Source organism: Arthrobacter sp. Bi83 (assembly GCF_918698095.1).
GTDB lineage: Bacteria > Actinomycetota > Actinomycetes > Actinomycetales > Micrococcaceae > Arthrobacter.
This window is the reverse complement of the sequence record NZ_CAKKLY010000005.1, coordinates 1-114,410: the sequence shown is the minus strand read 5'-3', so window position 1 is coordinate 114,410 and position 114,410 is coordinate 1. Positions and strand designations below refer to the sequence as shown.

The 114,410-nt window shown below is 63.9% G+C and carries 103 protein-coding genes and 3 pseudogenes (1 of these 106 running past the window's edge); 49 read left to right on the top strand and 57 right to left on the bottom strand.

Features of this window, described 5'->3' with window-relative positions; all coding sequences use genetic code 11:
• A protein-coding gene (locus LQ144_RS04760; RefSeq protein ID WP_230117418.1) for a PhzF family phenazine biosynthesis protein crosses the window boundary here: on the bottom strand, positions 1–276 show its 5' portion. The gene continues 591 nt to the left of window position 1, outside the view; only the first 276 of its 867 coding nucleotides appear in the window; it begins with the start codon at positions 274–276; its stop codon lies beyond the left edge, outside the window.
• 108 nt (positions 277–384) lie between these two features.
• Between LQ144_RS04760 and LQ144_RS04755 the strand changes: the two genes are divergently transcribed.
• Entirely contained in the window at positions 385–729 is a 345-nt protein-coding gene (locus tag LQ144_RS04755; protein WP_230117417.1) for a TfoX/Sxy family protein, read from the top strand.
• A 25-nt stretch (positions 730–754) separates the two neighbouring features.
• Here LQ144_RS04755 and LQ144_RS04750 read toward each other — a convergent pair whose 3' ends face one another.
• Together LQ144_RS04750 and LQ144_RS04745 are read right to left on the bottom strand one after the other, a co-directional pair.
• Positions 755–925 (bottom strand): hypothetical protein, encoded by a 171-nt coding sequence (locus LQ144_RS04750; protein ID WP_230117416.1) that lies wholly within the window; start codon positions 923–925, stop codon positions 755–757.
• A gap of 33 nt (positions 926–958) precedes the next feature.
• Positions 959–1,771, bottom strand: a complete 813-nt coding sequence (locus LQ144_RS04745) for a helix-turn-helix transcriptional regulator (RefSeq protein WP_230117415.1) — start codon at positions 1,769–1,771, stop codon at positions 959–961.
• Positions 1,772–1,845: 74 nt separating this feature from the next.
• Here LQ144_RS04745 and LQ144_RS04740 point away from each other — a divergent pair, with 74 nt between their 5' ends.
• Positions 1,846–2,358: a VOC family protein gene (locus tag LQ144_RS04740; protein WP_230117414.1), complete on the top strand. Its 513-nt coding sequence runs from the start codon at positions 1,846–1,848 to the stop codon at positions 2,356–2,358.
• A gap of 35 nt (positions 2,359–2,393) precedes the next feature.
• On the opposite strand, the pseudogene LQ144_RS04735 reads toward LQ144_RS04740, so the two are convergent.
• Positions 2,394–2,923, bottom strand: a pseudogene (locus LQ144_RS04735) (MFS transporter); the annotation flags it as partial.
• A 158-nt stretch (positions 2,924–3,081) separates the two neighbouring features.
• Between LQ144_RS04735 and LQ144_RS04730 the strand changes: the two are divergent.
• Both LQ144_RS04730 and LQ144_RS04725 read left to right on the top strand, forming a co-directional pair.
• The gene (locus LQ144_RS04730; RefSeq protein ID WP_230117413.1) at positions 3,082–3,666 is read left to right on the top strand and encodes a hypothetical protein; all 585 of its coding nucleotides are present in this window, start codon (positions 3,082–3,084) and stop codon (positions 3,664–3,666) included.
• Positions 3,667–3,891: 225 nt separating this feature from the next.
• Entirely contained in the window at positions 3,892–5,406 is a 1,515-nt protein-coding gene (locus LQ144_RS04725) for an MFS transporter (RefSeq protein WP_230117412.1), read from the top strand.
• Between the two features lie 56 nt (positions 5,407–5,462).
• Here the strand turns inward: LQ144_RS04725 and LQ144_RS04720 are convergent, their stop codons facing one another.
• On the bottom strand, positions 5,463–6,725 hold the full coding sequence (locus tag LQ144_RS04720; protein WP_230117411.1) for an MFS transporter: 1,263 nt from the start codon (positions 6,723–6,725) through the stop codon (positions 5,463–5,465).
• A gap of 367 nt (positions 6,726–7,092) precedes the next feature.
• On the opposite strand from LQ144_RS04720, the gene LQ144_RS04715 reads away from it, so the two are divergent.
• From LQ144_RS04715 to LQ144_RS04705, 3 genes are all read left to right on the top strand, one after another.
• Positions 7,093–7,986 carry a VOC family protein gene (locus LQ144_RS04715; RefSeq protein ID WP_230117410.1) on the top strand — a complete coding sequence of 298 codons (894 nt, stop codon included), beginning with the start codon at positions 7,093–7,095 and terminating at the stop codon, positions 7,984–7,986.
• Between the two features lie 230 nt (positions 7,987–8,216).
• Positions 8,217–9,539: an MFS transporter gene (locus LQ144_RS04710; protein WP_230117409.1), complete on the top strand. Its 1,323-nt coding sequence runs from the start codon at positions 8,217–8,219 to the stop codon at positions 9,537–9,539.
• 198 nt (positions 9,540–9,737) lie between these two features.
• Entirely contained in the window at positions 9,738–11,045 is a 1,308-nt protein-coding gene (locus tag LQ144_RS04705; protein ID WP_230117408.1) for an NtaA/DmoA family FMN-dependent monooxygenase, read from the top strand.
• 11 nt (positions 11,046–11,056) lie between these two features.
• On the opposite strand, the gene LQ144_RS04700 is transcribed toward LQ144_RS04705, so the two are convergent.
• The gene (locus LQ144_RS04700) at positions 11,057–12,007 is read right to left on the bottom strand and encodes a LysR family transcriptional regulator (RefSeq protein WP_230117407.1); all 951 of its coding nucleotides are present in this window, start codon (positions 12,005–12,007) and stop codon (positions 11,057–11,059) included.
• 149 nt (positions 12,008–12,156) lie between these two features.
• Between LQ144_RS04700 and LQ144_RS04695 the strand changes: the two genes are divergently transcribed.
• Positions 12,157–13,749, top strand: coding sequence for an FAD-binding oxidoreductase (locus LQ144_RS04695; RefSeq protein WP_230117406.1), 1,593 nt, complete (start codon positions 12,157–12,159; stop codon positions 13,747–13,749).
• Between the two features lie 125 nt (positions 13,750–13,874).
• On the opposite strand, the gene LQ144_RS04690 is transcribed toward LQ144_RS04695, so the two are convergent.
• Positions 13,875–15,380, bottom strand: a complete 1,506-nt coding sequence (locus LQ144_RS04690) for an aldehyde dehydrogenase family protein (RefSeq protein WP_230117405.1) — start codon at positions 15,378–15,380, stop codon at positions 13,875–13,877.
• Positions 15,381–15,517: 137 nt separating this feature from the next.
• Here LQ144_RS04690 and LQ144_RS04685 point away from each other — a divergent pair, with 137 nt between their 5' ends.
• The 4 genes from LQ144_RS04685 (at position 15,518) to LQ144_RS04670 (ending at position 19,034) form a co-directional block, all read left to right on the top strand.
• Positions 15,518–16,531, top strand: coding sequence for an ABC transporter substrate-binding protein (locus LQ144_RS04685; RefSeq protein ID WP_230117404.1), 1,014 nt, complete (start codon positions 15,518–15,520; stop codon positions 16,529–16,531).
• A 37-nt stretch (positions 16,532–16,568) separates the two neighbouring features.
• Positions 16,569–17,348, top strand: coding sequence for an ABC transporter permease subunit (locus LQ144_RS04680; RefSeq protein ID WP_230117403.1), 780 nt, complete (start codon positions 16,569–16,571; stop codon positions 17,346–17,348).
• Positions 17,349–17,415: 67 nt separating this feature from the next.
• On the top strand, positions 17,416–18,192 hold the full coding sequence (locus tag LQ144_RS04675; protein ID WP_230117402.1) for an ABC transporter permease: 777 nt from the start codon (positions 17,416–17,418) through the stop codon (positions 18,190–18,192).
• A 35-nt stretch (positions 18,193–18,227) separates the two neighbouring features.
• Positions 18,228–19,034, top strand: a complete 807-nt coding sequence (locus tag LQ144_RS04670) for an ABC transporter ATP-binding protein (RefSeq protein ID WP_230117401.1) — start codon at positions 18,228–18,230, stop codon at positions 19,032–19,034.
• A gap of 110 nt (positions 19,035–19,144) precedes the next feature.
• Here the strand turns inward: LQ144_RS04670 and LQ144_RS04665 are convergent, their stop codons facing one another.
• Positions 19,145–19,852 (bottom strand): GntR family transcriptional regulator, encoded by a 708-nt coding sequence (locus LQ144_RS04665; RefSeq protein ID WP_230117400.1) that lies wholly within the window; start codon positions 19,850–19,852, stop codon positions 19,145–19,147.
• A 221-nt stretch (positions 19,853–20,073) separates the two neighbouring features.
• Between LQ144_RS04665 and LQ144_RS04660 the strand changes: the two genes are divergently transcribed.
• Both LQ144_RS04660 and LQ144_RS04655 read left to right on the top strand, forming a co-directional pair.
• Complete coding sequence (locus LQ144_RS04660) at positions 20,074–22,065, top strand: NAD(P)/FAD-dependent oxidoreductase (RefSeq protein WP_230117399.1); 1,992 nt, start codon at positions 20,074–20,076, stop codon at positions 22,063–22,065.
• Complete coding sequence (locus LQ144_RS04655; RefSeq protein WP_230117398.1) at positions 22,062–23,558, top strand: carboxylesterase family protein; 1,497 nt, start codon at positions 22,062–22,064, stop codon at positions 23,556–23,558. The genes LQ144_RS04660 and LQ144_RS04655 overlap by 4 nt, the downstream gene beginning before the upstream one ends.
• 102 nt (positions 23,559–23,660) lie before the next feature.
• On the opposite strand, the gene LQ144_RS04650 is transcribed toward LQ144_RS04655, so the two are convergent.
• Positions 23,661–24,752, bottom strand: a complete 1,092-nt coding sequence (locus LQ144_RS04650; RefSeq protein WP_230117397.1) for a Zn-dependent alcohol dehydrogenase — start codon at positions 24,750–24,752, stop codon at positions 23,661–23,663.
• A gap of 198 nt (positions 24,753–24,950) precedes the next feature.
• Here LQ144_RS04650 and LQ144_RS04645 point away from each other — a divergent pair, with 198 nt between their 5' ends.
• The 4 genes from LQ144_RS04645 (at position 24,951) to LQ144_RS04630 (ending at position 30,301) form a co-directional block, all read left to right on the top strand.
• A complete protein-coding gene (locus tag LQ144_RS04645; RefSeq protein WP_230117396.1) occupies positions 24,951–26,036 on the top strand; it encodes a Zn-dependent alcohol dehydrogenase in 1,086 nt (361 codons plus the stop codon).
• A gap of 133 nt (positions 26,037–26,169) precedes the next feature.
• Entirely contained in the window at positions 26,170–27,678 is a 1,509-nt protein-coding gene (locus LQ144_RS04640) for a 4-hydroxyphenylacetate 3-hydroxylase N-terminal domain-containing protein (RefSeq protein ID WP_230117395.1), read from the top strand.
• A gap of 8 nt (positions 27,679–27,686) precedes the next feature.
• Complete coding sequence (locus tag LQ144_RS04635; protein WP_230117394.1) at positions 27,687–29,153, top strand: MmgE/PrpD family protein; 1,467 nt, start codon at positions 27,687–27,689, stop codon at positions 29,151–29,153.
• Positions 29,150–30,301 carry a flavin reductase gene (locus LQ144_RS04630; RefSeq protein WP_230117393.1) on the top strand — a complete coding sequence of 384 codons (1,152 nt, stop codon included), beginning with the start codon at positions 29,150–29,152 and terminating at the stop codon, positions 30,299–30,301. The genes LQ144_RS04635 and LQ144_RS04630 overlap by 4 nt, the downstream gene beginning before the upstream one ends.
• Positions 30,302–30,498: 197 nt before the next feature.
• Here LQ144_RS04630 and LQ144_RS04625 read toward each other — a convergent pair whose 3' ends face one another.
• On the bottom strand, positions 30,499–32,124 hold the full coding sequence (locus LQ144_RS04625) for an FAD-dependent monooxygenase (protein ID WP_230117392.1): 1,626 nt from the start codon (positions 32,122–32,124) through the stop codon (positions 30,499–30,501).
• A 51-nt stretch (positions 32,125–32,175) separates the two neighbouring features.
• Positions 32,176–33,027, bottom strand: a complete 852-nt coding sequence (locus LQ144_RS04620) for a fumarylacetoacetate hydrolase family protein (RefSeq protein ID WP_230117391.1) — start codon at positions 33,025–33,027, stop codon at positions 32,176–32,178.
• Positions 33,028–33,655: 628 nt separating this feature from the next.
• On the opposite strand from LQ144_RS04620, the gene LQ144_RS04615 reads away from it, so the two are divergent.
• Positions 33,656–37,129 carry a choice-of-anchor D domain-containing protein gene (locus LQ144_RS04615; protein ID WP_230117390.1) on the top strand — a complete coding sequence of 1,158 codons (3,474 nt, stop codon included), beginning with the start codon at positions 33,656–33,658 and terminating at the stop codon, positions 37,127–37,129.
• Between the two features lie 54 nt (positions 37,130–37,183).
• Here LQ144_RS04615 and LQ144_RS04610 read toward each other — a convergent pair whose 3' ends face one another.
• The 8 genes from LQ144_RS04610 to LQ144_RS04575 all read right to left on the bottom strand — a co-directional run bounded on the left by LQ144_RS04610 (position 37,184) and on the right by LQ144_RS04575 (position 42,854).
• Entirely contained in the window at positions 37,184–37,585 is a 402-nt protein-coding gene (locus tag LQ144_RS04610; RefSeq protein WP_230117389.1) for a hypothetical protein, read from the bottom strand.
• Between the two features lie 205 nt (positions 37,586–37,790).
• Entirely contained in the window at positions 37,791–38,264 is a 474-nt protein-coding gene (locus LQ144_RS04605) for a DUF4383 domain-containing protein (protein WP_230117388.1), read from the bottom strand.
• A 157-nt stretch (positions 38,265–38,421) separates the two neighbouring features.
• Positions 38,422–38,658 carry a hypothetical protein gene (locus tag LQ144_RS04600; protein WP_230117387.1) on the bottom strand — a complete coding sequence of 79 codons (237 nt, stop codon included), beginning with the start codon at positions 38,656–38,658 and terminating at the stop codon, positions 38,422–38,424.
• Between the two features lie 445 nt (positions 38,659–39,103).
• The gene (locus tag LQ144_RS04595) at positions 39,104–39,742 is read right to left on the bottom strand and encodes a hypothetical protein (RefSeq protein ID WP_230117386.1); all 639 of its coding nucleotides are present in this window, start codon (positions 39,740–39,742) and stop codon (positions 39,104–39,106) included.
• A gap of 165 nt (positions 39,743–39,907) precedes the next feature.
• Positions 39,908–40,237: a hypothetical protein gene (locus LQ144_RS04590; RefSeq protein ID WP_230117385.1), complete on the bottom strand. Its 330-nt coding sequence runs from the start codon at positions 40,235–40,237 to the stop codon at positions 39,908–39,910.
• Positions 40,238–40,316: 79 nt separating this feature from the next.
• Positions 40,317–41,012, bottom strand: a complete 696-nt coding sequence (locus tag LQ144_RS04585) for an alcohol dehydrogenase catalytic domain-containing protein (RefSeq protein ID WP_230117384.1) — start codon at positions 41,010–41,012, stop codon at positions 40,317–40,319.
• A gap of 483 nt (positions 41,013–41,495) precedes the next feature.
• The gene (locus LQ144_RS04580; RefSeq protein ID WP_230117383.1) at positions 41,496–42,401 is read right to left on the bottom strand and encodes a DUF308 domain-containing protein; all 906 of its coding nucleotides are present in this window, start codon (positions 42,399–42,401) and stop codon (positions 41,496–41,498) included.
• A 123-nt stretch (positions 42,402–42,524) separates the two neighbouring features.
• On the bottom strand, positions 42,525–42,854 hold the full coding sequence (locus tag LQ144_RS04575) for a hypothetical protein (protein ID WP_230117382.1): 330 nt from the start codon (positions 42,852–42,854) through the stop codon (positions 42,525–42,527).
• A 45-nt stretch (positions 42,855–42,899) separates the two neighbouring features.
• Here LQ144_RS04575 and LQ144_RS04570 point away from each other — a divergent pair, with 45 nt between their 5' ends.
• From LQ144_RS04570 to LQ144_RS04560, 3 genes are all read left to right on the top strand, one after another.
• On the top strand, positions 42,900–43,082 hold the full coding sequence (locus LQ144_RS04570) for a hypothetical protein (protein WP_230117381.1): 183 nt from the start codon (positions 42,900–42,902) through the stop codon (positions 43,080–43,082).
• 354 nt (positions 43,083–43,436) lie between these two features.
• Positions 43,437–44,603: a class I SAM-dependent methyltransferase gene (locus LQ144_RS04565; protein WP_230117380.1), complete on the top strand. Its 1,167-nt coding sequence runs from the start codon at positions 43,437–43,439 to the stop codon at positions 44,601–44,603.
• 414 nt (positions 44,604–45,017) lie between these two features.
• Complete coding sequence (locus tag LQ144_RS04560; protein WP_230117379.1) at positions 45,018–45,305, top strand: hypothetical protein; 288 nt, start codon at positions 45,018–45,020, stop codon at positions 45,303–45,305.
• Between the two features lie 353 nt (positions 45,306–45,658).
• On the opposite strand, the gene LQ144_RS04555 is transcribed toward LQ144_RS04560, so the two are convergent.
• The 3 genes from LQ144_RS04555 to LQ144_RS04545 form a co-directional block, all read right to left on the bottom strand.
• Positions 45,659–46,555 carry a 2-dehydropantoate 2-reductase gene (locus LQ144_RS04555; RefSeq protein ID WP_230117378.1) on the bottom strand — a complete coding sequence of 299 codons (897 nt, stop codon included), beginning with the start codon at positions 46,553–46,555 and terminating at the stop codon, positions 45,659–45,661.
• Between the two features lie 165 nt (positions 46,556–46,720).
• Positions 46,721–48,394 (bottom strand): thiamine pyrophosphate-binding protein, encoded by a 1,674-nt coding sequence (locus LQ144_RS04550; protein ID WP_230117377.1) that lies wholly within the window; start codon positions 48,392–48,394, stop codon positions 46,721–46,723.
• A 120-nt stretch (positions 48,395–48,514) separates the two neighbouring features.
• The gene (locus LQ144_RS04545) at positions 48,515–49,018 is read right to left on the bottom strand and encodes an Lrp/AsnC family transcriptional regulator (RefSeq protein WP_230117376.1); all 504 of its coding nucleotides are present in this window, start codon (positions 49,016–49,018) and stop codon (positions 48,515–48,517) included.
• Positions 49,019–49,111: 93 nt separating this feature from the next.
• On the opposite strand from LQ144_RS04545, the gene hisC reads away from it, so the two are divergent.
• Positions 49,112–50,209 carry a histidinol-phosphate transaminase gene (gene hisC, locus LQ144_RS04540; RefSeq protein ID WP_230117375.1) on the top strand — a complete coding sequence of 366 codons (1,098 nt, stop codon included), beginning with the start codon at positions 49,112–49,114 and terminating at the stop codon, positions 50,207–50,209.
• Positions 50,210–50,262: 53 nt separating this feature from the next.
• The gene (locus LQ144_RS04535) at positions 50,263–51,690 is read left to right on the top strand and encodes an amino acid permease (RefSeq protein WP_230117374.1); all 1,428 of its coding nucleotides are present in this window, start codon (positions 50,263–50,265) and stop codon (positions 51,688–51,690) included.
• A gap of 129 nt (positions 51,691–51,819) precedes the next feature.
• On the opposite strand, the gene LQ144_RS04530 is transcribed toward LQ144_RS04535, so the two are convergent.
• Positions 51,820–52,551: an HAD hydrolase-like protein gene (locus tag LQ144_RS04530; RefSeq protein ID WP_230117373.1), complete on the bottom strand. Its 732-nt coding sequence runs from the start codon at positions 52,549–52,551 to the stop codon at positions 51,820–51,822.
• A gap of 75 nt (positions 52,552–52,626) precedes the next feature.
• On the opposite strand from LQ144_RS04530, the gene LQ144_RS04525 reads away from it, so the two are divergent.
• Positions 52,627–53,094, top strand: coding sequence for an Lrp/AsnC family transcriptional regulator (locus LQ144_RS04525; protein WP_056635630.1), 468 nt, complete (start codon positions 52,627–52,629; stop codon positions 53,092–53,094).
• A 95-nt stretch (positions 53,095–53,189) separates the two neighbouring features.
• Here the strand turns inward: LQ144_RS04525 and LQ144_RS04520 are convergent, their stop codons facing one another.
• Both LQ144_RS04520 and LQ144_RS04515 read right to left on the bottom strand, forming a co-directional pair.
• The gene (locus tag LQ144_RS04520; RefSeq protein ID WP_230117372.1) at positions 53,190–54,602 is read right to left on the bottom strand and encodes an aldehyde dehydrogenase family protein; all 1,413 of its coding nucleotides are present in this window, start codon (positions 54,600–54,602) and stop codon (positions 53,190–53,192) included.
• A complete protein-coding gene (locus LQ144_RS04515; RefSeq protein WP_230117371.1) occupies positions 54,595–55,647 on the bottom strand; it encodes a homoserine dehydrogenase in 1,053 nt (350 codons plus the stop codon). Before LQ144_RS04515 ends, LQ144_RS04520 begins: the two co-directional genes overlap by 8 nt.
• 297 nt (positions 55,648–55,944) lie before the next feature.
• Here LQ144_RS04515 and LQ144_RS04510 point away from each other — a divergent pair, with 297 nt between their 5' ends.
• Both LQ144_RS04510 and LQ144_RS04505 read left to right on the top strand, forming a co-directional pair.
• Positions 55,945–57,384 (top strand): amino acid permease, encoded by a 1,440-nt coding sequence (locus LQ144_RS04510; RefSeq protein WP_230117370.1) that lies wholly within the window; start codon positions 55,945–55,947, stop codon positions 57,382–57,384.
• Between the two features lie 125 nt (positions 57,385–57,509).
• Entirely contained in the window at positions 57,510–58,310 is an 801-nt protein-coding gene (locus tag LQ144_RS04505; protein WP_230117369.1) for an IclR family transcriptional regulator C-terminal domain-containing protein, read from the top strand.
• On the opposite strand, the gene LQ144_RS04500 is transcribed toward LQ144_RS04505, so the two are convergent.
• The 3 genes from LQ144_RS04500 to LQ144_RS04490 are packed head-to-tail and all read right to left on the bottom strand — an operon-like array spanning position 58,307 to position 60,314.
• Positions 58,307–59,083 carry an IclR family transcriptional regulator gene (locus tag LQ144_RS04500; protein ID WP_230117368.1) on the bottom strand — a complete coding sequence of 259 codons (777 nt, stop codon included), beginning with the start codon at positions 59,081–59,083 and terminating at the stop codon, positions 58,307–58,309. The two genes, LQ144_RS04505 and LQ144_RS04500, sit on opposite strands and share 4 nt — an antisense overlap.
• 32 nt (positions 59,084–59,115) lie before the next feature.
• Positions 59,116–59,868: a cyclase family protein gene (locus LQ144_RS04495; protein WP_230117367.1), complete on the bottom strand. Its 753-nt coding sequence runs from the start codon at positions 59,866–59,868 to the stop codon at positions 59,116–59,118.
• Positions 59,865–60,314 carry a hypothetical protein gene (locus LQ144_RS04490; RefSeq protein ID WP_230117366.1) on the bottom strand — a complete coding sequence of 150 codons (450 nt, stop codon included), beginning with the start codon at positions 60,312–60,314 and terminating at the stop codon, positions 59,865–59,867. Before LQ144_RS04490 ends, LQ144_RS04495 begins: the two co-directional genes overlap by 4 nt.
• A 165-nt stretch (positions 60,315–60,479) precedes the next feature.
• On the opposite strand from LQ144_RS04490, the gene mmuM reads away from it, so the two are divergent.
• A complete protein-coding gene (gene mmuM / locus LQ144_RS04485) occupies positions 60,480–61,448 on the top strand; it encodes a homocysteine S-methyltransferase (RefSeq protein ID WP_230117365.1) in 969 nt (322 codons plus the stop codon).
• A gap of 399 nt (positions 61,449–61,847) precedes the next feature.
• Here the strand turns inward: mmuM and LQ144_RS04480 are convergent, their stop codons facing one another.
• Together LQ144_RS04480 and LQ144_RS04475 are read right to left on the bottom strand one after the other, a co-directional pair.
• Entirely contained in the window at positions 61,848–62,345 is a 498-nt protein-coding gene (locus tag LQ144_RS04480) for a DinB family protein (protein WP_230117364.1), read from the bottom strand.
• Positions 62,346–62,404: 59 nt separating this feature from the next.
• Positions 62,405–63,157 (bottom strand): FCD domain-containing protein, encoded by a 753-nt coding sequence (locus LQ144_RS04475; RefSeq protein WP_230117363.1) that lies wholly within the window; start codon positions 63,155–63,157, stop codon positions 62,405–62,407.
• A 94-nt stretch (positions 63,158–63,251) separates the two neighbouring features.
• Between LQ144_RS04475 and LQ144_RS04470 the strand changes: the two genes are divergently transcribed.
• From LQ144_RS04470 to LQ144_RS04445, 6 genes are all read left to right on the top strand, one after another.
• Positions 63,252–64,130, top strand: a complete 879-nt coding sequence (locus LQ144_RS04470) for a carbon-nitrogen hydrolase family protein (RefSeq protein ID WP_230117362.1) — start codon at positions 63,252–63,254, stop codon at positions 64,128–64,130.
• Positions 64,131–64,138: 8 nt separating this feature from the next.
• Positions 64,139–65,494, top strand: coding sequence for an APC family permease (locus LQ144_RS04465; RefSeq protein WP_230117361.1), 1,356 nt, complete (start codon positions 64,139–64,141; stop codon positions 65,492–65,494).
• 64 nt (positions 65,495–65,558) lie between these two features.
• Positions 65,559–66,338: a carbon-nitrogen hydrolase family protein gene (locus tag LQ144_RS04460; protein ID WP_230117360.1), complete on the top strand. Its 780-nt coding sequence runs from the start codon at positions 65,559–65,561 to the stop codon at positions 66,336–66,338.
• A 200-nt stretch (positions 66,339–66,538) separates the two neighbouring features.
• Entirely contained in the window at positions 66,539–68,167 is a 1,629-nt protein-coding gene (locus LQ144_RS04455; RefSeq protein WP_230117359.1) for a reverse transcriptase domain-containing protein, read from the top strand.
• A 773-nt stretch (positions 68,168–68,940) separates the two neighbouring features.
• Positions 68,941–69,591 carry a DUF6338 family protein gene (locus LQ144_RS04450; RefSeq protein ID WP_354962126.1) on the top strand — a complete coding sequence of 217 codons (651 nt, stop codon included), beginning with the start codon at positions 68,941–68,943 and terminating at the stop codon, positions 69,589–69,591.
• A gap of 162 nt (positions 69,592–69,753) precedes the next feature.
• Positions 69,754–72,873 carry a DEAD/DEAH box helicase gene (locus LQ144_RS04445; protein WP_290369714.1) on the top strand — a complete coding sequence of 1,040 codons (3,120 nt, stop codon included), beginning with the start codon at positions 69,754–69,756 and terminating at the stop codon, positions 72,871–72,873.
• Positions 72,874–73,184: 311 nt separating this feature from the next.
• On the opposite strand, the gene LQ144_RS04440 is transcribed toward LQ144_RS04445, so the two are convergent.
• A complete protein-coding gene (locus LQ144_RS04440; RefSeq protein WP_230117356.1) occupies positions 73,185–73,862 on the bottom strand; it encodes a helicase associated domain-containing protein in 678 nt (225 codons plus the stop codon).
• Between the two features lie 153 nt (positions 73,863–74,015).
• Here LQ144_RS04440 and LQ144_RS04435 point away from each other — a divergent pair.
• Positions 74,016–74,396: pseudogene (locus LQ144_RS04435) on the top strand (chromosome partitioning protein ParB); the annotation flags it as partial.
• Between the two features lie 324 nt (positions 74,397–74,720).
• Here the strand turns inward: LQ144_RS04435 and LQ144_RS04430 are convergent.
• From LQ144_RS04430 to LQ144_RS04410, 6 genes are all read right to left on the bottom strand, one after another.
• Entirely contained in the window at positions 74,721–75,194 is a 474-nt protein-coding gene (locus LQ144_RS04430; RefSeq protein ID WP_230117355.1) for a hypothetical protein, read from the bottom strand.
• Positions 75,195–75,367: 173 nt separating this feature from the next.
• Positions 75,368–76,360, bottom strand: a complete 993-nt coding sequence (locus LQ144_RS23065) for a DUF4238 domain-containing protein (RefSeq protein ID WP_354962125.1) — start codon at positions 76,358–76,360, stop codon at positions 75,368–75,370.
• Positions 76,361–76,386: 26 nt separating this feature from the next.
• Entirely contained in the window at positions 76,387–76,608 is a 222-nt protein-coding gene (locus tag LQ144_RS04425; RefSeq protein WP_230117354.1) for a helix-turn-helix transcriptional regulator, read from the bottom strand.
• On the bottom strand, positions 76,605–78,983 hold the full coding sequence (locus tag LQ144_RS04420) for an N-6 DNA methylase (protein ID WP_230117353.1): 2,379 nt from the start codon (positions 78,981–78,983) through the stop codon (positions 76,605–76,607). The genes LQ144_RS04425 and LQ144_RS04420 overlap by 4 nt, the downstream gene beginning before the upstream one ends.
• Before the next feature lie 92 nt (positions 78,984–79,075).
• The gene (locus tag LQ144_RS04415; protein WP_230117352.1) at positions 79,076–80,044 is read right to left on the bottom strand and encodes an IS481 family transposase; all 969 of its coding nucleotides are present in this window, start codon (positions 80,042–80,044) and stop codon (positions 79,076–79,078) included.
• An 822-nt stretch (positions 80,045–80,866) separates the two neighbouring features.
• Positions 80,867–81,739 carry a ribokinase gene (locus LQ144_RS04410; RefSeq protein WP_230117351.1) on the bottom strand — a complete coding sequence of 291 codons (873 nt, stop codon included), beginning with the start codon at positions 81,737–81,739 and terminating at the stop codon, positions 80,867–80,869.
• Positions 81,740–81,880: 141 nt separating this feature from the next.
• Here LQ144_RS04410 and LQ144_RS04405 point away from each other — a divergent pair, with 141 nt between their 5' ends.
• The 3 genes from LQ144_RS04405 (at position 81,881) to LQ144_RS04395 (ending at position 86,490) form a co-directional block, all read left to right on the top strand.
• Positions 81,881–83,317 carry an MFS transporter gene (locus LQ144_RS04405; protein WP_230117350.1) on the top strand — a complete coding sequence of 479 codons (1,437 nt, stop codon included), beginning with the start codon at positions 81,881–81,883 and terminating at the stop codon, positions 83,315–83,317.
• Positions 83,318–83,361: 44 nt separating this feature from the next.
• Positions 83,362–84,372, top strand: a complete 1,011-nt coding sequence (locus LQ144_RS04400; RefSeq protein ID WP_230117349.1) for a nucleoside hydrolase — start codon at positions 83,362–83,364, stop codon at positions 84,370–84,372.
• A 348-nt stretch (positions 84,373–84,720) separates the two neighbouring features.
• Positions 84,721–86,490 (top strand): AAA family ATPase, encoded by a 1,770-nt coding sequence (locus LQ144_RS04395; RefSeq protein ID WP_230117348.1) that lies wholly within the window; start codon positions 84,721–84,723, stop codon positions 86,488–86,490.
• Between the two features lie 188 nt (positions 86,491–86,678).
• Here LQ144_RS04395 and LQ144_RS04390 read toward each other — a convergent pair whose 3' ends face one another.
• The 4 genes from LQ144_RS04390 to LQ144_RS04375 all read right to left on the bottom strand — a co-directional run bounded on the left by LQ144_RS04390 (position 86,679) and on the right by LQ144_RS04375 (position 90,107).
• Positions 86,679–87,998 carry an ATP-binding protein gene (locus LQ144_RS04390; protein ID WP_230117347.1) on the bottom strand — a complete coding sequence of 440 codons (1,320 nt, stop codon included), beginning with the start codon at positions 87,996–87,998 and terminating at the stop codon, positions 86,679–86,681.
• A 169-nt stretch (positions 87,999–88,167) separates the two neighbouring features.
• Positions 88,168–88,479, bottom strand: a complete 312-nt coding sequence (locus tag LQ144_RS04385; protein ID WP_230117346.1) for a GntR family transcriptional regulator — start codon at positions 88,477–88,479, stop codon at positions 88,168–88,170.
• Between the two features lie 116 nt (positions 88,480–88,595).
• Positions 88,596–89,324, bottom strand: a complete 729-nt coding sequence (locus tag LQ144_RS04380) for an NAD(P)H-binding protein (RefSeq protein WP_230117345.1) — start codon at positions 89,322–89,324, stop codon at positions 88,596–88,598.
• Positions 89,325–89,438: 114 nt separating this feature from the next.
• Positions 89,439–90,107 carry a nitroreductase gene (locus tag LQ144_RS04375; RefSeq protein ID WP_230117344.1) on the bottom strand — a complete coding sequence of 223 codons (669 nt, stop codon included), beginning with the start codon at positions 90,105–90,107 and terminating at the stop codon, positions 89,439–89,441.
• Between the two features lie 146 nt (positions 90,108–90,253).
• Between LQ144_RS04375 and LQ144_RS04370 the strand changes: the two genes are divergently transcribed.
• Entirely contained in the window at positions 90,254–90,904 is a 651-nt protein-coding gene (locus LQ144_RS04370) for an NAD(P)H-dependent oxidoreductase (protein ID WP_230117343.1), read from the top strand.
• A gap of 207 nt (positions 90,905–91,111) precedes the next feature.
• On the opposite strand, the gene LQ144_RS04365 is transcribed toward LQ144_RS04370, so the two are convergent.
• Positions 91,112–91,597 (bottom strand): MarR family winged helix-turn-helix transcriptional regulator, encoded by a 486-nt coding sequence (locus LQ144_RS04365; protein ID WP_230117342.1) that lies wholly within the window; start codon positions 91,595–91,597, stop codon positions 91,112–91,114.
• A 47-nt stretch (positions 91,598–91,644) separates the two neighbouring features.
• Between LQ144_RS04365 and LQ144_RS22950 the strand changes: the two genes are divergently transcribed.
• On the top strand, positions 91,645–91,779 hold the full coding sequence (locus LQ144_RS22950) for a hypothetical protein (protein WP_290369713.1): 135 nt from the start codon (positions 91,645–91,647) through the stop codon (positions 91,777–91,779).
• 52 nt (positions 91,780–91,831) lie between these two features.
• On the opposite strand, the pseudogene LQ144_RS04360 reads toward LQ144_RS22950, so the two are convergent.
• From LQ144_RS04360 to LQ144_RS04350, 3 genes and pseudogenes are all read right to left on the bottom strand, one after another.
• Positions 91,832–92,474: pseudogene (locus LQ144_RS04360) on the bottom strand (beta-eliminating lyase-related protein); the annotation flags it as partial.
• Between the two features lie 54 nt (positions 92,475–92,528).
• The gene (locus LQ144_RS04355) at positions 92,529–93,287 is read right to left on the bottom strand and encodes an SDR family NAD(P)-dependent oxidoreductase (protein WP_230117341.1); all 759 of its coding nucleotides are present in this window, start codon (positions 93,285–93,287) and stop codon (positions 92,529–92,531) included.
• Positions 93,284–94,687: a DUF6421 family protein gene (locus LQ144_RS04350; RefSeq protein ID WP_230117340.1), complete on the bottom strand. Its 1,404-nt coding sequence runs from the start codon at positions 94,685–94,687 to the stop codon at positions 93,284–93,286. Before LQ144_RS04350 ends, LQ144_RS04355 begins: the two co-directional genes overlap by 4 nt.
• A 601-nt stretch (positions 94,688–95,288) precedes the next feature.
• On the opposite strand from LQ144_RS04350, the gene LQ144_RS04345 reads away from it, so the two are divergent.
• Positions 95,289–96,851 carry an amino acid permease gene (locus LQ144_RS04345; protein WP_290369712.1) on the top strand — a complete coding sequence of 521 codons (1,563 nt, stop codon included), beginning with the start codon at positions 95,289–95,291 and terminating at the stop codon, positions 96,849–96,851.
• A gap of 146 nt (positions 96,852–96,997) precedes the next feature.
• Here the strand turns inward: LQ144_RS04345 and LQ144_RS04340 are convergent, their stop codons facing one another.
• Positions 96,998–98,407 carry an MFS transporter gene (locus LQ144_RS04340; RefSeq protein WP_230117339.1) on the bottom strand — a complete coding sequence of 470 codons (1,410 nt, stop codon included), beginning with the start codon at positions 98,405–98,407 and terminating at the stop codon, positions 96,998–97,000.
• Between the two features lie 115 nt (positions 98,408–98,522).
• On the opposite strand from LQ144_RS04340, the gene LQ144_RS04335 reads away from it, so the two are divergent.
• Both LQ144_RS04335 and LQ144_RS04330 read left to right on the top strand, forming a co-directional pair.
• A complete protein-coding gene (locus LQ144_RS04335) occupies positions 98,523–99,071 on the top strand; it encodes a TetR/AcrR family transcriptional regulator (RefSeq protein ID WP_230117338.1) in 549 nt (182 codons plus the stop codon).
• Positions 99,072–99,253: 182 nt separating this feature from the next.
• Positions 99,254–100,534: a S8 family serine peptidase gene (locus tag LQ144_RS04330; protein WP_230117337.1), complete on the top strand. Its 1,281-nt coding sequence runs from the start codon at positions 99,254–99,256 to the stop codon at positions 100,532–100,534.
• Between the two features lie 79 nt (positions 100,535–100,613).
• Here the strand turns inward: LQ144_RS04330 and LQ144_RS04325 are convergent, their stop codons facing one another.
• The gene (locus LQ144_RS04325) at positions 100,614–101,402 is read right to left on the bottom strand and encodes a GntR family transcriptional regulator (protein WP_230117437.1); all 789 of its coding nucleotides are present in this window, start codon (positions 101,400–101,402) and stop codon (positions 100,614–100,616) included.
• A gap of 241 nt (positions 101,403–101,643) precedes the next feature.
• Between LQ144_RS04325 and LQ144_RS22945 the strand changes: the two genes are divergently transcribed.
• Positions 101,644–101,769: a hypothetical protein gene (locus tag LQ144_RS22945; RefSeq protein ID WP_290369711.1), complete on the top strand. Its 126-nt coding sequence runs from the start codon at positions 101,644–101,646 to the stop codon at positions 101,767–101,769.
• Entirely contained in the window at positions 101,766–101,921 is a 156-nt protein-coding gene (locus tag LQ144_RS04320; RefSeq protein WP_230117336.1) for a hypothetical protein, read from the top strand. Before LQ144_RS22945 ends, LQ144_RS04320 begins: the two co-directional genes overlap by 4 nt.
• Before the next feature lie 91 nt (positions 101,922–102,012).
• Here the strand turns inward: LQ144_RS04320 and LQ144_RS04315 are convergent, their stop codons facing one another.
• Positions 102,013–102,948: a haloacid dehalogenase type II gene (locus tag LQ144_RS04315; RefSeq protein ID WP_230117335.1), complete on the bottom strand. Its 936-nt coding sequence runs from the start codon at positions 102,946–102,948 to the stop codon at positions 102,013–102,015.
• A gap of 43 nt (positions 102,949–102,991) precedes the next feature.
• Here LQ144_RS04315 and LQ144_RS04310 point away from each other — a divergent pair, with 43 nt between their 5' ends.
• Positions 102,992–103,621 carry a flavin reductase family protein gene (locus LQ144_RS04310; RefSeq protein WP_230117334.1) on the top strand — a complete coding sequence of 210 codons (630 nt, stop codon included), beginning with the start codon at positions 102,992–102,994 and terminating at the stop codon, positions 103,619–103,621.
• A 73-nt stretch (positions 103,622–103,694) separates the two neighbouring features.
• Here the strand turns inward: LQ144_RS04310 and LQ144_RS04305 are convergent, their stop codons facing one another.
• Entirely contained in the window at positions 103,695–105,083 is a 1,389-nt protein-coding gene (locus LQ144_RS04305) for an SLC13 family permease (RefSeq protein WP_230117333.1), read from the bottom strand.
• A gap of 12 nt (positions 105,084–105,095) precedes the next feature.
• The gene (locus LQ144_RS04300; protein ID WP_230117332.1) at positions 105,096–105,914 is read right to left on the bottom strand and encodes an Asp/Glu racemase; all 819 of its coding nucleotides are present in this window, start codon (positions 105,912–105,914) and stop codon (positions 105,096–105,098) included.
• A 179-nt stretch (positions 105,915–106,093) separates the two neighbouring features.
• On the opposite strand from LQ144_RS04300, the gene LQ144_RS04295 reads away from it, so the two are divergent.
• Positions 106,094–106,879, top strand: a complete 786-nt coding sequence (locus LQ144_RS04295; protein WP_230117331.1) for an IclR family transcriptional regulator — start codon at positions 106,094–106,096, stop codon at positions 106,877–106,879.
• Between the two features lie 36 nt (positions 106,880–106,915).
• Here LQ144_RS04295 and LQ144_RS04290 read toward each other — a convergent pair whose 3' ends face one another.
• From LQ144_RS04290 to LQ144_RS04275, 4 genes are all read right to left on the bottom strand, one after another.
• On the bottom strand, positions 106,916–108,526 hold the full coding sequence (locus LQ144_RS04290) for a Wadjet anti-phage system protein JetD domain-containing protein (RefSeq protein WP_230117330.1): 1,611 nt from the start codon (positions 108,524–108,526) through the stop codon (positions 106,916–106,918).
• A 348-nt stretch (positions 108,527–108,874) separates the two neighbouring features.
• Positions 108,875–109,039, bottom strand: coding sequence for a hypothetical protein (locus LQ144_RS04285; RefSeq protein WP_230117329.1), 165 nt, complete (start codon positions 109,037–109,039; stop codon positions 108,875–108,877).
• A 357-nt stretch (positions 109,040–109,396) separates the two neighbouring features.
• Entirely contained in the window at positions 109,397–109,588 is a 192-nt protein-coding gene (locus tag LQ144_RS04280) for a helix-turn-helix domain-containing protein (RefSeq protein WP_230117328.1), read from the bottom strand.
• Positions 109,589–109,662: 74 nt separating this feature from the next.
• Entirely contained in the window at positions 109,663–109,917 is a 255-nt protein-coding gene (locus tag LQ144_RS04275) for a hypothetical protein (protein WP_230117327.1), read from the bottom strand.
• Positions 109,918–110,690: 773 nt separating this feature from the next.
• Between LQ144_RS04275 and LQ144_RS04270 the strand changes: the two genes are divergently transcribed.
• Positions 110,691–111,080, top strand: a complete 390-nt coding sequence (locus LQ144_RS04270) for a VOC family protein (protein WP_230117326.1) — start codon at positions 110,691–110,693, stop codon at positions 111,078–111,080.
• Between the two features lie 226 nt (positions 111,081–111,306).
• Here LQ144_RS04270 and LQ144_RS04265 read toward each other — a convergent pair whose 3' ends face one another.
• A complete protein-coding gene (locus tag LQ144_RS04265) occupies positions 111,307–112,815 on the bottom strand; it encodes a VCBS repeat-containing protein (protein WP_230117325.1) in 1,509 nt (502 codons plus the stop codon).
• Between the two features lie 311 nt (positions 112,816–113,126).
• Positions 113,127–113,825, bottom strand: a complete 699-nt coding sequence (locus LQ144_RS04260) for an SDR family oxidoreductase (RefSeq protein WP_230117324.1) — start codon at positions 113,823–113,825, stop codon at positions 113,127–113,129.
• On the opposite strand from LQ144_RS04260, the gene LQ144_RS04255 reads away from it, so the two are divergent.
• Positions 113,713–113,997, top strand: a complete 285-nt coding sequence (locus LQ144_RS04255) for a DUF5808 domain-containing protein (RefSeq protein WP_230117439.1) — start codon at positions 113,713–113,715, stop codon at positions 113,995–113,997. The two genes, LQ144_RS04260 and LQ144_RS04255, sit on opposite strands and share 113 nt — an antisense overlap.
• A 201-nt stretch (positions 113,998–114,198) precedes the next feature.
• On the opposite strand, the gene LQ144_RS04250 is transcribed toward LQ144_RS04255, so the two are convergent.
• Positions 114,199–114,410, bottom strand: a 212-nt coding sequence (locus tag LQ144_RS04250; protein WP_230117323.1) for an aldehyde dehydrogenase family protein, incomplete at its 5' end; no start/stop codon positions are given.

Below are 114,410 nucleotides of genomic sequence, written 5' to 3'. Positions count from 1 at the left end.
ACGACCTGACAGCGCGACGGCCAAAGCGATAGTGGCATGGCCGCAAAACGGCACCTCGGCAATCGGGGAGAAGTACCGGACACGGTTTCGGCGAAAGTCTCCGTCAACCGTCGGCTCGGTGACAAAGACCGTTTCCGCATATCCGATGTCGGCCGCGATGGCCTGCATCCGGGCGTCGTCGAGGCGGGTTGCATCCAGGACAACTCCCGCCGGATTTCCGCCGTCGGGGGTGGTGGTAAAGGCGGCATAACGCAGTACTTCCGTGGTCGGTTCCATTCCGTCATCGTCGCACAGCGTCCGGCCCCTGACCGTCAACGCTGGCCCGGCATGGCCAGCTCGGTCAGGGGGTTGTTCCCCGGGGTCCGGGGGAGGGACGATGATTCCATGCTTCCCGAGGAGCGGTTCCACGCGCTGGCGGACGAATTCAGGGCCAGCCCAGGGGTAATGGTGCCGGGTGAACCGGGACGCCGAGGGTTCGGTTCGTCCGCACTGAAGGTCAACGGCTCGATTTTCGCGATGATTGCCGGAAACCGGCTTGTCGTGAAGCTGCCACATGATCGCGTCACCGCGCTGATCGGGTCCGGGGCCGGTGAACCGTTCGACGCCGGCAAGGGCCGGGCGATGAAGGAGTGGCTTACCGTCACTGCCGACGATGAGGAGTCATGGCTGTCCCTGACCCGTGAAGCCCTGATCTTCGTGGGGTCCGCGCACCATTCCAGCCGTGGATAACCCGGACCCCAGCTCCGGACAGCGGTCAGCCGATCCGCTCGGCCAGGGACACGATGATCCCCTCCGGACCGAGCACATACACCATGCGCCAGACGTGCTCGTACTGACCGATGTCGCCTACAAGCCCGTAGCCGTACGCGGCCAGTCCGTCGGGCGGCCGCAGCATGGCGTTCTTGAAGTCAACGATGTGCGGCATGGGCCCTACTGGTCAGACGTGTTGGGAGAAATGCTAACGCGACGACGTGCTCCGCGCTTGGTCCAGGACGACGGATCGCCGGTACGTGCTTGGCGTGAATCCCAGGGTCTTTTGGAAGTCGTTCGTCAGATGGGCATGATCGGCATAGCCGAGTTCGGCGGCTATCGTCGCGAGGTCCGCCGACGGGTCGGTCCGTGACCGGTCGGCGGCCTCTTGGAGGCGGCGTCTTCGGATGAGCGCGGACGGGCTCAGGCCAATGTACTTCCTCGCCACCCGTTGAAGGGTTCTCGGCGAGACGAACAGACGTGCCGCAACGTCTTCAATACGGGTTACGTCGGTGCATCGTCCGGTAATGTCCATCATCGCGTTGGCAAGAACGCCCTCCTCTGACACCTCTGGACTCTGCGCTTTTAGCCAGCCAGTGAAAGCCTCCACCGCGCGTTGTCGACGTTCCCGTGGTTCGGTCCTGCTCATCGCCTCCGACACGGAGGCATGCAGATCCTCGAGCGGTAGTGGCAGCGTGGCATCCCGCAGGCTCCCCGGATCATCCGTGAAACGCGGAACGAGTGCGGGACGCAGGAGTGCACCAACCGCCCAGCCTCGGCCCGTGAGATCGCGATGTGTTCGACGGGTAGTTGGGCCTGCGAACTCAACGAGATCCTTCTGAACCACAAGGTTGGACGTCGGGAACGCGATCACGTGCTGGCGTGACGTGTGCCCTGGCTCAATGTCCCATTCGGGGATCCAAAACCACTGCACCAGGTTTGTGATGGACTCGGGCGCGGGCACACGGTGAAACGTGGGAAGCCGGGCAGGGTAGAGGATTCCCTTGAACGAACCCACCATGGGAGGACACTCCTTCATCCAAGCTGTCGCAATTCTCCAAGCCGCTGAGCGGACCTGTGCGTACCGTGAGATCTATGACTGATACTACAAGCCCCGAACTGACCGCGGCCGCCGACGGCAAGCACACAACATCCGGCATCCCGCACGGCTTCACGAGCCTCACGCCGTTCCTGGCGATCCCCTCGGCCAAGGAGGCCATCACCTTCTACCAGGACGTCTTTGGCGCACGCACTGTGAATGCCACCGAGATCGGCGGAATCGTGGTCCACGCCGAACTGGACTTCGGCGAGGGGCGGCTCCAAATTGGCGAGCCCAACCCCGACTACCACCTTGTCCCGGCGCCCAACGGCGACGATGACTGCTACTCCGTCGGCTTCTACTGCGCCGATGCGGACGCCCTCGTGGCGCGCGCCGAACAAGCAGGGGCCATCATTCGGGAGCCGCTGTCCACCTTTGTCTCAGGAGACCGGTTCGCCAGCATCCGGGACCCGTATGGTGTGCGCTGGTCCATCATGACCCGCGTCGAGGACCTCTCCGAAGAGGAAAGCACACAGCGCGTCGCCGACTGGGCCTCCAAGCAAGGCTGAACCCATGCATCTCACGGACTAGGCATCCGAGACCCTCACGCCGCCGGCGTGCGGACGGTCAGCCGGCTGCGCCGGGTGACCGCGATTACCGCGAGCAGACCGGTCAGCAGCACGATGACGCCGCCGGCTGCCACCGACCAGCGCCCCGAGTTCCGTGGCGATCCACCCCATGAGCGGCGCCCCAACGGCAGTGCCGCCCTGGAGGACGGCCAGGTAGAGGGCCAGCACCCGCCCCCGAAACTGCGGCTCCACGGAGAGCTGAATGCTGGTGTTGCAACTGTTCAGGAACGTGATGGAGGCGAGGCCCACCGGGATCAGAACTACGGCGTAGAGCCAGAACGACGGCGACACGCTGCCTACCAGCGTGAAGAACCCGAGTGCGTGGGCCCCGCCGAGCAGGAGACGCAGCCGGCGGCCGGAACGACGGGGCCGCGAGTAGGGCGCCGGCCAAGGTCGCGACGGCCATGATGGAGCCCAGTAGCCCGAATTCACGCGGTCCCATTCCGAACTCCGCGGTGGACATCAGCGCGTTGGTGATGCGGAAATTCATGCCGAACGCGCCAAGGAATAGTGCCTAGTCAGTGAGAGCTCGCCACTTCAGCAGCCTGCACCCAGTGGCTGCCGCGGCATACGCCGGGGTGACTGGGATAGGCTCGCTTCGGACCGGAACAAGCATTGATTCCAACTGTAAGGGGCGGGGAATTCCTTGGATCTACTGGGGGCATGAGCCGCGACGAACTCCGCATCTTTTCTTGGGTTGCGGCCACCGTCTTCGCGCTTGTGGCGGGCGTCTGGCGTCCGCGCAGGCTTCATTGGACTGCGCTTGGTTCCGTCCTGCTCTTCGCGGCCCTCAACGCGGGTGCCGGGATCTACGTCCTGAACCATTTCGGTGATTCGCGCTGGTCTGCAGGGGGAGAGCCACCGCTGAGCGCTCCGTCGTTTTCCGGGACGCCTGTCGTGGGGCAGTTTCTGGGCCCCCTAGACTCCGCTCTGAACGGAGTGGTCGGCGGGGTGAACGAGTTCCTGGCATTCAAGCAGGCACTTCCCGTAGCGCTGGACTTCCTTGCCGCGTCCGGCTGGGCCTTGCTGGTGTCGTTCCCGCTTGCGATTCTCGCCGCCAGCGTCAGTTACGCCGTGGCTAGGCGCCGAACGGCGGACTTCGAAAAATACCGTGCCACCGTTGACCAGCTCAAAGATGAGCTTGAGCAGATCAAGCGGCAGATCTCATCAGGGAATTCCGTCGGCACGGCACTTCCTGCTGAAGATGAGGTCACTGATGTGCCGCCCGGACTGACGCACAGAGGATGATACAGGTGGGTGCTGGAGTTGGCGTTAGTCCAATCAGTCCCAGTTAGTTGGCAACCCCGATTACAGCATCAGCTGCTGGCCGCATGTTCGTCCTCGTGGCTTTCCTTGCCGGGGCAGGAGGACGGTGGGAAAATGGGCGGATGACAGGCGACCTCCAATGGAGGAAGAAATGCCAGCAGAACTTCCCGGGCTCAGAACCCAGAATGTTGGGGCGGTGACGGCATTATGACCGAGCAGCCGTTGAAGGCGCGTCGCCTGCGTGTGTCAGACATCAACGTCGTCGACCCTCGCACTCTGCGGAAGGCGCTCGGCGGAACCATCGTGGGCAACACCATGGAGTGGTACGACGTCGGCGTCTTCGGATATCTGATCACCACCATGGGTCCGGTGTTCCTGCCCGAGGCGGACAGGGCCGTGCAGAACCTGTTTCTCCTGGGAACCTTCGGCGCCACGTTCATCGCCCGCCCTGTGGGAGGCGTCTTCTTCGGCTGGCTCGGCGACAAGATCGGCCGCCAGAAGGTCTTGGCCATGACCCTGATGCTGATGGCCGGGGCGACGTTCGTCGTCGGCCTGCTTCCCGGGTACGCGGTGGTGGGCATCTGGGCCGCGGTACTGCTGGTGGTCACCAAGCTGATCCAGGGCTTTTCCACCGGAGGCGAGTACTCCGGCGCCACCACGTTCGTGTGCGAGCACGCGCCGGACCACCGCCGCGGCTTCTTCGTCAGTTTCCTGGACATGGGCAGCTACCTCGGCTTCGCGCTGGGGGCCGGGATGGTGTCCGCCCTCCAGCTGGTCCTGGGCCAGGAACAGATGGAGACATGGGGCTGGCGCATTCCGTTCCTCGTCGCTGGTCCGCTGGGCATCGTCGCCATCTACTTCCGCCTGAAGATCGAAGAGTCGCCCGCCTTCAAGGCCACCCAGGAGGCGGAAGCCGTGGCCGCCGCCCACCACGAGACCGGAGACGAGCTCCGCCCGGTGGGACCGGTGGGGATCTTCAAGGACCACTGGCGCAGCATCGTGCTGGCCATGATCCTCGTGGCCGCCGGCAACACCGTGGGCTATGCACTCACGTCCTACATGCCCACGTACCTCACGACCAACAAGGGCTACGACGAGATCCACGGGACGCTGCTGACCGTTCCGGTGTTGGTGGTCATGTCCCTGTGCATCCCCCTGACGGGACGTCTCTCGGACAGGATCGGCCGCCGCCCCGTGCTCTGGATCGGGGCCGTCAGCACGGTGGTCCTGGCGCTTCCTGCGTTCCTTCTGATCTCGATTGGAACCGTTCCGGCCACGCTCGCCGGCTTGGCCATGGTCGCGTTTCCGGTGGCGTTCTTCGTTGCCATTCTCGCATCGGCGCTGCCGGCACTGTTTCCCACGGCGCACCGCTACTCTGCCATGGGCATCGCCTACAACTTCGCCGTGGCGATCTTCGGCGGCACCGCCCCGTTCATCATCGCCGCGCTCATCCAGGCGACGGGCAACGACCTGATGCCGGCGTTCTACCTTATGGCGACGTCGGCCATCGCGGCTGTCGCCATCTACTTCCTGCCGGAATCCGCCCATCGGCACCTGCCGGGTTCCATGCCCAGCGTGGACTCGGAAGCAGCCGCCCGCGAGCTGGTGGCGACGCAGGACCACAACCCCCTGCTGGAGATGGATACGCTCCCGTTCGACAGCAGCTACGAGGCCGCGGGGGCGTCTCACGCGGGGCAACAGGGGAGGCCGACGGCGGGCTGACGCCGTCATGGACGTCCGCCGCCCCTTTAGTTCTGGGGGATTAAGTTCTGGGGCAATTAGTGCCTGGGCAGTGCGTCCTGGGCTGCCGGTTCCGTGCTTTGGTGCCCTGCCCGGCCGGCCTCTCGGCTGCCTGGCGGATAGGCGTGCCTGCGGCCCGCCAGAATCATCACCAGGGCAGCAGCCACCGGAACGGCGGCCGCTACCGGCACCAGGAGCGGCCCGGCCGTGGTGAGGGCTGCCGCGCCGTAGACCGCCCCGATGGTGATGCCCACCTGGATGGTCAGCACGGTGAGGCCGTTCGCGGCGTCCTTGTAGTCGCGGCCGGCCCGGAGGATGGCGGACTGGTTGTAGATGCCGATCGCGCCGAGGCCGGCACCCCAGACGGCCATGAGCACGATGGCGCCGGGAAGGGTGACCCCGAGCACGGGGAGCAGGAGCATCGAAACGGCGACGGCCGCCGTCGTGATCAGCAGCGAACGGCGCGGCCGTGAATCCACGGTGAGGCCTGCAATCCAGATGCCGACCAGGCCGGAGGCGCCGAGCACCGTGAGGGAGAGGGTGATGGCGTAGTCCGGCAGGCCTGCTTCGCGGATGAACGGGGCGATGTAGGTGAAGAGGGCGAAGTGCGCCATGAGCAGCAGCGGCCAGGCGACGGCCACGATCTTGACGCCGGGCTGGCCGATCGCCTTGCGCAGGGAGGGGCGCGGGGCGTCGGGGATGCGGCGGACTGTGGGGAGAAGCCAGAGCGCCAGGGCGGCCAGGAGGATGCCGGTCCCGGCGAGGATCAGGAAGGATGCACGCCAGCCGAGGAGTCCGCCGAGGGCGGTTCCCACCGGGGCTCCGATGGCCAGGCCGAGGCTGTTGCCGGTGAACACGACGGCGATCGCCTTGCCCACCTTGTGGGCCGGCACGATCCGGGCGACGAACGGCGCCATGGTGGACCAGAGCACGCCGTGGGCCAGGCCGCCCACCAGCCGGGCGGCCAGGGCCGCGCCGAAGTCGGACACCAGGCCGACGAGGACGTTGCTGATAGCGAAGGTCAAAACCAGCACCACGAGCAGCACATTCCGGGGCACCCGCGCGAGCAGCATGGTGGCCGGAATGACCGCGACCACGATGATGGCTGCGTAGCCGGCGGTCAGATAGCCGGCCACAGGTTCGGAGACGTTCAGGCCGGCGCTGATCTGGGGCAGCAGGCCGGAGGGCAGGAGTTCGGTGGTGATGGCGGTGAAGCCGATGGCGGCCAGGACCAGCAGGGCGCCGAAGGGCAATCGGTCACGTGCGGTAGCGGAGGTCGGGGAAGACACGGGTGGTTCCATTCAAGGAGAGGGGAGGAGGGCGGCGCCGGTTGCCGGAGTCCTTCATCAAAGTTACCCGATTTATTCAGCGGGAGGCAGGGTCTGTCAGTCCCTGTCTCGGCGGGAATACCACTCTTGGGCAGGCGCTGTTTATGCTCCGCCGTCCATCAGGCCCATGAACATGGTCCGGTGCAGGATGTTCGGTCAGCACGCTCCGCGGCGGCCGTCCGCCGCAAGGGTTCCGCCGCGCGGCCCCGTCGGCGGACCCCGCACCGGAAGCGATTATACTTTTTCGATAGATAATCGATTCTAAGTACGATAGTATTTTGTAATGCAGGTCCGTTGATGACGCGATCTGAAAGTGCCGCGTAACGAGTAGGAGACAAGGATGTCTTGGGGATTGATCAGCGCCATGGGCCACGTAAGTATTCAGACGACCGAACTCAGTAAATCCGTCTTTGATGCAACTCAGATCCTCGGACTCCGCGAAACGGAGCGGACGTCCGATGCCGTGTATCTCGCTGCCGCTAATGTCCACCACGAACTCGTCTACGTCGAGTCGGATGTCGATGGCGTTGATGGTTTAGGCCTTGTAGCAGCGAATGGCGACGCACTGCGTGAGATCCGCCGGCGCGTGGAGGATGAGAACTTCACTATCGTCAGCAATAATCCCCGCGGTGTTGGTATCGAGGATGGCTTCTCCTTTATTGGGCCCGAAGGCTTCGTGTTCGAAATCTACGTGGGCATGCAGGAGAACGTTTCCCTCCAGCAGTCCTTCGGCCCGGACCGCTACGGGCATGTCAACTTTCACCCCAGGGACGTTGGCGGCATGATGCGGTTCCTGCATCGGGTCCTGGACTTCCGGCTCTCGGACGTCATCGGCGACGACTTTGCCTACTTCATGCGTTGCAACCCTGATCACCACGGCATCGCCCTGGTCCGCGGCGAAGGAACGCTGCACCACCATGCGTGGCAGACGCAAAGCATTGCTGACCTCGGCAAACTCGGTGACAGGCTGAACAAACTCGGCCGGGAGCTGATCTGGGGCCCGGTCCGTCACGGGGCCGGCCACAATATCGCCGCCTACTTCGTGGAAACCTCGGGCGCCGTCGTCGAGCTTTACACGGATCTGGAGCAGATCTACGACGACTCCCGTCCTCCGGTGGTGTGGGGCGAGGACGAGAACTGGTACAACATGTGGGGCGAATACCGCCCCTTGGAGTTCCGCAAGTTCGGGCTTGCTCCGGTGGACCGCCGGTCCCTCAGCAGCCTGCACCACTGACGGATTCCGCGTTCCCATGTCCCAGACCCTTTCCCGGCGCAGATTAAACACTTTCGCCAAAGTTATGTTTAATCGATTGGCCTTCTTCTGTGATCTGCGTCATGCTTGGAAGTGCGAATGAAGGGGTTGCCTCGGGACGTGACCAACAACGCCGTCGGTCACCAAACTCTCACAGCTTTCGAAAAGAGATCACGTTGAACCCGAAAACAGCCCAGAGAAATAAGGGGCCGGTGAATCTGCCCTCGAGCAGGAAGCCAGCAGCGGCCGACTCGCTGAACACCAAGGACATGCGCCGCATCCTCGGCTCCAGTCTCATCGGCAGCATCATCGAGTACTACGACTTCATTCTTTACGCCACCGCTGCATCCCTGGTTTTTGATCGAGTTTTCTTTGCCAACCTCGGTCCGGGTCTTTCCCTGTTTGCCTCCTTTGCGACCCTTGCGGCAGGATACGTTGCCCGGCCCGTAGGCGGCATCATCTTCGGCCACTTCGGCGACCGCCTCGGCCGGAAGCAAATGCTGGTGCTGTCGATGCTCATGATGGGCGGCGCCACCGTCGTTATAGGTTTCCTGCCCACGACGGCACAAATAGGGGTTGCGGCGCCAATTATGCTGGTGCTCCTGCGGATCATCCAGGGCATTGCTGTCGGCGGGGAATGGGGCGGCGCCACTTTGATGGCCTTGGAGCACGCCCCTGCGAACAAGCGCGGCCTCGCGGCAGCGTTCGCCAATGCCGGCGGACCGGCCGGTGGGCTGCTGGCCACCCTGGTCGTGTCCGCTGTATCCGCCCTGACCGGCGACCAGTTCCTGGTCTGGGGCTGGCGGATACCCTTCCTGCTCAGCGCCCTGCTGATCCTGGTTGGCATGATCATCCGCCTCAGGGTGGCAGAGACGCCCGTCTTCCAGAAGCTCGACGCCGAGGCCGCCAAGATCAAGCACCCGCCTCTGTTCGAGGTGCTCCGCCACCATCCGCGCGTCGTTCTGGTCACCCTCGTGGCGACCCTGGGGTTTTACGCCTGCCAGGGACTGCTGACTGTCTGGGGTGTCTCCATGGCGGTGGCAAGCGGCGTTGACCGCTCCGGCGTCCTGAACTGGAAGGGAGTCGCCGCCGTGGTGACGGTGGCCGTTTGCTTCTATTCAGCACGGCTCAGTGACCGGATCGGCCGGCGCGCTGTCCTCACCGGCGCGGGCGTGGCAGCCGTCCTTCTGGCATTTCCGCTGATCATGTTGCTGACGAATGGGACCCTCTGGGGCTTTGCGGTGGCAGTGGTTGTCGGCAACGGATTGGTTCAGGGGGCACTCGCTGGACCCATCGGCGCTTTCATCTCCGAACAGTTCCCCACCGGCGTCCGTTATACGGGAGCGTCCCTGTCTTACCAGGGAGCCTCGATGATTGGCGCGGGCTTTACCCCGATGATCGCCACGGGCCTGGTTCTCGCAGCCGGCGGCGGCGTATGGATGGTGGCCGCGTTCTGGATCGTCATCCTGGCGGCGGGCCTCGTGGCAGTGCGCCTGACGCGTGAGGGCTCGCGCCTCAAACTCGACACAGTCTAGGCATACCCGCACGCGGCACCCTCGGCTGATGCGCCCTGGCGGGCGGTGTCAGTTCGGCGGCGGGTTGTCCGCGCGTAGCATTGTCAATTTTATTGAACTCATAGCGCTGAAACTTCTCATTTACGCGACAACTCATGACTGCCATGCTGGAGGCAGCGAGGCGCTCGGATAGGCGCACATCACGAAAGGAACCAGGCAATGAAGCCTAAGAATCACATGGTGCTCACCACCTTCATGCTGCCCGCGGGCTACCACAAGGACAGCTGGCGGATGGAAGGAAGCCGGGCCGAAGAACTGGGCAACCTTGATTTCGTGGCAGACCTGACTGCCATGGCCGAGGCCGCAAAACTTGACGCCGTATTCTTCGGCGACATCGTCCATGCCAACACGGTGATGCGGGGCGACATCAAGATGAACGGGTTCTATGAACCTATGACCGTGCTCGCGGCTCTGGCCGCCAGGACGAAGAACATCGGCCTGATCGGGACCATGTCCACGTCATTCTCCGAGCCTTACAATCTTGCCCGGCAGCTGTGCGGACTGGACCACATGTCCAACGGCAGGGCCGGCTGGAACATCGTCACGTCGTCGGACGGTTTCAGCAACTACGGTGTGGAGGACGTTCCCGACCCCGCCGTGCGTTACCGGCGGGCCACCGAGTTCGTTGACGTTGTGCAGCGCCTCTGGGACAGCTGGTCCGATGATGCCATCATCGTGGACAGGGCCTCCGGCGAGTACGTGGACCGGAGCAAGCTCAAGGCCATCCGGCACAAGGGTGAGTTCTTTGAAGTCGAGGGCCCTATCAACATGCCACGGTCACCGCAGGGACGTCCCGTGCTGGTCCAGGCGGGATCCTCGGGACCAGGAATGGACCTGGGTTCCTCCGTGGCTGACGGCATCTACACCGCCCAGCCGTTCAAGGAACCGTCCATCGAGTTCTATACCAAGTTCAAGAACATGGTGGCCGAGAGGGGAAGGAACCCCGACGACGTCAAAATCATCCCGGGCATCCTGCCGATTCTGGGCGACACCGAGAAGGAAGCACACGACCTCGCGAACGAGCTGGCCGGCTACGTGCACCTGGGCAACGGCCGCAAGCAGGTGGGCGCCGACCTCAAGATGGACCTTTCCGAGCTGGAGTTCGATGAATCGATCCCGGTCGAGTGGTTCTCCGACGACCCCCGGATGGGTAGCCGCTACCAGATCTACCGCAAGAAGAGTGTTGACATGGGCATGACCTTGCGCGAGCTGATCGTGGATCTGGCCCGCTCCACCGGACACCAGTGGATGGCCGGCACTCCCTCCCAGGTGGCTGACCGCATGGTGGACTGGTTCGAGTCCAAGGCCTGCGACGGGTTCAACCTCAATGCTCCCTTCAACCCGGGCGGATTCAAGCTCATCTGCGACAAGCTGGTGCCGGAACTCCAGGACCGGGGCTACTTCCGGTCCGAGTATGAGGGCACCACGCTCCGTGACAACCTTGGACTCTCACACCCGTCTGCGTAGGGCCACTCGGCTTAGGCCTGCTCAGCAGCGGAGCCGGCGGAACCAAACCGTTCGACGGCGACATCCACCCACGCCTGGGCGCGGGCATTCAGCCGCATGCTCCGCGTCCAGGCCAGCGAAACGGTGGCCGGGGTGCGGGTGTTGACACGGGGCTCCGCAACCCTTTTGAGGACAACCTTCAGCTCCTCGTACGGCGCGTCCAGCATGGGCTGCTGGAAGAGCACAGCAACGCCGCGGCCGCTCGCCACCAGGGACCGGACCGTGGCGTAGCTGCGCGAGCGGTGCCGGATGTCCGGAGTGAGCCCGGCATCCCGGTACATGTCCAGGATGCGCGTGGAAATGGGCGGGGCGTCGAAGAAAATGAGCGGAATGGCTGCCACGTCCCTGAGCGAGACCACCTCTGCCTCACGCAGCGGATGGTCAGCCGGAAGCAGGATGTAGGGCTCCACGGACAGCAGCGGGGCCGTCTTAAGAGCAGGGGAAATGTCCATGTCGTAGACGAAGGCGGCGTCGATGGAACCGTTGAGCAGGCGCTCCTGAAGATCCTCGTGGTAGCCCTCGATGAAATCCACCTCCACGTGTGGGCATTGGCCTGCAAAGTCGGCCAGCATCGGGGGGATGATGGTGGGCCCCAGTGGCATGAAGCACCCGACGGTCAGCGGGCCGCGGATGTCCGTCCTGTCCCTCTTGGAGAGCGACGCGATCTCGTCCGCGAGATCAAGAAGCTGGCGTGCCTGACGGAACACGACGATGCCTGTCGACGTCAGCGTGAGTCCCTTTGACTTGCGCTTGATGCACAGCTGCGCTCCGACGATCCGCTCGAGTTCCGCGATGGACATGGAGATGGCCGACGGCGCCATGTGCAGCCGCCGTGCCGCCTCGCTCATGGTTCCGGTTTCGGCCGCCACCACGAAGTGAAGGACCTGGCGGAGGGTGATCGAGGGGTTGAGGCTGATATTCACATTGTCAATTCTACTGACAACGTTGAGCAGAAAGAGACGATTTACTTGAGAAGCTCTGCTTGTCATCATGAAAGAAATGGCTCCGACCGCCGGCGCCACAGTTATCGCCGCAGCAGCGGCACCCCCTCCCGAAAGTGACGTGAACGTAGATGGACGCCCAAGCCAGATTCCTCGACCAGGCAGAAGCCATTGTCGGCGCCGACAATGTTGTCCGTGCCACGCCCAAAGAGGGCTACATCGATCCGTACCCGCTGAACACCGGCCGGGCGAAGTGGCCGGGCGTGCGTCCCGGGAGCGTGGAGGAGGTCCAGGCTATCGTCCGGCTCGCCAACGACACCGGCGTTCCGCTGTGGTCCTTCTCCAAGGGCAAGAACCTGGGCTACGGGGGGCCGGAACCGCGCACACGGGACATGGTGGCGCTGGACCTGAGCCGCCTCAACAAGATCATCGAGGTGAACGACCAGCTTAACTACGCCGTCATCGAACCCGGAGTCAGCTTCTTTGACCTTTTCGAACACATCCAGGAGAAGGACCTGAAGCTGTGGATGTCTGTTCCCGCCCTCGGGTGGGGGTCGATCCTCGGCAATGCACTGGACCGCGGCTACGGCATGACGCCGATGGGGGACCATGTGCAGTCCATTTGCGGCATGGAGGTGGTTTTGCCGGACGGCGAACTGGTGCGGACCGGAATGTGGGCCATGGAGGGAACGGAACTCGGGCCCATCTTCAAAGGCGGCTTCGGCCCGACCCTGGACAGCATCTTCACCCAGTCCAATCTCGGCATTGTCACCAAGATCGGACTCTGGCTGATGCCCTGGCCGGATGTTTACATCAACGGCGACGTTGTGGTGGAGCGCGAGGAGGACATGCCCAGGTTGGTGGACATCCTGACCCAGCTCCGGCGCGAGGACGTCATCCAGAACAACGCCCTCTGCGGCAACGTGGTGCGGGCGGCCACCATGAACGGTCCGCGCTCGCGCTGGTATGAGGGCGAGGGGTCCATTCCGGACGACCGCCTGGAGGAAATGCGCCAGGAGATGGGCATTGGCCAGTGGAACGCCAAGTTCGCCATCTACGGCGACAAAGGGCTCGCCCAGCGAAGGCTTGAGATCATTCGGGAGCGCTTCGCCGGACTTGAAGGGTTCACCGTCAAAGCCCGTCTCTATGAAGGTGCGGAAGGCGTGCAGGTCGCTTATGACGACATTGCCGACATGGACCGCACGCAGATGGCCGGAGTGCCCACGCTCAAGCCGCTGTCCACGGTGGCATGGGCGGCGGAAAACGGCGGGCATATTGATGCGGCCCCCATCATTCCCGCCCGCGGGGAGGAAGTGTGGGCGTTCTACCGGGAAGCCAAAGAACTGTACCGCCGGTTCGGCTTCGACCTGTACATCGGTTACCACCTGTACCCGCGCCACATGGTGCACGTGACCATGATTTTCTTCGAAAACGACAACCAGGAGCAGCTGGCGCGCGCACGGGCGCTCTACTCAGCCTTGCTGGCGGCTGCCCGCAGCCATGGTTACGCGCCCTACCGCAGCCATGTGGACTACATGGACGTCATCGCCGACGGTTTCGACTACAACAACAACGCCATCCGCCGGCTCCAGGAGACGCTGAAGGACGCGCTGGATCCCAACGGCATCCTGTCGCCCGGAAAACAGGGGGTCTGGCCGCGGCGTTACCGCGAGGTCGGAGCGGAGGCGCCCGACGGCGTCGCGGAGTCGGCTGTCCCGCTGTAGAGCGGCTGTCCCCGGCTTTCCCTTAACGGCGAAAGGGGCCGGACGCTGGTTGAACAAACCAGCGTCCGGCCCCTTCCGCCTGCCTTCCGCCTGTCCCTTTTCGCCTGCCCTTTTTCGCCTGCCGACTAGGCGCCGCTGATATTGATCGCGACGGACTTGACCTCGGTGTAGGCCTCCACGCCCTCGCGGCCGTTCTCCTTGCCCCAGCCGGACTGCTTGAACCCGCCGAACGGCATATTCGCATCCATGCCGCCCGCGGCGTTGACCCGCACGTTGCCCGCCTTGATCCTGCGTGCGAACTGGTGGGCCCTGGAAATGTCCTTCGTCCAGATGGTGGAGGAGAGTCCATAGACCGTGTCATTCGCGCGCGCCACTATGTCTGCAACACTGTCCGAATCGCGGAAGGTTGCCGCAGAGAGCACGGGCCCGAAGATCTCCTCCCGGACCACCCTCATGTCATGAGTGGTGTTGCGGAGGATGGTGGGCTGGATGAAGAAGCCATCCCCGGGAACTGCGGCGCCGCCCGTGACCAGCTCCGCGCCCTCCTCGCGGCCGCTTTGGATATAGCCGAGGATCCTTTCGCGCTGCTGGGCGGAAATCACCGGACCGATCTGGGTCTGCGGGTCGGTCCCGGCGCCGATCCGCAGCGCCGTTGCCCTTTGCGAGATTCCTGCGATCACCTCATCCGCCACCGCCTCGTGGACGTACAGGCGGGAGCCCGCAGCGCAAACCTGGCCGGCGTTTCCGAAGATGCTCATCGCCGCCCCGTCGATCGCCCGCTCGAGGTCCGCGTCCGGGTAGATGACCACAGGGGATTTGCCGCCGAGCTCCAATGAGACGCGCTTCAGGTTCCCCGCGCAGGAGGCCAGCAGGTGCTTGCCCACGGCTGTCGATCCGGTGAAGGAGATCTTGTCCACGAGCGGGTGGTCCGCGATCCGCTGGCCGGCGACGGCGCCGAGGCCCTGGACAATGTTCAGCACGCCCGGCGGGAAGCCGACCTCCAGGGCCAGTTCACCCAACCGGACCGCTGTGAGGGGCGTGAGTTCCGCGGGCTTGAGCACCACGGTGCAGCCTGCCGCCAGAGCGGGCGCCAATTTGGCGGCGGTGATGGCCAACGGGCTGTTCCACGGAACGATCAAACCCACGACGCCGATGGCTTCCCTGAGCGTGTAGGCGTGCCATTCCCCGGGCAGGGAGACGTTGCGCGTCTCGCCGCTGAGCTTTGTCGCCCAGCCGGCGTTGTAGCGGAACGACTCCGCGGCTCCGCCGATTTCGAATGCCCGGGCAATGCCAAGGGGCTTGCCCGTGTTCAGCGTTTCGAGCAGGGCCAGCTCGTCACCGGCGGCGTCGATGGCCTCTCCGAGCTTCCAGATCAGACGGCTCCGCTGCGCCGGCGACAGCGCCGGCCACGGACCCGAGTCGAAGGCCCGGCGGGCAGCCTGGACTGCACGGTCCACGTCATCGGCGCTGGCGGAAGCGGAATCCACGAGGTGCTCTCCGCAGGAGGGATCGATGATGGACAGCGGCTCGGCTCCGCCTTCCACCCACTCTCCGTCGATCAGCAGGCGCAGCGGCCTGCCCAGCAGGTCCGGCCGGGCAGTGGTGGGGAGGGTCTGGGTAAGGGGCGTCATTGGCTTCCTTCCGGGAGGCTGCTTACTGCGGAATCGGGTTATGCAATCTGTGATGGTTGCCACATCACGTTGTCCAAGATACATTGTTCTAGGAATTATGCATTTATTCGCGTCAGTACTCAATGAGGAGATTCTGGATGGAAAAGCACAAACGCCGCTCACTTTTGGCGAAAGTCCTGACACCGGCTGTTGCCGGTCTTACCCTGCTGTCCCTCGCCGCCTGCGGGGCCCCAAGCACTGCCAGCGGTGCCGCCGGCGCCTCGGAAGGCAAGACGTCCATCAAGGTGGTCGTGGCGCCCATCCAGTTCGAAACGGCGTACATCGCCAAGGAAAGGGGCTTCTTCGATGAAGCCGGCCTGAGCGTCGAAATCGTCCCCGGCGCCGATCCCTCGGCCAACCTGGCCCAGACCGTCAGCGGGCAGGCCGACATCACCACGGCATCCTGGGGCGTCATGACCACAGCCACGGCGAAGGGCATGCCGGTGAAGGTGATCTCCGGAAATGGCGTCGTTGATCCCAACGTCGACAATTCCGGAATACTGATCCCCAAGGACAGCGGCATCAAGACCGTCGCTGATCTGAAGGGCAAGAACGTGGCCGTCGTCGGCGTGAACACCGGTGGCGACATCCCGATGCTCCAGGCGGCAGCAGCGGCAGGAATCGACCCCAAGTCGATTACGGAAATCGCCGTTCCCTACGCGGGCATGCAGGCAGCTCTGGAGCAGGGAACGGTTGATGCAGCGTTCGCGGCGGATACCTTCTACCACCAACTCGTCGACGCGGGCTTCAAGAGCATCGCCAGCCCGGTGCGCGAATTCCAGGGCAACATGCCCGTCACCGTCTGGGCTGCCACCGACGCGTGGCTCAAAAGCAACCCCGGTACGGCCAAGAAGTTCAATGACGCAATGGCCAAGGCAGCTAAGTTCTACGCGGACCCGGCAAACGTCAAGGCGATCGTGGACATCACCGCACGGATCAAGCAGGTGGACGCCGCGAAGGTCAATCCCAAGTCCTACGTGCCGGTTAATACTTCCATCAACCTGGTGACCGGACAGGCCGGCATCGACGCCATGAAAGAGCTCGGGTTCGTCAGTAAGCCGTTGACCGCCGAGGCCATGCTCTGGGCCGACGCGCCGCGCTTCACCAAGTAACGCTGCACGGGCTCAGGAACATGACGGAGAGATCGATATGAAGACAAGCACAAAGTCGCTGGACTGGGGTTTGACCACCCAGCGGCTGTTGGCAGTGGCTGCACTCCTGGCCATCTGGCAGGTGATCATCTGGAGCGGCACGCTTCCTTCGATGACGCCAGGAGTCGCCGCCCTTGCGTCCTCCATCGGCGCGTCGCTGGCCTCGGCAACGTTCTGGTCAGCGTTGGCGCAGACCATGACCGCAGCCGTCAGCGGTTGGCTAATCGCAGTGGCAGTTGGAACGGTACTCGGCCTGCTGATCGGCTCCGTCCGCGCGCTGGACCGCTCGACGTCGATCCTGATCGACTTCGGGCGTTCCTTCCCGGTGCTGGCGCTGATGCCGGTGGTCATCATGCTCCTGGGTGCCACAGCCCAGATGGAGACCGTCGTCGTCGCCCTGTCCTGCCTCTGGCCCGTGCTGGTGCAGACAATCTATGGCGCCCGGCGCATGGAATCTGCGGTGGTGGATACAGTGCGGATCTTCCAGATTCCCGCGTTGCTCCGGTTCCGCCGGGTCCTGCTCCCGAGCGCCACCCCCTTCATTGCCACCGGAATCCGGATCTCGGCCTCGATCTCCATCCTCGTGGCCGTCGGCGTCGAGGTGCTCAGTCAGACGCCGGGAATCGGCCGGCAGATCACCCTGGCCCAGCAGGCACAGCGATGGGATTCGGCGTTCGCATACCTCTTCTTCGCCGGGTTGGTGGGTTGGAGTATCGCTAGCCTGCTCAACTTCGCCGAGGGCCGGATCCTCAAATGGAACAGGCAGAACAATGACTGATACAGCCCTTCGTTCGGCACCAAAGCCGGGAACTGGGACCAGGGCAAGGAGACCGGAAGCGGAGCGCGTGCGCAGCCGTCCCGCCCAGGTGGCCCTGAACGTACTGCAACGGGCGTGGCTGATCGTCGTCGTGTTCGCCATTTGGTGGATCGCGTCGGCGGACAGCACCAACGTTTTCATCCCTTCCCTCGAGTCGATCCTGACCAGCCTGGGCCGGGACCTCTTCAACGGCGTGATCGCCGAGGGAGCCGCCTACAGCCTGGGGAACCTTGCTGCCGGCCTCCTGATCGCGGTGGCCGTCGGAATTATCGGGGGACTGATCCTCGGTGAGACGAAACGGCTGCGGGAAATTGTGGATCCGGTCATCCACTTCTTCCGGTCCGTTCCCCAGGCCGCGCTGGTTCCGCTGATCATCGGCGCGTTCGGAATCGGACAGGGGCCCAAGATCTACACGATCGCGTTTGCCTGCATGTGGCCGGTGCTGCTGAACACCATTGACGGTGTCCTGGGCGTGGAACCGACCATCCGGAAGTTCTCCAGGGTCTACCGGATCCCGCGCGGGCTGCATTTCCGAAAAGTGGTCCTCCCGGCCGCGCTGCCGCAGATCGTGGCCGGCGTGCGCGTGGCGCTTCCGATCGGAATCACGGTCATGGTGGTGAGTGAACTTTTCGCCGCCAACAAGGGGCTGGGTTTCTATATCCTCAATTCCTCCGCGACCTTCATGGTGCCCGAGACGTGGGCGGGCGCGCTGCTCGTTGGAGTCATCGGATACATCCTCTCCCTCCTGTTCGTCGTCCTTGAACGCAGGATCCTGAGCTGGTACTTCAAGTCAGGCGCAAAATGACACCCCCGATCCAACAGAAAATTGAAGGAGCTTCCATGGCCATTCAGGCAGCGCCCGAAGACGTGCAGGTGGCGACGAAGCCGCTGCTCCAGGTCCAAGGGCTGACGATGAGTTACGGCTTCGGTGACTCCGAGAACAAGATCCTGAACGATCTGAACCTCGATGTAAACGACGGGGAATTCGTCTCCATCGTCGGTCCGTCCGGCGTCGGCAAGACCACCCTGCTGCGGTGCCTCTCGGGCCTGATCCAACCCCGGAGCGGCACCGTGAGCGTCGGCGGGGAAGTCATCAACGGCCCCCACCGGGACCTTGCCGTGGTCTTCCAGGACTACAGCCGCTCGCTCATGCCCTGGATGACCACACTGGAGAATGTTGCCTTTCCATTGCAAGGCCGCGGCGTGGGCAAAAAAGAACGGAATGAAACCGCGGAGAAGAACCTTGCGGCCGTGGGCCTGGCGGGCCAGGGCCACAAGTATCCGTGGGAAATGTCGGGGGGCATGCAGCAGCGCGTGGCCATCGCCCGGGCCCTGGCCTATAACGCCAAGGTCCTGCTGATGGACGAACCGTTCGCCTCAGTGGACGCCCAGACCAGGTTCGACCTCGAGGACCTCGTGATCGACCTCCAGGCGACCCTGGGCGTAACCATCATCCTGGTCACGCACGACATCGATGAAGCGCTGTACCTGGCGGACAAGGTGATCGTCTTGGCGGAGAAGCCCGCCACCGTGGTGGACGTGATCGAGACCGGCTTCGGTGACCACCGCGACCAGGTCGAGACCAAGGCGGACCCCCGCTTTGCGGATGCACGGGCACGCATCCTGCACCGCCTGCGGGACCACTAGGCCCGACGCGGCCCAACTGACAAAGCCCTCCGGGTTCCCTTACTGGGATCCCGGAGGGCTTTCTGCGCCTGCGCCTGGGGCTGGGCTCCCGGGCTAGTACAGCTAGGCGGCTAGGCTTTGGCCTTCTCGCGGACGCTCTCGGCGGTGCCCTCCTCGATCGCGGACTTCAGGATGGCGTGCAGCGTCGTCTCGTAGTGGTTCCGGATGAGCCGGGAGGCAAGCTCGGCATTCCTGTCCAAAGCCGCGGCGAGGATTTCCCGGTGCTCCTGGGCGATGTCGCGGCCCGTGGCGCGGGTGGCGTGGCCCGCCCAGCGGCCGTACAGCTGGGACAGGTCGGACAGTGTCGAAGCGAGGTCGATCAGCACAGGGACACCGCAGGCCTCGAGTAGCTTGGCATGGAAGGCCTGGTGGGCGTGGTTCCAGGCATCCGTCAGCTCGCCGCTCTCGTCGCGGTAAAGGGTCCGCTCCAGCGTGTGGTGGGCTGCGATCAGCTCGGATTCCCACGCCAGATCTCCGCGCTGGACCGCCAGTCCGATCCCGAACTCCTCCGAGACACAGCGCAGTTCGTTGATGTCCTTGATCTCGGCCAGCGAGAGCGTTGGCACGAAGAAGCCACGGTTCGGCTTGAGGGTCACCAGACGGTCCCCCACGAGACGCGTCAGCGCCTCACGGATGACCGTACTGCTGGTCTTGTAATGCTTAGTGAGCGCAACCAGCTGGAGCTTGTCTCCTGCGGCCCAGCGGCCGGCCAGAATGTCATCCCGGAGCGAGTCCCGGATCTGGGTGCTGAGGGTCTCAGATTCGATACTTTTCGACATGTGCATTATTCTACCCGCCGCAGGATAATGTTTTCTTTATTGACTTATGCAATATCGATACTAGACTTGAAGCAGCCCCACGGAGAGACCTCAAGCACAGCAGGTGTCAGGGCGCGGTGGCACGAGACTCCCGCAACGCCGTCGTTGGGGAAAGGCCTCCATGTGTAGGCCGTGCCATCGAAGCCCCCGTAAAGATTCCGTCACCACCAAGGAGAACCGCCGTGACCAACTCCACCACCGAAGCAGTCCAAGCCCGCGAGGAGTGCTCTGTCGACGACCTCTACTGGAGGGACCGGTACGAGCCCATCACGGAAGACGACCAGTTCCTGCGCCAGGTCGTCGACACCTCCGACCTTCCGGCGCTGATGGTGGCGCTTGCGGCAGTAACGGGAGACTTCTCCATCCTGCGCGAGGACCTGCGTCCCCCGCAGCCGCCGGCGGAGATCGTCGGCAAGCCGCACGGCGGCATGAGCCCGGAACAGCAGGCACAGGCCCGCGGACTCGCATTCAAGGCGCTTAAGCGGGTGCGCGAGGAGCAGCTGACCAGCGTCGGGATGCTGACCGAGGCTCAGGCCGATGACATCGTGACCTGGATCACCAACGCGGCCAACCCCGAGTACCACCCCATGCTGATGCATGACATGGCCCTGGTGGAGGGCAAGAGCGGCAAGCCGACGTGGGACTTCGATGAGATCGCCGTGGGGCGGGACTTCAGCGTGGCCGTCATCGGTTCCGGGGTCTCCGGCATGGCGGCTGCCTACCGGCTGAAACAGGCCGGGATTCCCTACACCGTGTTCGAGAAGGGGCACACCGTCGGGGGCACCTGGTGGAAGAACACCTACCCGGGTGTGCGCCTCGATACACCGAACTACGCCTACAGTTTCTCCTTCGCCCAGCGTGACGACTGGCCCCAGCAGTTCTCGCAGGGATCGGAGATCTTCGAATACACCCGGCAGGTCGCCGAGCGTGGCGGCATCCTAGGTGAGATCGAGTTCAACACCGAGGTCACTTCCGCCAGCTACGACCAGGCCACAGGACTGTGGAACGTGGACATCATCGACGCCGCCGGCCAGCCGGTCAGCCGGCAGTTCAATGCCGTGCTCTCCGCCGTCGGTCAGCTGGACCGCCCCAAGTACCCGGACGTTCCGGGACGCGAGGACTTTGCCGGCATCCAGATGCACTCGGCCGAGTGGGACAACAGCGTCGACGTGACCGGCAAGCGCGTGGCCGTCATCGGCACCGGCGCCAGCGCCTACCAGATTGTCCCTGCGATCGTGGACCAGGTCTCATCGCTGACCGTCTTCCAGCGCAGCTCACCCTGGATGCTGCCCACCCAGGGCTACTACGCGGACATGCCTGACTCGGTCCAGTGGCTGGTCCGCAAGCTCCCGCACTACGGACAGTGGCTGCGGTTCTGGCAGCACTGGCTCGGCGTCGAAGGCCGGCAGCACACCACCGTGGCGGAACCGGGCTGGGACAAGCCTGGCAGTGTGTCCGCCGTCAACGCGAAGTGGCGCCAAGGGCTGACCGACATTCTGGCCAAGCAGTACCAGGACCGCCCGGACCTGCTCGCCAAGGTCACCCCGGACTACATCGTGGGCGGCAAGCGCATGCTCCGGGACAACGGCGTCTGGGCCGAGTCGCTGAAGAAGCCGCAGTCCGCGCTGGTCACCGAGGGCATCGAACGCATGACCCCGGCGGGCATCGTCACCAAGGACGGGGTGCTCCACGAGGTGGACATCATCGTCTACGCCACAGGCTTCCAGGCCTCGCAGTTCCTTGAGCCACTGAAGATCACCGGCCTCAACGGCACCGACCTGCATGACTACTGGGGCGGCGATGCCAAGGCTTTCGCCGGCCTCACAGTTCCGAACTTCCCGAACCTGTTCATCATCACCGGCCCCAACACCGGCCACGTGGTTAACGGCAGCCTGTACTCGATGATCGAATACGGCGTCGAATACATCCTCGAGTCGCTGCGTCTCATCATTGAAAACGACCTCAAGGCCCTGGATCTGAAGCAGGAAGTCCTTGACGCGTTCGTCGCGGGCCTCGATGCGGCCAACGCCACCAAGGCCTGGGGCCATCCCAGCGTGCACACCTGGTACAAGAACAAGTTCGGCCGTGTCTCCCAGATCTGGCCCCACCCGGTACTGGACTTCTGGAAGATCACCCGCACCGTGAACCTCGACGACTACAACCAGCTGGCATGAGCGCCGCTGCAACGGAACCGCTGGCGGGGCTCCGCGCCGGGGAGGCCTTGTACGTCGCGGAAACGGACGACGGCGTCGTCTGCGTCCGCGGCGTCCGGTACGGCGAGCGGCTGGATCCCTCAGACCGCTTCTCCGCGCTGGGTGATCCGTCACCCGAGCGGCCTCAGGCCCCTGCGACGGTGTTCCCGCAGGGTCCAGGATCCCTGGACTGGTTGCTCGGCCCCGCACTGTCCCGGATGCCGCAGAGCGAGGATTCCTTCCTGCTGGACATCTGGGCGCCTGAAGGTGCGAAGGACCTCCCGGTCCTGGTCTTCCTGCCCGGGGGAGCCTTCATCAGCGGCGCCGGGAATGTCCGCTGGTACGACGGCGCCCGGCTCGCCCAGGAGGGCGGCGCCGTCGTGGTCACCGTCAACTACCGGCTGGGTGCGCTCGGACTGCTCGACGGCGCCGGCGGCACTGCGGACCTTGGTCCGCGCAACCTTGCCGCCGGGGACATCCTGCAGGCGTTGACATGGATTCACCGGAACATCGCCGCGTTCGGCGGCAATCCCTCGGCCACCACCCTGGCGGGGCATTCGGCAGGGGCGTGGTACGCCTACGTGCTCAGTTTCGCCGAGCAGGCGCGCGGACTGTTCAGCCGGACCGCCCTGTTCAGCCTGCCCTGGCAGCCTCCTTTGAATGCCGCGGAGTTCGACGAGCGGTCCAAGATTTTCGCCGCCGCCCTCGGCGCCGTGGACGGTGTGGGGGACGGTTCGCCGGAATCCGCGGCTACAGCCGGGGAGATCCTGGCCGCCCAGGCGGCGGTGTCCAAAGCCTATGCGGGCAGGGGACTGGGCCTGATGCCGGCCGCCGACGGGGAGCTGGTTCCGTCATGGGCCATGGACTTCGAGGCCGCGGCGGCCGCAATGCATGTGGACGCGCTGCTGTTGAGCAGCACCGATGATGAAGCCGCCGCGTTCCTGTACGCCCTGCCCGTCCAGGCCGTCGGACCGGAACAGCTTGCCGGCTTCGTCGGTGCGCACTTCGAAGCCGCCGCCGAGGCACTGTCTTTCATTGAGGAACGGCATCCCGGGGCGACGAACCACGCGAAGCTGGTGGAGGCCATGAGCCTGCACCAGTTCCGGCTAGCCGCCACCGAGCTTGCAGGCCAGGCGGACCGGGCCGGAATCCCGGCCACGCTGCTGCGGTTCTCCGTGCGCAGCAGGCTCGACGGCGCCGGCGCCCCGCACTGCTTCGAACTTCCGTTCCTCTTCGGGAACCGCGCGGACTGGCAGGATGCGCCGATGCTCGAGGGGTTCCCCGGGGACGTCTTCGACTCGGTGTCGGACCGCGTGCGAGCGCTGCTGCTCGGCTTCGTCGCCGACGGCGTGGCGCGGACGCCCGAAGGCCACGCCGTGCCGTCTTTCGATCCGAGGAGCCCGGCACTGTATGCGGTGACCGAAACCGGCGGTGAGGCGGCCGGCGTCGAGCCTGAACTGCGGCCACGGCGCTAAGTCCGCCGCAACTGCCGGAAACAGCAATCGGCCGGAAACACCAGTGGAGCCGTCCGAAAGGGCGGCTCCACTGGTTTTAGGGTCTGTGCGGATCCGAGGGACTCAGAAGTGGGTGATCACCGAGCGGGCCACTGAACCACCGCGCAGCAGGTCGTAACCCTCATTGATCTGGTCCAGCGAGATATGCCGGGAGACCAGTTCATCCAGCTTGAAGCGGCCCTGCAAGTACAGTTCCGCGTACATGGGGATGTCGATCTTGAGGTTGGTGGAGCCCATGGCCACGCCCCGGATGCCCTTCTGCTTGCCCATCAGGTCGCCGAAGGGGGTCACTTCCAGGCGGGTTTCGGGTTTCTGGACTCCGATCAGGAACGCGGTGCCGCCGATGTCCAGCATCGCGACGGCGTCCATTGCTGTCTGTTTCAGGCCGATCACTTCGAAGGCGCAGGTGACTCCGCCGCCGGAGAGGTCCTTGACGGCCTGCACGGAGTCCCCGTCCCCGGCATTGACGATGTCCGTGGCACCAAAGACCTTGGCGAGTTCGAGCTTGCCCGGCTGCAGATCGATTGCGATGATCCTGCGCGCGCCGGCCAGGGCGGCGCCCTGGATGACGTTAAGCCCCACCCCGCCGCAGCCGATGACGGCAACGGTATCTCCGGGACGGATTCGCGCCGAATTGATGGCCGCCCCGGCCCCGGTCACCACCCCACAGCCCAGGAGGGCGGCGCGGTCGAACGGGATGTCCTTGCTGACAGAGACCACCGTATTCTCGTGGACGAGCACCTGCTCGGCGAAACCGCCGACGCCGATGAACTGCGTCAGTGCGTCGCCGTTGCGGCTCAGCCGCGGGCCCTGGCCTGGGGTCCGCTGGGTTTCCTGCGGATGGCGGCACTGGTAGGGGCGGCCGGTCAGGCATCCCCGGCAATGGCCGCAGCTGTGGATCGGCGAGGACACCACGTGATCGCCGACGCGGAACTCCGTGACGTCCGGGCCTACTTCGGCCACCACCCCGGCGATCTCGTGGCCGAGCAATGCGGGCATGGGAAATCCCACGTTGGTCTCGGCCACATGCATATCGCTATGGCACAAGCCGCTGGCGCGGACGTCGATAAGCACCTCACGGCCCATCGGATCGGCGATGTCGATGTCCTGGACTTGGAACGGCTGACCTACGCCGTCGAGCACTGCTGCTTTCATGACCGTTTGTTCCCCTCAATGAATGAGCCGGGATGACCGGCATGGACGTGACTCAGGCCACAAATATAAATATAGTAGATGCTGAAGTGCAAAATAACTAGATTATCGATTATTAGCCACATTTTAACGGGCGCCAGTCCACGCACATCAGGTAAGTGCATCACCAGGCAAGCTCGCCACCAGACAAGGGAGTCAACGATGAAAGCTGCAGTCATCAACGAAATTAACCGCCGTTTTGATGTGGAAGAGATCAGCATCGGGGATCCGGTGGGCCGCGAGGTCCTCGTGGAGGTCAAGGCTGCCGGCTTGTGCCATTCGGATCTGCTCGTCGCCTCGATCGACCGCGGGCGCCCGCTTCCCATGGTTGTCGGACATGAAATGGCCGGCATCGTTGCCGCCGTCGGTCCTGACGTCCGGGACCTCGCCGTCGGGGACCACGTGGTTGGCTCCGAAGTGAAGTTCTGCGGGCATTGCGAGGAATGCCTGGCCGGCCACAGCTACCGCTGTGTCAATCCCGGCGAGGTCTCCCGGCCGCTCGCTGCCGGATCCAAGCTGCGCAGGGGCGGCGGGGATGTGCACGCCTTTGGCGTCGCCGCCTTTGCCGAGTACACCATCTGCCACGCCAACACCCTGGTGCGGATCCCCAAGGAGGTGCCCTTCCCCCAAGCTGCCGTGCTCAGTTGTGCGGCCATTACCGGCGTGGGGGCGGCGCTTAATACGGCGAAGGTCCAGCCGGGCGACGCTGTTGCCGTCATCGGGCTGGGCGGCATCGGCCTCAATATCCTGTCCGGCGCCAGGATCGCCGGGGCCACCACCATCATTGGCGTCGATGTGCATCCGGCCAAGCTCGAACTGGCCGCACGCTTCGGCGCCACCCACGTGGTGAACTCCAGCGAAGAGGATGCTGTGGCCAAGGTGCGGGGGATCAGCGGCCGCGGCGTGCATCACTCCTTCGAGGCAATCGGGCTGGGGGTAACCCAGGCCCAGGCCATCGAGATGACCCGGGTGGGCGGCGGCGCCTACTTCATCGGCATCCCGCAGGGCGCGCCCCTGGAGGTGGACGTGCTGCGCTCACTCATCGCCTCGCAGCGGCGAATCCAGGGCGTCTACATGGGATCGAGCAACATCCGCCGGGACATTCCGATGTACGCCGAGCTCTACCTGCAGGGTCGCCTGAACCTCGATGACCTGGTGGCCCAGGAAATTCCGCTCGAGGGGATCAATGACGCCTACCGCCTGCAGGAGTCCGGTGCGATCGCCCGCAGCGTCATCACGTCGTTCTGACCGGAGCGCACCAGGAGGGCATTGCCAAGGCCACTCTTTTTATATAAAATCGTTTAAAGAATGCATTTTCATCTCACAATGTTGTGAAAGTTCCCAGGTGCCAGCACTGGTGCCAGCCAAAAAGGAGTTCAAAGTGACAGCACGCACCGGAGCAGAGTACAAGCGGGGCCTGGATGACGGCCGCGAGGTATGGCTGGGCTCGGAACGCATCTCGGTCCTGGAACACCCGGCCTTCAAGGGTTCTGTCGAAGGCATGGCCGGCTACTTCGACTACCAGCACAAGTACGCGGCGGACTGCCTGACCACGCATCCGGAGACCGGCGAGGCCATGAATGTGAGTCTCTCGCTGCCGAAGAACGCGGAGGACATCGCACTCCGGCATCGCGCTTTCGACCGCCTGGCCCGGTACTCCAACGGCATGCTGGGCCGCACGCCGGACTACGTCAATGTGGTCCTGGCCGGACATGTGTCCCGCAAGGACATCTTCGACCGCTCCGGGGATCCGGTGTACCACCAGCGGCTGGCGGCCTACCACCGCGAAGTGATCGAAAAGGACCTCGCGCTGACCCACACCATCGTGCATGCCGCAATCGACAAGAGCGTCGGCGAACTGCAGGGCATGAACGAGGAACTCACCCTGCGCGTAGTGGAGCGGACCGAGCAGGGCCTGATCGTCAAGGGCGCCAAGATGCTCGCCACCCTCGGGCCGATCGCCGATGAGCTGTACGTCTACCCCGCAGTACCCATCCAGAAGGGCTTCGAGGAGTACGCCATTTCCTTTGCCATACCGGTGGCCACGCCGGGCGTCGTCGGCGTCTGCCGGGACCACTACGGCGTGGACGCCGATGTAGCGGACAAGCCGTTCTCTGCCCGATTCGACGAGCAGGACGCCGTCATCATCTTCGACGACGTCCTGGTGCCCTGGGACCGCGTGTTCATCGACGGTAACCTGGACGTCTACAACTCCATCAACGCCGGCACCGCGTCCGGCAACACGCAGCAGCAGACGGCCATCCGCGCCGCCGTGAAGCTGGAGTTCGCCTACGACCTGTGCACGCAGATCGCCAAGGTGACCGGCACCGAGAACAAGCCCGGCGTCGGCGCGATGCTCGGCGAGATCTACACTTACCTGCGCCTCACCCGCGCGGCCATCCACTCCGCGGAAATGCGGGCCTCGGACTGGGGCGGCGGAGCGTTCTTCTGCCATGACGACATCAGCTCGCTGCGGGCCATCATGCCCGGCTGGATGATCCGGATCAACGAAATCATCAAATCCATGGGCTCGCACAACCTGCTGGCAACCCCCACGGGCGGTGCCTTCAACGATCCGCGCCTGGGCCCGCTGCTGAAGAAGTACCTGCCCGGCGCGAACGGCATCAGCGCCCAGGAACGCGCCCGCATCATGCGCACCGCCTGGGACTTCGCCGGCTCGGCACTGGGCAGCCGGATCGAGCTCTACGAACGTTTCTATCTTGGCAGCATCGGCCGCGCCCGCGCCCTGGACCACCGCAAGGCCCAGGCCGCCGGGGAAACCGGCGCCTACAAGGCGATGTTCGAGGAAATCGACGGCATCCCCGCTGCGGACGACGGCTTTCCTGCCGCGTCCGCCAGTGACCGGATCGCCGTTGGGGCGCGGGGCTAGGTTCCGCCATGACAGCGCAAATAGCAGAGGCCGCCGGCCGCGGAAACGGCCTCGAAAACGGCACTGAAAACATGGCGGGCACAGTGGCCCGGCACGTCGCAGAGACCAGCTTCGAGGCCCTCGACGCCGGCACCGTGGCCCGGGCCAAGATCCGGATCATCGACTCGCTGGGCAACATCGCCGCAGGCCACCGCGCCCAGGGCAACGGCGCCGTCCTGGACCTCGCCCGCCGCTGGGGCGGCGCGCCGGAATCGCGGGTGCTGGTCCACGGCATCCGCCTCCCGGCGCACAATGCGGCGATGGTCAACGCCGTGATGATGCGGTCCTACGACTTCGAGCCGATCGGTGCGGAATACGAGGACCAGACGCAGTCGGCCGCCCACATCAGCGGGACCACGGTTCCGGTGGCCCTGGCCGTCGCCGAGCAGCAGGGCTCCTCGGGCCGGGACCTGCTCACCGCACTGATCCTGGGGGACGACCTCACCTCGCGCCTCGCCGCGGCGTCGGGCTTTGACGTCTACAGCGGCCAGGACAACACAGGCACCGTCAACGGCCTCGGCGGCACCGCCGTCGCCGCCAAGCTCATGGGGCTGGACGCGGACCAGGTCCGGAACGCGCTGGGAATCGCGGTGAACCAACTGTCCGGAACCGTGGCCAACATTTTCGACCAGACCCTCGCGTTCAAACTGCCCATCGCGTTCGCCGCCCGCAACTCGATCGTGTCCGCGGAGCTGGCGCAGGCCGGGTTCACCGGGCCGGCGGACGCCATCGCGGGTCCGCACGGGTTCCTGGACATGTACTGCGCGTCACCGGCGCCCGGCAAGGTGACCCGCGGTCTCGGCCGGGCCTTCTATGCGGACTGTGTGATCAAGCCGTGGTCCTCGTGCCGGGCGAGCCACCCCTCACTGGACGCCTGCGTGCGGCTGGCCACCGAGAACGTGCTCAACGAGGATGAGATCGAGGAGATTCTCATCCATGTGACCCCCCGGACCCTGAAGGGTTTTGTGGGCCAGCCGTTCGTGATCGGGGACTGCCCGGAGGTTTCCGGCGCCTTCAGCATCAGTTTCACGGCCGCCACGGCCCTGATGTACAGGACGGTCCGGCCGGAACACCTCACGCTGGAGCATATGCAGGATCCGCGGCTGCAGCGGCTGCTGGACAAGATCCGACTGGTTGATTCGCTGCCGCCGGCGGAATCGCTCACCGCCGAAGTGGAGCTGCGGCTCCGGGACGGTTCCGTGCTCAGGACCAGGACGGACGTGCCCAAGGGGGACATCTACGCCAGCCCGATGAGCGGGACGGAGATCTTGGACAAGTACTACGCCAATGCCGAGTTCGGCGGCAGGATCCCGCGCAGGAATGCCGAGGAAGCGGTCCGGCTCGTCCAGCACCTTGAGGACCTGGACAGCCTGGCGCCCCTCATCAAACTCTTCACACCCGACTTCTCAGCACTAAATCCCAGGAGGATGAAATGAATACACCCCAGGTTGTACCCACCGCGGAGATCACCGTCGATCCCGCCGCTTTCCGTCACGTCGTGGGCCATTTCGCCAGCGGCGTCACGGTGATCACCACGGTTGTGGACGGCGAGCTGTACGGAACGACGGCGTCGGCCGTGTCGTCGCTGTCCATGGAGCCTCCCATGATGCTCGCCTGCCTTAACCGCTCCAGCTCCACGCACGACGCCGTGCTGAAAGCCGGAGTGTTCGGCATCAACATCCTGGCCGAGGACCAGAGCGACCTCGCCATGAAGTTCGGACGCAAGGGCGGAGACAAGTTCGACGGCGTCTCGGTCACCATGTCGGCCGAGGGCGTTCCCATGCTGGACGGCGCCCTTGCCACCATCGTCTGCCGGGTTGCGGAAACCCCCACCGGTGGCACGCACACCGTGTTCCTTGGCCAGGTTACGGATGCCAAGGCCACCGCAGGGGAGCCGCTGGCGTACTTCCGCGGCGCCTTCGGTCGACTGGAACGGGTCAGGGAGCTCGCGGCCTACGACGCCGTGCGTGACTGGGTGCTGGGCCGGCGCACCCCGCTGCACCAGGCACTGGATCCGGTGGAGATCGCTGAACAGGCCAAGTCCGATCCGCACAACGTCCACAACGCCCTGGTTAAGTTGACGGCCGAATCCCTGGTCATCCGCGGGGACAGGGGCGAATTCCTGCCCGCGCCCATCACCCGCCAGCTGACGGACAGTGTCTACGACGGCCGCCTCACTATCGAACTCGGCGTCCTCGCCAGCCACTTCGGGAAGTTCACGGACGAGGACATCGCGGAATTGAGCCGGCTCACCGACGAGCTCGCACTGCTGCGCCAGGGCGGCCAGGAAGCCCTGGACAAGTTCCTCAAGACCAACGCGAAGTACCACAACCGCCTGGTCAGCGTGGCGGGCTCCGCCCAGCTCACCGACGCCTTCCGCCGCCTCGGAATCGGCACGGTCTGGCGCGAGGCCCTCAACAGCGAGGAGTGGGCCCGGAAGATGGACCACAGCCACATCGTCGAGCTCACGGCGGCGCTGAAGGACCACGACTACGAGCGGGCGGCGGAGGCGCTCCGCCTGCACACGTCCTTCGGCAAGCAGTTGGCCAGCGACGTGATTGAACGCCACGGCGGCGAGGTGTAAGCAGCAGATTCAAAGCCCGACGGCGGGGCCGCACCCAGGGATTCCGATCCCGGCGGGTGCGGCCCCGCCGTCGTTCTGTAGCCGATGTTCTGTACCGGTTGTTCTGTACCGAGCGCACTTTGTACAGGAACAGCCTGGGACAGCAAAAGAGCGGGGAGGCCACGTGGCCTCCCCGCTCCTTTGTGCCCGTCTATTTGTCAGCGTGCAGCAGGTGTTCCTGTTTCGGCGTGCCGCAGGAGGTTCAGCTCCGGCACATAGGCGGCCAGCGCGTCAAAGGCCGTCTGCTCGGTGTCCGGGGTGGTGGCTGCTGCGACGTAGCGGTCGGGGCGCACAACGAGGGTTACGCCGCTGCCGGCAACAGCCTTGAATGCACCGCTGGTGTCGGTGACTGCGGTGGTGCCGCACAGCGCAAGGGGGGAGCTGCCGTCGTCGGTCTCTTCAGTGCCGTTCCCGTCAGTGCCCAAGCGCCGGACTTCAATGGCTGGGCCGCCGTCAGAGGGGAAATGCAGCAGTGCCCACCCCGTACCGAGGACGGTGTCCAGCGGGACGGCGTCGCCGGTGGGCAGTGTGACCTGCGGCTGGGACAGCGAGCGGCCCACCAGCGCGGCCGCTGCCTTCGGGACACCGGCGCCCGGGGCCGCCATACAGCCGTCGGTGAAGTGCGGCTGCTTGAGGAACTTCATGCCCGCGAGCCATGCCTTGGCGGCCGGAACGATGCCGGACGCGGTGATGGCGGCGTCGCGGATGGCGGTGAGCGCGGGGTTGACGTTCATCACCACTATGCCGATCCGGTGGGAAAGGCGCACCATGTCCACCGCGTGCGGGCGCCGCTCGGCCTGGTAGGTGTTCACCAGTGCCTCGGTTCCGGTGCCCTGGACGTTGGCGGCGATTTTCCAGGCGAGGTTGGCGACGTCACGGATGCCGGCGTTCAGGGCCTGGCCGGCGAACGGGGGCATCATGTGGGCTGCGTCCCCCGCGAGGAGCACGTGCCCCACGCGGTAGTTCAGGGCCACGCGCTGGTGGGCAACGTAGACGGCAGCGCGGCGGATGTCCGCCGCGACGATCGTCTGGAACGGCGCGATCAGCCTGATGATGGCCTCCGGAGCGGTCACCGCCGCGGCCTCCTCACCGGGGAGGAGCATGAACTCGTAGCGGCGGCGGCCGTGAACTCCGGGGACCACCACGACGGGACGTGTCCCGTTGCAGTGGAACTCGGAAAACCGTTCCGGTTGGCCCGGGGTGTTGATGATGTCCACCACGATCCACTTCTGGACCTGGGTGGAACCTTCCATCGGGATGCCGAGCTGGGATCGGACCGGGCTGCGGCCGCCGTCGCACGCCAGCACCCATTTGGAGCGGACGGTGTGCTTGCCGTCGTCGTCGATCAGTACCGTGTCCGCGTGCTCGGGGCCGTCCGTGATGCGGAACGCCTCAGTGTTGAAGCGGACGTCGATCAGCGGACGGGCCCGGGCGGCTTCGAGGAGCAGTGATTCCATCACGGGCTGGTCGAACTGCGATTTGCCGGGCTGGCCCAGCCGAGGGCTCGCGGGGTAGACCTCCGCCAGCAGCTGTTCCTTCCGGCCGAAGTAGCGGGCGCCCGTGTCCATGAGCATCTCTGGCGCCAGCCGGTCCAGAATGCCGATCTGCTGCATGACCCGCAGCGTCTCGTCGGTTGCGCTGATGGCCCGCGGTTCGTCGCTTGTCCCGGCATGGCGTTCAACGAGCATCACGTTGACGCCCTGGTCCGCCAGCAGGTTCGCCGCGGCCAGGCCGATGGGGCCTGCCCCGATGACAACCACGTCTGTTTCGATGATTTTGTCCATGCCGATCAAAGTTCCGTTCCTTGAGGAGTGCAGTCGGGGGAGCAGGGCAGGTCAGGAGACGAGTTCCACCGTGTTTTTCAGGGTGCCCAGGCCGGTGATTTCCACCTCGACCACGTCCCCTTCCGAGAGCAGCCCGGACGGTTCCATGAACAGGCCCACGCCGCCGGGGGTGCCGGTGACGATCACATCGCCGGCGGAGAGCTTGGTGAAGCCGGTGACGTAGGCGATCAGCTGCGGAATGGTGAAGTACAGATCGGCCACGGAGGCCTTCTGGCGGATGTCGCCGTTGACCCGGGTTTCCAGGGTGAGTGCGTTGACGTCGCCCAGGTCGGCAGCCGGGACGAGGTAGGGGCCGAAGCCGCCGGTGCCGGGGAAGTTCTTGCCGGGGATCCACTGGGAGGCCGCGAGCTGCCAGTCGCGGACGCTGAGGTCGTTGTAGGCGGCATAGCCGGCAACGTAGTCAAAGGCGTCGTCTTCGGCGACGTGGAACGCATCCTTGCCGATGACCAGGGCCATTTCGCCTTCGTAGTCGAACTTGGTGGTTGTGGCAGGCATCTGGGCCGGCTGCAGGTGGCCCATCTGGGAGTCGGCGAAGCGGGTGAAGATGGTGGGGGCCTTCTGCTCCGTCTTGCCGGACTCTTCCTGGTGGCTGCGGTAGTTCACGCCGATGCAGATGACCTTGCCGGGATCCGTGACGGCGGGGAGGAACTCGATGTCCGCCTCCTCGCGGGACGGGGCGCTGCGGAACTCTTCACCGACGGTGCCGAAAATGCCCTGCTCGACGGCGGCGCGGAGTGTGCGGGCAAGGTTGGCTCCGCTGGGGCCGAGATCGTAGGCCCGTCCGTCGGCGATGATGCCCCAGGTGGGGGAGCCGTCTGGGGATACGAAGCTTGCGTAGTTCATGATGGTGGTTCCTTTCGCGGCGGCGGCGCGCCGGGGAGGTGATGCAGTCCCTCCCTGTCGGCGGCTGTGCCGGGCAGGAGGAATGTGCATCCTTAAACAAGGAATACATTATCTTGGTTTTACGCATTATGGCTAGGCCGTGGGTGGAACCCCTAGCAGCAGGGCCCGGCGGCGAGCTTCGCCACGTTGATGCCGCCGGCAATACGGCCGGCAGCCAACGCGATCACCTCCGGCGGACCAGGTTGCGACGCATCAACCCCCTTCTTAGGGGGTGGGAATGAGTTTTTTGCGGGTCGACTCCCATTTTTTCCTAGGGCGCGACGCTGACAGTGGGATGGTCCTGAAGTTGGTGGTTTGGGAGCCCCGCTCAGGACTACCGGGCCCGATGCACTTAACTGCACCGGACACGGCGCCTAGTCCAACGACGGTCTGAAGCAGGTCTCAAACATGCGCGATCAACGGGAAACTGGGGCGTTGACTCGCGCCTCGGCTACAAAGGTGTCCTCCAGGCGCTTCGGCGGCCACGGTTCCTCATACGGGGCAGGCAATGTTTAACGAGGCCGCGAAGGGAGAAGGACGCTCGCGGCGCTCTTTGCCGCTGCAACGCCGACGCGCGTGGAGCGCTCTTGTGTCGGCAGCCCTTGCATTCGCCGGCCTGTCCGTCAGCGGAATCGCCGCCGCGGACGTCGGCACGATTGGCCGCGACACGCTTCGGACCGGGTGGGATAGCACCGAGAGCACGCTCTCGCCGTCGTCCGTCTCGTCCTCGAACTTCGGCAAGCTGTTCTCCACTGCGGTGGACGGACAGGTCTACGCCCAGCCACTCGTTGTCGGCGGCACCGTGATTGCCGCGACGGAAAACAATGCCGTTTACGGGCTGGACAGTGTCACAGGGGAGACGAAGTGGCAGCGTTCCCTCGGGCCGGCCTGGCCGGCGTCGACCGTCAGCTGCGGTGACCTCACGCCCAACATTGGAATCACCTCCACTCCGGTGTTCGACCCGGAAACAAACAGCGTCTTCCTTCTGGCGAAGACGAACGACGGAGCCAGCCCGCAACTCCCGCACTGGTACATGCATTCCCTCGACCAAGTGACCGGGGCGGAGAGGCCCGGGTTCCCCGTCCTCATCAGCGGCGCCCCCACCAACGATCCGACCCGCCCCTTCAATGCGATGACCGCCATGCAGCGGCCCGGACTGCTGCTTATGGACGGGGTGGTGTACGCGGGCTTCGCCAGCCACTGCGACTACACCCCCTTCGTCGGCTACGTCATCGGGGTGTCCACCAGCGGACGGCAGACAACGATGTGGGCCACGGAATCAGGGAACGCCAACGCGGAGGGCGGAATCTGGCAGTCCGGCGGAGGGCTGGTATCCGACGGCCCCGGTCAAATCCTGTTCGCCACCGGGAACGGCATCTCCCCGAAGGCTGGCCCGGGCAACATTCCTCCCAGCACCCTGGCGGAATCGGTGGTCAGAGTCCAGGTTGGAAGTGACGGCAACCTGAGCCCAACCGACTTCTTCAGCCCCGCCAACAACCTCAAGCTGGACCAGAGCGACGCCGACCTGGGTTCCGGGGCCCCGGTTGCCATCCCTGACGGCTATGGCACGGCCGAGCACCCGCACCTGCTGGCACAGGTCGGCAAGGACGGCCACGTCTACCTGCTGGACCGGGACAATCTGGGCGGCATGGCGCAGGGGCCGGGCGGAACCGATGCAGTCCTCGACGCAGCCGGACCGTACAACGGGGTGTGGGGACGGCCCGCGTTTCTCGGGACGGCCGACGGCGGGTATCTCTACACCGTCGAGAACAGGGGTTTTCTGCGCGCGTTCAAGCTTGTGCCGACCAGCACGGGCGGGATCCTGCTCGCCTCCGTCGGGACGTCCGCAGGCACATTCGGGTACACCTCCGGCGCGCCAGCGGTGACCTCTTCCGGCACGGACGGGTCCTCCGCCCTTGTCTGGGCGGTCTACTCCACCGGAGCAACCGGGGTCAATGCGGAACTGCGGGCCTACCGCGCCCTCCCTGACACCACCGGGTCCCTCCAACAGGTGTTCAGTGCCCCGTTAGGCACAGCCGCCAAGTTCTCCTCGGTGGCCACTGACAACGGTCGGGTGTACGTCGGCACCCGCGACGGCCACGTGCATGGCTTCGGCGCCCCGACAACTGCAGCCGTGGGCGCGGCGGACACCGACCTGGGCGCAGCCGAAGTGGGCGCCACCCAGACCGGCAATGTCACGATCACCGCCACCCGGGCGGTGACGCTCAGCTCCGTCACAACAGGGGCGCCGTTCGGGATCGGAGCTTCGAGCAGCCTGACCGGCACCCTGCAGAGTGGTGATAGCCTGACCGTCCCGGTGACCTTTTCGCCGACAGCTCCCGGGCAGGCTGACGGGACGCTGGCCGTCACGACGGCCGACGGCGAGACCGTGCTCCTGGGCATCCACGGCGTCGGCACACGAGACGGCCTGGGCGCCACCCCCGCCGCGCTCCTGTTCACTGACGTGCCGACCCTGACGAGCAGCCAGCAAACTGTCAACATCGTCAACACCGGTGCGACCGTCGTCGAGATCACCGGCGTCACCCTGCCGGCCAACGCGGAGCTTAGCGTCGACCCGACCACGCTGCCGGTAGCGGGCCAGCAGATCCAACCCCTCGCGTCGGTTCCGGTGTCTGTGACCTTCAGCCCCACGACGGCGGACCCGGTGGCCGACTCGCTGGTCATCGTCAGCGACCGCGGTTCCGTGACCGTGCCGCTGACCGCGACCGCCGTGTCCGGCACGGCGCACCTGGACATGCCGCCCGCGCTGGACTTCGGTGACGTCCCCGTCGGAACATCAGCCACGGCGGACTTCACCATCCTCAACACCGGCAATATCCCGATGATGATCACCAAGGCGAAGGCGCCGCAGGGCGACTTCTCGACGATCGCGCCCATCTCCGAGGGCCTCACCATTCCGCCAGGTGAATCCGCGTTCCAGAGCGTGACCTTCACGCCGACGGCCCTCGGGCAGGCCGGCACACAGGACACCTTCTATCTGATCACCACCGATGACGGCCAAGGCGCGCTGAAGGTGATGCTCACCGGCAACGGCACCGACGACCCAATCGCCGTCAAGGCACAACAGATCAGTGCCGGCCGCCCCGCGTCGTCCCTCGGGCGCGCGCTCACCGGACAGTACGCCGTCGCGGATGGAAAGTGCCAGGACTTCGTCAGCGGGGTGATCTGCTGGTCACCGGCGACAGGTGCACATGAGGTCCATACAGCGATCTACACCAGCTACAAGGCCGCGGGCGGCGCCACGGGCATGTTCGGCTTCCCGACCACCGACGTGACGGTCACGCCGGATGGGGTGGGGCGGTACAGCAACTTTTCCGGTTCGGGCGGGACCTCGATCTATTGGTCGCCGAAGACCGGTGCGCATGAGGTGCACGGTGCCATCCGGGCCTTGTGGGCGTCGCTGGGCTCGGAGAAAGGCCTGCTCGGCTATCCGACCACCGACGTGACGGGCACTGCGGATGGGGCGGGACAGTACAGCCACTTCTCCGGTTCGGGTGGGGCTTCGATCTATTGGTCGCCGAAGACCGGCGCGCATGAGGTCCACGGCGGGATCCGGACCAAGTGGGCGGCGCTGGGCTGGGAGAAGGGCCCGCTCGGCTATCCAACCAGTGACGAGAAAGGCACTCCTGACCGGGTGGGGCGGTACAGCCACTTCTCAGGTTCGGGTGGGGCTTCGATCTACTGGTCGCCGAAGACCGGCTCGCATGAGGTTCACGGAGCGATACGGACCAAGTGGGCGGCGCTGGGCTGGGAGAAAGGCCCGCTCGGTTATCCGCTGACTGACGAGATGGGCACCCCGGACCGGGTGGGGCGGTATACCCACTTCTCAGGTTCGGGTGGGGCTTCGATCTACTGGTCGCCGAAGTCCGGCGCGCATGAGGTCCACGGAGCGATCCGGGCCAGGTGGGCGGCGCTGGGCTGGGAGAAAGGCCGGCTCGGCTATCCAGTGACAGACGAGTACCCGGTTCCCGGCGGCCGGGAATCGGATTTCCGCGGCGGCCGGCTGGTCTGGAAGGCGCGGACAGGAGTAATTAGCGGATAGCGTGAAGGGTCCGGCGTTGGGGCGGAGGCAGGATTGGAACCGGTCGACGTCGCTCTACTTCCACTCGAAAAGGCGGCCTTCGGACTTGCCGTCCGCCACCTGGTACTCGAACAAGACTGCGATCCCGTTGAGGCGGCTCAACTCGTCTGACGTGGTTTCGTAGAACAATGCACCCCGCCAGGTGAGTTGACCCGGACCGGTGAAGCTACCGACCCCGTGGCCGGTGAAGGTGGCTGTCTGCCCGCTTGCGGTGACCACAAATCCGTTTCCGTTGCCGACGACTGTGCCGCTGGGACGAATCGTGCCGACATAGGTGACATTGACGTCAACTTGGACACCGCAGAGCGTGCCGACCTGATGGTCGGTCACTTCGGTGCGCGGACCGCGGCCAGTGTCTTCCAGAACCCGCGTGCTGATGGTCTCGCCGTTGAGTTCCCCGATTTGTTCTCCGAGCATGATGATCTCCTTGCCAGTTGGATCGGTGGCTGGACCGGAACGACTGCCACGTCAACGTGACGTTCCAGTCCGGATCAGCCGGGAATACGCATCCGTGTTCAGGCTGCATCGGGAGCCGCGGACGCAGAGGGCAGACCGTCCCCGGTGCAGATTTCCCGCCCGGGGGACGGCCGCCGTCGTCGGTTATTCAGAACCGTGGGTGGCGCTATGTGGCGCTTCCCCTAGTCCTCTCCATCGCATCCCTGCCGAGCCAGAGGCCCAAACCGATCATGGCGACGCCGAGGAGCAGATGCAGCCAATTGTCGGCAGTGTTAAGCGGGACAAAGTTGGCGCCCCCGTCCATGTCAATGAACAGGCCGTAGATCCACAGAACCACGTAGACCGCGCCGCCGCCGAGCAAGAACCAGCGGGCCATCTGGGCGGTCCGGGCCATTGCAATGCCGGCCGCGCCGAACAGCAAATGGACGATGTTATGCAGTACGGACACCTGGAAGACTCCAAGCAGCATTGCCCCGGACTCATGTCCGGCAAAGTTCATGGCGCCGTAATTGGTGGTGATTCCCGGGATGAACCCGAGGACTCCAACCAGCAGGAAAACCGCACCAAGACCCATGGCGGTGTTGTGGAGGGACAGCCCCATCATGTGGTGGTGCTCGGTGGGGTGTGAAGCGGTAGTCATTGGTCTGCCTTTCACGCTGGTTACCGGCTCTTCAGATGGAGAACCGGCCTCGCGGCAGGAGTCGCCGGACTTCTGCCGACGCCCAAATCCTACTCCTGAAAACCGCGCCTGTGCAGGGAATAAAGGGGCTTTCCAGAGCATTCCGGGCGGCCGTGTTCTAGGCAGGGGAGGAGGAGGCGGATCCGCCCTCGGCCAGGCCCATGAACATGGTCCGGTGCAGGATGTCCACGTGCTTGCGGGCGACCTCGGCTTCGTCCCATTGGCCGGCGCGCAGGGCTGCCACGAGCGCGACGTGGTCGCAGTTTGATTTGTGCAGCAGCTCGATCGAGTAGGGGATGAAATAGGCATAGAGCTCGGCCAGCGTCTCGTGGTAAACCTCGACGGCGGTCCCCAACTCCGACGCGGTGCCAGCCCCGCCGCGGTGCCCACCAGTTGGTGGAACTGCTCATCTGCCTCGCCGTGTCCGCACTGGGGGAGGCCCCTCGCGGGGAATCGCTCCACCCGCGGGGGATAGCGCCGTTTCGCTGCCTGGATCCGGCCAAATGGGTCTTGAGCCTGACGGGAGCGATCTGACCCCAAGAACGTGTGGCTAAATGCGGGAGTAGGCCGTAGTCACTGCCGGCGTGGGCGGGCGATCCACGAACGGGAGGAGCAATGGGAATTGGCGTCCCGGCCAGACTACGCGCAGCCTCATATTCACCCCGTCCATGCCGGCCGGCATCGCGCCCTGCGGGCCTACCCCTCCCCGCTGACCGGTTCGGGGCCCGAACTAAACGAAGGTGGTGTAGTTCCACGGATACCAGGTTCGTGCCTCTGACCGGGGACGAGTTCTCAAATCCTTACGTGGATGATGCCGGGGCGCTCTCAATACCGAAGTGCCACAGTGCAGCGTCCAGGTCCGCAGCGCGCCACCCTCGTGACTCTGCAGCAGCGCGGATCACGGCCGACATGTTGTCGTAAGAGGTGTCCTCGATACCGGCGGTCTCGGCCACTCTTCGTATCCGCACATCAGTAGTCACCCCCGTTGAGAGTCCACTGAGACTGTCGATGTAGTCCAGCGTCTTGGGGCTCACATGACGTACAGCTGCGAGGGCATCACGAACAACCGGCCTTTCTGCTGGGTCAGTGAGTCTGGCGCGGAGTTCCTCTACAGTTTCGATGCCCTGATCCTCAAACACACACGTTAAGTCGTCTATCTGAGCGAGGCGGCCCGGCGATGGCCAATCGATGACGTCCGAGAGGGTTCCCGTAGCAAGACGTTTCCGGAACCCACTTGTGGTTCTTGCATCTGGCCATGAGGCAACCAGAGCGACAACGCGCGGCTTTACGGTTGCCTCGTAATTTTGGCGTCGCTGCAAGGAGGCATCGACAATGATCGCTCCGATGGAAGCCCAACCACGGCTAACCTCAGTCGAGGCGTCGATGCCGTGGGAGTCAATGAAGGCTAGGAGTTTGGCGGTGTCGCCATCGATAGTCATAGGTGAATACTTCCACGGAACAAGACGGTCTAGGAGCGCCGTCACTAGGCAGTACGGCTGCGGCACCGGTTCGGCCGGCGGGTTCACGTCGGCTGTGCGGTCATCTTGCGAAGATCGGTTGCTGCCGTGGTAGGAACTGCCTTCTCCTTTGGCTCTGAGAGGCCGCTACCGCGCGGCGGAGTCCGGCACCGAACCCGCCGGAGCCACCGAACCCGCCGGACCCCAGGAGGCGAGGAGGGCGAGGCCCGCGGCCACCGCGGCGCTGAGCACCACCGCGCCCAGCCAGAGGGAGACGGGCCAGCGGATCGCGTCCGTCACCGCGGGCGCCACGAACTGTCCCGACCACAGGACCGCCGCGATTCCTCCCGTGAGGGCCGGAAGCCGGGCCAGCAGCAGGTCAGACACGACGGCGGCAACGGTGGCGCCCGCGGCTCCGGTAATTGAATACGTGTGGAATCCCAGCATCGCGACGGGCAGCCATGGTGCAGCGGCCACCAGCAGGGTGACGACCCCGCGGGCCGGGCGCCTCGTCGCGGAGACGTGAAGAGGAAGGGGGTGATGATCAGCGCGGTGGTCAGCAGGTAGCTGGCCCGGGTGATGACCATCGGCATCTCCGACTGGCCGCGCCCGAGGCTGCCGAACGCGTCGGAATAAAGAGGGCCGTTGGCCCCGGCCGGACGACGGCGGAGACGTAGATGAGGAAGAACGCCCCCAGACCGGTCATGAGTACGACGGCGAACAGCGCCGTCGGGGTCAGGGCCGGATGATTGTCGGGGCTGGCTGAATGACTGGCCCGGGCGCGGCGGACCGCGGTGCCCAGGATGAGGAAGAGGCTGAAGCCCAGCAGCAGGTGGTGTGCACCGCCGTCGTGATCTGGCGGAACCGGACAGCCGGTCATGTAGGGGAAGACGAGGCCCACGACCTCTGCCGGGTCGAGGTCCTCGGGTCCCTCCACCGCGTCCTCCTCGGGAACGCAGACGAGCTCTGCGTTCGCACCCCATACCGTCAGTGCTCCGACGCGTTGTCCCTCCCGCAGCCTGGTGCAGCCCTGGCCCAACTGGTCGACGACGCCGACCAACTCGTAGCCGGTAGTGAACGGCGGCTTCGGCACGCCGAAATACGTGCCGGCGCGCAGTCGGGAGTCGGTGAATGACACGCCGGAAGCCAGAACCCTGACTCGGACCTCGCCCGGACCCGGCCGGGTATCGTCAGCCTCCACCACTCTTAGGACATCTGGACCGCCGAAATGGTCGACGACGACACGCTTCATGCGGCCAGGGTACGTCTGGCGCTGGTGGTCAGGTCAGGGACTTTGGTCCAGTCTCGGAAAGGAGTATCCGGACGAGCTGAAGCCAGAAGCATCGAGCCTAAACCTGTGATGTCCTTTCAGCCGCAGGCCGCTTCCACAGTGCGACTGCGAGGACCGCTACCCAAAGCAGGAATGCCCCGGTGCTGATTCTTTCGCCAATGCCCAGCACGAGGTTCGGTCCCGGGGCCGCTGCGAATGCGACCATACCCGTAACCGCAGAAGCGACGAGCGAGACGATCGAATACGTCCGCATCCGGCCGTGGAACCCCGCTGCCACGAAACACATTGCCGCGGGTAGAGGGCGCCCATGATGTTCCACAGCGTGGGCGGTAAGCAGGCCGGCACGGATGCGCAGGGCGCGGTTGCCTCGTACGGAGTTCCTCCCCAAAGCACGGCAAGGCCCCCGGCAAATTCGCCGGAGGCCTTGAACGCTTTCTATAAGTGTTACTTCTTAACGGCTATGAAGACTTTGTCGGCGATCATGCCCGGCCTGACGGCAAGGACGCCTTTGCTGGCCGTGGCGGTCGGCACTTGAATGGCGATGTTGCCGGTTGCGGTACCACCCTTATATAGAGTGCTCGTGGTGTCGATAGCCTCGGGTGCAACGGCGCTGGTGTCGAGTCGATTGACGGTTTTCCCGTCTGCGGTGACGTAGTCGACGGATACGAAAGCCGGCATCTGCCCATTGGCCTCATTGCCGATATAGGTCGCTGAGTAATTCACCAAGATATACTGCGAACCCGCAGTCGCGGGCTTATTGAATTGGTTGGCCGCTGCAACTGCATCAGAAGCAGCAAGAGTGACTGAGTTGACTACGACGCGCCAGTCTTTCGATTCGACGACCGACCCGATCGGCGAAGGATTTTCGCGGGTTCCGGCCTGGGCGGCGGGCTTGCTCTCTGCTGGTCCAGGAGTGCCCCCTGCATCGCCGGACGGTGCTGCCACTTTGGTGTCGCCGCCGCCGAAAGCGTTGGATGCCGACGTCGCGACGACGGCAAAGAACACGGTAAATCCGACGATCGTTCCAACGATTGAAAGGATTAGGGCAGTGATACCCATCCCCTTGGCCTTGTCCTTGAGGAAGAGGGAGACTATGGCCAAAACGAATGCAATCGGCAGCAATATCCAGCCGATAATGAGAGCGCCGGGAATGCAGGCAAAAATGAACCCAAGTGCCGCGGTAACAAGCGCAATGAGTCCAATTACGTTGCGTTGCTTCTTTACCTTCGTCGGTTCGGGAGGAGGCGTCATCGTTGCCGAATCATAATTCGGTTGCGCGAGAGGAGTTTGCTGTGGCTGATGGGGCGAAGTCTGCTGTGAGCTTGCCCCCGGAAGCTCTGATCTTGTCATTTCGTAATGATGGCAGAAGGGGTAGGTTTATTTTCTTTATGACCGGCCTTTTGGGCCATATTAAGGACACCAGCTCACGATCTGAAGTCATGCCGGTCTTGGGCTAGAAACTTTTGCATGGATTTAACTACTTCTCGAGGGGAAGTAAGTAAAATCTCGGCAGTTCTTGATTGCAGCATTTACGCCTGCGGCACCCCAGCCGCAGGCCGCTTCCACAACGCGGCTGCGAGGACCGCTACCCAGAGCAGGAACGCCCCAGATGCTGATCCGTTCGCTGATGCCCAGCACGACGTTAGGCCCCGGGGCCGCCATGAACGCCACCATGCCCATCACCGCGGAAGACGCGAGCGAGACGATCGAATACGCGCGCTTCCGGCCGTGGAACCCTGCGGCCACGAAGCACATTGCCGCGGCCATGAGGGCGAGCTGGATGTTGGTGGCGAGGATATGCATGGGAATGGAGCAGCGTCCCCCAGCGTCCGCGGGTAGAGGGCGCCCATGACGTTCGACAGCCCGTACCCGGTGAGCAGGCCTCCGCCGATGCGCAGGGCGGGTGCCGCGCACGGAGTTCCAGACGCCCACCCCGAACGCGGTGAACAGCGCCGTGTAGAGCCACGTGAATGGCAGCAGGACGTCCCGGCCGGGGGAGCCGACGGCGAAGAGCCCGCTCGCCACCTGTAAGCGTGTGGCCCCGAAGCGCCGCCACGGTTGACGCGTTCCGGGACAAGATCAGACACCTGCCGGTGAAGGTGATGGCCGCCGGCGGGATCCGGGACGAGGTGGAAGCGGCCGAAGTGTTGGGTACGCTGACGGCGGGTCGGGGGTCGGGTGGCGGCCACGGCACACCTGTATCCTGACAATGCAGGTTGAATGGTTCCAGCGGCCATCAACCAAGCTCGGTTCGCGGCCGGATGACGGTCCGGAATCTTGGGCGTAGCCATCCACGTTGTCGAATCACCGCCGCAATCGTCAGTCTCCGATTGGCCCCCCGGACTCTTGGAATGGATCTTTATCACTACCGACAAGCCAGTTCCCGTGGGAATCCCGACGCCGGTCCTCAAGCCCGCGCGCACAGCTGCGATGAATGATCCCGCCGTCGTGACCTGGGCCGAGGCTGGTGAGAGCATGACCGCGCGATGGCGTTCGGCGAACGGCAGACCGGCGCCGACGCGCGTCGAAGTGGTCTCCGACTCTCTCACGGCCGATGATGCGAACCGGATGGCGTCACAGGGGATCGCGATGCTCTGGCACGGTGACTTCCACAACGCACGGCAGATCCTCAACGCCATGGACCGGCGGATAGGCGCCGGAAAGAAAGAGACCGCAGCAACTCCGGCCGATAAGTTCTATCGGCACCGCCAGTCCCGCTCGCACCGTGCACGCATTCTCGGCCTGCTGCTGATTCCTCTTGATCCGGGTCCGGTGGTGCCGCTGCGCCGCGCACCGGACATTCGGCAGGCCGCCGCTGAAGCGTACGGCGATATCGGCGAACCTTCCATTGTGTCCCTGCATGAGCTTGTCGGGGCCATTGGCGCCCACGAGTGGCGACGGAATGGCGTCCACGTCGATGCCCTGCAGGGCCGCATCCACCCGCACTATGGCACGTTCTTCCCCACCCGGAGCGAGTATGTGGATCTCGTGGCTGCCGCTGCACTGCCCTCTGACACGCTGGCGTTCGACATCGGAACCGGCACGGGGGTGCTCGCTGCCGTCCTCGCCCGCCGTGGCGTCCACCGCGTGGTGGCGACGGACAATGAACCGCGTGCAATCGCCTGCGCCGCTGAGAATTTCCGGAACCTCGGCGTCCAGGACCGTGCTGAGGCCGTCCTGACCGACATGTTCCCGCCCGGGCGGGCACCCCTCATCGTGTGCAACCCGCCCTGGATTCCGGCCACGCCGCATTCCACCCTGGACAACGCCGTCTACGACCCCGGGAGCAGGATGCTGTTCCGCTTCCTGAACGGACTCTCCGACCATCTGGAACCGGGCGGTGAGGCCTGGCTTGTCCTCTCCGACCTGGCCGAGCACCTTGGCCTGCGGACGCGTGACGATCTGCTGACCGCCATCGCGGCGGCTGGGCTGAAGGTTGTGGAACGGCTAGACACCAAGCCAACGCATCCGAAGGCATCGGACCGCGACGATCCCTTGTTCGAGGCGCGCACGGCCGAGGTCACCTCGCTGTGGCGGCTTGTTCGCCGATAGTCCGGTGCGATAGGGCGTAGCCGTCAGGTCACCTGGCCAGCGGCCGCGGTCGGGGAGTACGACGGCGGCGCGTGGGCTGGGTGCCGACGACGGCGCTGCGTGCCGCCCCAATGAGCGATTCGAGGTCGGACAGGCCCGTGAGGAAACCTCCGTGGCCGGAGGCCAGCACCAGGGTGCGGCCGTCCTCTGCCGCGCGGGTTGCCCCGACGGCGCTGGCAACGTGAGTCTCCCCACCTTATTTTGAGTAGCTCACATTAAGCCGTAAAGTTAGGCGCAGGCCACCGTAGCCCTTGAGTACCGCACCGGTGAACATACCCGGGCCAGCGGGGCAAGCGACACGACGCGCAACCGCCCTCCTGCTTGAGCGGCACAAGAACCTGTATGGCCCTCATCCCGAAACCCCACGGAGAACCCATGACTTTGCTGACCGAACGCCCCGCAACCTCCTCATCCACCACCGAAACCACTCTCACGAACGCTACCGGCATCACTGTCGCTGACACCGCAGTGCGCGGCGGCAGCTACGTGACTCTCCCCGCCGGCAGCCTCCCCGTCGGCGTCGAGGGCAGCTATGTCACCGTCGCCGGCGGCCGAAACTTGCCCCCCGTCACCCGTGGCAGCTATGTCACAGTGGACGGCACTCCCGTTGTTGCCGCCAGCGTCATCGAGGGCAGCTACGTATCGCTTCCAATGGCGGCATAGGGTCCAGCGGCCTGCGGGGGATAGCACCGCCGGGCATAAAAAGGAGGCCGACGGCGACACTGGGTGTCGTCGTCGGCCTCCTTTTTCGTGCCAGCCGGGCAACTACCCCGCCACCGCAGCCTTCGCGGCCCGGGAGGCCTCCATCCATTCGCTCAGCCACGGGGCCCGGACGCTCGACGTGATGCGGCAGTCGGCCACGAAGGCTCCATTGGGGGGTCCTAGACGCGAGTTCTGCTGGGAAGAGGGTCTTGTCCGGTCTTGTGGCAGCGGGAAGAGCACGGCGTCGCCGGTTGATCAGCTCGCCGGCTCTTGACCCTGGCTCCGCCGTCTGCTGGCCGCGCCGGAGTGGTGGTTCAGGTTGGAAGGCTGGCCCTGATCTGGATGAGGGTGAGCTCCAACAGTGGCGTCGGGACGTTGAGGCTGCGGGCTCTGCCTGCAAGGTCGCCGAGGATGTGCTCGGCTTCCGATGGGAGACCTGCGCTGAGGTCCCGGTACAGGGAGGAAGTGAACGCCGATCCCGGTTCAGTCAGGATACCGACCGCCTGCGCATGACCGGCGTCGGAAACGGGATGTCCTGCCGCCGCCGCCACCGCTTCGGTTTCACTGATGGCCTCCAGGATCCTGGACCGCCCGCCGGCCTCGATGATCCGTCCAACCGGCGCCCGGAACAGGCAGTTGACGATTCCCGCGGCCGCGATGAATACCCATTTCTCCCACAGGGCGCCGGCTACGTCGTCCACTACCGAGAAGTCGACGCCGGGCACGTCCAGAGCCTCGGAAACATCCGTAGGGACAAGGTTTCCGTTGAGCCCGCCCACCGTGAGGGAAGTGAGGGGCATCTGCTGGCGGACCACATCGCCGTCAAGAGTGGCGACGATCCGGGCCAGGCCGCCGAGCACGTGGCCCGGGTACAACTGCTCAAGCCGGTCCACATGGGCCATGCCGTTGAGGATGGGAATGATGCTGGTTCCAGCCCCCACGAAAGCGCCAAGCTCGCCGAGTACGCCCTCGACCGCGGTGGCTTTGACCGTGACGAGGATCAGATCGAAGGCCTCTGACCCGTCCGGTGCCGTGATGGTTTTTACCGGGTGCGTCCGGTCAGCGGTGGGGGAGATGAAGCGTAACCCGTCGCGGCGAAGGACGTCCTGCTTGCGCGGCCGCACCAAATAGGTGACATCCCGTCCCCCTTCCTGCAGGAGCGTGCCGAACGCCCCGCCTGTGGCTCCGGCTCCGACGACGAGTATCCGCATGGGTACATACCTTTCCGGGGTGGTTTTCAAGGATTAACCGGAAACAGGAGCCTGGAACAGCAGATGAGGCTTTGTATCCGATGTTCCAAGGCTAGGGGTTTCAACGGGACTGTGCGGGTGGCATTCGCCTGGCATGCCTGATCACTTCGTTATCGCCAGGGTTAGCTAGCCCGCCACCGCCGCCTTCGCCTCCTCCTTGGCCTTCATCCACTCGCTCAGCCACGGGGCCCGCACGCTCGACGTGATCCGGCAGTCGGCCACGAATGTTCCCCTGGCGCCGGCGTCGATCCACTCCTCGAGCGCGGAAAGGTCCGCCAGCGAGCGGATGATCGCCGACTCCGCACCGAGCGCGCGGGCGATACCGCTGAAGTCCACCTCGGGGATCAGCATGGGTTTTTCGGTCAGGCCCTGGGAGCCGTACTGGTGGATTTCGGCTCCGTAGGCGGCATCGTTGTAGATGACGACGACGGCGCTCCTCGCCGCCCCAATCAGCGATTCGAGGTCGGACAGGCCCATCAGGAAGCCGCCGTCGCCGGAGGCCAGCACCAGGGTGCGGCCGTCCTCCACTGCGCGGGCTGCCCCGACGGCGCTGGCAAGGCCGAGCCCGATGGCCTGGTAGGCGGTCCCCACCATGACCAGGTCCTGCGGCCTCGGGATACGCCAGTACATGGGTGCCCAGCCCACGAAATGCCCTCCGTCCTGGACCACCGTGCGGCGCTCCGGCAGGACGGCATCCAGTGCCGTGGCAAGGGAGCGCGGGTCCAGCCGGCCGTCCGGGGTCTCGTCGGAGCCTGGGTGGTGGGCCGGTCCTTCGGCCAGGCGCTTGCGGGCTTCCGCGCGCCAGGCTCCTGCGCGGCTGGCGTCCGGCGAGGCCGGGCCATCCAGCATCCGGAGGATGCGTCCCGCAGCAGACTTCACGTCCGCACTGACGAACGTGTCCACCCGGGAGTGCGTCGGCTGCAGGGCGGCGTCGATCTGGATGACAGTGCTGTCCGGGCCGATCAGGTGCCCGAACCGCATGGTGAAGGGGCTCAGGCTCGCCCCGGCCACGAGAACCACATCAGCCTCACCCATAAGCCCGGCCGCGGTGTCCGTGCCGAAGCCGCCGGCGACGCCGAGGTATCCCTCGCCTTCGAGGAGGTTGAGCGCCAGGGCGGTTCCGGCGGTCAGCGCGCCCAGGCGGTCGGCAAGCTCCCGGAGCTCCGGGCCGGCGCCGGCGAGATGCGCACCGCGGCCGGCCAGGATCAGCGGCCGCTTCGCCCCGGCGAGCAGCCGGGCTGCCTGCCCGAGTCCGCCGTCGACGTCGTCCGTCACCTTCGCTGCCGACGGCACCGGAAGCTCTTCGTCCGCAGCCTCGAGTGCCGCGAGGTCGTAGGGAATGGCAATGACGACGGCGGTCCGCTTGGTGAGCGCGTACTCCACCGCCTGCTGCGTGATGGCGCCCGCGGCGTCGCGGCTGACGGTGAAGGTCGCCGCGCCGAGGCCCGCGGCGATTGCCGCCTGGTCCACGTCCTGGGACCTGGCGCCGCTGCTCGGCGCGTCCCCGGTGACCAGCACCACGGGGATCTGGGCCTGGACCGCCTCCGCAAGGGCGGTGAGCGCATTGGTGTAGCCGGGGCCGTAGGTGGTGGTGCCCGCTGCGAGACGTCCTGATGTCCGGTAGTAGGCGTCGGCCGCGGCGATGGCGGCCCCTTCATGGCGGACGGGGGAGAAGCGAAGGCCCAGCTTTTCCGCGGCGTCCAGGAAGTAGACGTTTCCGTTGCCCATCACGCCGAATACATCGCTGAGATAGGTGCTGAGAACCTGCGCCACGCGGCCGGAGACGGTAATTAAAGTCATGCAGGAATCTTGTGGGCTGGTGCACAGATAGGCAAGAGAGGCGAGTTTGATTGGGATATTTGGCAGGCGGGTCTAGATTGAACTGATAATATGCGCAATTGTGGCGTGCATCACCCGCATTTAGTGGGAAGCGCGGGTTTCCTGCTCGGAGAGCCGGCTCAGGAGGCCGTCGTAGCGGGGCGGCATGAGTTCCAGTACGGAAATGGCCGTGCTGGTCCGCTGGATCCCCTCGATTTCCAGGATCTCGTTGGTGATGCGGTAGAGATCGGCCGTACTGCGTGCCACCACCTTGGCCATGAGGTCCGCGTCCCCGGTGGTGGCGTGCACCTCGATGACCTCGGGAATAGCGGCGAGCCCGTCTTCCACTGCACCTGTCCGCGTCTGGCTGATGGACAGCGAGAGGAAAGCCATGAGGTCATAGCCAAGTGCGGCGGGATCCAGTCTCCGGCTGAAGGAGCGGAGGGCGCCGCTGCGCTCGAGCCGTGCCAGCCGGGCGTGGATCGTGTTCCGTGCGACGCCGAGGGTCCGCGAGAGTGCCAGGGCGCTGGCTTCGGGATCCTTGTCGAGGGCCAGGATGATCCTGCCGTCGAGGGAATCCACGGTGCGGGGGCTCGGGATGGTCATATTTTCACCACAGACGCTAGAAGTTGAGCAGAAGTCCCAATGGGTTGAGCGTATCTTGCAATGTGGGCGGGGTCACAATCATGATCAGTCCTCATGACCCGTGATCAGCTCCTGACCGCACCGGACACCGCGCTTCCCACCCTTCGCGGCGCTGTGGCCGGACTTCCGCCCTACGTCCCGGGCCGGCGCAGCGCCGGCTTGGACATTGCGGCCCTCGCCAGCAACGAAAGCCACTACGAACCACTGCCCGCTGCCGCCGCCGCGGTGGCCGCAGCAGCCGGTACCATGAACCGCTACCCGGACAGTGCCGCCGTCGAACTCCGCGAACGGCTTGCCCGCCACCTCGGCGTCACGTCCGGAGAGGTGGCGGTGGGACCCGGCAGCGTCGGCGTCCTCCAGCAGATCATCACCGGCCTTTGCGACGCCGGAGATGAAGTGATCTTCGCGTGGCGCTCCTTCGAGGCCTACCCCATCCTGGTTGAGTTGGCAGGCGCCCGGCCGGTCCGCATTCCGTTGGACGCCGCTGAGGGGCACGACCTCGATGCCATGGCCGCGGCCGTCACTGACCGCACGAAGGTTATCCTGCTCTGCACCCCCAACAATCCGACCGGCGTGCCGATCAGCCATGAACGCATCGAGGCCTTCCTGCGATCCGTCCGCTCGGACATCCTTGTGGCGGTCGACGAGGCCTACGTGGAATACGCCGAAGCGGGCACCGGCCCCGACTCGCTGGCGCTCTACCGCCAGTACCCGAACGTCTGCGTCCTGCGCACCTTCTCGAAGGCGTACGGACTCGCCGGCCTGCGCGTGGGATACGCCGTGGCGGCACCGGACATCGCCGAGGGACTGCGCCGGACAGCCCTTCCCTTCTCCGTGAGCGCGCTGGCCCAGAAGGCTGCCATCGCGTCGCTGGATGCGGGGGAGGAGATGGAAGCCCGGGTAGCCGCCGTCAGGCAGGAACGCGTCCGGATGGCCGCGCAGCTGGAAGCCCAGGGCTGGAACCTCCAGGCGAGCCAGGGCAACTTCCTGTGGATCCGTGCCGATGAAAGCCTTCGGGCGAGGCTGGTGGAGGCGTTTGACCGCGCGGGCATCCTGGTCCGGGCGTACCAGGGGGACGGTGTGCGGATCACCGTTGCCGACACTGCCTCCAACGATCGCGTGCTCCGGCTCCTGGAAGCTCTCACGGCCTGAAAACCGACTGACCTGAAATCCCATCCGTTCCACCTACAACCAGAGGACTCTCCATGGAACAACAGACAATGACGTCTGCCCGCCCCCTGGGCGCCGCACTCAAACCCCGCCAGCTCACGATGATGGGCCTGGGAAGCGCCATCGGCGCGGGCCTCTTTATCGGCTCCGGCGCCGGCATCCAGGCGGCCGGCCCGGCCGTGCTGATCTCCTACCTCGTGGCCGGCACCCTCATCATCCTGGTGATGTGGGCCCTCGGCGAGATGGCCGCCGCCAATCCGGACAGCGGTGCCTTCTCCGTCTATACCGCCAAGGCCTACGGGCCGGTGGCCGGTGCCACGGTGGGCTGGCTGTGGTGGCTGCAGCTCGTGGTCGTGATCGCGGCCGAGGCGCTCGGTGCGGCAGGCCTGCTGGCCACCATCTTCCCGGCGCTGCCGGTGTGGCTGATGGCGTTCGTGTTCATCGTGGTGCTCACTGCCGTGAACCTCACCAGTGTGAAGAACTTCGGCGAGTTCGAGTTCTGGTTTGCGCTGCTCAAGGTGGCGGCTATCGTCGGGTTCCTCCTGGTGGGCGCTGCGCTGCTGTTCGGCTGGCTGCCGGGCGTCCAGTCGCCGGGCCTGTCCAACTTCACGGGTGCCGGATTCGCGCCCGACGGTTTTGCCGGGATTGCCACGGCACTGTTCGTGGTGGCTTTCGCGTTCGGCGGCACCGAGATCGTCTCGGTTGCGGCAGCCGAGACCGCGGAGCCGGCTCGCAGCGTGAAGAAGGCAGTCCGGACCGTGCTGTGGCGCATCCTGGTCTTCTACATCGGTGCGATCTTCGTGATCGCGGCGGTGGTTCCCGTGGGTTCGGCGGGGCTGAAGAGCCCGTTCGCCGCGGTCTTGGATGCGGCCGGCATGCCCGGCGCGGCCACCGCCATCACCCTGGTGGCCGTGGCGGCACTGCTTTCCGCCCTCAACGCCAACCTCTACGGTGCGTCGCGGATGGCGTACTCCCTGGCCGAGCGGGGTGAAGCGCCGCGTCTGCTTGCCTCCGTGTCCAAGGCGCGGGTTCCGGTTGTCGCGGTCCTGGCCAGCGTTGCCTTCGGTGTGGTCACGGTGGTGCTGGAGCTTGCCTTCCCCGAGAAGGTCCTTCCCGTCCTGCTGAATATTGTGGGTTCGACGTGCCTGCTGGTGTGGACGTCTGCGCTCCTGGCCCAGCTCGCGCTGCGCCTCCGCGCCGACCGCGAGGGAACGGTGCTTCCGCTGCGGATGCCCGGGTTCCCGTGGCTCACGGGCTTCGGTCTGGTCATCCTCGCGGCGATCTTCACGGTGGGCTTCATCGGCGAGGATTCCCGTCCCCAGCTCCTGAGCACTTTCGCACTCGTTGCGCTTCTCGCGGGGGCGAACTGGCTCCACCACCGTTCTATGAAGCGCTCTGCCAACGCCGCCCCTGGCCGCGTCGAGTCTTCGGAGCGCGCCGAGCCTCCGGTGCTCATCGACTGAAGCCTGGCAACTTCACGGCCCCCGGAGGTTCTGATTACTCACGTCGGGCCGTGACGGTCAGCAGCTTCCCGTCCGTCATGGCCTGGCGGGAGAGCGTCTGGTAGCCCTCCTGTTCGAACAGCACGGTGATCACGGCCAGGACCTCTTGGCAGAACTGTGCTCATCCGACGGGCGGCGGTTGGCCTCGATCAGTGGCAGCAGGGCTGCAGGAGAGGAGACAACGGCGGCCGCCTGCGACGCTTCGCCCGCGTCCCCGTATCCCCAGTGCGCGAATATTGTCGGGATTCCGTGTTGGGCGGCTCCGGCGATGTCGTAGCTCCGGTCTCCGATCATTACGGGACTGGAGATGTCTATGCCTTCGGATTGAAGGCGGAGCAGCAATTCGGCAATGACCTCTGCCTTGCTCGCTCTTCCGTCGCGGTCGGACGCTCCGCAGATGTTGATGAAGTGGCCTTCGATTCCAAACCTTCGTGCGAGTCTTACCGCTTGGTCTTCCACCTTGGATGTGGCCACAGCCATCGGCATGCCGGCCGAGTGCAGGTGGTCAAGCAGCTCGATGATCCCGTCGTATGGGCTGGACTGTTCAGCGCCGTGGTCGGCGTATGCCTTGCGGTAGTGTTGGAGGGCCCTTTGGGCGGTTATGTCGTCCAGCTGTGAGACTGTTCTGAAGGACTCGATCATCGGCGGGCCGACGAATTGCCGCAGTTTGTCCATCGCGGGGACCGGCGCGCCTACGGCTGCCAGGGCTCGGGCAGCACTTGCCGTAACGCCGGGTGCTGAATCCAGCAGCGTCCCGTCCATGTCGAACAGGACGCAGCTAATGCCAGTGAGAGGTGGACTGTCTTGCTGCAGAAGTGTCATTTTTCGAGTGCTTTCGGTCGTGGAGTTGGTTCGGTTCTGGGTGTGCCGGGGAAAATTTTCGTGTGAAGGGTAGGCATGGATCGAGTGAGCCTTGATCAGATAGACCAGAGGATTCTTGCGGAGCTAACGAAGAACGCTCGGATGAGCCACGCGGAGCTGGCGACCAAAGTCCTGCTGTCGAGGAATGCCGTGCGCCAACGGATCGAACGGATGGAACGGCAAGGGTATATCCAGGGGTACACGATCGTTGCCGGCCCACCGGGGCAGGGGCCGGTGTCCGCCTTCCTGATGGTTTACAGGAAGGACCGGGTGCGGGGGTCGGACGTCATCACCGTCCTTCGGTCGATTCCGGAAGTGGTCTTGTGTGATGTTGTGAGCGGCGACTTTGATCTGCTGGTGAGGGTCGAGGCCCGGTCGCTGGAGAGGGTTCAGGAGATCTGGGAACAGATTGCGGCCATTCCCGGCGTCACGGACACGGTGACGGCTATGACGCTGTCCAGTTACATCAGGCGGGGCCCCGGAGGTGCCCGTGCCACGGAGTGAAGCGATCAGAATCCGGACAGGTCCGCACTTCCGGCGGGCAGCACAGCGAGGAACTGGAGGGGGCGCACGGCGCCGCCGCGCCCCCTCCGGTTCGATCAGTTCCTGATGCAGATGACCTTTGGCTGGGTCATCTCCTCATACGCGAAATGGACGCCCTCCCTGCCCATGCTTCCGTACTTGGCCCCGCCGAACGGCATGCCGTCGAAGCGGTAATCAGAGGAGTCATTGATCATGACGCCGCCTGCTTCGAGCTGTTGGGCTGCGTCCATGGCCCTGGCCAGGGAGTCGGTGAAGATGCCCGCATGAAGACTGAACTCGATGGCGTTGGCGACTTCGATGGCCTCTTCGAACGTGCTGAACTGGCGGAACATGACCACGGGCCCGAAAACCTCCTGCTTCCACAGCCGGCTGTCCGTCGGGACCGCTTCCAGGACGGTCGGGTGAAGCACGTTGCCGTCCGTGACATTGCCTGAAAGAAGGACAGCGCCGGCGCCGAGGGCCTCGTCCAGCTTGGTTTGGAGTTCATGCAGCGCGGCCGGGCTGATCATGGGCCCGACGTCCGTCCGTTCATCTAAAGGATCTCCGGCAACCAGGCTGGCCGCCGCCTCCAGGAAGCGCTGGCGGAACGCGCCGTACACCGGGGCGGCTATGAGAATCCGCTGCACCCCCACGCAGTTCTGGCCAGCGGCCCAAAATGCTCCGGAGACGCAGGATTCCACTGCATTTTCGACGTCGGCATCGTCCAGGACGATCACAGGTGCGTTTCCGCCGAGATCCATGGACAGCTTCTTCAAGCCCGCCGTGCGGGCGATGCTTTCACCCGTGGAGAACCCCCCGGTGAAGGACACCATTCGTACGTCCCGGGACCTGATGATTGTTTCGGCCACTTCCCGGCCGCCGTGGACAATTGTGAGGGCCTCCGGCGGGAGCCCCGAGCTCACGAGGGCGTCCGCGAGCTGCTGGGCTGACAGCGGCGTCAGCGCAGAGGGTTTGAGAATCACGGAGTTTCCTCCGGCGATTGCCGGGCCGATCTTGTGCGCCACCAGGTTGAGGGGGTCGTTGAACGGGGTGATCGCGGCAATGATGCCCAGTGGTTCGCGCGAGTACCACCCGGTGCGGTCCTCTGAGCCTTCATAGGAGTCGAAGGGGATGACTTCGCCTGCGTTCCGGCGCGCTTCGGCAGCGGACAGGCGGAGCGTGTTGACCGCCCGCAGCACTTCTTTCCGTGCCTGGCGGATCGTCTTCCGGGCCTCGGACACTATCGTTAGTGCGAACTCCTCGCTGCGCTGCTCGATCTCCGTTGCGGCACCGTCCAGGATCTTCCCGCGTGCGGCGCGGGACAGGGCCCGTGCCTTCCGGGCGCCGACGCGGGCCGTTTCGATCACGGCTTCGCCGGCGGTGGCATCGGTCAGCGAAACCGCGCCGACCACCCTGCCGTCGTAGGGGCTCGTCACGTCACGGAACTGTGGCAGCGCGGTTTCTGCCGAACAGAGCGTGGATTCAGGCATTTGCGGATACCTCCGTCCTGGCTACGTGAATTGCGATGATGTCAGAGAGCAGCGCGTAGGCGGTCTCCACGCGCCCGGCTCCCGGTCCGGAGATGGTTACTGCGCCCAGAAGATCGGTCTCGAAGGACACGGCATTGGTTGCGCCGGCAACCCCTGCCAGCCCATGATCAAGGGGGAGCGCTACAGGGGATACGCCTGCAGTCACGGACCCGTCCGGATTCCGTCGTGCCGCGCCGACGAGCTTCCAGCGGCGCCCCGCGTGGGCTGCCTTCCGAATATCTTCCGGCGTCACGGTGGAAATCCCCTGCCGATGAACGTCCTTGAGCTCTATGCCGGCGTCCAGCAGTTCGTTGGCGAGGATGAGGACCTTGAGCTGAACGTCGTAGCCCTCGATGTCGGCTGCGGGGTTTGCTTCGGCGTAGCCGAGTTCCTGCGCCTCCCTGATGGCCGCGCCGACGTCCAGGCCGGCTTCCATCCGCCCGAGCACATAGTTGCTGGTGCCGTTGAGAATGCCTTCGAAGCCGTTCAGCTGCAGCCCCGCGAACATCTTCTTGGCCAGGCGGATGACGGGAGTGCCGCTCATGACGGCGCCCTCGAACTCGAAGTGCACGCCGTTCTGTTCGGCCAGGGCGGTCAGTTCGGCGCCGCGGAGGGCAACCGGGCCCTTGTTCGTCGTGCAGACGCTCTTGCCGGATTCGAGTGCCCAGCGTACGTGCGAAACTGCCGGCTCGCCGTCGTCGGGATTCGTGAAGGTGGCCTCGCAGATAATGTGCGCTGGGCAGTTGCGGATCACGGATTCGTTGTTGGTGTCGGCGGATCCGCCGTGGGCTGCAAAGGTTTCATTGTCGCCGCCCAGTTTGAGGGCAACGGGGAGGTCCACGCCTTCGGGCTGGACCAGGGATCCGAGACGCAGGTCGGTGATGGCCACGATCCGCAGGCCGAAGCCCAGTTCGGAACGAAGTCTCTCACCACGCGTCGCGATCAGTTTGGCCAGCGTCCTGTTGACGCCGCCGAAGCCGATCAGCGCGATGTCGTAGGTGGTCATGGTGCTCCTTCAGTCAGTTACATCGGTCCTCCAATGCTGACCGCATTCCATGTCCGTCAGCGCATGTGATTGTGACCGAAAAGCAGGGCGAACTGACCATCCGCCTGCCGATTCGTCATTCGCGCCGGAACGTAACTTACGTTCAACATAGACATGTGGAGATGTTTTTAATGACCAAAACGGCCATTTCGTGTTACTTTCATCACTGTCGCTACTGCGCAGCTCGAGTCGGCTTGACCCACGCCAGGCCACGTGCGCATTCTTCGCATCACACCTGCCACTCACCTGGGAGAAACCATGGAATCGTCATTACCTGTCCAGCTCGAACCGCAGCCCACCATTCCGCCCTCGACCGATTCGGGGCTCCGGCGGTCCATGGGGGCGCGGCATCTGGTCATGATCGCCATGGGCGGGGTGATCGGCTCCGGGCTTTTCCTCAGCTCGGGGTACACCATTTCCCAGGCCGGGCCGCTTGGGGCGGTCATCGCATATCTCATTGGCGCCTTTGTTGTGTATCTGGTGATGGCCTGCCTCGGTGAACTTGCCATCGCTTATCCGGTCTCAGGGGCCTTCCATATCTACGCGGCGAGGTCGATCGGGCCGGCCACCGGGTTCACCACCGCCTGGCTCTACTGGCTCTGCTGGGCGGTGGCCATCGGATCGGAGTTCACGGCTTCCGGTCTCCTGATGCAGCGCTGGTTCCCGGGTGTTGACGTCTGGGTCTGGTGCCTTATCTTCGCCTCGGTCCTGTTCGGCTTCAATGCGGTTTCTTCGAAATTCTTCGGCGAATCTGAGTTCTGGTTTGCCATCGTCAAGGTCGGCGCCATCGTGGTTCTCATCGTTTTCGGCGGCGCGGCGCTGTTCGGCTTCCACCCGCTCAGCGAGGCGGCCAACCATCCCAGCATGTTTGAAAACTTCAACACTTCCGGCGGTCTCTTCCCCAACGGCTTCACGGGTGTCCTGGTCACTGCGCTTGCGGTGTTCTACGCCTTCTCGGGTTCAGAACTCATCGGTGTGGCGGCGGGCGAAACCGCTGACCCGGCCACCAGTATCCCCAAAGCGATGCGCAGCACCGTCATCCGTCTGCTGATCTTCTTCGTCGGGGCAATCGCTGTCATTGCCGCCACCGTCCCCTTCGAGCAGGTCGGGCTGGATGAAAGCCCGTTCGTGACGGTCTTCTCATCCATCGGCATTCCTTATGCCGCCGACATCATGAACTTCGTCATCATCACCGCACTCCTTTCAGCCGGTAACAGTGGCCTCTTCTCCTGCGCACGGATGCTTTACTCCCTTGCCGACGAGGGGCATGCGCCCCGGGCGCTGAAGAAGCTGACCCGGCGCGGTATTCCCATGACTGCACTCTCCGTCAGCATGCTCGGTGGCCTGGCATCCCTCATCAGCAGCGTCGTTGCACCTGAAACGGTATATCTGGCTCTCGTATCGGTGGCGGGATTCGCCGTCGTCGGGGTCTGGATGTCCATCACCGCCTCGCATTTCTTCCACAGGAGATCCTTCGTCAAGAATGGCGGTGATGTCGCTGCGCTTCCCTACAAGGCCCCGCTGTTCCCGCTGGTGCCTGTCCTGGCCTTCTCGCTCTGTGTCATCTCGCTCATCGGCATCGCCTATGACCCGAACCAGGTGGCAGCGCTCTATTTCGGATTCACTTTCGTTGGCGCCTGCTATGCCTTCTTTTACTTCAAGTACGGACGCAAGGCGCGCGCAAACCAGACCTCCTGACGCCGTCACAAACTATCGTCCGCGTAGCTTGGTGGCGGGAGGCTTTCGTCCCCCGCCACCAAGCTCGGCGTTCTGTGGGGACATGTGAGAATAGGCGTAGTTATCAGGCGGAAGGAGCACGGAGCATGGATTCTTCCTCGGAAGCGTCATCCATGGCCCAAGGCCTTCGGATAGTTCGGCTGGTCGCAGACCGGGAGAAGTGGGGAAGGCGGCTACTCGGCGTTTCCCAGATCGCATCCGAGCTGGAGATGGACCAAAGCCGTGTCTCCCGGTTGACTCAGGAATTGTGCGAGCTGGGACTGCTGGAACGCGTCGAACGCGGGCCATTCCGGACCGGTCCACGTTTTTTTACGCTGGCAGCCGCTTTGAATACGGGCTGGGTCCGCGAATCAAGAACCGAACTTGAGGCTTTGGTGGCCTCGTTCGGCCTTAGATCCAGACTTTCCGTCCGGGAGGGCTTCCGCGTCATTCTCCTGCGGACCTCCAGCAATGACGCGGTTCCCGGCGGCTTCGTGAAACCCGGCATGGTGACACCCGTGTGGTGCACCGGGTCCGGCCGGGCTCTGCTGTGGGACGAGGAGCAGCCAGCCGTTGAGGCCCTCCTTGCGGACGTCAACTTCATTGGCGTGGGCGGTCCGGGGGCGGCCCATTCGCCGCAGGAAGTCGTCGAATTGATGGACCGGGACCGGGCGCGGGGCTTCGTTGTCGCGGAGGAAGAGTTCGAGCATGGAGTCTACGAACTGGCGGTTCCGGTCCGCACCGCCGACGGTTCCGTTCTTGCAGCGCTCAGCGTCCTGGGCAGCCGGGCGGAGATCATGTCCGGCGCAGATGACATTGCAAAGGCCCTGTGGGAAGCAGCCCAACGGCTGGGCTCCTGCCAGGGCGGCACGCGAAACAGCGCTGGCCGGAAGGGTCTTGCCAGCTAAGGCCCATTCTTCGGCGGGACCTGACCCAGCATGGACTCAAGCCACCTTCCCCAGGACACGAGAGCCGTGGCGCAGGCTTCCGACCTCGGCTGCAGGCGGGTCTTGGCGCCTACGACCTGCAGCGCTGCCACCACGTCGCCCTTGAAGTCCCGAATCGGAACGGCCAGGGAATACAGCCCCGGCTCGGCTTCCTCGTCGACAATGGAGTATCCCCGCGCCCGGGCCGCGCGTAGTCGTGACAGGAAGTCCTCAACGTCAAGGGGCGTATTGGGGCCATGGCGCACGAAAGCGACACCGGAGAAAAGGGTCCGGACCTCGTCGTCGGACGTTTCCCACAGCAGAGCCTGGCCGGCATCGCTGCAGTAGGCCGGGTATGGCCGGCCCAGCCATGAACCGATCATGTTGCTACTAGCCGGAACATGCTCACCGATGGTGACGGTGCTGTCTCCGCTCAGGATTCCAAGGAAGCATCCTTCATCAGTTTCACGGGCCAAGCCTGCCAGCGCGGTGGCGCCGTCGGTCTGCAACCGTTGTTCGGACAACAGCTGCGCGTCCGTCAGGAGCGACCAGTCGACGGTGTAGGTCCGGTGGTCTTTGCGGACCAGAAACCCCTCCTGCTGGGCCGTCCGCAGGCTGCGCGCAATCTGGCTGCGGTCCTTGCCCAGGTCGGTTGCTATATCAGCGACCGTTCCGCCAGGCAGGCCTTCTGCGTTGCGGGAGCCCACCGCGAGGACAGCCATGATTCCCCGGCCCATGCTGGATGTCTTAGACATGGGTCCGATTCTAGTCACTGGAGGAACGCCTCCTAATGGATGGCGAAGACCCGGGCAGGAAAACCGCTGCCCCGCAGTGGCTTGGGCCAAGTGGCAATGAGGGCAGCGCCCGCCTCTGGAAGTCCGTCTAGGTTCGCCATCAGCTCGATCTGCCACCGGTTCTGTGCCAGGACGTAGGTCTCCAGCGTGAAATCCTGGCGGGATGTGGCCAGTCCCGGGTCTGTGTCCGTCTGCTCATGACCGACGGCGGTAACCGACCGCTCCTCAATCAGGAAGGAGAGGACTTCCTGCGACCAGCCCGGTGTATGGCTGACACCGTGATCGTCCCTGTTTGCCATGGCGGCAGCGTCAGGCCAACGGTCACTCCAGCCTGTCCGCAATGCCACAAAGGCCCCGGGTGGGATGGCACCATTGCGGTGTTCCCAGGCCTGGACGTCCTCCATCTGGGGAGTGGCGTCCGCATTAGCGATGACGCGCTCGGTGATGTCCAGGACGACCAGCGGAAGGACCATCTCCTCCACGGGAATCTGGTCCAGGGTCCTTCCTCCTGAGATGAAATGCGAGGGAGGATCAACGTGTGTTCCCCATTGTCCGATGATCGAGTAGCGGTGAGCGGTGAAACCGTCACCTTTCTCCAGATCGAAGACGGGCTCCCTGATTTCGTCGGGGAATGCCGGGAAGTGTGGCTGGCCGGGGTGGAAGGCGTGCGTCAGGTCAGTGAATGATCTGCCGGCAATCAGCGTCTGCAGGCCGTCCCAGAGGGCGGTTGTGGTGACTTGAGTCATGACGTGGCCTGGCTTTCAACAAATGCAGGAAGGGCAGTGTTGGAAACGCTGATTGGCCCTGTCAGCTCAATGACGGGCACCTCCCAAGGGTGGATATCCACGATGTGCTGCAGGAAGCGTTCCACGGCAGCGTCGTCGAGCGCAGCATCGAAATACGTCGTCAAGACGAGGGTCGGCGAAATTGTCTGCTGACCAACCTGCCCCAACGTAGGATTGGCGCCTTCAGCGCAAGTGAACCCCTCAAAACCCAAACCGGATTCGAAGACATGCCGGTAGTTGCCAAAGTCCCCGAGGTCAGGGGATTCCGCGACAGCGTCGAGCAGGGCCGCAATGCCCGCTTCGTCTTTGAATGCTTCTGCGTCGCCGCTGGCGAGCCGCGAGAAGGTTTCCGAAGCTACGGGCCAATGCACGCGCAGCTTGCGTACTGGCTTCATTTCAATCTTCATGGGAAGTCTCCTGATCGGTTCGTAACGTGTTTGCATGCCATCGTGGCACGGTGTGATGATCATTACAAGCATTGAAAAATGCTTATTATGAACATAGCCATCGTGCATAGGACGTGCACCGTGCCCGACAGCCATGGACGAACGAACCCGCTTGGAGCCCAAACAATGCCCAGTAACACCAAGCTCTCCCGCATGCTTGAGGCCGGAGCGAACCTGCCCGTGGACGGCGCACTTGCCACCGAGCTGGAAGCGCACGGCTGCGATCTGGACGACCCCTTGTGGTCGGCCAAGGTTCTCTTGGAACAGCCGCAGCTCGTCAAGCGCGTGCACCGCGATTACTTCCGCGCCGGAGCCGCGGTCGCGATCACGGCGAGCTATCAGGCAACACCCCAGGGATTTGCGCGGCGCGGCATTGGCGAAGAAGAGGCCCTGGAGTTGGTGGCATTGAGTGTCCGCCTGGTCGACGAGGCTCGCAGCGAGCACCTGGCCGAAAACCCGGGTGCAGGCCCCCTGCTGATTGCAGGATCGGTCGGTCCGTACGGCGCATACCTGGCCGATGGGTCGGAATACCGGGGAGACTACTGCCTCAGCCGAAACGAGTTCATGGAGTTCCACCGGCCGCGAATTGCCGCGCTGGTGGACGCCGGAGCGGACTTTCTTGCTTGTGAGACGCTGCCGTCCTTGCCGGAGGCCGAGGCCCTGATGGCACTCATGAAAGAGTTCGACGTCGAAGGCTGGCTCTCCTTCACGCTGCGGGACGGAGGGCACATCAGCGACGGCACACCGCTGGCTCAGGTGGCAAAGCTCTCCAGGGCGCAGCCGTCCGTCGTGGCCATTGGCGTGAACTGTGTGCCGCTGGAGCTGGTTTCCCCAGCCCTGGGCGCCCTGGGCAAAGCCACGGACACGCCCCTGATCGCGTATCCAAATTCTGGCGAAATCTACGACGCGGTCACCAAAAAGTGGCGGCCGGCCGCGGCCGGGGACACATCTGGGGGAGCCGGCAACAAGCAGCCCGCAAGCCTGGCCGAAGGAGCCGCCGTCTGGCGTGAACTTGGTGCCCGGCTCCTCGGCGGGTGCTGCCGGACGACCCCCAAGGACATTGCCGCTGTGGCCAGGCTTACGGGAAATCCCTGACGGCTGGCTGCCTCAGCAGGCCGGAACCCCCGCATCCCGCTCGCCCGGGCACTGCGGACCAACAGGACCGCGCCCATCGCCGTTCCGCGGTAGCCCGGGGGAATCGCCTGCAGCAGCGGCTGCCCAGGCGTCCGGTTGCGCCAGATCACGACGGCGGTCCACGCCGCCGTCGCCAGCATGCCTAAGTAGAGGGCCGCGTGCCACGGGGTGGAAAACGTCTCCAGGCTCGGCAGGTTGATGTGCGCCCAGCCGTCGAGGAAAACGGCCAGCAACAGCCACAGGCCAAGGAGTTCGGTGACCAGGTCGCGGCGTGCGTCGGTACCGGTGTTGCGAGCAGTCGCGGGCATCGGCGCGTCAATGTACTGGTCGACGCGCGGGTCTTTGCTCTAGTCCAACCTGTCAGCCCCTGAGGATCTGTTCGCGGAGGATGTCTGCGTGCCCGCAGTGCTGGGCGAGCTCGCGCAGCATGTGCAGGTACACCCAGCGCAGCGGCAGCGGGCCCCGCCGATTCCCGTTGACAAAGTCGTCGAGGTGCAGCGCGGATGCCGCCCGGCGCGACGCCTCGCAGGCGTCGCGGTGGGCGGCCTGGATGCTGTCAATCGTGTCCTGGACACTAAGGATGAATGACTCGTCCGGCGTGGCCGGGATGCCGATGTCTGCGCGGGAGCGGCAGGTGATCGCTTCGTCGAACCAGACCTTTTCCACGAAGGTCGCATGCTTGACCAGTCCCAGCAGTGTGGTCCGCGAGGGCACCAAAGTCCGGCGCGCCTGCTCCTCGGTCAGGCCGTCCAGGCAGGCATTGAGCCTGCTGCGGTGCTCATCGAGGAAGGCCTCGAACTGGATCCGCACCGGCTCGTTGATGACGTCCTCGGCGGAAGTGGCTGGAAGTGAAGGCATGCACGCAGTATGCCAAGGGGGCCGCGCGGCGGCAACGGATGGCATGGTCAGTGCGGGCCTCATTTGTCCGTTCGCGCTGCCAGGCCCATGAACATCGTCCGGTGCAGGATGTCCACGTGCTTGCGGGCGATCTCCACCGCTTCGTTGCCGTGGCCGGCGCGCAGGGCCGCCACCAGTGCGACGTGGTCGCAGTTTGATTTGTGCAGCAGCTCGATCGGGTACGGGATGAAGTAGGCGTAGAGCTCCGCCAGCGTCTCGTGATAAACCTCGATGGCGGTCCCCAGCCCCGACGCCGTGCCCACCAGCTGATGGAACTGCTCGTCGGCCTGGTGGTAGTCGGACCAGTCCGTGGACTCGGCCATGTCGCGGGTCAGCCGGTCGAGCTCGTCCAGCTGTTCAGCCGTGGCGTTGATGGCCGCGTAGTGCGTCACGGCGCACTCGAAGAGCAGCCTCCGGTCCACCAGCCGGTTCACCGCCTGGGACTCGGCAGGTGATGCCGAGAGCTCTGCCAACACGTTCCGCGGCGGCTCGTCGGCCACGAACGTTCCGCCGCCCCTGCCGCGGCGGCGGACCACCACGCCCTGCTCAGCAAGGCTGGCGAGCGCGCGGCGGGCAGTGATCGGGCTGACCGACAGACCCAGCGCCACGTCCTCCTGGTCGGGCAGTCGCTCGCCGGGCTTCAGCAGCCCCAGCGAAATCGCCATGCCGATCCGCAGCCGCACGGCATCGATGGCGCTGCGGCGGTCGATGCCGGCCAGCCTGCCTGCGCCGATCGGCGAAGAGTCGGCGGCGTCCTCCAACTGACGGGTCATATCCGCTACTTTACGGCCCATTCCCGCCTCTTCCCATAATTGGATCATTCTGATCTAATATAGTGCAGATCACATCCCCAACGTGGAGAACACCATGCGACGCATCCTTCCCCTCATCGCGGCCCAGGCCCGGCCCCGGCTCATCGGCGAACCCGCCTCGGACTTTGCGGACGAGGTCACAGCGGCCCTCGCTGTCCAGCCGCACAGCACGCTGGTGGTCTTTCCGGAGCTGCACCTGTTCGGCGATTCCGACCCCGACCAGCAGCGCACGGAAATGCTCCAGGCCTCCGCCGAGCCGCTGGACGGACCCCGGGTCAAGGAGCTCCGGCAGCTTGCCGCGGACCTCGGCATCTGGCTGGTTCCGGGCAGCGTGTGCGAGCGCGGCCCGGAAGGGCAGCTGTTCAATACGCAGCTGGTCCTGTCCCCGGAGGGCGAGCTGGCCGGCTACTACCGGAAGGTCTTCCCCTGGCGCCCGTTCGAGCCCTACGACCCCGGCGACCGGTTCACCACCGTGGACCTGGCCGGCATCGGCAGGGTGGGCCTGAACATCTGCTACGACGCGTGGTTTCCGGAGGTGTCCCGCCAGCTCGCCTGGATGGGCGCCGAGGTCATCCTCAACGTCGTCAAAACCACGACGCCGGACCGCCACCAGGAGCTGGTGCTCGCCAAGGCCAACGCCATCGTGAACCAGGTCTTCGTGGTCAGCGTCAACTGCGCCGGTCCCACAGGCAAGGGCCTGAGCATCATCGTCGACCCGGAGGGCAACACCCTGGCCGAGGCCCCTGATGATGCACCGGTGCTGCTCACGGCGGAACTGGACCTTGCCGCCGTCGAGCATGTCAGAACCCATGGAACCGAAAACCTCAACCGCCCCTGGTCCCAGTTCCGCGACGGCGAGGACGCCGTCGAACTGCCCGTTTACCAGGGCCGGATCAGCCCCGCCACCTGGGCTCCCCAGACCTTCAACGCCTAAGGAAACCCGTGACAACAACACCCACCCTCACCCGCACGCTGAAGCTGCCCTCGCTGGTCCTGTTCGGCCTGGCGTACCTGACCCCGCTGATCGTCCTGGGGATCTTCGGCATCATCGCCGAAACCACCGGCGGGGCGTCGCCGGCCGCCTACCTGGTGGCCATGGTCGCCATGCTGTTCACGGCGCACAGCTACGGCCGGATGGCCATCGCGTACCCCGTGGCCGGTTCCGCCTACACCTACGTCCGCCGGTCCATCGATCCGCGGGTCGGGTTCCTGGTGGGCTGGGCCATCCTGCTGGACTACCTCTTTCTGCCCATGGTCATCTGGCTGATCGGCGGCTCGTACCTGACGGCACAGTTCCCCGGAGTCCCCATCGCAGTCTGGATCGTGGGCTTCATCCTCATCACCACCGTGCTGAACATCCTGGGCATCAAGGTGGCGGACAAGGCCAACTACGTGCTGATGGCGTTCCAGCTGCTGGTCATCGTGTTCTTTGTGGTGCTGTCCATCGGCAACGTGGTGGCCACCTCCGGCGCCGGCGGCCTGGCCAGCACACAGCCGTTCTTCAACGACACCTCCAGTGTCGCCACCATCTCCGCCGGTGCCGCCATCGCCGCGTACTCGTTCCTGGGGTTCGACGCCGTCACCACCCTCACCGAGGAGACCATCAACCCGCGCAAGAACATGCCCCGCGCCATTATGCTCATCGCCCTGATCGGCGGCGGCATCTTCGTGACCGTGTCCTACGTGACCCAGCTGGTCCACCCCGGCGGGGTGTTCGAGGACTCCGCCTCCGCGGCCAGCTCCATCGCCCTGCAGATCGGCGGCCAGCTCTTCGGAGCCGTGTTCCTCGCCGGCCTGGTGGTGGCCCAGTTCGCGTCCGGCCTCGCAGCGCAGGCCAGCGCCTCGCGCCTGCTGTACGCGATGGGCCGGGACTCCGTCCTGCCCAAGGCGGTCTTCGGCCGGCTCAGCGCGAAGTTCCACACCCCGGTGGTGAACCTGGTCGTCACCGGCATTATCGGCCTGATCGCGATCTTCCTGGACGTGGCCACCTCGACATCGTTCATCAACTTTGGCGCCTTCACTGCCTTCACGCTGGTCAACGCCTCGGTGGTGTTCCACTACGTTCGGCAGCGCCGGGCCGGGAACCAGCTGAACGTTGTGTCCTACGTGGTGGTCCCGGTGATCGGAGCCATCGTCTGCGCTTACCTGCTCTCCCAGCTGGACAGCAACGCGATTACGCTGGGACTGTCCTGGTTGGTGCTGGGCATCGTGGTTCTGGGCCTGATCACGCGCGGCTTCAAGGCGGCCCCGCCGGAGATGACGGCCACCGAGAAGGCCACGGTTGAGGCCGCGGCCTGACCGGGTCATCTGAGCCGGGCCGCCGCCTGACCAGAGTTTGCCTGACCGAAGGGAAGGAACGGCCGTGAGGATAGCGCTCGGGCAGCTGGAGTCGGGCACCGACATCCAGGCCAACCTCGCCGCGATCGACCGGTTCGCCGCCGAGGCAGCGCGCGGCGGCGCCACCCTGGTCGCCTTCCCGGAATACGCCACCTACGAGAAGAAGAAGGTGGACGCGACGTTCCCCGCGATGGCCGAGCCGCTCGACGGTCCCGTCTGCCAGGAAATCGCCAACACCGCCCGCCGCCACCGCATCGCGCTGGTGGCGGGGGTGGTGGAAGCCTCGGAGGAGCCGGGCAAGGCCTACAACACGCTGGTGGCGTTCGGGCCCGACGGCGGCCGGCTGGCTTTCTACCGGAAGATCCACCTTTTCGACGCGCAGGGCTTTGGGGAGTCGACGTTCATCAAGCCGGGGTCGTCCACCAGCGCGGTGGTGTTCGAGGCCGGGGGAGCGCGCTTCGGCCTGATGACCTGCTACGACCTGCGGTTCCCGGAACTGGCCAGGTCAATCGCCGACGCCGGCGCCCAGGTCCTGCTCGTCTGCTCGTCCTGGGTGCCAGGCACCCACAAGACCGAGCAGTGGCTGGCGCTGAACGCCGCCCGCGCCATCGAGAACAGCGTGTACGTGGCCGGGGTGTGCCAGGCGCCGCCGGTCTCGGTGGGGCGGAGCGTCCTGGTTGATCCGATGGGGGTGGTTGAAGCCGACCTCGGGTTGGAGCCTGGCGTCCGGGCGGTGGATGTCTCGCTTGAGACGGTGGCGAGGGTACGCGAGCTATTCCCGATGTTTCGGCAGCGGCGGCTGTAGGCCGTTTCGCGTCCCCACGTCCATTTAAGAAGCGAAGTTGCGCGCTAAGGGAGCAACCCACGTCTAGGACACGCCGCACCGGGGCCGCCTATCCAGTCGGTACACTGCCCTTCGCTATCATTTCAGTGGGTTCCAAGAGGAACTAGGCTACCTGCCATTTGTAAGCGGATTATGACTGATCATCACCAATTACTTGAGGCGTGCTGTCCAACCAGCGCTCCTGCGTGAGGCTCATTTTATTTGTGGTGGGTTGGCCGCCGATGGGGCCCGCGAAAGCGGGCTCCATCACCTTTCTAGGGGGCATGGTGTGGCGAGAACTTGACAAGGCGATTTTTGATAGCGCGACGAGGCAAATTCGCGACTTTGAAAGATATCGCAAAGACGTGCAGGATGAGAATGCCCGCAGGAAGCGCAGAAGCCTCAACCCGCCGCCCCTGCTGGAGATAGTCCGTCCCTCCCGATGGAACGAGAGCCCTGCATTTAATCCGTACCTCGTTCGCAAGCGGTCCGCTAGTATTGCACACGCCATAACTGAGAAGTTGAAGAGCGGGACTTACGTTCCTCAAAGACCGGCTTCCTTTGGTGTTCCGAAACCCTCGGGTGGTGAACGTCGGGTTAATACTTACAGCATCGCTGATGAGGTAATATCTAGGCGCCTGTACCAGTCCCTCATGGGAAAGAATTCTGCGAAGCTTAGTGCGCATTCGTTTGCCTATAGAAACGATCGAACGCCGCACGATGCTATCTCGTATATTCACAACGACATAAAGAATGAGCATCGTCTGTTTGTTGCGGAATTCGATTTCAGCAAGTTCTTCGATCTTATATCGCACGAATACGTTTGGGAGACTTTTTCCAACCTAGGGATTATTGCGTCTCCCCTGGAGAAGTCCTTAATTAGGACCTTCCTGGCTCATCCACCGTCATCCGCGGACGGACTGCGGAACGGAAAGAACATGGGTCTTCCGCAGGGCACGTCGATCAGCTTATTCTTGGCAAACGTGGCTGCGACTCCTATTGATCGCTCTCTCGAGAGGCTGGGAGTTGGGTTTGCGCGGTATGCCGACGACACGCTCATTTGGAGTGACAGTTATGAAAAAATCTGCACTGCTTCACGCATTTTACAGGAGGCGGCTCATGAAATCGGATCGCCGATAAATTTCGAAAAAAGCCCTGGTATCAGAATTCTATCGAAGCCTGAAGCGCGGCCGTCTGAGATCGAAGAAACCAAATCGATCAACTACTTGGGGCACACCCTTGGCCTGAGTAGTATCCGTATGCGAGAAACAGCAGTAGATCGAATAAAAAAGCGGGTTCAGACCCTGATATATACGAACTTGCTTATGGAGCCCTTGCGCAACAACCAAAACATGGATGCGATTACGTCGAATGATCGCGATTACGTAACCTACGTCTGGCAACTTCGTCGCTACCTATATGGACCCTTGAGCGAGAACGATGTCCGTCGTTTTCAGCACGGAACCGTTCCTGCAATGTCATTTCAGGGCGTAATGTCGTTCTTCCCGCTTGTTGATCACGACAAGGATCTCGTCGAACTTGACGTGTGGATAGCAACTCAAACATGGCTTGCCCTTAAAAGGCGGCAGCGACTACTTGCAACGCGTGTAACGCGAGTACCGCGAACCTGGGGACTTAGTAGGTCGCAACTTATCCAACTAAAGGTTGTGTCAGGAACCACTGGAGAAGAGATTGATCTACGACTTCCAAGCCTAAGGAGAATTGCGGGCGTCATCCGCCTGGCTGTCAACACTCATGGCCTTGCCTCTGTCTCAGACGGCTCAGACCTCTATCTGTACGAGTCAAACTAAACGGTGGCGTGCCACCTGTTATTCATCGTGTTCTTGTTGCGCTGCCCATCGGAAACATAGTTTCCACGTGGGGCGCCGGCGGTCTGGCCAGCCCCAGCCGTTCTTCAAGGCCACCTCCAGCCTCTCCACCATTTCCGCCGGTCAAGACTGTCCCGGCTGGTGTTAGGCGTCGTGGTCCTGGCCATGATCACGCGCTTTCAGGTCGGCACCACAGGACACTACAGCGACTGTTGAGACGGCTGCCCCAGGTGGACGCCCGGGTTTGGGCCGTCGCCTGAGCTGGGGCGGCTGGCAGCCGGGAAGGCGGACCATGAGAGCTCTACCCAACAGCTGGGGTCTGGCACCGACCCTTCAGGCCGACCGGGCTGTGCTCGACAGAACCACGCTGGTCGCCTTCCCGGAATTCGCCACGTACGAGAAAAGACCGTGGACGCGACGTTCCCAGATGTGGCAGAGCCGCTCGACGGTTCCGTCTACCGCGAACTTGGTTTCATACTCGCGAGACGCAGACGTTTCCGATCGTTTCGGTGGGTCCTTAGCCCGTTCTTGAAGGTCTCCGCCATAATCGAAAGTATGAGTGAAGACAAAAGCATCCTCCGGGGTGTAGAGCCCACTAACGTCAGTGAAGCCCTACATGGCTCGGCCAGCAGGGGGTCGCATGTCATGCCGACGAGTTCACTCCCCGCCAACTTCGTCCCACCATCCGCAGCGCTGAAGCCAGCGGAACAAGTGTTGACCCAGCGCCCCTCTTCTGCCAGCAACTAATTCACTTGGTGCCTGGAAGCCTTTGGGCCGTGCTTGCCGTGCTAGGTCTGCTACCTGGTTGGATTTTTCTCGTGAAACGCGAAAAGCATCTACGCGGAGCAACTCGGAGTGGCCTCGGTGAACTTCTCCAAGTGGCCGCTGTAGGTGTGGGATTGACGGGCACTGCGCTCCTGATCTGGTCGATTATTTCGGAGGCGATTGCTCCGTTCGGGTTTGTCAGCCTGAACGAGCTCGCCCGTTCAGGGGGAATATATCTGGCCGCCCATCCGCGGCATGTCATCTCCACCCTTGCTCTGGTTCTGAGCGCTGCATGCTTGTTAGCACTATTGCTGGCCGCGTACATATATCGTTCCCTCCATGACGCTTACAAGCCGGGTTCGTCTTGGGAACAGGCTTTTAGTGGAGTGCCGCAGGGCAAGGGTATTTGGTTAGGGGTTCAATTGACAGAAGGCCCACTTGTTGAGGGTCTACTCCATAGTTTCGATATCGCCGAAGCGAGTGATGGCAACCGCGATATCGTACTGAAGCATCCTATATACGTAACCGTCGACGATGCTCGCGGAGTTACAGAACTCGACCGCCTTGTGATTTCTTCAGAGCACACGCAGTACATGAGTGCGATTCATATTGACCTTGCCAGGGAAGATTCCACCGCCTGACATTTCGCTAAATGGCAGCCCGAGCGGCTCTACCGTGCGTGCACGAAAGTCGAGATCTTCAGCCTCAGTACGCCAAACTTGAGTGTGTTGGATGAGCCTGCTCGCTAGATCCAATACCCTGGCGCTGTGACTAATTACATTGGGGGATCGGCTCAGGAACAGCTGCCAGAGGGCTTGTACGAATTACTTAACACGGACGTACTCGGCACACGACTTAATCGAGCAGCGGAGCTGCAGCCCGCCTTCGAAGAAATAGAGGACGACGACACCCCGGACATCCTCTCCCGCCACGTTGCCGACGCCGTCCGCCAGGCCCTCGCGGTAGCCAAGCCAGCAGACAGAGTCAGCCTAGCCAACCGCCTCCTCCAGGAACTGAACTCACCGGACCGAATCGCCGCAGGCCCTACTCAGCTTCAGTCCCTTCACCGCCCTAACGCACTCAAGCGCCGTCAACTCCGCAGGCCCACCACCAAGCTCAGTGACTCAGCGCTGCTGACCAACAGCAAGGACGAGCCGAATCTTGCCGCGGAGCTGCGGGCCGAGATCGAATCGGCGAACACCGTCGATCTTCTCTGCGCCTTCGTCCGCTGGACGGGCCTACGCCTCCTCCAGCCGGCACTCGAGCAGCTGAAGGAACGCGGTGCCCCCCTAAGAGTCCTCACCACCACCTACATGGGCGCTACAGAACGCCGCGCCATCGACGAGCTCGTCACGCGGTACGGCGCCGAGGTGAAGATCAACTACGAAACGCAAGCAACAAGGCTCCATGCCAAAGCCTGGCTGTTCCGCCGTAACACAGGTTTCGACACCGCCTACGTCGGCAGCTCCAACCTCAGCCAAGCTGCGCTCCTGGACGGCCTCGAATGGAACGTCAGGCTTAGCTCCGTCGCAACGCCCACGCTGCTGCAAAAGTTCGAAGTCACCTTCGACAGTTACTGGGAGCAGCGGGCCTTCCAAAGCTACGATCCGGAACGCGACGGCGAGAAACTGGACGCCGCGCTCGAACGCAACGGCGGACGACGCACCGCAGCGCCGGACGCAGCCACCGGCCTCGAAGTCCAGCCGTTCCTCCACCAGGAAGAGATGCTCGAAGAGATGGAAGCCGAGCGGCTCAAAGGCTTCAACCACAACCTCCTGGTCGCGGCCACCGGCACCGGCAAGACCGTGATCGCGGCCCTCGACTACAAGCGCCTGTGCGAGGCGGCCGGCCGGGATCTGAAGCTGCTCTTCGTCGCCCACCGGCAGGAGATCCTCAAACAGGCAATGCGCACCTACCGGGACGTCATGGAGGACGGTACGTTCGGCGAGCTCTACGTTGGGGACCACAAACCGGAGCAGTGGAAACACATCTTCGCCTCCGTCCAGTCGCTGTCGTCGCTGGGCATCGAACAGTTGGATCCGGACTTCTTCGACGTCGTCGTCATCGATGAATTCCACCACGCCATGGCACCCACCTACCGGCGCCTGCTGGACCACCTGCAACCGCAGCAGCTGCTAGGGCTGACAGCGACGCCGGAACGCGGCGACGGCGTCGATGTAGCCAAGCAGTTCTTCGACGGCCGCACCGCCAGTGAGCTGAGGCTGTGGGACGCCCTGGACGCTGACCTGCTGGTGCCGTTCCACTACTTCGGCGTCTCGGACGACGTCGACCTGAGCCACGTGGAATGGAAGCGCGGCAACTACGACACCGCGCAGCTTAACAACCTCTACACCGGCAACGACGCCCGCGCGGCCAAGGTGATCCGCGAACTCCGCGACAAAGTCACCAGCACCGACCAGATGCGGGCTATCGGCTTCTGCGTCTCGGTCCAGCACGCCCACTACATGGCCGAAGTCTTCAACCTCGCCGGCATCGCCTCCGTTGCCGTCGACGGCAGCACCGACGACGCCGACCGCGCGGCGGCGCTGGAACGCCTCCGCCGGCGGGAGATCAACTGCATCTTCGCCGTCGACCTTTTCAACGAAGGCCTGGATCTTCCGCAGGTGGACACCATCCTGATGCTCCGGCCCACGCAGAGCGCCACGATCTTCCTCCAGCAGCTGGGACGTGGGCTGCGCCGTGCCGAGGGCAAGGCCGTGCTGACGGTCATGGACTTCATCGGCCAGCAACGCCGAGAGTTCCGCTTCGATCTGCGCTACCGGGCGCTGACCGGCTACGGACGGAAGGATCTGGAGAAAGCCGTCGAGGACGAGTTCCCGTACCTGCCCTCGGGCTCGCAGATCGTGCTGGACCGGGTGGCGCAGCAGGTGGTGCTGGACAACATCAAGGCACAGCTGCGGTTCAACCGGGCACAGCTGGTCCGGGACATCGCCTCGTATGCGGAGACCGAGCTGGAGGCCTATCTGGAGCAGTCCGGGAACGACGTGAAGTCGATCTACCGTTCGACCAGGGATTCCTGGACCGGCTATCTTCGACAGGCGGGGCTGATCGAAGGGTTCTCGCCGTTGGAGGCGGCCCTCAGCGGGAGGATTCAGGAGCTCTCGGACGCCGATGAGAAGAAGCTCCTGGGCCGAATGGCTGCACTTATCCACGTGGACGACCCGGAACGCGCCGAGGCGTACTCGATGCTGGTCGGCCCCGATGCGCCCCGCTACGCGGAGCTTGGAATGCGTGAGCAAACATTCGCCCGGATGCTGTTCTACACGCTGTGGGACGCTGGCGGCGGTTTCCAGTCGTACGACGACGGACTGGACTACCTGCGCGGCTACCAGTTCGTCTGCAGCGAGATCCGCCAGCTCATGACGCTCGGAGTGGCCGCGTCCAAGCGTGCCGCGAAGGGCCTCGGGGCCGGGCTGCAGCACATTCCGCTGCTCTCCCACGCGACCTACCGGCGTGAGGAGGTCCTGGCGGCCCTGCAGTACGGTTCGCTGGAGCTGGGCAGGAACGTCCAGCACCGCGAGGGAGTTGCCTGGTGCCCGGCGACGTCCACGGATGCTTTTTTCGTCACGCTCAACAAGGACGACAAGAAACACTCGGCCACCACGATGTACAAGGACTACGCCATCAGCCCGGAGCTGTTCCACTGGGAGTCGCAGAACGCGACCTCGCCGGGGAGTCCGACGGGCCGACGGTACCTGGACCGGGCTTCGCTCGGCTCGAAGATATTGATCTTCACCCGGGATACGGCGGACGACGAGACCGGCCTGACGGTTCCTTACACATGCCTCGGGCAGGTTGACTACTTGCAGCACTCGGGGGGCAAGCCCATAGCCATCACTTGGAAGCTGCACCGACCCATGCCGGCTGATGTATATGCGACGGCAGCCGCGGTGGCGCAATGAGTTGGCGCTTCCCGCTGTGAAGTTACTTGGAAGAGACCTGGCGAGTTCGACCGTACTGGGATACGTCCATTGCGGCGGGATATGGGCTCTTGAGGTCGACGCTAGCCTTCTGGTTTCTGATCGCTAAGGGATTTGTTGCTACGCCACCTGCGATCACTGGACGGGCGCCAGACGAGGAGAGGGCGACGTGCATGGCCAAGGGGCATACCGCCTAGTATTGCTGGATCACAATGACGTTCCCCAGGAAGCCCCAATCCTCATCAATCCGTAAGCCGCACCCGTCGATAGCGAGAAACGCAAAACCCACACGGCTAGTCCGACGCACCTGGAACTGCTTTCTTGGACTTCCTGCCACGCTGCCTGCCGGCCCGCCAGCCCGGTGCTTCGGCGTCCAGCGCCTGCGCTTTCGCTGGATCGAGTTCGCCGCGACGCAGCTTGTAACGCTGGGTGTGCAGCCAGATACCCAGCTCATGTTCTTCACCCGTGACTGTCGCTTTATGCCGCGGCCAGTCCTGGCCGGCGACCCGGTACGCGGCCAGGGCCGCCAAACGGTCCTGCCACCTCGCCTCATCAGCCAGAGCCCGGGGCGCATCTTGCCAGCCCGGCAACACCGCCAATCCATCGCGGAATGCCGGTGCCAGCGTCCCGGCACGGGCATCGCTGCGCCGCCGCTGCAACCACGTCGCCAGTTTCCGCTCGGATGCGTCGGGAGCGGTGCGGGACGGATACCGTCCAGTCTCCTGCACCATGGCGAGCAGCTGCTGCATGCGCTGCCGCCCCTGGACCGTGGGCTGTGCGGGTTTAGACCCGGCGGCCGCCTCATGCTCGACCTCCAGCCCAGGATGAAGCGTCCGCGCGACGCCGAGGTGATATCCCACCGTCGCCGGCGCTGCCCCGGCAAGCTCAGCGATCTTCCGCCTACCAATACCCTTCCGGTACATCAGCACCCATTCCGGATTCGGCGCAGCACCCCGTCTCTTGTTCCCCACGGATCCATCATGCCATCCAACGCACTTGCGACAACCCCGCACGCATTAGCTCGAATGAGTACCTGCCGCTGTGGGACTAGGTGAGCGTCTTGAGCATTGTCTATGGCACAAATGTTCGCGGGGGGCCACCCATGCGGGCGTCCGCTTCGCGACATGAAGACCCTGCTGTCGCGGAAGACCGCGCCGAAGGGCTGGCAGTACTTCACCGTCCACGCCGTCACCCACGACCCGGAAACCGCCAGCGGCTACGACGGCAAGGTTGCCACCGAGATGATCGGTGCCAAGACCGGGGAAGACCCCGACCGGTGGGGCTGGAACCCGTTGCGGGACCACACCGCCAAAACCACCGCACGGCCCGAGTTCTCCCTGATCGCCCTGATCTGCGCAGGGTACGAGAAGACCATCCAGAAGGACTCATGGAGGTCCGCCGAGAAGCGGCACTTCCACTACCTGAACCAGCTCGTCGTTTGGGGTTACACGGCAAGCGCCGTGGAACAGATCATCCTCGACAAGCACACCACCGACACCGAGTAACCGGACAGTGAGCCGGGCGGCTGTACCTCAGAGCAGCCGCCCGGCCACTCACCCCAGCAAGGGCCAGGAACCTTCCAGAAGTGGGGCGGTCCGCCGCCCAGGGCGAACCACAGCAGCCACTCACCAGCGACGGACCGCCATTACCCGCGACAACGCGACCGGTGGACTTCCACCCGCGGGACCAGGAACGACGAGGTGCCCGGTCCGCGGCAGCACCACAAACGGTTCAGCTAAGCTGAACCACATATTTCCTTTGCAGAGGGAAACCCACGAAGGGCCGGCACACTTGTGCCGGCCCTTTTTCTCTTTTATGTATTCCGAGAATCAGACCGGTAATCCGGTCAGCCGCTCCCAGTGGGCAATCAACTCAGGTTTCGGCTCAGCTGCCAGCAGTGGTTCAGCCTCTGCCCGTGCACCCCGGATTGATGCCGCAGAACTCCGTTCCACCTCAGCTGACAGCTGCTCGCCGTGAGCCTTCCAGCCGGGCATCAGTTTCTCCATGACCTCATGTTGAGCCGCCAATGCAGCTTCCGACTCCCGAACATCCATATACGCCTTCGTGAGGTTTCTCGGACGGTCCACGGTCGTCAGGACGACTGCCGGAAGAGCGATGCCCTTAGAACACCCAATCCCATGCCGCAACGCCAGCGCGAGGATTTGTTGATCAAACGGCCTTTCGGCAGGAAGCCAATCCAGGTTTCCTAAGTCCGCGTCGTGCTTTTCAATGACCTCCAAGGTCATCTTAACGGGAAGATCAATCCACTGAATTGTCAGGTCAGGGCGGAGAAGATAGAACATCTGCGAACCTTTCTGTAGGTTCCTGCAAGGCTAGCCTTCCTCCAGGTAATATCCCGGCGTGTGTTCCGAAAGTTCGCTACCAGAGCAGAATCCGATATCGAGATCGGCTCGCGTCAAACTGAATGATGAGGGGTTTTGTCTTACTTGCCCCTGGCCACCATCTAGCTCGCCAGTTATCGTCGCCCCCACCGGTCGTGCTGCAGTTGAGGCAAGTCGATTCGATCGAGGGAGCTGTCGTCAGGGTGTTGGTAGATCCATCGTTCAGCCGCATTTGCAAGGGCGAAATTGCTGTGGTCGGCCCAAATGGACTGAACTATGCGGTCCGACGGGGACCCGCCGCGAGTCAGGGCTAAAGCCGTAAAACGATTCAAGGGCAGAAATATTGTGTGCGCCTTTGCGATCCCATTGGACCAGGGAATCGGATCGTTTGGCGACCAGGGGGCAGCCCCTACATCACTGGTCAGGAGAAGCGGCTCAGAGAATCGGAGTACTCGTGGCGTCCGGGAGAACATGAGAGGGGAAAGAGTCTCGATGCCGAACTTGAGAGTTTCTTGGACCAGATGGGTGGTCGAGGGGACCAGTTTGTACTCGCCTTCAAAGACTTCTTTTCGGAACCTGGCTACATCCTCTGGGCTGGTCGGGCGGCCATGGTCCGAAAGGTGTTGGCGCAACCGGTCGTCTGTCAGTTTTCTTTCCAGCAATGCCCTGGCAGACAAGTTGGCTACGCCAACGTAGTCGCGGCGGAACCGGGGCGATCGAGTCAACTGCATGGCTACAAGAGTTGCCATACGGTAACGCAGAGCTGTGGTGTAGGGGGAGCCACCCGCCACTATGAGCCTTATGTCGCTCGAAGCCCGTGATTCTATATCAGCAAGGGACTTTTCTACAGATTCCGGATTATGTCCCCTCCTGGATTCCGGAGTCAGTTCCTCCGTTGGGATTGTATAGAAGTCTCTTTCCGCGGCAGCTTTTCTAACCGCTGTCAGGTGAGAGGTCTGAAGGTTGCTACGCAAAGTTGCACGCAGTTGATTGTCTTTATCGGCGAAACCCCGCAGCAGAAACTGCGGGACGTAGTGGTGAAGGGGCACTTCGCTCCGATCGGTGCGGGGTATGGGTACTGGGTGTGGGCACCTTGGGACAGGAGTCCCAACCTTCAGCAGTCCCATCCTTTACTTGAGGAACGGAACAATAATCATGGCGACTCAGGGGAGCTGAGGTTAAGCGTCAAGCCCAGAGCCTTCGCCAGTTTACGAGCCGTCCTCATCGAGGGGTCATCGCCCAGCTCGACGCGTGAGACTGTCGGGCGTGAGACGCCCGCCTCTTCGGCAAGCTGTTCCTGAGACCAGCCACGGTCAAGCCTTGCAGCCTGAATCGCCCTCCCGAACCCCTTGGCTTTGCCAGGCGAGCGGCTCACACGTTTACCGACTCTGTCGGAACAGGGACGCCGTCCACGAGATAAGTCAGTGCGTTTAGGTTTTCCATCATCCGGTCAGTGACCGTCTGCATCATGTTCCTCATGAACTCCCAGTCGGGGATGCCAGCGGGAGTTACAGGCAGGAGGAGCGATTCCTGCTGCAACACCTTCATCGAAATCGAGTCACCCCACGAGTACTTAGGTGAGAGAGCCGCACTCAACACAGACATCAGGAAAAGCTGGCAGCTCTCTGACTTTGACTCCAGATCCTTCGAGGACAGCGCGATGTTGTGGCTGTCATTTGAACAAAAATCCGCGGCTTGGTAAGAAAGCGTAAGTGTCTTGCCTCCGATCATGATGCACTCGCCGGCATCGAGCCATTCATCGGGGCAATCGACATACATCTGCACGCCGTTGTTGCCATCTTGCGCGGTCACATAGGGAGTGAGTCCACTATCCGGAACCAAATTAGCTGCTGTGATACTCCTCGTGTTCTTCATGTCGAAGACGTCCGAAAGCATAAATGTCTTCCACTTGCTCACGTCGACTTCGTGGTCTGACTTTGGTACCTCCAGCACGATGGTCTCGTCGGTCTCACGAACGTGTGCCGAATAGAGCGCGACCCGACCTATGCTTTCGCGCAGCGCCCTTGCATCCACACCACGGCGGAACATGGCGTAATCCATAGAAGTGCGGGCCAGGTCCTCTTCTGCGAGAACGAACGGCTTCGCAGGAGCCTGCCAGCTCAGCTTCTCCGCAGGGTCTACCCACTGGCCGGTGCCGTAGTGGCTATCGTCGCTCCGATCGATCGCGTCAATCCAATAGTCCTCAAGTGCGGGCCACTTACGGCGTACGTCGTGGCGACCCTTGTTCTTGACGGTAATGAGGCCGTCGTCTTCGATGTTCACGGCAAAGAACTTCTTGCCGTCCTGAGGCTTCCCGGATTCAAAAACGAAGATGCTCGTAGTTACGCCGACACCGAAAAACAGGTTCTCGGGGAGTTTCACTACCTTCATCAAGCGGTGGTGCCGCAGGATGCGTGCCATCTGACTCTTGCTGGTCTTCTCCAACTTCTTGTCCGGGAGAATGAAGCCGCAGAGTGTTCCGCGATCAACGTTGTTGAGCACATTCTCGACGATCTTCATACAGCCGAACTTGGTTTCGTACGGTGGGTTCATCAGCACCTTTGTTGCGCCAGTCTGCGCGATCCAGCTTCCCGCTGTTTCAGTCCTTGCGTCCATGTGTGCCAGGTTTGTCTTGCCGTCTTTATGGATGAGCATGTTCGCGCACGCAAGGGCATAGATCTCGCGATCGAATTCGATACCGAAGAGCTGTTGAGCCTTGATCTGCTTCGCTTTGGGGGTGTTGACCCCACCAGCTTCACTGATCATGCTGCTCATGGCTTTGACGAGGAACGAGCCTGATCCTGCGCACGCGTCGAGGACACGATCGTCCTTGTCGACGCCGAGCAGCCGGTACATGAAGCCTGTGATGTGATCGGGTGTGAACACCTGGCCCGACTCGCTCTTCTTCTTGTAACGGTTAAACTCGTTGAAGAAGATCGCCATCACATCCTCACCGTTCCAGGCGTTCGAGTTGATGAGACCGGAGATCTCCGTGACCCAGTCGATGAAGTCGCCAATAAGGTTTGTAAGTCGCGCCACCGCACGCGGATCCTCTTCGTCGGTCGAGACGTTCATCTTGATGTCCGAGTAGACCTCAGAGAGAAGCGAGAGTTTCGAGTTCTGTTGCACGTCAGACCTGATCGCCTTGTTCAGAGCGTTCAGGATGCCGCCATGGAAGGCCGCGTAGTCCATGCCGCGAACCAGGATGGCCTCATACCTACGCGCGACGAGAGCGCAAGCAGTAAAAATCATGCGGTGGTACAGATTCTTGACGCCAAAATCTGCATGCAGCGAGTTGTTGATCCTCATCGTGAGCTCGTAGATGCGATCCTTGTCAACTGGACGATCTGTGAGCTTGTCGAAGTAGTACTCCTTGGGTTGAAGGTCGTCGGGGACGTCCAGCTTCTGGCCATTCGCGTAGGCGCGAGTACGTTCGCCGTCGTAGACGATTCCCACAACAAGGTCGTACTGACTGCGCACTGTTGCGCAGTACTTCTCAATCTGCGCACGCAATATTGGAGCGTCGACCGACATGGCATCGGGGGCCTTGGTCTCGAGCACAAGGGCAACTGCGCCCTTGTCGACAGGTAGATACCAGCCGTCAGGCTTGTTAATGGCTCCATCGCCGCTGAAACCAAGCTGTTTCAGGGTCGTGATCTGTCCGACGCCGCTTTGAGCAATCTTGGACGAAACCCCTGCGAGACCGAGAATCTCGCTGGCCTGGTCTCTTACTTGGTCTTCTGTGCGCACTAATTTATCCCCAAGCCTTTTTTCGAGTTGATTGAATCAAAAATCTAACAATCAGGGTATCTGGGCAAGGGTGCAAGCGTATGCGAGACACGCTAGCTGTATTGACCTGACAGGTTAGTGACGCGGCTTGCCGGTGGCTGACCTTTGAGTGAAGTGTGGCCTCGGTGATGATTGTAGTGATGGAGCCATTCGCTGAAAGCGGCAACACGCTCTGATTCTGATCCGTAGGGTTTGGCGTACGCCCACTCGTCGAGCATGGTGCGGTTGTAGCGCTCGACTTTGCCGTTGGTCTGCGGACGATAGGGGCGGGTCCGTTTGTGCTTGATATCCGGACCCGAGGCGTCTTTGAACGCGTAGGAGCGGTAGCCGGAGCCGTTGTCCGTCAGGACCCGTTTCACGGTAATCCCGCAGGACTCGAAGTAGGCGTTGGCGCGTTCCCAGAACCCGGCCGCAGTTTCCTTCTTTTCGTCGGTCAGGATCTCGGTATAGGCCAGCCGGGAGTGGTCATCGACGGCGTTATGCAGGAAGACATAGCCGGGTCTGCGGTTCGCCGCCGTCCCGGTCTTGTTCCGGTTACCGATGGCTCTGCCCTGGCTCCGGTGGCCGCCGCCGTCCGGGATCCGCCCGAGTTTCTTGATGTCCACGTGGACCAGGTCCCCGGGGCCCTCGTGCTCGTAGCGGCGGATCACCCTGCCGGTGGCGCGGTCCAACCAGGACAGCCTGGCCAGCCCGAACCTCGAGAGCACCCGATGCACCGTGGAAGGGTGGATCCCCAGCAGGTAACCGATCCGCGCCGGACCCCACCGGCGGTTGACTCTGATCGCAATGATCCGCCGTTCCCGCCGTGGGCAGGTCTTCCGCGGCGAGGTTCGGGGCCGGCTCGAGGCATCCTGCATGCCGGCCTCACCATGGTCGCGGTAGCGGCCGGCCCGCCGCGATGCGGTCGTGACCGAGACCTGGAACCGTTCAGCTGCCCGGCGCAGCGGCCATCCGTCATCAACGATGCACCTGGCCAGCCGGAGCCTGCCCTTGGGCGTGAGGATCGCGTTAGCATGGGACATTGAAGACCTCCTTGTGAACTGGACTCTCGACAAGCCCAACTCCACTCGGAGGTCTTCTTTTGTCACCTAACCACGCCACTGTTCCTAACGTCCGTGGTCAATACAGCTAGCCTGGCGCAACCGAACCGGGAGCACTCCAGCGAAGGAGGCGCGGGTTTTCTTCTGCTGCGGACCTGCTCGGCATCCGGAGAAATAGCCCGGACCCGGCGAGGCCACGCTAACGTCTTCACATTCGCACGGGTGCCCGACCGTAGGAGAAGGAGTGCCACCTTCACCCGTGAAGGTGGCACATTCGAGTAAGTCAAAAACGACCCTTTGTGAGCGGGGCGTTCAGGCCATGGGTAGTGAGCGAGGCCAGCTACCGAAGAGTCCCGAGATATTGGGATTCATCTGGTCTTCCGACGCACTCTGGACCTTGGTTTCCTTGGTCAAAACTCGTGGCCGCAATGATAGTTGGTCAAAAGGCCCAGGGCACCGTTTTTGCCTGGCTTTCGATCCGCTCGGCGGACGCCGCCGCAGGGGACGACTCAACGTGACAGATGCGCTGTTGTCGGCGTTTGGCTACTGATGCAGTTCGCCCATTCAGTTGGATGGAGGGCCCGGTCTCGCTGTACGGCTGACCCGCGCAGGTCAGCGTCACTGCCGCCACTACAGCGCTGGAGGCTGCGGCCAACCACACCTCAGCATGCTCCGCGCGGTGTTCCACGTTCTCCAAGATCTGCATATACGGGTGTGTGAAATGTCGGGCGTGCAGGTACGCCTCCCGGGTAATTCGCCCCACCTCGGAATGATCTGCCGGCCCCGCCGGCCTGAAGACCAGATTCACTGCCCGGCAATCCCGGCTCCAGGCACCCGGGCAACGTACTCCTCCAACCGAGCCAGCGCCGGCTGGGATGAGAGATCGCCCACCGCATCCGCTCCGACAGCATTGGCCACCGCCAGTGCCCGCGGGTAGGGAAGGTTCGCCCGAAGCGCCAGAACCAGCGCGGCGCAGAATGCATCACCGGCCCCAATAGTGTTCGCCGCCGTCACCGCAGCAGCTGGAGCCTCAGCCACCCGGCGGCCGTGCTCGAACATCGCCGAGCCGCCCTTCCCGTAGGTCACGGCAACCAACTTGGCGTGAGTAAGCGCCGGTATCAGCTCGTACTCGGTCTCGTTGACGATCACCAGGTCGCAGCGCTCGAGCAGCTCCGCGGGAAGGTCCATGGCCGGGGCTGCGTTCAGGACGAAGAACCCGGGGGAGCGCCGGGCGGCTTCCAGCACCACGGGCAGGCCGACCTCGAGCTGGCAGAGCACCGTCTCGTCCGGCCCGAACTCCACGCCCTCCAGTGAAAACGCCGCATTAGCCCCCGGGCAGACCACGATCTGGTTCTCGCCGTCGCGGTCCACCGCGATCAGCGCGGTGCCTGTCGCCTCGCCGTCGAGCACCGCCACATCAGCGGTGTCCACCCCGGCTCCGGAAAGTGCCTCCAGCATCTGGCGGCCCTGGGCGTCGTCGCCCACCGCCCCGATCATCCGGGCGCTCCCGCCCAGCCGGGCGGCGGCCACGGCCTGGTTGGCTCCCTTGCCGCCCGGCTGCTGCTGCAGAACGCCACCGCCGATGGTCTCCCCGGCGGTGGGAAGCCGGTCCGTGGTGGCGATGATGTCGAGGTTAATGCTGCCGACGACGGTGACGGCAGGAAGTCGAGTGCTCATGGGAAGTCCTATCGGGTGAAGCCAGGGCGGGCTGGATTAGGAAATAGTGTACGCCATGGTTGTACTTGTTCGTCATACATGGTTGTATAACAACTCACATCCCAAAGACAGGACCCAGCCTGCAGAACAAAGGAGTTTGATGTGAACAGCCCAACCCCGGTCACCACCTCGCCGCCAGCCGCCGCAGGTACCGAAGCAAACGCAGGTCAGCCACAGTTCGCCGGCCGCCGCGCCGCCCTCCTCATTTCAACCCTGCTGCTCGGTGTGCTGTCCTTCCAACTCAACGCCAGCATGGTCACCCCGGCGCTGCCCCAGATCGCCGCCAGCTTCGGCCTCAGCGCCGACAGCGCCGCCCCCGTGCAGTCCATGTTCTTCCTCGCCGGCGCGATCGCGGGACCGGTGATCGGGCGCTGGAGCGACTTCATCGGCCGCCGCGCCGCGCTGCTGCTGGTGCTCGGCATCATGGGCGCCGGAACCCTACTCTGCATCGCAGCCCCGACGCTGCCCGCGCTCATTGCCGGCCGGTTCCTCCAGGGCGTTTCAAGCGCCGTCTTCGCCCTCGCGTACATCGTCCTCAGCGAGAACCTGCACGCCCGGCTCTTCGGCACCTCCGTGGGGATTATCGCCGCCATCAACGGAGGCATCGGCGGCGTGGACGGCTATGTCGGCGGCCTCATGGCCGAAACCCTCGGTTTCCGGTCCATCTTCGTCGTCGTGCTGGTGCTGACCGCCGTCGCCGCCGGATGCATCCTCAAGATCGTCCCGAAGGGACGGCCCCGGGGGGTCCGCGGCGCCATGGACTGGTGGGGAGCGGGCTCGCTCTCGGTGTTCCTCGTCTTCATCACCTACTTCGTCTCCGGCGGATCGGCCGCCGGCTGGACCGTCCCCAGCACCCTGGGCCTGCTCGCCGGCACCGTCGCGTCCTTCGCAGCCTTCTGGATGATCGAAAAGAAACGCAGCCACCCGCTCATCGCCGTCCACCACCTGCGCTCCCGGCAGGTCTGGCCCGTCATCGCCACCACCGTCCTGACCCTGGCCGGCATCTTCGCCGTCATCAACTTCACCGTGGTCCTGCTCAGCCAGGACATCCACCACGGCTTCGGACTCAGCGCGTCCGTCTCCGCACTGCTGTTCCTGACCCCCGCCGCGCTTATCGGCGTCTTCGCGGCACCGCTCGCCGGCTGGCTCGCCGACCGCCGCGGCTGGATCAAGACCCTCCGGGCCGGCACCGGGCTGAGCCTGGCCTGCGCCATCGCCGCCGCCACGTTCTCCGACAACCAGGTGGCCGTGATGATCGCCGTCGCATCGCTCGGCATCTTCTACAACGGCTTCTTCCTGACCGCCATCAACGGCCTGTCGGTTCTGCTCTCGCCCAAGGAAGCACCCGCCGCCCTGCCCGGCATCAACGGCGCCTCCTTCGGCATTGGCGCGAGCCTCGGCGTCGTCATCGTGGCACCGTTTGCCGCCCAGGCGACCTCCGCCGGCTACGCGACGGCGCTGTGGATCTCGGTGGCCATCACGGCGGCCGCGTTCATCGTCAGCCTCTTCGTCGCCGCCCCCAAGGGCGAGTCCCTCTGACATCCCACCCCAAACCCAGCACCAACGAAACGAGAACCACCGCCATGACCGCACCCACCAGCCGCCCGTTCTACCTCGACTGCGACACCGGCATCGACGACGCCCTCGCCCTGGCCTACCTGCTCGCCTCCCCGCAGGCGGACGTCCGGGGGATCGGCACCGTCAGCGGCAACGTCAGTGCCGCCGTCGGCGCCCGGAACACCCTGGACCTGCTCCAGCTCGCCGGGCACGCGCACATCCCCGTCGCGCTCGGCGCCCATGATCCGCTCGGCGGTTCATTCCGCGGCGGGGCGCCGCATGTCCACGGCGCCAACGGCATCGGGGAGGTCTCGCTGGAGGCGGCCTCTGTTGAACTCGCGTCCGAGACCGCGGCGGAAATGCTGGTGCGGCTCGCCAACGAACACCCCGGCACGCTGCGGGTTCTGGCTATCGGCCCGCTCACCAACATCGCCGAAGCCCTGCGGCTGGAACCGGAGCTGCCCCGGCTGGTGGAGGAAATCACCATCATGGGCGGGGCGGCGCTGGCCCCCGGCAACATCACGGCGGTGGCGGAGGCGAACATCGCCAACGACCCCGAGGCCGCCGCGGACGTCTTCGCCGCCGACTGGAACGTCACCCTGGTGCCGCTGGACGTGACCATGTCCAACGTGCTGGAGGAAAGCCACCGGCAGGAGCTGTTGGCCTCTTCGGGTCCTGTCCCGCGGGCGCTGGGGGAGATGCTCGGCTATTACTTCGGGTTCTACGAGGGCATCTTCGGCCGGGCGTGCTCCGCCATGCACGATCCCCTCGCGGCGGCGCTCGCGGTGGGCGGCGTCAGAGCCGCCGTCGCCCCGCTGGTGCGTGTCGACGTCGACACCACTTTTGGGCCGGGTCGCGGCCAGACTGTCTGCGACCTCCGCGGGCTCTACCTGGACTACCCGGAGCAGCCCGGCGCCCGCTGCCGGGTGGTGCTGTCGCTGGAGGACGACTTCGCGCCGCATTTGGTGGAGACGCTGCTGACATTCTCTTCGGAAAGTACGACGGCTGGAACTATAGTGGGTGCGGCCGTCGTCTGACAGAATCAGCGGTTTTCGGCTCCGTGGGAGGCCTAGGGAAGAGGGCGGTGCTGACGTGTCATAATGCTTTTGGACGAGCTTCTCCCGCCGGCAGTCGTCCACGGGGAAGCTGTCTACGTACCTGGCAAAGCAGGGGAGCGGCCCTGCCATCCTCCTCGGCAGCGAAAGCCATAGGTGCGAGAAGTCAAAAGAGCTTTGCCGCACCGTCGTATTGTTGCATTTCACGCCGAGCCGGACTAGGAAAAGGCGCTAAGCGCCCGCAATCGTCGAATGGTCTGCGCGGGACCGGAAACTACCGAGTGACAGGTCAAACAGCAGCCCCCTCCTTAAGCGCTATACCCTGAGATGATGACGCAAGAGAACCACGTTCAAGTAAACATGCAATCGCTCAAAATTAGCGACGGCACGCAGATCAGCATCCCCGAGGAGGGGGTTGTTCTCTTTGTCGGACCGAACAACTCGGGTAAGAGTCAATCTCTGAGAGACATCTACCACCTCAACAATGAAGCGGGCTATTTAGGTCGGGCCGTAGTTGACTTGGTACTGAATAAAGTAGGTACGGGGCCGAGTTTCGCGGGTTGGATAGCAAATAACACCCCTGTCATACGAACAGCAGACGGTCAAGAGCGATGGAATATTGGCGACTACGGTAATGTAACCGCCGACCAGCACCCACAGCTATGGAATAATGACCGGCTCAATCATTTCGCTCGCTTGTTCATCTTTCATGCAGATGCCACGTCCAGGCTTGAGGCTGGCAAATCCGTCCCAAATATCAACTTCAACAGCGATGTGATTACAGAACCTCTTCAGCATGCGTACAAGGACCCGGAGTTGGAGGCTCAACTACGCGATGCCGCCGTTTCTGCCTTTGATCTTTCGCTATCGGTTGATCGCTTTGCTGGCAGTGTTATCAGTCTCCGTGTCGGCGACGCGCCGGAATTCGAGCATCAGGGCAGTGCTCCTTCCTCTAGGTATCTTCAGGGCATGGCCGCACTTCCCCTTCTTGAAGATCAAGGCGATGGCATGAAGAGTTACATGGGCCTTCTGTTACACATCTTGGCGGGAAATCATCAAATTACCCTGGTGGACGAACCCGAAGCTTTCCTGCACCCACCGCAGGCGCGCCTTCTGGGGCAGACTCTCGCTCGCCGAGCACAAACAGGACAGCAACTCTTCCTTGCTACCCATAGCAACGACATTGTGCAAGGTGTTCTTGACTCGGACGCGCCAGTTACAATCGTTCGGTTTACGCGCGAAGGTGATATCAACAATGCGGCGGTCCTTGAACCTTCCGAAGTGCGCACACTTTGGAGTGACCCGCTTCTTCGGTACTCAAACTTACTTGAAGGGCTCTTTCATGACGCCGTCATATTATGTGAAGGCGATGCTGACTGCCGATTCTATAGCTCGGTAATCGATAGCATTTATGAGCAGGGTGAAGCCATCGACGAGGGCCGGCGGCCGCAGCTACTGTTCTCTCATTGTGGCGGAAAAGCCCGCATCAGTAGTGTCGTTTCCTCCCTGCGAGCCATAAGCATCCCAGTTGTGGTAGTGGCGGATTTTGATATTCTGAACAATGAAACCCTGCTTGAAAAGACCGTTGTTGCGCTCGGCGGCGATTTCGAATCCATGAGGCGAAACTGGCGTGTTTTTAATGCTGCGCTTTCGTCTGATGATAAACCGGTCTCGAAGATCGCAATAAAGGAGTCTCTTAACGATGCGATCGACGGCATTTCTAGTGTCAATGTTAACCGGTCCGACGCGCGAAAGATCAGCCAGCTCCTAAAGATAGAAAACGGGTGGGACAAAGTGAAGAAAGTAGGAATCAGTGGCGTTCCCTCTGGCGATGCCTATATCGCCGCGGAAGCCTTGCTGGCTGACCTGGAGAAAACTGGCCTTCTTGTGGTTCCCGTGGGAGAACTTGAGCGCTTTATACCGACGGTCTCTGGACATGGTCCGGGTTGGGTCACGGAGGTGCATCGGCAAGGCCTGCATGCCGATCCAAGACTCACGCCTCAACGGGATTTTGCTAAAGCAATTCTCAGTTCTGCCCGACAAGCGAGAAATGTTCCAACGACTATGGTGGCGAGCGATTCGGTTCCAGTCGAGGGTTGAGTACGCGGGCACAGCGCAGCGGGAGGATGTACCGACGACAACGTGGGTTTAGCAAGTAGTACGCACTTGTTGGACAATCAGGCATCGGTGCACGAGGGCTTTGGTGGCGCCTTGGACGCTCCACCCACGGCCTCTTTTTCTACGGAAGAAAAGGAGGTCTGTTGTGCCGATCGAGTCTTTGTGCCGTGTTATTCAGCGTCCACTCCTGAGAAAGCCGGAAGCTCATAGCGGCTGCGGTTGAAATAAACCAGCCAGCCTAGCGGAGGGATGTGTGCCATGGCGCGGGTCGCATTGTCGGGATCCACGCCGCGTGTCAGTAGATTCGCTTGCTCTAGCGAAGTGATAGCAGTGCTCATGTTCGGCTGTCGTGTGAAGTAGGTTTCCCATTCACTTACGCGGCAGGTGCCACCATTTTGTGCGAGCTGATCGAAGAACTGCCAGTGTCGTTTCTGAATGGTCCGTGCGTCGTTGAATGCTGCATCTGCTAGCTCCGCGAGCCACGCCTCAAGCAAGCCTTGGAGTGACTCCGGCTCGGGCAGCTCTTTTTCGTCGACAATGTATTCGTCGTAGACCCACTCCGAGAACTGCTGAGCGTAGGCCATAGCGTCACGCAGATTTTGATTAAGAGCCCTGTAGAGGAACTCGAAGCTCTCGGGAGGAACCGGGGCATACGCACCCTCTCCTCCGTATTCCTCCAGGCGGCGCTCTACAGCGAGCAAGGCGGCACTGTATTCCAGAGGACCAAGACGTAGTGGGGCGTCGAAGATACCGCTCAGCCGTTCGGAACGAGCGCGAGACACAATACCTCTTGATCCGCACAAGACCCATCGTGTACCGGGCAGGTTGAACAGTCGGTCCCGGAGGTTTTCCAAGGTTCGTCGGGCGTCTCCCGTCGTCTGTAGTAGCTCCAGGTTGTCGATGATGCAGATCATCGCACCCGCACCGGGTCCTGGAAAACAGCGCTCAAGCTCATTTTTGACAGCCTCAGGAAAGCCCGATGCGGCAAAACCCTCGGCATCATTGGCCACCGCCCCGCCGCCGCCACCGAATCCGAAGGCTTGTCCGTTGGCATTGCGAAACGTGGCGTCATTAAGCCAGCTGTCTAAACGCGCGACCTCGGGCACCGCCATCCCAGCGCGCCTAAAGGCATCGACGTTAGTGATGAGCGCCTGTGCTATTCCATAAAAGACCTGAGCTTCGAATTCCTCAACGGATGTCGTTGCTTGGAAGCCTGAAACAGGCACAAATAGCGTTCCCGCAGACTGCTCCACACCGGTTTTCATCATCCGGTAGCAGGCAACGCCTACCAGGCTCGACTTACCGATGCCAGCGGGTCCCTCCACCGTGGGGTGGGTCCCCATGGACCCGATGCGCCTTTGCAACTGTCCAACTTCCTTGTCTCGTCCGACCAGCAGGCGGTCCCCGAGCTCATCTGCCGGCAGATTCAAGTTGCTGTAGGGATTTTCCCGGAAACCAAACTGTGGCCAGATGCTGAAAGGATTGCTCATGAGTTCAACATACCCGGCCGCCAGCCTGTGAGTGCGCCATTCGAGGCCGTTGAGGCCGGGCCTAAATCCTGGCGACGGCCGGAAGGGCGTGCAAAAGCCGATCGGGCAGCCAGTTCTAGCGAATCAGCTCCTGCTCAAGGCGAACGGCCGAACCGTATCTTACTCGTCATTACCTGGCTCTTCGTAGAGCGCCACTCCTGACCAGTAAACCCCGACAGAACGGCCCTCGTTGGCGCCGACTCCCTCCCTCAAGCGTCTCGGTGGGCGAATTCGGCTGCCGGCTGCCGTTCCATTTGGACGCGCTTGATTTCGACCTAGTGTCCGGGGTGGCCGAGGACCTCCTCGAAAGGCGGATGAGTTTGATGCCGATGCGGGGGAGGGTGTCGGAGACGAACCGGCCGACGCCGCGGTGGGCGCGGATGAGGCCGTCCTCCTCGAGCAGCATGAGGGCCTCGCGGACCACGGTGCGGCTGACCTTCATGTCGGTCCCGAGCCCGGTCTCGGTGGGCGGCGCCTGGAGCCGGATCGCAGCAGTCTGTTGCGGACGGCTACCCGGAGCAGCCCAACGGCTGCCGGGCGATGCTGGCGCCGGGCGAGTCAGGAGAGCCAGTCGGCGTAGCGGGTGGGGGCGAGGTGGGCGTCCTTGTCGGTGAGGACGTCCCCCTTGACGACGGCGAACATGCCGGCGTTGGGGTCGGTAACGACGGTACCGCTGCCGCCCTTGCTGGACAGGGTGATCCGGCCCAGCTCGTCCAGGGAGAAAATCTCGGGGCCGGCGATGTTGCGGATGCCATTCAGCGGGGCGCCCGCAGCAACCTCCGCCACCGCATTGGCAACGTCCTTGGCGGCGATCGGCTGGATCGGCGTGGCGGGCAACCGGACAGTGTCGCCGTCAGTGGTCCAGGACAGGACCGCGTCCACAAACTCCATGAATTGCGTCGCCCGGACGATGGAGTAGGGGATCGGCCCGGCCGCGAGGATGTCCTCCTGGAGCGCCTTGGCCCGGTAGTAGTCCAGCTCCGGCACCTGGTCTGTGCCGACAATCGAGAGGATGACGAAGTGGCCGACGCCGCCCTTCTGGGCCGCGGCCAGAAGGTTGTCCATCGAGGCTTGGAAGAAAGCCGGGGAGGTTTCGTCGAAGGTCGGGGAGTTCGTCAGGTTGACGACGACGTCGGCTCCCGCCAGGGCCTCGTCCAGGCCCTGCCCGCTGATGACGTCGACTCCGGTGGACTGCGAGTGGGGTACCGCCTCGTGCCCGGCGGCGTTCAGGTTCTTGACGACCTGCGACCCGATCAGCCCGGTACCGCCGATGACTGCGAACTTCATGACATGCCTTTCGTTGGGAGAATGTGCAATACATGGCGCATGAACCACGTGTGGGTGGCATGTACCAAACTCGGATAACTTCTGTCGGAGTACATCGGCCGAGGGCGGCCGGTGTTAGTAAGCATCGACGAACGTGGCCGTCTCGTCCAGAGGCGCCCGGCCCGTACGGGCGGCGCCCACTGTGACGTCCCGGAACCCGATCGACATGCCACAGAAGAGGACAAGCTTGTCCGGCGGTGACAGGACCTCCGCGACGGTGTTGTGATACTTCGCCCATGCCATCTGCGGGCAACTGTGCAGCCCTTCGGCGCGGAGGAGCAGCATGACGGTCTGCAGATACATGCCGACGTCGGCCCATTGGGCCGGGCCCATGTCGCGGTCGATGTAGCAGAACAGGGCGGCGGGCGCGCCGAAGCAGTCCCAGTTCGCGGCTGCGGCCCTCTGGCGCGCCTCCACGTCCTCGCGCGGAATGCCGAGTGCTCCGTAGCGCTGCTCGCCGAAGGCGGATCGGCGCTCGTGATACGGGGACTTCAGCGCGGGCGGGTACATCTCGTACTCCGGCTCGTCCCAGGGGTCGCCTGCGGCCAGGCGCTCACCGGCGCGCTTCTTGAGTTCGGCCAGCGGCCCGTCGGTCAGCACGTAGGCGTGCCACGGCTGGAGGTTCGACCCGGACGGCGACCAGGCCGCGGCGGACAGCACGGCCTCCAGCACATGCTTCGGGACATGCTGGTCGGTGAATCCGCGCACCGCTCGTCGGCTCGTGACCGCCTCATAGACGTCCATGATCGGCTCTCTCCCAATCTCTCAGCGTGTTTATCTCTGTCGTACGAGATAGTATCATTCAATACTATCTCGTACGCAACTATCTACGGGTGCGAATCCTCAGCCCTTGGTTCCCCGCCCCGGGCACCGTTCTTAGGAGAAAATCCATGGCCACGCTGCTGCACATCGACTCGTCCGTATTCCCCGGCGAAGCGTCCTCGTCCCGGTCGGTCGCGGACGCGTTCCGCAAAGCCTGGGAGGAGCAGTACCCGGACGGCACGGTAATCTACCGTGACGTCGCCGCCAACCCTGTCCCGCACATCACCGCCGACGCCCACACCGCCGGTTTCGCCGCCCCGTCCGAGCGCACCCCGGGCCAGTCCGCCGCGTTCGCCCCGCGCGTCAGGCTCATCGAGGAACTGGAGGAGGCGGACGCGGTCCTGATCGGCGCCCCCATGTACAACTTCTCGATCCCGTCGACCCTCAAGGCGTGGCTGGACAACGTGATCCTGCTCGGACGCACCGCGGGCGAGACCCCCTCCGCCCAGGGCACCCCGGTCACCGTCGTCGCCAGCCGCGGCGGCTCCTACGCGCCGGGCACTCCTCGCGAGGGCTACGAGTTCGTGCTGAACTACCTCGACGCCGTGCTCAGGGGCACCCTCGGCCTGGACCTGGACTTCATCGTCCCGGAACTCACCATGGCCCCCCGCAACCCGGCCATGTCGGAACTGGTCCCCCTTTACGAGGCCTCCCGACAGCGCGCCTTCGAGGACGCGACCACCAAGGCAAAGGAACTCGCGGCGCGCTTCACCGCGTAACCGCCCGTGCCATGGACGCCGTGTGACGCCTCGACCCGAGGCGTCACACGCCACCCTCGCCGCCTGCGCCCCTCCGACGGCGACAGTGGCACTCCCCGAAGTCAGGGTGCGCAGCGAGGATGGCCGCAGCCCTCAGGGGCGGGCTCGCCGGGAAAGCCGCAGGAGGCGACCTGCGCCACGCGGCAGGCAAACCGTGCGGGGGCGTGCTTACGCCTCAGTGCCCGCGGGATGGGCAAGCCGGGTCAGCAGATCCTTCAGTTGCTCGGTCTCGCCGGGCCCCAGGTCGGCAACCAGACGCTCGGACAGCGGCTCCGCCGCCACATGGGCTGCATCGAAAAGCTCGAGTCCCTGAGGCGTGATCTCCACTGCCCGCGCCCGCCGGTCCCCCGGAACGGTCTTGCGTACGGCCAGCCCCTTACGCTCCAGGTCGTCCACGACCCGCATGATTCCCGCCTTGTCCGACCCCGTCGCCGCCGCCAAGTCCCGCTGCACCGTGGCCCCGGTATCGACGAGCACGATCAGCACGGCAAAATGCCTCAATTCGATGCCGAGCGGCCGGAGTGCTTCCGCCATCACCGTGGCCGCGTGCCAGTGCGCCTGGCGCAGAAGCAGGCCGAGAGCGAAAGGCGATTCATCCCCGGGGCGGTCTGTCGCACGCGAGGCGGTGGTTCTGTGAGGAACATCGGGGGTCATGAAGCCACATTACCGCCATCCATTCATTCGATACGGTATCAACTGAAATGAAGTCCAGCTGCGTCTACTGCCGCCCTGTTACCTCACTCCGGGTGGTCCTGGTCAAGACCGGGGCCCACATCGCGGCCGAAGAGCTCGTCCTTTTGTTTCTCCCCGACGATGACGCGGGCGCGGCCTCTTGAGACCGCGCCCGCTGGAAAGCACCGCCATTGGCTGGCGGTTACCTCTCCCTGTTTACACGTTTCGTTGTGAAGCTGGGGAGCCTACGGCAGCGTCAACTGCAGCCACGAGAGATCGGACGTCGGTTTCGGTGGTGTCCCAGGAGCACATCCACCTGACTTCGCCGCGTGCTTGGTCCCAGTCATAGAAGCGGAAGGATTCCCGGACTTTCGCGGCTGCCCCGGGTGGAAGAACGGCAAAGACGCCATTGGACTGTGTTGCTTGCGTCAGCGAGACGCCGTTAATGGCCGAGATTCCTTCGCTGAGACGTCGAGCCATCTCGTTGGCGTGACTGGCGGACCGCAGCCACAACCCATCCGTTAGCAGGGCTACCAGTTGCGCAGAGACGAAACGCATCTTTGAGGCAAGCTGCATGTTCATCTTGCGCAGGTAGCTCATGCCTGGGTCGGACTGTGGGTTGAGCCAGATAACGGCTTCACCGAACAGCAGCCCGTTTTTGTTGTAGCAGGTGCCGAGTTCGGTGGTCTGGGTGATCGATACGACCAGCGGTTGCGCCCGATGCTCGTCTCCCCACCCAGGCTTCGGCGTCGATCAATTCCCGGGTGAGTTTGCCATCCGGTGTGGGGATCGGGAGGAGCTTCACTCCGCCAATCCGTTCCGGGGCGCCGTTTTCGTCGGTATTGATATGCGCTGTTGTGCAGGCGCCCCGCCAGTATCTGCGGGACGCCTGCTTTCGTATCAACGCTGACGCTTATGCCGGTGCGCCCACGAGGTGGCCGGCCGTGAGTGACAAGCGCTGCCCGTTGATCTGTTCTGCCTCCAGGCCGAAGATCCGCTGTACAGCATCGGCAAGGACACTGACATCGGTGAAGCCCGGAAATTTCCGTTCCGGCTGGGCTGCGCGCATCCGGTCATCGACCAGAGCCTTGACGACGAAGACCAGGGCGGCCGAGTGCTGAGCGGAGAGGGGGCTTTCGTTTCCTCCCTGCAGGTGCCGGAATCCGTCGGCCACGGCCAGGGTCCATGCCTCGGCGGCGGACTTGACGGCGGCATAGGCGGCCCCGTCCGCTGTCGGCGAGGAAGCGGACTGTGCGGAAACGATGGCCAGGCGACCCACAGGGGAGGTAGCCAAGTCATGGTAAAACGCGCGACTGGTGTTCCTCAGGGTGGTGAGGACGCTGGTGTGCAGAAAGTCCCAGTCTTCATCCGTCTGGCCTTTAATGCCGGTACCGCCTCGCCACCCTCCTACAAGATGGATAAGGCCGTCCACGGGACCCAGATCGTTCCGGACAGAGGCCGCCAAGTCCTCAACGGCTTGCAGGTCCGCGAGGTTGCAGACATAGCCCGTGACGTTGTCGTACGCGACCGAGAGCTCCTGCACTCGGTCCTCAAGAATGTCCACTGCGGCCACGCGTGCCCCTGCTTGCGAGAGGGTGCGGACTACCGCGACGCCGGCAGCGCTTGTCGAACCGGCGACGACGACCGTACGCCCCGAGAGGTCCTGGCTCATGCGCCCGCCTCGCCCTCAGTCTTCACAGGGCTCTGACCGGTGATCCCGGCAGTTGATTCAATGACCGAAGACATCTTCTTCTCCAGAGCCTCGTAGAACATCGACAGAGGGAATTCGTCATCAAGGATCTGGTCCGTCAGACCCCGGGGAGGGCCTTCGAGCGGAAGGGCCTCCGGTCCCTTGGCCCACACGGAGGCTGGGTGGGGGGTGAGGGTTTCCGAGACGAGCTCGTAGGCAGCCAGCCAGTGTGCGGTCTTCGGCCGGTCGATTGAACGCCAGTAGAGTTCCTCGATGCGGAGACCCAGCTCGACGACCACGCCGGCGACGTCCTTCCAGTCGATGCTCAACTTTCCATCGGTCCAGTGCAGGACTCGGTGCTGGTGCATCCAGGCGAACAGCAATTGGCCGCCCACTGCGTCGTAGTTACGAACCCGGTTCCCGGTAATCGCGAAGCGGAAAATGCGGTCGAAGATCACGGCGTACTGGACCAGCTTGGCGTGCTTGCGGGCGTCCTCGGAAGCCGTTTCGTCCCGCTCGATGAGGACTGATTCGCGGAAGGCGGTCAGGTCACAGCGGAGCTCCTCCAGTGAGTACAGGAAATACGGCATCCGCTGCTTGATCATGAACGGGTCAAAGGGCAGGTCACCGCGCATGTGGGTCCGGTCATGGATCAGATCCCACATCACGAAGGTCTTCTCCGTAAGGTGCTGGTCGTCGATGAATTCCGCGGCGTCAGCCGGCAGGTCCAGGGAAGTGATGTCGGCAGCAGCTTTTAGGACGCGACGGAACCGGGCAGCTTCGCGGTCCGCGAAAATGCCTCCCCAAGTGAAGGAGGGGGTGCTCCGGACTGCAACGCTCTCGGGGAAGAGAACTGCGGAGTTCGTGTCATAGCCGGGCGTGAAATCGATGAAGCTGATGGGGACGAACAGCTTGTTGGAGTAGTCTGCTGCCTCCAGTTCAGCGACGAAAGAGGGCCAAATGACCTCGATGAGGACGGCCTCGAAGTAGCGGTTGGTGCTGCCGTTCTGCGTGTACATGGGGAACACAACCAGGTGCGGCAGCCCATCGATGCGCCACTGCTCGGGGTGGAAGGCTACCAATGAGTCGAGGAAATCCGGTACGACGAAGCCCTCGGACGCCCACTGCTGGAAGTCCTGCACGAGCAGTTCAAGGTAGTCCAAATCGTGGGGGAGGTGGGGGCGCAGGTCACTGATTGAGTCAGTAATGATGCCGACATTCTGGCGGGCCTGGTCATGGTCAGCGGGTTCCGGAACGGAACCGTCCTGCACTTGAACCTGCTGCAGTCCGATGACGGCTGCCTTCAGTGCCTGCCATGCCGGGAGCGCCTTGAGGTCTTCTGCCCGGGTGGTTATCACTTCCGGGTTTGCGATTACAGACATGCTCGTTCCTTCCGTTGAGGGGATTCCTGAAGAAGCTAGCAGTGCGTAAGCATTCGTGAAGGGTTATTCTCTCATGCATAAGGAATCCTTTTGCTAGCAACCGTCTCTTCACTGCTATGCCTGCGCTTGACCTTAAGGTCGGGTGCCTTTGGGCATCCCACAAACCGCGCATCTCGATTGAATAGGCCGGGGCTCCAGCGTTGTTCGGGTGGCTCGCGGACACGCCTGGCGTCATTCGCCTAACGCCGGCCGCGTGCCATAGCAGATCGACAGAGCTGCTTACTCGGCAAGTGCGATCAAATCAGCAACCCTTACGCTGAAATCGAGTAACCCATGCCCATGCGTAAGGACTTGACCCGTCGGGCGTGCAACATTCGCCGCGCCAAAGGTCGCTTCCTTCACGTGTGTTAGCTTGATCACCATCCTTCCCGGCCCGGGGGCTCCGGAAGGCTTAAATCCACCGCAGCTACCTTTTCGGAGGCACCATGGGACTTGGCTCCCACACGCAAAAAAGTGATCGGGCTATTGCTCCCGGCACCACCCCTGAAACCGCTCTTTGCTCCGGTTCAGGACTGATTCTTAGCTCCCTTGGCGGTGTTGCATGACACCGACGAGCGGAACTGCCGTAGACATCAAACCCGATGAAACAGCACAACAGGGGTCCTCCCTTGCGATAGGGGCAGATCGCGCTTCCGGCGAAACCACCAACGAACTCAAGCGCGGGCTAAACAACCGCCACCTGCAGATGATTGCTATCGGCGGTGCGATCGGTACCGGGCTGTTCGTGGCCTCGGGCAGTACCATTGCCCAGGCGGGTCCCGGCGGTGCGTTGGTCGCCTATGCGCTGGTCGGGCTGATGGTATTCCTGTTGATGCAGTCACTGGGCGAGATGGCGGCCAAAATTCCGGTCGCCGGTTCTTTCCAGTCCTTTGCCACCCGTTTCGTCTCCCCGTCCTTTGGGTTCGCGATCGGCTGGAACTATTGGTTCAACTGGGCCATCACGGTGGCCGCCGAGCTGGTCGCGGCCGGGATCATCATGGACTTCTGGTTCCCGGGGGTCCCGGGATGGGTGTGGGCCGGGATCTTCCTGCTGGTGTTGACCGGGCTCAATGCCCTCTCGGCGAAGTCCTTTGGTGAGTCGGAGTTCTGGCTCTCCCTGATCAAGGTCAGCGCAGTGGTGCTCTTCCTGATCGCCGGCGTGCTGATGATTTTCGGCATCCTCGGGGATAACTCTCCGGGACTGAGCAACTGGGAAAACCGCGATGACGTGTTCCACGGGGGTTGGGTCTCGATCATCTCGGTCTTCATGGTTGCCGGGTTCTCCTTCCAGGGCACCGAACTCGTGGGAGTCGCAGCAGGCGAAGCCAAGAACCCGCGTCGCGAAGTGCCGAAGGCTATCCGCACTGTCTTCTGGCGCATCATGCTTTTCTACATTGGTGCCATCTTTATCATCGGCTGCCTGATCCCGTTCACCGATCCGAGCCTGCTGGCCTCCGGCGAGTCCGATATTGCAGCGTCGCCGTTTTCCCTGGTCTTCTCGCGCGCCGGAATCGCCTTCGCAGCGGCCTTGATGAACGCCGTGATCCTGACCGCAATCCTGTCCGCGGGCAACTCCGGACTGTATGCCTCCACCCGGATGCTTTACGCCATGGCCCATGACGGCATGGCCCCGAAGATCTTCGGCCGGACCAATTCGCGTGGTGTGCCGATCCCGGCGTTGCTGGCGACCGCCGCCGTGGGACTCTTCGGGTTCCTCTCCGCGATCGTCGGTCAGGGTGCGGCCTACTCCTGGCTGCTGAACATGTCAGGCCTATGCGGCTTCATCGTCTGGGCGGGAATCGCGGTCTCCCACTATCGTTTCAGGCGCGGCTTCCTGGCCCAGGGAAACAAAGTCAGCGACCTGCCGTACAAAGCATCCTTGTTCCCCATTGGCCCACTGCTGGCCTTCGCCCTGCTGATACTGGTAATCGCGGGACAGAACTACGAGGCTGTGCTTGCCGGACGGACCATGGAGGTGCTTTCCTCCTACATCGGGTTGCCAGTCTTCATCGTTCTATGGCTGGCTCACCGCTTCATCACCAAGTCCAAAGTGGTGCCGCTGCTCGAGATGGATCTCACGGCACCTAGGGACCTCGAGGACGAACCTAGGGGCGGCACCCGGTAACCATGCTGCGCGGGCTACCCCACGCATTGCGGGGCCCAGCGGTAGCCGAGGGCCAGAAGGGCTAGAACGGGGGATCTAGACCAGAGAGAGGGAAGCCGGGTGAGAATTGCACCCGGCTTCGCTCTTCCCCCGAACGGGTGCCACCCTCATGCCACCTTCCGAGGTCTGATGACCAGCCCGACGACGGCTGCCAGCGCGAGGGCGGACAGGATGGTCGCCGACCAGAACCCGGCCCGGCCGCCGGTCAGGAAGTCGCCGGGGACAGCGAAGGCCGCGTACGTCGAAGCCACGATGGCCAGTCCAACGGCGCCGCCAAGTTGCTGCATTGTCTGGAAAAGCCCAGAGGCGGACCCTGCGTGCTCGGGTTCGACGTTGCGAAGCGCGAGCGTCGTGAGCGGCATGAACGTCATGCCGGCTGAGATTCCCGTCAAGAGCAGGGCAGCCATGACGATCACGAAGGGGGTGTCCGGACTCAGTTGCGTGAGCGGCAGGAAGGCGACCACGCGAAGGGCGGCGCCGAGGATGACAAGGCGGACGGCCCCGAAGCGCTCGACCAGTCGCGGGACGATCCGCGACATCGCGAAGATGCTCAGGGGCATCGGCAGGAACGCCAGCCCCGTCAACAGTGGCGTGAGGTGCAGATCGTTTTCGAGGTACTGGACCATGAGGAAAAACATCGCCAGCATCCCGCCATAGGTGGCCGCCATTGCCGCCAGCGCCGCCACCCGGCTCGGGCTGCGGAGCAGCTGCGGGCGGAGCAGGGGATGGGCCACTCTCCGCTCTGTGAAGGCGAGCACGGTGATCAATGCTGCGCCGACCACCAGCCCGCCGATCGTGCGGGGACTGGACCAGCCGTCGTCGCCCGCTTGGATGAGGGCCCACACGATGGCGACGGCGCCGCCCGTTGCGGTCACCGCTCCGAGCACGTCGAAGCGCCCGGGTCTCCGGGGAGTTTCGGCGACGAGGCGCGGCACGGCAAGGAGGACGATGACGCCGATCGGCACGTTGATGAAGAGGGTCCACCGCCAGTTGGCGATGTCGGTGAGCAGGCCGCCAAGAATGAGCCCGAGCGCGCCGCCCATCGAGGCGACGGCGGAGAACAACGCAAGCGCCCGGTTCCGCGCGCCGTCGTCCCGCGCGCTCGTGGTGATGAGCGCGAGCACGCTCGGGGCGGCGAACGCGGCACCGAGGCCTTGGAGTGCGCGTGCGATGACGAGGAGCAGGGGTGAGGTGGCCAGGCCGCCGAGCAGCGAGAAGACCGTGAAGACTGCGACGCCCACCAGGAACGTGCGGCGACGGCCGAAGACGTCTCCGATCCGTCCGCCGAGCAGCAGGAGGCCGCCGAAGGCGACGGCGTAGCCGTTCAGGACCCAGCTGAGCTGGGCGCGGGTGAAATCGAGGTCGGTGGCGATGTGGGGGAGTGCGACGTTCACGACCGTCGCATCCAAGACAAGCATGAGTTGGGCAAGCATGACCAGCCAGAGGCCAATGCTGCCGGCGCGGCGGCCAGATGGCGCGATCCCGGCGGGCGCCCGTGTGGCGATTGTGGATGTCATGGGGTGGTGTCCTGTTCTAGCCGATGGGCTGACGTACACTAAGAGGAGAGATGCTCCGGTTAGAACTATACGGAGACACTCTCCGTTTGGCAACAATGTTTTGAAAGGTGTTTCTGTGCGCGCTGACGCCCAACGCAACCGCGATCGGATCGTGGAGGTTGCACGTGCGCTGTTCCGCGCCAAAGGCTTCGACGCCGTTTCGATGGACGAGGTCGCTAAAGGGGCCGAGGTGGGCCCCGGCACGCTGTACCGGCACTTCCCGACCAAAGAGTCCCTGTACGACGCAGTCCTTGAGGCCTGGGCGGAGAAGGTCAACGCGGCAGTCGACAGGGCGCTTTCGCTCGACGCCTCCGCGCGGGAGCAGCTGTTGACCTGGCTGACCGACTATGCGGCGATGCTGACAGAACACAAGGGTGCGGCCGCGCGGATCACTGCTGCGCTGGGCGATCCCGGGTCTCCATTCGCAGCAAAATGCACTACTTACGTCAATGCGAATCAGCGCCTCATTGACGGGTTGGACTCGGCCCTGCGCCCCGGCGTCGAGGCAATGCAAATCAGTCGGCTTGTTGGCGGGATGGCTGCAGTGGCAGACAACAGCGAGCTTCCCGCCGAATCAGTTGCATCGATGCTTGCGATCGTCGCTGACGGACTGCTCGCTCCCTGACGGGTTCAGAGAACGCATTCGAGGCCAATCTGCCGGCGCAGACCTCACCGCCCGGCGATATGCTCCGCAATGTACGCCCCGGTGGACACGCTGCTGTCGTTCGGCGCTCCAGTCGCCGCACCGCTTCGTCATGCGGCGGCAGACACTATCTAGCCGGTGCAGATTGAAGCAAGATACTCCCCATGAAAAGAATCGTTATAGCTAGTTTCGCGGCGGTAGTCATAGGCTGCGGCGCAATCACGTTGGCAGCCCCAAGCAACGCAGTGACCACGGGCGGCGAGGCGACCCAGTCGTCACACATCGCGGGACAAATCATGATCAAATTCCGCGACAAGAGTGCGGCAGCCGGCGTACTGCGCCAGCACGGCCTCAAGGAAGGCCCCGGTATCGGCAGTACCGGCGCTCAACTCATCAAGGTACCGGCCGGTAAGGAACTTCAACTCATCGAAGCCTTAAGTCGGAACCCGGCAGTCGAGTACGCCGAGCCGGACGAGCTGGTTACTGCCGATACAGCTGACCAGTATTTCGGCCGCCAGTACGCCCTGCAGAACGTTGGCCAGTCATTCACTAACACCGCCAACACGCAAACCATAGCCACGGGTGATGTGGACGCCGATGTGGACGCCGTCGAAGCGTGGACGTTCGCGACCGGCAGCGGCATCAAGGTTGCCATCGTCGATTCAGGTGTCGCAATGGACCACGAAGACATCTCGCAGAAGGTCGTCGCACGGACCAACTTCAGCGATACGAAAATTATCAATCCTGAGGACTACGACAAATACGGCCACGGCACCCATGTTGCCGGCATCGTTGCCGCCGCCCACAACTCCACCGGTGTCGCCGGTGTGTGCCCGGACTGCACCATCCTGGATGCCAAAGTGCTTAACGACAGCGGGTCTGACTCTAGCTCAGCCATTGCTAAGGGCATCGACTGGGCGGTTGTAAACGGCGCCAAGGTGATCAACATGAGTCTCGGACAGCGCGTCTCTTCGCGCACGCTCGAAACTGCCGTGAATAACGCCTGGAATAAGGGCATAGTGATAGTTGCTGCGGCCGGCAACGCCGGTACCCAGGCCAAGATCTACCCGGGTGCGTATCCCAACGTTATTGCCGTGGCTGCAACCGACAACAAGGACGACAAAGCATCCTTCTCAACCTACGGTAAGTGGGTGGATATCGCGGCGCCGGGTGTCAATGTCTACTCGACCTTCCCGATCCACCCCTTCGTCCTGGGTACGCAGAACGGCCGGTCCATGGGTTATGACATTGCCAGCGGTACCTCAATGGCCTCACCCATTGTCGCCGCCGTTGCCGCGCTTGTCTGGAGCTCACCTGCCGGGACCGCAAACGCATTAGTCCGCGCAAAAGTCGAATCAACCGCTGACCCGATTTTCGGTACAGGCAGCTACTGGGCCAATGGCCGCGTGAACGCTTGCAGGGCGGTCGGTGGTAACTGCCCTTAGCCGCGGCCGCATGAACGGCCGGGGCCCGGACCGGTCATGCGGGGGCGGGCCGCCTAAGCTCAGTCGGACCGAGCCGGGCTCAGGACTGAAGGGACTGCATCACTGACAGGTGCCCGGCGCGGTCAGGAATGAGGCATTTGGCCAGGTAGAAGGGCCGGTTCGCGTGCCTGACGTACTGCGTCAGCACGAGCACCGGATCCGATGCCCGCAGGTCCAGCAGTTTGGCCCGGCTCGGGCCCACCTGGCTGAGGCCGATCTGGCATTCGCCGGGTCCTACTACCCGGCCACCGCGCTTGTAGAGCGCCGCGAGCAGCGTGGTGCCGCCGTCGTCGTCGAGCTCCAGCGGGGCGGCGGCAGCGGAACCGCTGCCGAAGCTGACCGGTCCGGCGGAGATGTTTTCCTGCAGGTGGGCGATGGCCTCGCCGTCGCGGATCAGGACCGATTCCCACAGCCAGCAGTCGGCGCCTGGTTCGACGCCGATGCCGGGGGCGACGAACTCGGAGGCGGGCTGCCGCTCCCTTTGTACGCGTTTGATCTCGATGTGCTGACCTGGGCCGCCGAGGACCTCCTCGAAGGGCCGGATCCGTTCGATCCCGATGCGGGGGAGGGTGTCCGAGACGAACCGGCCGACGCCGCGGCGGGCCCGGATGAGGCCGTCCTCCTCGAGCAGCATCAGCGCCTCGCGGACCACTGTGCGGCTGACCTTCATGTCCGTGCCGAGTTCGGTTTCTGTGGGGAGCATGGAGCCGGGCGTGAGCAGGTTGTTGCGGATGGCCTCGGCGATCCGGGAGTAGACGGCGACCCGGAGGGGTGAGCCAAGCTGGGCCTCCACCGGCTGGGACAGGAACCTGGCGGCGTCCTCGTGCACGTTATGCCTCGCTTGCGTTTGGTCGGGGAAGTCCAGCGTACCGCGGGGTGTGACGCGTTTGTTGGACAAGGTCAGCTGATCTATGTAGTGACGCGTCCAGTGGGAAAAGCGCACGTTCGATGTCGTGTTCGGCCGTGCCAAAGCTGCCGCAGGCAAGACCTTCGCCTATCTTTCGTGAAACTTTCGCCGATCTTGCCCGAACGGGGTCACCATCAATTCATAGCCGGAAGGAGTGGACATCATGGCTGACGATCAAGAATTGCTGGACTGGATTTCCCCGCGCAAACAGAGGGAAATCGACAATCAGGCGGCATTTCTGCTTTATCTGCTGGAGCGTGAAGAGGCGCAAGGCAGTGGGAAATCATGAACGACTACGTTCCCCGTTCCCGTGAACCGTATGACGCGCATTGGGTCATCAAACGCGACCTGGCGAACATCATCGCCAAGTACACCGCGAGGGGCGACAAAGAAACCGCCGCCGTCTACAGGGAAGCACTTGCCCGTTACGACGGCGACTGAATCTGGGCCCTGCCAATGCCGTGGAGAACCGGACGTGGTGCCCTGCGGGGCTCGATCTTGTCGAGTGGAAGTTCGTCCACCACCACGGTGACTATGTTCCGGCTGATGAGGGTCCTGCCGATCCGGACGGCTGACCATTCGTGGGAGCCGCTGCGTTCCCCGACGCTGCGGCCGGGTACAACGACGTCGGAAGCCCGTGATTCACGATGGCATTTGCCGCCTTGCCGTGGGCGTTAGCATTATGGTGCGACGTCCGGCGAGAGGGCGCGCATCCCGCCTCTGCCGCTCCGAGCCCGCCGGCAAGTTCGGTGATGCTCGATGCCGAGAGGTCCCAATCGCTCTCCGGCGTCAGGTCCGCGACCTGGCCCGGGCCGTATTCGGTGGGGCGGGCGATGAACGCCGTCGCCAATCCCGCGTCCCGGGCAGCGTGCAGGTCGTTGTTGTGGGCGGCCACGAGCATCACAGCACCGGGCTTGAGGTCCAGGAACTCCGCAGTCCGAAGATAGGCCTTGGGCAGCGGCTTGTACGTGCGCGTCATGTCCGAGCCGATGATCACGTCCCACGGAAGGCCGGCGTTTCTGGCCATGTCCAGTAACAGCGAGGTGTTGCCGTTGGAGAGGGGACCCACAATGTAGCTACGGCGGATCGCGGACAGACCTTCCAAGCTGTCCGGCCATGGGGGCAGACGGTGCCAGGATGTGTTCAACTCTTCCAGGGTTCTTGCGTCCAGCCGGTCCGGATCGAAGCCGTGATGGCGGAGCACCTGGTCCAGGTTTTCGCGGTGGAGTGTGTCCAGGGTGGCGAATTCGCGGGAGCCGGAGCGGATGGCCTCCATTGCCGGCTGGTAGAGGGCGCGCCAGTCATCGGCGAACGCCTCGGCGTCGAGGTGCTGCCCACGTGTCGCGGCGAAGGCGGCCGCCTGCCGGGCGACGCCGGTACGCCAGTCCACCACCGTGCCGAAGGTGTCGAAGAGGACGGCGCGGATCCCGCACCCGGTTGACGGTGACCGGTATGGCTGGATCGTCATATCCTGTTTCCTTCCCATGTTCCCTGCCCGATAGTCTGGCACCATGCGCACTGATTTCGATCCCAAGGTGACGTCCGCCCGTGATTTTTACCGGCTGCTGACTGCGGTGGTGGTACCCCGGCCCATCGCCTGGGTATCGAGTGTCTCGGCGGAGGGCGTTGACAACCTGGCCCCGCACTCGTTCTTCACTGTGGCGTCCACGAATCCGCCCATCGTGCAGTTCACCTCGGTGGGGGAAAAGGATTCGCTACGCAACATCACCGAGTCCAGAGAATTCGTGGTGAACCTCGCCCCGGCCGCGCTGCTGGAGGAGGTCAACGCCACCGGCACCAATTTTCCGCCCGAAGTCAGTGAGTTTGACGCCGCTGGCCTCACGCGGGAGCCAAGCCTCACCGTGGGTGCGCCGCGGGTAAAAGAATCGCTGGCGGTGCTCGAATGCCGCCTGCACTCGGTCCTGCCGATGGGAGACTCAATCCTGGTCTTCGGCGAAGTGACGCACGCTGCCGTGAGCGACGCGGTTTTGGACGGCAGCCACCCTCGGATTGACCTGCTCGAGCCGCTGACCCGGCTGGGCCTGGACGAGTGGGGCACGCTGGGCACCATCCAGGACCTCAAACGGATCCGGCTCAAGGACTGGCCGGGGCCTTTCCGCCCGAAGGCCGGACGCCGCTGAAGCCAGGCCGCGTTAAGAAGGGAAAGGGATGCCCTGCCACGCAGGACACCCCTTTTCCTTCGATGTACGGTGCTCAGCCGAGGCCCAACTGGACGAACACGAACCACACGACGAGCGGCACCAGGCCGATCATCGCGATGGCCCAGAGCAGGAGCGCCCGGAAGAACATCCGCTCGTCCTTGGGCTGCGCGCTCGCCATCAGCAGGGCGCCGCTGGTGGACATCGGGCTCACGTCAACTACCGAGGAGCTGATGGCGATGGCCGTCACTACCCCGATGGGGGTGAGCAGCGGATCCATAGCGATGGGTGCGACCACCGGGCTGATGACGCCGAGGGTGCCGGTGGTTGAGGCGAAGGCCGAGACTATGGCCACCACATAGCTGGTGACCAGGGCGGCAAGCGAACTGTTGCCCAGGCCGGTGATACCTTCCTGAAGATCCTTCAGCGCGCCCATCTTTTCCAGCATGCCTACGTAGGTGACGATGCCGGTCACCAGAATGATCGCAGACCACGGCATGCTTTCCACTGCCGGCTTCTGCACGCCCGAGTCCAGGACGATCAGCACTGTGGCAATGATCAGCGAAGCGACTCCGACGTCCAGGCCCAGAACCGTGGTGAGAACCAGAAGGGAGGCGATGCCCACCAAAGTGAGGATCCGCATCGGCGTTGCGGCTACTTTCTCGGGGCCAGTCCTGGTGGTGCTTACGGCAGCCACAGAAGTGGGCGCCGGGGCGGTGAGCACAGCCGTTCCGGACCCGGACGGACCTGACGCGCTGCTTCCAGCGGGAGCAGCAGCGCCGCCGTCGTGCTTTGCATCCCCGGCCTCACCGGCCTGGTGACCTGCCGCCAGAGCCGTGCGGCGTTTCATGACGGCCTGGACCAGGACGTAGGCGATCGCGGCCAGGATGGCATTGAAGACGAAGCAGTAGGCGTAAAGCTTGAAGGAACCGTCCGCGGCCCTGGCGCCGTCCAGCATCTTATTGGCCAGCACGCCGAAGGGGTTGACCGGAGAGAAGGCACCGGCGTTGGCGCCCTGGACGATGACCAGGCCCATCGCCAGGGTGCTGATGCCGAACCGCATGCCCAGCGCCAGGCCCACCGGCGCCACGATGGCGATAGCGGCGGGGGTGAACGCGCCGGCCGAAGCCAAGGCGGCCGTCAGCAGGAACATCAGGATGGGGACCAGGATCTTCCGGTCGCCGGCGAGCCGTTCAGCCCAGTAGGCCAGCAGGTCGATGGTCCCGTTGATCCGCACAATGGCGAAGAGCAGTGTGGCGCCCACCAGGATGAAGAACAGCCCGGCGGGGAACTGGCCGATGACGTCCTTGATGGACATGCCTGCCAGGAGGGTTCCGACGCCGAACGCCGCGACCGTGGCCAGCAGGCCGGCGTTGATCTTGGTGAAGGATCCGATCGCGAAGGCGGCTACCAGGACCAGGAATGCGATGAGTGATACGGACATGGTGCCAGCCGCCTAGGAGTTCGCGGAGGTGAGGACGCCGGCGCCAGACAGCAGGCTGCCCGCTCCGGTGATGGCGGGCTGGTGACCGAGCGCCTTGAGGATCTCGTAGGTAGTGGCCGTGGCCGCCGTGATGACCGGCAGGCCGAGCTCGTCCTCCACCGCCTGGACCGCAGCCAGCGACGGCATCTGGACGCAGGCGGAAAGCACGACGGCGTCCGCGCCTTCGCGCTGCAGGCTGCGGGCAAGCGCGGGCAGGTTCTGCGGATCAAGGCAGCCGACCTCGAGGTTGTCCGCCACCTCGAGGCTGATGGCGTCCAGTACGGTGATGCCGGAGCCCTCGATGTAGTTCACCACCATCTTGGTGAGCGGCTTCATGTAGGGGGTGATCATGGCCACCTTAAGCGCTCCGATTTCCTGCAGCGTGCGGACTAGGGCACCGGCGCTGCTGGTCACCGGGGCAGGGTGCCCGTTTCCGGCGGCGGCGTCCGCGATTACATTCTCCGAGCCCTCGTGGGCTCCGGGACCCTGGGCCATCACGGCGACCAGGCAGGCGTAGGCAATGACGTCCACATCGGCGTCGGAAACAGCCTCGGCGCAGTCGGCTGCCTTGCCCACCATAGCCAGCAACTCTTCCCGAGTGACTTTCTTCATGCCGGCGCGGGCGGAGTGGAAGGTGTAGTTGTGGCCGGTTGCCTGGGCCTGCCGGCGGAACAGCTCCGGCAATTCCGTCTCCATAGTGGTGTTGGAGCTGGGAACGATCAGTCCCACCCTGGAGGAGCCGGGGCGCTTGGGTTCCGGCGCGGTTTCGCAGGTGCTTTGGGGTGTGCTCATGATTTCTCCACGTCTTTGTGCTGGGGCCTGGTCGAGTGAAACCCACTTGGTGGGTTAGGTTTCCATGATGTGGGTCTCGCGAATAGAATGTCAAATAGGTCACGATCCCGTGGCCAGCTTCCAGCTGACTAAGCTGAAGGCTGCTCGAGGTCAATCAGTGAAGTGAAGGGACGTCAACGGTGGCAACGGAATCGGGAGCCGGGGGCCCACCCCTGCTGGTCCTACACAAGGTGGCGGAGATCCTGGATTGTTTCTCGGTCGAGGCTCCGGAGCCGACACTGCAGCAGATCATCCGGAAGACCGGCCTGCCGTCCAGCACGTGCCAGCGGCTGGTGCAGAACATGCTGCGGGAGGGCTTCCTGGACCGCGACGGGGACCGGTACAGGATCGGCATCGGGCTGGTCCGATGGGCTACCCCCGGGACGTTCGGGCTGGACGTGGTCAGGCTCGTGAAGCCGGTTTTGCAGCAGTTGCGCGATGAGACCGGCGAAACGGCATGCTTGTACGTCCGGGACGGGGCGTTCCGGACCATCGTCGCCGTGGCCGAGACACGTCACGTGGTGATGCGGCCCTTCCTGGTGGGCATGGTTATGCCGCTACACGCCGGGGCGCCGGGCAAGATTTTCCTGGCCTTTGATCCGGAGGCATGGGGCGCCCTGGAGGACCACGGCCTTGACCGCTTCACCCCCGACACCCCGGCATCCGTCGAGATGCTCCGGGAGCAAGCGGAGGTGGCCAAGGAACAGGGGTTCTATGCGGCTTTCGGGGAACGGCATGAAGATGTGGGTTCAATCAGCGCACCCGTATTCGACCACGCCGGCCGGCTCGCCTGTGCCATGGGTCTGGGATTCCCGACCCAGCGGATCGGGCCTGCCGACGTGGAACGGCTAGGGCCGGTGGTGGCCCGTGCAGGCCTGGAAGCCAGCCGTGCGCTGGGGTATGACGGGAGCCAACCGGTCGGTTAAGTCTGCTGAAGGCGGCCGGCTGGGGGTTCGACGAGCTCATCCTCTGAGTTGTTTGAGCGCCCAGTCCCAGCGGATCAGCTCCTGCTCGAGGCGGACGGCGGATCCGTAGGTGTCGTTGCCAAGCGCTTCATAGAGTGCGGCTTCCTCCGCTGTCAGCCTTGTTAGTGCAGCCCTCGACGGCGACGGCTCTCTTCCCCACGCATCGTGGTGTGCCAGCAACGTCTCCTCGTCCATCAGCACGCTGGCCACGTGGGGATGCACTGCGCGCAGCTGGTCCAGGATCCGGAAGCCATGGGTGTCCAGATCGCCCCAGTACAGGACCTCACACTCGCGGAGCCATGCGGCATCACGTAGCGAAGAAAAGCCGTACCCGGCTCCGTAGAGTGCCAGTGTGCCGGGCCGTTCGGGCAGTGCGAGGAAGTTGACCAGGTTCTCGGTCGCGATCACGGTGTGCACCGGGAGCTGCAGCGCGCTGAATGCCTCGGCGGTCACGGTGATGTCCCGGGCATCGCCCAGAACAAGAATCGCGGGATCCAGAACACGGAACCGGACGAGCTCCGGCGGATGCAGGAACCCGTGCCGGCGGGCGAAGCGTGCCGCCGGAGTACGGCCGGCGCCATCGTCCAGGGCAACATCCGGCGCAGGCGTCTCCATGGGCGGTTCCGTGTCGGCCTCCACCTCATCCATATCTGAGCCAGGCGCAACGCCTGCGAGCAGCTGATCAATAACCTGCCGGTGCCGCTCAATGAACTTCGTGTGGACACCGGGCAGTCCCAGTTGCCGGACGTAGATTCCCGGGGTGGGATTGTCCCGAAGCCACAGCGCCGCCCGGGCGGCGGACAGAACGTCATCGTCTAGCTCAAGCAATTTCAGCGGGCGCCGCGCCGCCCAAACGGCCAGTTGCGGATCCAGCCCAGCAAGACACTCCGCCAGCTCCTGGAACCGCTTTGCCTCTCGGGCTTTGCCAACAAACGCGATCTCAGCCTCGGCCGTCTCGAGCTCCCGCCGGTCGTCCTTTTCGTGCCTGCCGCGGCCGCCCTTGAGCTGGCCGTTGACGGTCAGCGCCTTGGGATACCGGCGGAAATCCTCGACGGTATCGCAGCAGACATGGTCGAACCTGGTGGCAAGTTCATCCAGCAGGAAGTTTCGGAACGGCGTGCCCGGCTTGATGGCGATCTTGGCAGCAAGGGTGCCCGGCTCGGCCGCCCTGGGTGCCGGCGATTCCCTGATTCTCAGGTAGACCAGCCGTCTGCGCAGGTTGTTGGCATCCACCCAGCTGCTCACGGCTGCATAGTGTTCGGCCGGCACCAGCAGGGACAATGCGAAGCCGTGCAGGGTGCGTTCGGCCGCGCCCTCCCATGCGCCTTCACCATCACGGACCCGCAGCAGTTCGCCGGCGTACGGCAGCGCAGTCTCCGCGATCCCGGTGCCGTCACACAGCCGACGGCGGAGCTCCAGCTGGGGGAGCGGCAGCAGGTTGGGACGGGACTGCAGGCTGCGCAGTTCGTTTCCGATCTCGGTCAGCCGTGCCGTCTGTTCGGTGCGGGTGATGGTCAGCGCGGTGCGGCTCTCCTGAAGCTCATCGGAGTGGGCGCCGAGCTGCGATTCGACCTCCTCAAGCCGGGCCCGGTTCGCGTCGAACAGCACCCGGTCTTCCGGCGGCCGCAGTCCCAGGTTCTTCGCGGCGGCAGCGTAGGTTTCGAACGGCTGCCGCTGGGTGCGGGACTGGTCAGTCAGCCGTGCGGTCTCCGCGTCGATGGCAGCCAGCGCTGAGCCTCGGGGCTTCGTGGGGAGGGTGCTGCCGCGGTATGCCCGGGGAAAATGGCAAGTCCGGCGTCGGTGGCTGCGGTGACCAGGCCGACGTCGTAGGCAATCAGCACGTCCGTCTGCAGGCGGTGGGCTCGCTTTCCTCGACGACGAATTTGAGTGCAGCCGGGGTGTCCACATAGACGATCAACCGGCCAACCGCAGGTCGCACAGAATCTCTGCGCAGAATCAGCGCTCCGGGTTTTCGGAGCGTTGAGCCTTCCGGCGTTCCAGACTCTTACGGACCTTACCCTTGCGTGCGGGCAATCCGTGATGGAACAGGTGCTCCAGGAACGTAAGCGCGATATCGATTAATAGGAGGATGAAGTCAATGAGCATTCGCGTCCCGTCCATGGCCAGAATCTGAAGTGCCCGCACTTCGCGCACGGACGGCGGCCCGGAGAGGGGTTGGACGAAATCCGGAGAGCGTATTACAGTCTTTTCTACTGAAACCGGCATGGGCGACAGAAAGCCCGGGGAGGAGTAGCGCATCACCGCTGACCAATCCAAGCAACACTGTCCAATCCCGATGAAAGCCCCTCCCGAGGGGCTTTCCCTATTTCCCCAGCTTGATCGGCGCAGCATCACCAAGGAGAGCCGCCGTCCAGGTCTTCCATGGCCCAAGTGATGATTTTTAGGCCGAATGGGGTGGAATTCCGCCCTGTGCCCAGTATGACCCATAGACAGGACCGGAATGTCCGCGAATCGGTCTCAGGAATCCGCGGAATCACCGGCCTTCCTTATGTACTCTTCGACGGCGTTTTCGGGAATGCGGTACGAGTTGCCGAAGCGCACCGAGGCCAATGCGTGGGCCCGGACCAGCCGATAGACGGTCATCTTGGACACGCGCATGGCCGCGGCCACTTCGGCAATTGTCAGGTAGTGCAGGTTTGCAATGGACATTTCAATCAGGCTCCCGGGGTTCGGGCCGATGGTTGGGGATGGTTGAGCGGATTGGCAGGACTGTGGAGGGGCAGCTAATCTGGCCGTCTCAGCTGCCGATGGTCGTAGAAGAAGATGCGGTCTGCGGTTTGCAGGCCCACCAAAGTGCCGTTCTTGACGGCCACTTGGCCTTCCCTGCGGCCGTTGAAGGGATCGTCGACGACGACCACCTCACCGACCTTGAACGGAACAGCCGCCGTGCGTGCTCGGGCTATGGTTTCGTTGACGAAAGCGGACAGCCGCCAGGGTCGAGTGTTGGTAGCCGACCTGCGGGCAGGGATTTCCCCCATAAGGATCACTCCTTCACAGTGCGATCAACGCTGATTCACTGGTGCGGGTCCGGTTTGGCCTGCGGAAAATGGTTTCCGTACCGGGTTGGCACCGTAGGACAACGCTAAACCCGATTCCCAGCTCTCACATGAGTACCAAGTACCTCAATTACTTCTCCCCAACCACTGGTAACACCTCGTGAGTACTTGCTTTGGCCGGCCGGACTATCTGGATCGCCTCATGCACGGATCGAAATGAGCGCGACCCTCCTGTACGTGATGTACAGGAGGGCCGCGCTGTGGTGGCGGGGATGGTGCGGCGGTCAGGAGGTGGCCGGAAGTTCAGTCGTCGCTGCCGTGGCCGCCATGGCCGCCGCTGTCATCGGATCCGGAGAGGAGGATGCCGGTGAGGGTCAGTGCGAGGGCTGCTTTTGTCTTCATGTTTCAACAGTAGGAATCCGTTGGAAAGGATAGGTGCAGGACAAATCCAAGAGTTACCCGAGATTGGTGCCGCACTCGTCCCGCCACCGGAGGCCCGCCGATGGGGGACAGGCGGGCCTCGGGCGCGCCACGCTAGAGCGGCGCAATGCAAACATCGACTGGGCGAAGCGGGCATGCCATCGGTGCCCGTTTGGCTGCTACGCCTCATCACCGATCTTGCCCTACCCTGCTGGGTTGGCATCGATCCAGTGTGACCCCGCGGGCATATCAGACACTCCGCGTGTTGACACGCCGCGACGTGGCGCGTATCTCTGAGTTCAGAGCAAGGAGGTCTCCCCATCGCCACCGTAAGCGTGCGCTACATCGTCGATGACGTCGATGCCGCAGTCAACTTCTACCGCGAACATCTGGGATTCACGCTCGTCATGCATCCCGCGCCGCCCTTTGCCATGCTCGACCGCGGTGATCTGAGGCTGCTGCTCAGCGCTCCGAGCGGCCAAGGCGGAGGAGGCCAGAGCATGCCCGACGGGACCGTTCCCGCCCCGGGCGGCTGGAATCGATTCACGCTGGAGGTGGCAGACCTCGCGGCAGTCGTGCGGACCCTTCGCGACGCCGGCGTGCAGTTCCGAAGTGACATCGTGACGGGTGTGGGCGGAAATCAAGTACTGATCGAAGACCCGTCGGGCAATCCGATCGAACTATTCGAGCCGACGATTCCCGAGGCGCGGCTCGCCGCCTCCTGATCCCAATGCACTGGCCAGGGAGCCGAGCTGCGCCACGGCGAGCTCGACTCCCCGAAAGCCGGGCCGCCGGACGCCGCCGTGCCGCTGTGGTGACCGGCCTGAAGTGCGGAACGACGGACGGCCAGTAGGCCTTGCGAAGCCACCGACCGAGCTGGGCGTCGAAATCTTCCGGCGATACGAAGACCCGTCCCGGCAGGAGGGAGCTCTGCCGGAACTGGCGGTGGTCCTAGCGGAAGATGTTGTAGCTGCTCCAGCCTGTGCCGACGATGGTCCGCGCGCCCCAGATGCCCTTGCTGAAGGGGTAATGGGCGAGACGGCCGTCGCTGAGCCGGGTCATGAGCCCTGAGCTTCCCGTGGTGAATCCGGCCACGCTGGTGATGCTGTTGATGCTGTTCCACCCGGCGCCCGCCGTGCGCCTGGCTTCGGAGACGAAGCCGCCGGTTCCGGTGGAGCGGTACAGCACGAGCCTGCCGTCGCTGCGTTTGGCCAGCAGGTCCTGCGCCCCGTCCTGGTCGAAGTCGGTCATGGTGAGGTACAGGCCTCCCCAGCCGACCCCGGTCTTGATGCGGGGTGACAGCGACGATCCGGCGTTGTTGCCGTAGTACCAGAGGGTCCCGGCGGCGTCGTAGGCAAGGATTCCCGGATATTGGTCGGTTTTGCGCCAGTGGCCGACGGTGATGTGGTAGCTGCCCCAGCCGGTGCCGATCGCCTGCGCCGCGGCGAATCCGCCGCCGGGTTTTCCGGGGTAGAAGCTTAGCCGGCCGTCCTTCCACTGCGCGATGACATCGAAGACGCCGTCGCTGTTCCAGTCCGCCACGAACCCTTTGGCCAGCCCGGACCAGCCGATGCCGATCTTTTGCCGGGGATGGAACCCGCCCTGGCCGGTTGCCGGGTAGTCCCACAGCGCGCCGTCAGGGCCGGCCGCCACGACGTCCGCGGCGCTCCGGATCGATGAACTGGTGCTGGGCGGAGGGGGAGCAGGCGGAGTGGGGTTGGTCTGATCCGAGGCGTTGATGATGACATCGTCAATGTAGCTGTCGCCCATTTGCTGGAAATGTTCCGCACCGACCTGGACCGCGTTGAGCGTGGTGGCCGCGCTGGCTACCTGGTTGCTGGAGTACACGGATGTCTCGTCGAACCACACCTGCACTTCGGTTCCGAGACCATTCGCGGTCACCCGCATAGCAACGTGGTGCCAGGCGCTGAGCGTGATGCTTGAGGGGATCAGCCGGGTATAGACGAAGGATCCGGTAGGCGAAGTCACGCGGAGCCAGAGCTGCCCGTTGGAGTTGTACCGGTAAATATCGGCGACCCGTAAGCTGCCGGAGAAAAAACGGAAGTACGGGACGTCGTTGCCTGCCACCCCGGCCTGGGTGATGTTAAACCAGCCGTCGGCATAGGCCGTGGCTGTGGCCGCCGGCAGGGGCACGGACAGCTTGGCCACGGAGCCCGCATCAGTGGTGGCGTGCAGGAACGCGGCGCAGGTTCCCGAATGGGACTGGGCCGAGGAGACGGTGGCGGTTCCCGTGCCTCCGGTCGTTGGCGTGAACCCGGCCAGCGTCCCGGACTCGAGATTATTAGCCATCACCGCCGTCCCCGGATAGGTGTCTGCGGGGGCAGGGGTTCCGGGCTGGCATGTTGCCGCCTGGGCCGGAGCGGCTCCCACCGCCAGCGCCCAAATCAGGGATACCGCCGTGACTCCGACAACCCCAAACCTGCTGAGCTGTTTGATCATGCTGCGCTCCAATGTCGGCTGAACAGATGGTTCAGGCTGGTAGGCGTGCTTGATGGTAACCGGGCCCGGCGCTGTTTGGGGCGTGTGCCTGGTCCGGCTGCCCGTCCCACGGTTCGGCCTGACGGGGCATTGCCCGGGACGTACGCCATTCTGGTCACCGGAAGTTGGGAAAAGATCGGAACGAATGCACAGAAGTTGCCTTAGGACACCAAATCGGGGGGGCCGGCCTCATCATCTTTGGCTGCGCGGACCCCCGTCTCGCCGCGGAGATCATCTTCGACGTCGGCCTCGGTGGCGTCTCCTCGGCGCCGTCAGTTCCCGGTGTTGAAGGCAGGCGTTCCTGCGAGCCTGCCGCCGTCGACGGTGAGAACGGTGCCTGTGACGAACGAGGATTGGTCCGAGCATAGCCAGAGTGCTGCGGCGGCAACATCGCCCGGGGTGCCGATCCGGCCAAGCGGAACAGTTGCGGCCACGCGCTCCTGGGCGGCCTGGCCCGCCTCGGCGAGCCGGTCGGTGAGTACTGGTCCGGGAGCGATCGCGTTGATCCTGATTCCGTGGGCGGCGTAGTCGAGCGCGGCGACGCGGGTGAGGCCAGCGACGCCGAACTTGCTGGCCGTGTAGCCGCTTAGGCCGGCGACGCCCTGTTCGCCTGCGGTGGAGGACATGTTCACGATCGCCGCACCGGTTCCTGTCGCGAGCATGAGTTCGATTTCGTACTTCATGCACAGAAAGACTCCGCGGAGGTTCACGGCGATTGCGCTGTCGAAGTCCTCGCTGGCCCAGTCGCTCAGGGGCGCCGGAGTGCGGCCGCCGCCTGCGGCGTTGTTCACCGCAGCGTCGAGGCGTCCGAACCGCTCACTGATCCCTGCCAGCAGGTTCTTCACCGAGTCCTCATCGGTGACGTCGACGGGCATGGCCGTGGCTTGCCCGCCGGAGGATGTCAGGGTCTGGACCAGGGAGCGGGACCAGGGCGGGCGCGACTCCGGCCTGACGCACCGGGACGACGACAAGTATTGGCGCGGTGGCCTGATCTACATCAACCGGGAAGACCACACACTGCTTGTTCCGCGCAGGTTCGGTCTGGGATGGACCCTGAACTTCGGCAATCCCGGAGCAGCGATACTCATGGCCGGCGTGGTCGCTCTGATCAGCCTGCTGATCACCCTCCGCCTTGGCGGCTGAACCCAATGGACAAGCGATGATGAAGGCAAGAGTTCTCAAATGCCGATTGCCGTCCGGGCAGGGAGCCCGCTGCCCCGCGGACTTCTGGAGCACGCGCAAGGGCGCCGACCTTGCGTGCCCGGAAGAGGGTGCCGGACCGTGGGTGGACCACCCGTACGGCCGGCCGCTCTAGACAGCCCGGATCAGTGGGGAAGTGCCAACTCAGCCGTTGATGACTTGGGGGATGCCGAGGGCTTTGAGGCCTTCGACGCCGAATTCCAGGCCATACCCCGACTGCTTGGCGCCCCCGAAGGGGACGCGGGGGTCAACTGCGCCGTGCTTGTTGATCCACACGGTGCCGGCCTCGATGCGGGCTGCGACCGCACGTGCGCGGGCCGGATCGGAGGACCAGACCGAGGCGCCAAGCCCGACGT

Bases quoted from the DNA above. Each gene is read 5' to 3' on its own strand.
- LQ144_RS04755 (WP_230117417.1), top strand. From the start codon at position 385: ATGCTTCCCGAGGAGCGGTTCCACGCGCTGGCGGACGAATTCAGGGCC.
- LQ144_RS04750 (WP_230117416.1), bottom strand. From the start codon at position 925: ATGCCGCACATCGTTGACTTCAAGAACGCCATGCTGCGGCCGCCCGAC.
- LQ144_RS04745 (WP_230117415.1), bottom strand. From the start codon at position 1,771: ATGGTGGGTTCGTTCAAGGGAATCCTCTACCCTGCCCGGCTTCCCACG.
- LQ144_RS04740 (WP_230117414.1), top strand. From the start codon at position 1,846: ATGACTGATACTACAAGCCCCGAACTGACCGCGGCCGCCGACGGCAAG.
- LQ144_RS04730 (WP_230117413.1), top strand. From the start codon at position 3,082: ATGAGCCGCGACGAACTCCGCATCTTTTCTTGGGTTGCGGCCACCGTC.
- LQ144_RS04725 (WP_230117412.1), top strand. From the start codon at position 3,892: ATGACCGAGCAGCCGTTGAAGGCGCGTCGCCTGCGTGTGTCAGACATC.
- LQ144_RS04720 (WP_230117411.1), bottom strand. From the start codon at position 6,725: ATGGAACCACCCGTGTCTTCCCCGACCTCCGCTACCGCACGTGACCGA.
- LQ144_RS04715 (WP_230117410.1), top strand. From the start codon at position 7,093: ATGTCTTGGGGATTGATCAGCGCCATGGGCCACGTAAGTATTCAGACG.
- LQ144_RS04705 (WP_230117408.1), top strand. From the start codon at position 9,738: ATGAAGCCTAAGAATCACATGGTGCTCACCACCTTCATGCTGCCCGCG.
- LQ144_RS04695 (WP_230117406.1), top strand. From the start codon at position 12,157: ATGGACGCCCAAGCCAGATTCCTCGACCAGGCAGAAGCCATTGTCGGC.
- LQ144_RS04690 (WP_230117405.1), bottom strand. From the start codon at position 15,380: ATGACGCCCCTTACCCAGACCCTCCCCACCACTGCCCGGCCGGACCTG.
- LQ144_RS04685 (WP_230117404.1), top strand. From the start codon at position 15,518: ATGGAAAAGCACAAACGCCGCTCACTTTTGGCGAAAGTCCTGACACCG.
- LQ144_RS04680 (WP_230117403.1), top strand. From the start codon at position 16,569: ATGAAGACAAGCACAAAGTCGCTGGACTGGGGTTTGACCACCCAGCGG.
- LQ144_RS04670 (WP_230117401.1), top strand. From the start codon at position 18,228: ATGGCCATTCAGGCAGCGCCCGAAGACGTGCAGGTGGCGACGAAGCCG.
- LQ144_RS04665 (WP_230117400.1), bottom strand. From the start codon at position 19,852: ATGTCGAAAAGTATCGAATCTGAGACCCTCAGCACCCAGATCCGGGAC.
- LQ144_RS04655 (WP_230117398.1), top strand. From the start codon at position 22,062: ATGAGCGCCGCTGCAACGGAACCGCTGGCGGGGCTCCGCGCCGGGGAG.
- LQ144_RS04650 (WP_230117397.1), bottom strand. From the start codon at position 24,752: ATGAAAGCAGCAGTGCTCGACGGCGTAGGTCAGCCGTTCCAAGTCCAG.
- LQ144_RS04645 (WP_230117396.1), top strand. From the start codon at position 24,951: ATGAAAGCTGCAGTCATCAACGAAATTAACCGCCGTTTTGATGTGGAA.
- LQ144_RS04635 (WP_230117394.1), top strand. From the start codon at position 27,687: ATGACAGCGCAAATAGCAGAGGCCGCCGGCCGCGGAAACGGCCTCGAA.
- LQ144_RS04630 (WP_230117393.1), top strand. From the start codon at position 29,150: ATGAATACACCCCAGGTTGTACCCACCGCGGAGATCACCGTCGATCCC.
- LQ144_RS04625 (WP_230117392.1), bottom strand. From the start codon at position 32,124: ATGGACAAAATCATCGAAACAGACGTGGTTGTCATCGGGGCAGGCCCC.
- LQ144_RS04620 (WP_230117391.1), bottom strand. From the start codon at position 33,027: ATGAACTACGCAAGCTTCGTATCCCCAGACGGCTCCCCCACCTGGGGC.
- LQ144_RS04610 (WP_230117389.1), bottom strand. From the start codon at position 37,585: ATGCTCGGAGAACAAATCGGGGAACTCAACGGCGAGACCATCAGCACG.
- LQ144_RS04605 (WP_230117388.1), bottom strand. From the start codon at position 38,264: ATGACTACCGCTTCACACCCCACCGAGCACCACCACATGATGGGGCTG.
- LQ144_RS04595 (WP_230117386.1), bottom strand. From the start codon at position 39,742: ATGACTATCGATGGCGACACCGCCAAACTCCTAGCCTTCATTGACTCC.
- LQ144_RS04585 (WP_230117384.1), bottom strand. From the start codon at position 41,012: ATGAAGCGTGTCGTCGTCGACCATTTCGGCGGTCCAGATGTCCTAAGA.
- LQ144_RS04580 (WP_230117383.1), bottom strand. From the start codon at position 42,401: ATGACAAGATCAGAGCTTCCGGGGGCAAGCTCACAGCAGACTTCGCCC.
- LQ144_RS04575 (WP_230117382.1), bottom strand. From the start codon at position 42,854: ATGCATATCCTCGCCACCAACATCCAGCTCGCCCTCATGGCCGCGGCA.
- LQ144_RS04570 (WP_230117381.1), top strand. From the start codon at position 42,900: ATGACGTTCGACAGCCCGTACCCGGTGAGCAGGCCTCCGCCGATGCGC.
- LQ144_RS04560 (WP_230117379.1), top strand. From the start codon at position 45,018: ATGACTTTGCTGACCGAACGCCCCGCAACCTCCTCATCCACCACCGAA.
- LQ144_RS04555 (WP_230117378.1), bottom strand. From the start codon at position 46,555: ATGCGGATACTCGTCGTCGGAGCCGGAGCCACAGGCGGGGCGTTCGGC.
- LQ144_RS04550 (WP_230117377.1), bottom strand. From the start codon at position 48,394: ATGACTTTAATTACCGTCTCCGGCCGCGTGGCGCAGGTTCTCAGCACC.
- LQ144_RS04545 (WP_230117376.1), bottom strand. From the start codon at position 49,018: ATGACCATCCCGAGCCCCCGCACCGTGGATTCCCTCGACGGCAGGATC.
- hisC (WP_230117375.1), top strand. From the start codon at position 49,112: ATGACCCGTGATCAGCTCCTGACCGCACCGGACACCGCGCTTCCCACC.
- LQ144_RS04535 (WP_230117374.1), top strand. From the start codon at position 50,263: ATGGAACAACAGACAATGACGTCTGCCCGCCCCCTGGGCGCCGCACTC.
- LQ144_RS04530 (WP_230117373.1), bottom strand. From the start codon at position 52,551: ATGACACTTCTGCAGCAAGACAGTCCACCTCTCACTGGCATTAGCTGC.
- LQ144_RS04525 (WP_056635630.1), top strand. From the start codon at position 52,627: ATGGATCGAGTGAGCCTTGATCAGATAGACCAGAGGATTCTTGCGGAG.
- LQ144_RS04520 (WP_230117372.1), bottom strand. From the start codon at position 54,602: ATGCCTGAATCCACGCTCTGTTCGGCAGAAACCGCGCTGCCACAGTTC.
- LQ144_RS04515 (WP_230117371.1), bottom strand. From the start codon at position 55,647: ATGACCACCTACGACATCGCGCTGATCGGCTTCGGCGGCGTCAACAGG.
- LQ144_RS04510 (WP_230117370.1), top strand. From the start codon at position 55,945: ATGGAATCGTCATTACCTGTCCAGCTCGAACCGCAGCCCACCATTCCG.
- LQ144_RS04505 (WP_230117369.1), top strand. From the start codon at position 57,510: ATGGATTCTTCCTCGGAAGCGTCATCCATGGCCCAAGGCCTTCGGATA.
- LQ144_RS04500 (WP_230117368.1), bottom strand. From the start codon at position 59,083: ATGTCTAAGACATCCAGCATGGGCCGGGGAATCATGGCTGTCCTCGCG.
- LQ144_RS04495 (WP_230117367.1), bottom strand. From the start codon at position 59,868: ATGACTCAAGTCACCACAACCGCCCTCTGGGACGGCCTGCAGACGCTG.
- LQ144_RS04490 (WP_230117366.1), bottom strand. From the start codon at position 60,314: ATGAAGATTGAAATGAAGCCAGTACGCAAGCTGCGCGTGCATTGGCCC.
- mmuM (WP_230117365.1), top strand. From the start codon at position 60,480: ATGCCCAGTAACACCAAGCTCTCCCGCATGCTTGAGGCCGGAGCGAAC.
- LQ144_RS04480 (WP_230117364.1), bottom strand. From the start codon at position 62,345: ATGCCTTCACTTCCAGCCACTTCCGCCGAGGACGTCATCAACGAGCCG.
- LQ144_RS04475 (WP_230117363.1), bottom strand. From the start codon at position 63,157: ATGACCCGTCAGTTGGAGGACGCCGCCGACTCTTCGCCGATCGGCGCA.
- LQ144_RS04470 (WP_230117362.1), top strand. From the start codon at position 63,252: ATGCGACGCATCCTTCCCCTCATCGCGGCCCAGGCCCGGCCCCGGCTC.
- LQ144_RS04430 (WP_230117355.1), bottom strand. From the start codon at position 75,194: ATGTTCTATCTTCTCCGCCCTGACCTGACAATTCAGTGGATTGATCTT.
- LQ144_RS23065 (WP_354962125.1), bottom strand. From the start codon at position 76,360: ATGGGACTGCTGAAGGTTGGGACTCCTGTCCCAAGGTGCCCACACCCA.
- LQ144_RS04415 (WP_230117352.1), bottom strand. From the start codon at position 80,044: ATGTCCCATGCTAACGCGATCCTCACGCCCAAGGGCAGGCTCCGGCTG.
- LQ144_RS04410 (WP_230117351.1), bottom strand. From the start codon at position 81,739: ATGAGCACTCGACTTCCTGCCGTCACCGTCGTCGGCAGCATTAACCTC.
- LQ144_RS04400 (WP_230117349.1), top strand. From the start codon at position 83,362: ATGACCGCACCCACCAGCCGCCCGTTCTACCTCGACTGCGACACCGGC.
- LQ144_RS04395 (WP_230117348.1), top strand. From the start codon at position 84,721: ATGACGCAAGAGAACCACGTTCAAGTAAACATGCAATCGCTCAAAATT.
- LQ144_RS04390 (WP_230117347.1), bottom strand. From the start codon at position 87,998: ATGAGCAATCCTTTCAGCATCTGGCCACAGTTTGGTTTCCGGGAAAAT.
- LQ144_RS04385 (WP_230117346.1), bottom strand. From the start codon at position 88,479: ATGAAGGTCAGCCGCACCGTGGTCCGCGAGGCCCTCATGCTGCTCGAG.
- LQ144_RS04380 (WP_230117345.1), bottom strand. From the start codon at position 89,324: ATGAAGTTCGCAGTCATCGGCGGTACCGGGCTGATCGGGTCGCAGGTC.
- LQ144_RS04375 (WP_230117344.1), bottom strand. From the start codon at position 90,107: ATGGACGTCTATGAGGCGGTCACGAGCCGACGAGCGGTGCGCGGATTC.
- LQ144_RS04370 (WP_230117343.1), top strand. From the start codon at position 90,254: ATGGCCACGCTGCTGCACATCGACTCGTCCGTATTCCCCGGCGAAGCG.
- LQ144_RS04365 (WP_230117342.1), bottom strand. From the start codon at position 91,597: ATGACCCCCGATGTTCCTCACAGAACCACCGCCTCGCGTGCGACAGAC.
- LQ144_RS22950 (WP_290369713.1), top strand. From the start codon at position 91,645: ATGAAGTCCAGCTGCGTCTACTGCCGCCCTGTTACCTCACTCCGGGTG.
- LQ144_RS04355 (WP_230117341.1), bottom strand. From the start codon at position 93,287: ATGAGCCAGGACCTCTCGGGGCGTACGGTCGTCGTCGCCGGTTCGACA.
- LQ144_RS04350 (WP_230117340.1), bottom strand. From the start codon at position 94,687: ATGTCTGTAATCGCAAACCCGGAAGTGATAACCACCCGGGCAGAAGAC.
- LQ144_RS04345 (WP_290369712.1), top strand. From the start codon at position 95,289: ATGACACCGACGAGCGGAACTGCCGTAGACATCAAACCCGATGAAACA.
- LQ144_RS04340 (WP_230117339.1), bottom strand. From the start codon at position 98,407: ATGACATCCACAATCGCCACACGGGCGCCCGCCGGGATCGCGCCATCT.
- LQ144_RS04330 (WP_230117337.1), top strand. From the start codon at position 99,254: ATGAAAAGAATCGTTATAGCTAGTTTCGCGGCGGTAGTCATAGGCTGC.
- LQ144_RS22945 (WP_290369711.1), top strand. From the start codon at position 101,644: ATGGCTGACGATCAAGAATTGCTGGACTGGATTTCCCCGCGCAAACAG.
- LQ144_RS04320 (WP_230117336.1), top strand. From the start codon at position 101,766: ATGAACGACTACGTTCCCCGTTCCCGTGAACCGTATGACGCGCATTGG.
- LQ144_RS04315 (WP_230117335.1), bottom strand. From the start codon at position 102,948: ATGACGATCCAGCCATACCGGTCACCGTCAACCGGGTGCGGGATCCGC.
- LQ144_RS04310 (WP_230117334.1), top strand. From the start codon at position 102,992: ATGCGCACTGATTTCGATCCCAAGGTGACGTCCGCCCGTGATTTTTAC.
- LQ144_RS04305 (WP_230117333.1), bottom strand. From the start codon at position 105,083: ATGTCCGTATCACTCATCGCATTCCTGGTCCTGGTAGCCGCCTTCGCG.
- LQ144_RS04300 (WP_230117332.1), bottom strand. From the start codon at position 105,914: ATGAGCACACCCCAAAGCACCTGCGAAACCGCGCCGGAACCCAAGCGC.
- LQ144_RS04285 (WP_230117329.1), bottom strand. From the start codon at position 109,039: ATGGACGGGACGCGAATGCTCATTGACTTCATCCTCCTATTAATCGAT.
- LQ144_RS04280 (WP_230117328.1), bottom strand. From the start codon at position 109,588: ATGTCCATTGCAAACCTGCACTACCTGACAATTGCCGAAGTGGCCGCG.
- LQ144_RS04275 (WP_230117327.1), bottom strand. From the start codon at position 109,917: ATGGGGGAAATCCCTGCCCGCAGGTCGGCTACCAACACTCGACCCTGG.
- LQ144_RS04265 (WP_230117325.1), bottom strand. From the start codon at position 112,815: ATGATCAAACAGCTCAGCAGGTTTGGGGTTGTCGGAGTCACGGCGGTA.